Here is a 101734-nt window from a genome sequence, read left to right as displayed (position 1 = left end):
TCACCGAGCCGCCGTCGGTCGTGGTCGGCGTGGCCCCCGCAGCACGCGCGACACCTTCCAGGACGTGCTTGCCGATCACGTTGTCAGCGGGCAGCTCGATCGGATACTGCCCGTCGAAGCAAGCGCTGCACAGGCGCGAGGCCGGCTGCTCGGTGGCCGCGACGAGGCCGCCGAGCGACACGTAACCGAGCGAGTCCGCGCCGATGGACCGGCGGATTCCCTCCAGGTCGAGCCCGTTGGCGAGCAGCTCCGCGCGGGTGGCGAAGTCGATGCCGTAGAAGCAGGGCCACTTGACCGGCGGGGAGGAGATGCGCACGTGTACTTCGATCGCTCCAGCCTCGCGCAGCATGCGCACGATCGCGCGCTGAGTGTTGCCGCGGACGATGGAGTCGTCGACGACGATCAGCCGCTTGCCCCGCACGTTGTCGCGCAGCGGGTTGAGCTTGAGCCGGATCCCCAGCTGGCGGATCGTCTGGGACGGCTGGATGAAGGTGCGTCCGACGTAGGCGTTCTTGATCAGGCCGTGGCCGAACGGGATGCCGGACTCGGTCGCGTAACCGATCGCGGCCGGCGTGCCGGACTCCGGCACCGGGATGACCATGTCCGCCTCGACCGGGTGCTCCTTGGCCAGGGTGCGGCCGATGGCCACCCGGGCGGCGTGCACGTTGCGCCCGACGATGGTCGTGTCGGGGCGGGCGAGGTAGACATACTCGAACAGGCAGCCCTTCGGGTCCGGCGTGCCGAACCGGCTGGACCGCAGGCCGTGCTCGTCGATGGCGATCAGCTCGCCGGGCTCGATCTCGCGCACGACGCTGGCGCCGACGATGTCGAGCGCGGCGGTCTCGCTCGCCACGACCCAGCCGCGCTCGAGGCGGCCCAGGACGAGCGGGCGGACGCCGTTGACGTCGCGGGCCGCATACAGGGTGTCCTCGTCCATGAAGACGAAGCTGAACGCGCCGCGCAGGGTGGGCAGCACCTCCAGGGCCGCGGCCTCGACCGACAGGTCGGGCCGGGCGGCCAGCAGGGCGGTCACCAGCGCGGTGTCGTTGGTCGAGTTGATCGCGTCGCGGTCGCCCAGCTCGGCGACGCGACGGGCCAGCTCGGCGGTGTTGACCAGGTTGCCGTTGTGTGCGAGCGCGATCGTGGTGCCCCCGCGGTCGTCGCCGGGCGCGGTCGAGCGCAGCGTGGGCTGCGCGTTCTCCCAGGTCGAGCCGCCGGTGGTCGAGTAGCGCGCGTGGCCGATCGCGATGTGACCGCGCAGGCTGGCCAGCGTGGGCTCGTCGAAGACCTGCGACACCAGGCCGAGGTCCTTGTAGACCACCACGCCGGAACCGTCGGACACCGCGATGCCGGCCGCCTCCTGACCACGGTGCTGCAGTGCATACAGCCCGTAGTAGGTCATCTTCGCGACCTCTTCGCCCGGCGCCCAGACGCCGAACACACCGCACTTGTCCTGGGGACCTGGACGCTGGGGGTCGAGCTCGTGGCTCAACCGGCCATCGCCTCGGGGCACGTGCCGCTCCTGTCGTCAGTTGGCCTGGGCTGATGTAGACAATCCGGGGCCGTAGCGGTTGGTCGGCCGGCGGCTGATCAACGCCGCAATCTGGTTGCCGTCGCGGGAAACAGTGTACGCGAGGTTTCGGGCATGACGGAGAGCCACATTTTGCATGCGGTTCGTAGGCAGTCTGCCGCAGCTTTTCCGCAGTTACAAGGGTAGATAGGGCGATAAATCGGCCCGAACTCCGCTCGCGCGGATCTTCCCCGCCGTGACGGCTTCGTGCCACGATTTCCGACCCGTGGCGATCTCCAGCCAGGTGATCGGATCGGTCTCCACGACGTTGGGTGGCGTACCTCTCGTGTGGCGCGGGCCCTCGATGCACTGAATCGCGCCGTAAGGAGGAACGCGCACCTCCACCGAACGTCCGGGCGCCCGCGAGCGCAGGTCGGCCAGGAGGTCGCGCACCGCATCGCGCAGTAACAGACGGTCAGGATCCAGTCCGGCATCCAGTACATCCAGGACAGTTTGTACCGTGCCGGAATATCGGGGCGCATTGGACATGCCGGGACGATACGACCGGGTGTGGGACGGTCGCAACAGCGTCCGCCTTTCGCCGACCCCGGCGGACAAGGCATAGTTTGCTGCGGCGCACCATGCAAGGCGAGCCTTGCTCGCATGTTGGACCATCGACAGACGTGCTCGGCAGTGAAGCTCGGGTGAAAGTCAAGATCCGGAGGGGTGTGGACGTGACTGCGCACCGACGAGCCCTGCTGCTTCGAGCAGGGGCGGTGGCCGTTCTGGCGATAGGCGCTCTGTTCGCCGTGGCGACACCGGCCTCGGCAGCGACGGTCGGCGTCAACCCGACCTCCCTGGACATGAGTGCCGGTGACACGAAGAACGTCACGGTCACCCTTGGCGGCGGCGAAGAGAAGAACGTCAAGGTCACCTTCACCGCACCCTCTGCCAACGGCAACATCACGATCAAGCAGATCCCGAGCGATTGCACGGGCGGGGTGGGCGGCACCGTCTCGACGTGCACCGTCGACGTGCCCCTCGTTGGTACGAAGACCCTGACGTTCCAGATCCAGGCCAAGAACCCGAGCGGCCTGCAGCCCGGCCAGAACCTCAATGACCAGCAGGGTTCGGCCGCCGCCGACAACGGCGAGAGCACTAGCTTCCGGGTCAACCTGAAGGGCCCCGCGGCGGCGCCCACCACGCAGGCCGCCAACACGCTCACCGAGGTCACCGGGCAGATCACCGACTCCAAGACCGGCGCGTCGATCAAGGGCGCCCAGGTCGTCATGGAGGACGGCGCCGGCAAGACCCGGTCGACGCAGTCTGACAACAGCGGCAAGTACCGGTTCGTCGGCTCCGAGTCCAACCCGATCGCGCCCGGCACGATCAAGGTGTCCGCCGGTTTCGAGGGCTACGAGAACGGCGAGAAGACGCAGACGGGCGCCGCCGGCCGCTCGCTGGCCATGCCGAAGATCGGTCTGGTCGAGCTGGCGCCGAGCGCCTCGGCCGAGCCGCTGCCCACCGCCGGTGAGGCGACCCCCGAGACGTCCGGAAGCGGCGGCGTCGTGCCGCAGGAGAACACGGCCAACACGTCCGGCGAGAGCGGCGGCGGCTTCTCCTCCTGGATCCTCATCGCGCTCGGCGCCCTGCTGGTGATCTTCGGCATCGTGGCGATCGTCCTGCTGCTGCGGCGGCGCGGCGACGACGACGACGAAGAGGCCGGCGACGAGCCGGGCCCGCGCCGCGGCGGCCCGGGCGTGCAGCGCCCCGGCTACGCGGCCGCGCCGCCGGGGGCCGACCGGACGATGATCGCCGCCCCGACGATGGTCAACCGCGCCGCGGCCAACGACGCGACGGCGATCGTGCGGCCCGGCGGGTTCAACAACTTCGACGACGTGCCCCCGGACCCGTATGGTGCGCCCCCGCCGCGCACCGGCGGCTTCGCGGCCGCGCCGCCCCCGAGCGCGGGCGGCGGCTACGGCCCGGCCGCCCGCCCGCCGGTCGACCCCTACGACCAGAACTACGGTTCCGGCGGCGGCTACGACCAGCGCGGCGGCTACGAGGACGCGACCCAGCGCTACGACGGCCCGGGCGCCGGTGGCGGCTACGGCGGCGGTGCCGCCAACGGCTACGACGGCCCGGCGACCGGCCGGGGCGGCTACGGTCCCCAGGGCGGCGCGAACGGCTACGACGGCCCCGCCGCCGGTGGCGGCTACGGCGCCAACGGCTTCGACGGCCCCTCGGCCGGCCGGGGCGGCTACGGTCCCCAGGGCGGCGCGAACGGCTACGACGGCCCGGCCGCCGGTGGCGGCTACGGCGGCGGCGGTGGCTACGAAGGCGCCCAGGGCGGCCAGGGCGGCTACGACGGCGGGCAGGGCGGGCAGGGCGGCTACGACGGCCCGTCGGCCGGGCGCGGCGGCTACGGCCCGCAGGCCGGCCAGGCCGGACCGGCCGGACCGGGCGGCGGGTACGGACCCCAGGCCGGCGGCTACGACAACGACGGCTACGGCCCCTCCGCCGGCAGCGGCTACGGCGCCGGCGGCCCCTCGGCCGGCAACGGCTACAACGGCGGCGGCGGCGACTACGACGGCCCCTACGCCGGGCGTGGCGGCTACGAGCCGCGGGGCGGCTACGAGCCCGCATCCGGGTACGAGCGGGACGGCTACGAGCGGGTGCCCGAGCCCCCGCGGGCCGGCAACGGCTACAACGGCGGCGGCGGGGAGTACGAGCAGCGGGGCGGCTACGGCCCGGCCGGCGGCAACAACGGCGGCAACAACGGCGGGGGCGACTACGACGACGCCCGCTCGCCGCGCGGCGGCAACCGGCGCTCGCTGGACTGGCTGGACGACTGAGCCTCTCGTTGGTCGCGGGGTCGACGCCCCGCGACCAACGCGGCACGGCACGCCGCGTCCGGCTCCGTGCGCACCGGAGCCGCCCGGCGCGGGTGCATCATCCGGAGCCAGCGCACCTTGCGCAGCATTCGGGCGGCGGGACCGGAGGCCCGGTGCCGGGGAGTATGACCGACGCTGCTTCGTTGAATGCTCACGAAGCAGAGTGTGCGTGGATCACCACTTGATCGTCAGGCCACGAACGGATCAGGCTCCCGCGCTGGTCAGAGGCCGGTTCGCGCCGTCCGGTTTCCCCCGATCGAAGGTAAGTACCTGATCACGCTCCGCTGAGTAAGTGCCCGAACTCGGCGTGGAGGGTGGCACCGGTCTCGACGGCGCGCATCGCGAGCTCCAGCCGGCGGCGCAGCGACGGGCGGACGTCGGCCGACTCGAGGTACTCCCAACGCACCCCGGTCAGCTCGTCGTCCTGCGGTCGCAAGGGCGTGCCGGCCGGGATGACCCCGCCGTCGAAGACGAACTGCACCTGGTCGCTCCACGGCCCCCGGCCCGGCGTCCAGTCGACGACCAGCAGCCGGTGGATCGGCAGGTCGAGCCCGACCTCCTCGCGGACCTCCCGCCGGCAGCCCAGCGACGGCGGTTCGCCGGTCTCCACGATGCCGCCGGGCAGGTCGAGGTACGGCTTGTAGTTCGGCACGACGAAGAGGATGCGGCCGTCCGGATCCCGGATGAGCGCGCCGCTCGCGACGGTCTTGTGGGCCATGCGTCCGGCGATGCCGGGGTGGAACTCGCGCTCGGGCTCACCCTCCAGGGCGAAATCGTCGCTGAACATCTCGGGCTCCACTACTCAGCCTCTCCGTGAGTCAACCCCAGTGCCTGGGTGACGGCATTGCCATCGTGCAATGCCGCGGAGAGGAGGGGCGCTCGGGGTCACTCGGGGGCGGCGTCGGCGCGGGACCCGCCCCGCGCCACTGCGCGGCCCTCGCCCACCGGTCCGCCGCCCCTTGCCTCGCGATCTTGGACTTGTGGTCCTGGTTTTATGGTGAAATTTCCGGCAAATCGGGGACCACAAGTCCAAGATCGCGGGGAGGGGCGGCGTGCGCGGCGAGCGTGCGTGGGCCGGGTGCGTGGGCGACGTGCGCGGCGGCGAGCGGGGGCGGCGGCGTGCGTGGGCCGGGCGCCGGGGCTGGGTGCGGCGTGCGTGGGGGGCGACTGAGGACCGGCGCGTGGGCGGGGCTGGGCGGTCAGTGGCCGCGGATGCAGCAGGTGGTGCAGACCTTCGGGGTCGGCAGCGTGAAGGCCAGGCAGCACGTACGGCGCTGGATGTCCAGGCCGCCGCCCGGCCGCTCGCTCAGGTCGACCAGCTCGTCGGCGTCCAGGGCGGTCAGCAGCCGGTGCGCGATGTCCATCGTCGGCCCCGGCAGCGAGTCGGCGGCGCGGGAGAGGCCGTACGCGACGCCCGACGCGACCGAGCCCCACAGCGTGCGGCGGCCGATGTGGACGTGGCGGCGCAGGTCGTCGACCATCGGGTCCAGGTGGGCGTTCACCAGCGAGCGGCGCAGCACCCCCAGCAGTTCCTCCTCGTCCTCGACGATGAGCAGGCCGGGCGTGTCGGTGGCGACGATCGGGTCGGTGGCCAGCACGGCGGTGACCGGGGCCCGCAGCGCGAGGGTCAGGAACGGCTGGTGGTCGGACACCCGGACCTGGACGTGGTCGGGGGTCATGAGCGGCACCCGCCGGGACCCCGCGAAGCCGAGGACGGCCGGCAGGGCCACCCAGTACGAGTAGCACTTCCATGCGAGCGCGGCCGCGGCGTGCGGCTGGGCCTGCCAGCGGCGCGCGGCGGCGGCCAGGAGGTCGGTCACCTTCAGGTCGCTCGCGTTGCACCAGCCGGTCGGCTCGGCCGTCAGGCCGACCAGGCCGGGCACCAGTCCCTGGAGTGAATTCCCCCCGTGCCGGGCCTCGAGCGCGGTGAGGGTGGCGATCACCGGCGCGAGCGGCTGGGAGCCGCCGCGGCTGATGAGCGCGGTCACGTTGGGTCGCCGAACGCGACGGAGGCACGGCGCACCGCAGTGCGCGCGAGTTCGGTCCTCACCACCGTCGGATACCCCCAGAAGTGCATGACAAGCGCCCACGATACAGCGATTAGGTAAGCCTAACCACCCCTTCATTGTCCGGCTTGTGGCGTAACTGTGGGTGATTTTGGACGCGACACGTCGTGATGAGTGGGGGTTGATCAAGATTGATGAAGCGGTGGTGTCAACCATTTTGTCAGGAATCTGTCCGCCGAGCGTGGTGAACAGCCGGACTCGGGGACACTAACCGGACAGGGGCCGTCTCCCTGTAAGGGCTGGCCGGACATGACCACGAGCGACTCTTCTCCCGTGCAGCGGGCGTCTGAGGCGTTCGTCGCGGAGTTCGCGCGGTGGCGCGTGGACCGCGGCATGTCCAAGAAGCAGCTGGCCGCCGCGATGGGCTTCGACGCGTCCTACGTCAGTCACGTCGAGGCGCGCCGCCACCGCCCCACCGAGGACTTCGCCCGCCGCGCCGAGGCGATCCTGCAGAGCGGCGGGGCCATCTGGCAGCGGTACAAGGAGTACGACGAGCTGCGCGCCACGGCTCGCAGCCGGGTCGGGCTGCCGGGTCGCGACCCGCCCGTCCCGGACCAGTGGCTGCCGCCCGGCACGGGACTGGTCGTGGAGCGGGAGACCGCCCGCCTGTCCTACGTCGACGGCAAGTACCGGTGCACGGTCCGCCGTGCGCTCTACAACGCCGGCACGGAACCGATCACGCGGTACCTGGTCCGGATCTCGGTCGACCGCTACCCGGACGACCCCGCGCGCTCCAACCGCCACCACCGCGACCACCCGCTGTCCTGGGACGAGCTCGCGCTGGTCGCCTCGTGCGCCGGGGAGCCGATGGAGTGGCGGTCCAAGACCGACCGCGACGCGCTCAAGGAGGCGTGGCTGCTCTTCGAGAACGCGCAGGGCCGCTTCCCGCTGTACCCGGGCCAGCGGACCACGATCGCGTACTCGTGGCACATCAGCGTCGAGAAGTGGGGCCACTGGTTCCAGCGCTCGGTGCGCCTGCCCACCCGCCAGCTCACCATCGAGGTCGAGTTCCCGGCGCGGATGCGTCCGGTGGTCTGGGGCGTGCAGACGACGCTGTCGGCCGAGGAGGTGCCGCTGCGCACGCCGATCACCCAGGAGCTGTCCGCGGACGGCCGGGCGGTCTTCTCGTGGCACACCGAGACGACCGCGCTGCACGACCGCTACCGGCTGGAGTGGCGCTTCCGCGGCACCCGGCCCGTCGGCGCCGTCGAGCAGCCCGACGACTGGGAGGAGCCGCCGTACGCGCAGTCGTCGTCGACCGACGCCGTCCGCGACGCCGGCGTGCTGCAGCGCGGCGAGAACGTCCTCGACCGGCCGGTCCGCCCGCTCGACCTGCCCGGCGAGTCGGCGCGCGCTGCCGAGGTCGTCGACAAGATGTCGGCCGCCCTCGACCGGGTCCAGGCGCTGCACCCTTTTGTGCGCGGAGTGGGGCTGGCGGCCCCCCAGGTCGGCGACAGCCTCGCGGTCGCGGTGATCCGGCCGGGCGAGCCCGGCACGGACCAGGTCGTGCTGCTCAACCCGCGCCTGGTCGACCAGTCGGACGAGACCGACGAGGAGTTCGAGGGCTGCCTGTCGTTCTTCGACGTCCGCGGCCTCGTGCGCCGGTCCCGCGAGGTGACGGTCGAGAGTTCGCGCTCCGACGGCACGCGTTTCATCCAGGTGTACCGCGGGCCGCTCGCCCGGCTCGTGGCGCACGAAATCGACCACCTCGACGGTCGGCTGTACCTGCACCGGATGGAGGTGGACGCCCCGCTGGTGCCGGCCACCGAGTGACGATTCCGTTCGAATTGCATTCGAAATGAATGAATGAATAATGGAACGTCGTTCAGCCGCTATCGTGCGGAGATGACGACAGGGCGAGTAGTGGACCCGCGACGCACGGTCGCCGGTGATCTCGCCGATGGCGCCTATCTCGTGCGGCTCATGTCCGGTCTGGGCATCCGTCAGCTGGGCGCCGCGCCCATCCTCACCCGCACCGACCACGCGCCCTTCGACCTGCCGGCCGAGCGGGCCGAGGCCGAGCAGGCCGTGCACGGCCTGCGCCGGATGGCGGCCCGGGTCGAGACGCTCTACCCGTTCGGCGGCGGCATGGGCATCGCGGCGCCGCAGATCGGGATCCCGCGCCGGGTGGCGATCGTGCGGCCGCCCGACGGGGCCGACCTCGTGGTGCTCGTCAACCCCGTCGTGCTGGCGAGCCAGCCGCTACCGGTGCGCGCCCGGAAACACTACGAAGGATGCCTGTCGTTCTTCGGCGTGCGCGGTCAGGTGCGCCGGCCGGAATGGATTCACGTGCGGCACCAGACGCTCGACGGCGAATGCCGGAGAACGCTGTTCCGAGGTGCGCTCGCGCGTCTGGTCGAACACGAGATCGACCATCTTGACGGGGTCCTTTACCACCAGTTGCTCGACGCCGGCGACCGGCTGATCCCCGTCGGCGAGTACCGCAAGTTCACACCAATTCGCCGGCCGCCGACAGGAATGCCTCTTCCACGTACACCGTGATCCACCGCATCGGCCGGCGGTCGGCGACCAGGTCGAGCGACGGGTCCAGGTTGAGCGCCCGGTAGGCCCGGCGCATCGCGTCGTCGTCCAGCACCTTCGCCTTGCCGTCGACGTGCAGGCCGATCGCGCCGCGGGCGAAGTCGACGAACAGCAGGCTGATCCGCGGGTCGCGCCGGATGTCGGCGATCGCGTCGGACAGGCTCACGTCGTCGAACTCCGGCCAGGCCAGCCGGTTGACGCCGAGGATCCGCACGAAGCCGGGCCCGCCGGTCACGAACGTGCAGTCGTGGCCGTCGTGGGGCTCGCCGGTGGCGACGAACATCATCTCCTGGCGGCGGATGAACATCTGCATGCGGTCATCGAGCTCGGTCAGGATCTCGTGATCGGACAGCGTGGGCACGGGTGCACCTCCGGTTGCTGCGGACGCCTGCTCAACAAGTTCGCACCGCGCGCCGGGGCCGGCCGCACAGCCGGTGCGACACCGGCCGTTCGGTGGAACTGTCCAGCGCCCCGGATCGGCGCGTCGTAGGGAAATCCGTCGCTCAGCACGCGTGGTCGCACATCCAGTGCGATGCGTGGTCATCCCAGGTAGTGACCCTCATTCGCAAGACGGCTCCTACGTTGAACGGCGAAGGGCATCGATGAGCAATCTGTCGCGATTACTGAAGGAGAGTTGGACACTCGTCGAGGAGCAGCAGGACAAGCTCGCCAGCTACTTCTACGCGCGCATGTTCCTCGACAACCCACAGCTGCGGGACCTGTTCCCGGTCCAGATGGACGTCCAGCGCTCCCGCCTGCTGGGCGCGATCGTGACCGCGATCCAGTCGGTCGACGACCCGGACCGCTTCGGCGAGTACCTCGAGTCGCTGGGCCGCGACCACCGCAAGTTCCACGTCCAGCCCGAGCACTACGACGTGATCTGCCGCGCGCTCATGGATGCCCTGCGCACGTTCGCGGGCGACCAGTGGACGCTGGAGTTCGACCAGGCCTGGCGCGACGCCTACGCGGCCATCGCCGCCCGGATGATGCGGGGCGCCGAGGCCGACTCGGCCAACCCGCCCTACTGGCACGCCGAGGTCGTCCACCACGAGCGCCGCAGCCGGGACATCGCCGTGATGACGGTCAAGCCGATGCAGCCGCTGGAGTACCGCGCCGGCCAGTACGTCAGCGTCGAGTCCAGGTACCAGCCGCGCCTGTGGCGGATGTACTCGGTCGCCAACGCGCCCCGCACGGACGGCTCGCTGGACTTCCACGTGCGGGCGGTCGGCGCCGGCTGGGTGAGCTCCGCGCTCGTCCGCCGCGTGCAGGTGGGCGACATGGTCCGCCTCGGCGCCCCGATGGGCTCGATGATCCTGGACCGGCGCTCGACCCGCGACGTCGTCTGCGTCGCCGGCGGCACCGGCCTGGCCCCGATCAAGGCACTCATCGAGGAGATGACCCGGGCCAACCGCACCCGCTGGGTCCATGTCTTCTTCGGCGCCCGCGACCGCGACGACCTCTACGACCTCGCCTGCCTCAACCGCCTGGCGGCCCGCTACCCCTGGCTGTCGGTCGTGGCCGCGACGACCGACGATCCCGACTTCCCCGGCGAGCACGGCAACGTCTCGGAGATCGTCGCCCGCTACGGGCCGTGGCACGACCACGACTTCTTCGTCTCGGGCTCCCCGGTCATGGTCCGCACCACCCTGCGCACCCTGGCCGAGCTGCAGGTCCCGGCGATCCGGATCAAGTACGACGTCTTCAGTGACTCCTGAGCCCGGCGTGGGCACTCGTGCGGGAGTGCCCACGCCGGGACGGGGGCTACAGTGGCCCGGTGATCGAGACGCGGGCCGTCAAGCGGGGCATCGGGACCGAGATCATGCTCGTGCTCGGCGTCTCGCTCGGCGCGTCGGCGATCTACGCGATCCTGCGGATCATCGACCGGCTGACCTTCGTGAAGCCGCTGTCGCAGCAGACCGCGACGCTCAACCCGTCGGTGACGCCGGACCGGCCCTGGCTCGACCTCGCCTACCAGCTCGCCGGGATCGGGCTCGGGGTCGTGCCGGCACTGCTCGCGGTACACCTGCTGCGGCGCACCGATCCGGTGCCCTCCATCGGGCTCGACCGGCAGCGCCCGGGGTTCGACCTGGGCACCGGGGCCGGGCTGGCCGCGCTGATCGGGATCCCCGGGCTCGGGCTGGTCTGGGCCGCGCAGCAGCTCGGGATCAGCGCGCAGATCGTGCCCGCGGCGCTGGAGCCGGTCTGGTGGGCGGTGCCGGTGCTGATCCTGGCCGCGATCCAGAACGCGGTGCTCGAAGAGGTGGTCATGATCGGCTACCTGCTGACCCGCCTGCGCGACCTGGGCTGGGGCAGCTGGCCGGCGATCGTGACCAGCGCCGTCATCCGCGGCTCCTACCACCTGTACCAGGGGTTCGGCGGGTTCATCGGCAACCTCGTCATGGGGCTGGTGTTCGGGTACTTCTTCAAGCGGACCCAGCGCGTCATGCCGCTCGTGGTCGCGCACTCGCTGCTCGACATCGTGGCGTTCGTGGGATACGCCCTGCTCAAGGATCATCTCGGATTCCTGACATAGGGCAAATCGCCACAATTAGGCTGGCCGGGTGGGCCGGTTCCTTCTCGTTGTCACCCTCGTGCTCTCGTCGCTCGTCGGGCTGCCGGGCGGTACCGCATCCGCCAAATCGGACGCGGAGCTGTTCATCGTGCAGCTGGCCGGCGACCCGGCCGGGCGGCAGGAGGCGGCGCGCGCCCGGATCCGGGCCGACCGGGCGGCGGTCCAGCAGCGGGCCGGGATCGAGCGGACCGTCGCCGACTACGAATCCGCGTTCAACGGGTTCGCCGCCGCGCTGACCCCGCAGCAGAGGGCCCGCGTCGAGCGGACACCCGGCGTCGCGCGTGTCTGGCCGAACGAGAGGCGCACCGTCAACACCGTCTCCACCCCGAGCTTCCTCGGGCTGAGCGGGTCCGGCGGCGTGTGGGACACGGAGCACACCGGCGGCGAGGGCATGATCATCGGAGTGGTCGACACCGGCTTCTGGCCGGAGAGCCCGAGCCTGGCGCCGCTGCCCGAGCCGCGGCCCGACCAGGCGGCGATCGACGGCAAGTGGTCCGGCAGGTGCGACCCGGGCACCGGCACCGCCCAGCAGAGGGTCACCTGCAACAACAAGGTCATCGGCGCGCGGTACTACGACAGCAGCGGCTTCGGCGGCTGGGAGGGCGAGTTCCGCTCGCCGCGCGACTACGACGGGCACGGCACGCACACCGCCACCACCGCCGCGGGCCTGGCGGACGTGCCGGCGACGATCAACGGCGACGCGGTCGGCCACGTGTCCGGCATGGCCCCGGCGGCGCGGATCGCCGTGTACAAGGCCCTGTGGCGGCAGTCGGACGGCGAGGGCTCGGGCGGCACCGTCGACCTGCTGGAGGCCGTCGACGACGCCGTCGCCGACGGGGTCGACGTCCTCAACTACTCCGTCTCCGGCTCCAGCTCGCTCGTCGTCGACCCGATCGAGCTGGCCTTCTTCAACGCGGCCGCGGCCGGCGTCTTCGTCGCCGCCTCGGCCGGCAACGACGGCCCCGGCACGTCGACGGTCGCGCACAACGCGCCGTGGGCGATGACGGTCGCGGCGAGCACCCACGACCGCGGCTCGGCGAAGTCGGTGACGCTCGGCAACGGCAAGACGTACGCCGGCGTCGGCCAGGGCCCCGCCGTGCCGCCGGCGCCGCTGGTCGACGCCACGAAGGCCGGGCTGGCCGCCGCCGACCCGGCGAAGGTCGAGCTGTGCTACCCGGACACGCTCGACCCGGCCAAGGTCAAGGGCAGGATCGTGCTGTGCAGGCGGGGCGTGAACCCGCGCACCGACAAGAGCCTCGCCGTGCGGGACGCGGGCGGGGTCGGGATGGTGCTGTACAACCCCGACGAGAACTCCCTCAACGCCGACTACCACGTCGTCCCGACCGTGCACGTGGACCAGGTCGCCGGCGCGGCGATCAAGCTGTACCTCGGCGGCAGGTCGCCGACCGCCGCCCTCTCCGCCGTCTCGACCGCCACCCCGCGCGCGCCGTCGGTGGCGGCGTTCTCCTCCGCCGGCCCCGCCGTCGCCGGCGCGGGCGACCTCATCAAGCCCGACATCACCGCCCCCGGCGTCGACATCGTCGCGGGCGTCTCGCCGGCCGGCCACCACGGCAACCTCTACGACGGCGAGTCGGGCACGTCGATGTCGAGCCCGCACATCGCGGGCATCGCCGCGCTGGTCCGGGCCAAGCACCCGGACTGGTCGCCGGCGGCGGTGAAGTCGGCGCTGATGACCACGGCCGGCGAGACCGACAACCGCGACGGCCACATCCAGCGGGCGGGCGCCGACGCCACGCCGTTCGACTACGGCTCGGGCCACGTCCGGCCGTCCCGCGCCTTCGACCCGGGGCTCGTGTACGACGCCGGGGTCGAGGACTGGGTGCGGTACGCCTGCGGCCTCGGCCAGCTCCAGCAGGTCAGCGACTGGTGCCCGATCGTGGGCACGACCGACCCGAGCGACCTCAACTACCCGTCGATCGGGATCGGCTCCCTGCCCGGCCGCCAGACGGTGACCCGCACGGTCACCAACGTCGGCGCGCAGCCGAGCGTCTACGTGGCGTCGGTGTCGGCCCCGCCGGGCACGACGGTGACGGTCGAGCCGTCGACGATCAGCCTCGGGGTGGGCCGGAGCGCGACCTTCAAGGTCACCGTCACCCGCACCACGGCGACCTTCGGCGCGTGGACGTTCGGCGCCCTGACCTGGACGGACCTGCGTGGCCACAGCGTGCGCAGCCCGATCGCCGCCCGCCCGGTGGCGCTGGCCGGCCCGGGCGAGGTGACCGGCTCGGGCGCGTCCGGCCACACGCCGATCGACCTGCGGGCGGGCTACACCGGCCCGGTGACGGCCCGCGCCTTCGGCCTGGCCGCGTCGACGGTCCACGCGCGGAAGCTGGTGGGCAGCACGGCCGCCTTCGTGGCGACGTCCCCGGGCGTCTCCCCGGCCGTCTTCTCCTTCGAGATCACCGTCCCGCCGGGCATGCGGATCGCCCGGCTGGCGACGTTCGCGACCGACCACGCCCCCAGCAGCGACATCGACCTGTACCTGTACGAGGGCGGCACGCTGGTCGACCGCAGCGACGGCACGACGTCCGACGAGGAGATCATGCTGACGTCGACGGGGACGTTCGAGGTGTACGCCGTGCAGTTCGGGCTGCCGGCGAGCGTGACCGAGCAGGAGGTGAAGGCCCACCTGTTCCTGGTCGACAAGGCCGCACCGCGCAGCGTGGTGGTGACCCCGCCGTCGATCCGGGTGAAGCCCGACGAGACGGCGAGCTTCGACGTGGCCTGGTCGGGCCTGGACCCGGCCCGCCGATATCTCGGCCTGGTGGAGTTCGGCGACGGCGAGACGGGGCGGGCCTGGACCACGGTCGCCATCGGCCCGTGATCAGAGCGGGGAGGGGGACTCGGCGCCCGGGACGAGCAGGCGGGACTCGCCCGTGCCATCGGCCGGGGCGGTCCAGATGTCCGGTTGGCCGTCGCCGCGGCGGAGGGTGTAGGCCAGGGTCGCGTTGTCCAGCCAGGCCGCCTGGTCGTCCACGCTCTCGCGTTCGGCCGTCTCCACCACCGTGCCCGTGGACAGGGTCAGCACCGACAGGCGCCAGCCCTTCAGCGGGTCGCCGCCGATCGCCTGCTTGAAGGCGATCCGCGTTCCGTCCGGGGACAGCGACGGGCATTCCACGTTGTCGCGCAGCGTCTCCACCGTGCGGGCGGGCCAGTTGCCGCGGACCAGGTAGCGGTGGCCCGCGGTGGACATCGTCGCGTAGAACGTCGTGTCGTCCGCCGCGAACGTCACGCCCCAGAAGTTCACGTCCACCGCTCGGTACGGGCGGCCCTCGCGAGTGATGGCGAAGTCCTCCAGCGTGCTCACGTACGTTCCCGACGTCGTGTCCAGGATGCCGGTGCGGGTGGAGAAGCCCGCGCTCGTGTACGAGTCGCCGCCCACGAACGTCGTCCAGGACACCATCCGGCCCGACGCCGAGACGCGGGCGCGGTTCGGCAGGCCCGGGATGTCGATCGAGCGGCGGTCGTGCAGATCCGCGTCCAGGACGACCACCCGGTACGCCCAGGGCGTGCTCTGCCGCAGGCAGATCCCGGTGCCGGCGGCGGCGTAGGCGCGCACGCACTCGACCGCCGACACCGTGCGCGCGCCGCCCGGGTTGTCGGCCGGCACGACCGCCAGGTGGCGGTCGGTGATCGTGAGCAGGCGCGGGCCGGGCGTCAGGGACACCGTCTCGAACTGCGCGGGGTCGGCGGCCGGGCGGTCGGCGGCCGAGCGCACGTAGGCGAACGCGCCCGCGCCCAGCACCACGACGGCGCCGGCGAGGACGGCGACCCGGGCCCGCATGGAAAGCATCGGCCCACGATCGACGGCGATCCTTCCCGGCAGACGGACGTCCGGTGAACAACAGGCATCGATGTCCAACGTTCACTTCGGCGACCTATGGCGGCCCATTGGCACACCTAAATTTCCCGCCATGCGTTTGCGCCAGTTCCGGCTGCCGATCGTCGTGGGCACCACCACGACGCTCGCGGTCGCCACCGCCACGGTGCTGCTCACCGCCGCGACCCCCGCGTCGGCGGCCACCACGACGTTCACCCCGGTCGCCGACACGTACGTCCAGAGCGACACGGCGTCCACCAACTACGGCACCGCCACCCAGATCGTGGTGGACAACTCGCCGGTCCGCCGGATGTTCCTGCGGTTCACCGTCTCCGGCGTGAGCGGTACCGTCACCGGCGCCAAGCTGCGGCTGCGCACCATCAGCGGCAACGACGGCAGCCCGGCCGGCGGCACCTTCCGGGCGGTGTCCAACACCACCTGGTCGGAGACCGGCACGACCTGGAACAACCAGCCGGCCCTCGACGGTGCGAGCCTCGGCTCGATCGGCTCGGTGGCCAAGGACAGCTGGTACGAGGTCGACGTCTTCTCGGTCGTCAAGGGCAACGGCACCTTCAGCTTCGGTGCCTCGTCGAGCAACAGCGACGGCGCCTACTACGACACCCGCGAGACGGGCGCCGACGCTCCGCAGCTCGTCATCACCACCGGCACCACGACCCCGACCACCCCGCCGGTCACGACGACCGCTCCGTCGGGCGACCCGGTCCTCGTCGGCGCCGGTGACATCGCCACCTCCGGCTCCGGCGACTCGGCCACGGCGGCGCTGATCAACGGCATCTCCGGCACGGTGTTCACCACCGGCGACAACGTCTACGACAACGGCACGACGTCGGAGTTCAACAGCTACTACGCGCCGACCTGGGGCGCGTTCAAGGCGCGGACCCGGCCCGCGCCGGGCAACCACGACTACAACACGTCCGGGGCGAGCGGCTACTACGCGTACTTCGGGACGCAGGCCGGCCCGTCGGGCCGCGGCTACTACTCGTACGACATCGGCAACTGGCACGTCGTCTCGCTCAACTCGAACGTGAGCATGTCCGCCGGCTCGGCGCAGGAGCAGTGGCTGCGCGCCGACCTGGCCGCCAGCACCAAGCCGTGCACGCTGGCCTACTGGCACCACCCGCTGTTCACGTCGGGCGCCAACCACGCGCCGTCGACCTCGACCCGGCCGCTCTACCAGGCGCTGTACGACTACAACGCCGACGTCGTCGTCTGGGGCCACAACCACCAGTACGAGCGGTTCGCCCCGATGAACCCGACGGGCGGCCTCGACAACAGCCGCGGCCTGCGCAGCTTCGTCGCCGGGATGGGCGGCGCCGACCACTACGGCTTCGGCACCGTCCAGGCCAACAGCCAGGCCCGCAACAGCGACACCTTCGGCGTGCTGAAGTTCACGCTGCACGCCAACAGCTACGACTGGCAGTTCGTCCCGGAGTCGGGCAAGACCTACAACGACAGCGGCACCGGCAGCTGCCACTAAGGCCAGGTGTGCAACAGGCCTAAAGGCGCGACGACAGGAATCGTCGCTCCGCATCGTTCGGAGTCAGGGCCGCGGCGTGTGCGTACGCCGCGGCCGCTTCCTCGGGACGGTCCAGTCGTCGCAGGAAGTCGGCGCGGACCGCGTGGAACACGTGGTACTGCCGCAAGGGAAGATCCTCGATCAGCCTGAGGCCGGCGCCGGGTCCCTCGAGCTCGGCGACGGCGACCGCGCGGTGCAGGGCGACGACGGGCGACGGGTGCAGCGCCATGAGCTGGTCGTACAGCTGGACCACCTGCCGCCAGTCGGTCGCCGGCCCGTCCGTGTGCACGGCGTTGATCGCGGCCTGGATCTGGTACTGGCCGGGGCGGTCGCGCCGCAGGCAGCGCCGCACGAGCGCGTGCCCCTCGGCGATCAGCGCGCCGTCCCACCGCGTCCGGTCCTGGTCGGCGAGCAGCACCAGCGAGCCGTCGGCGGCGAACCGGGCCGGCCGGCGGGCCTCGGTGAGCAGCATCAGGGCCAGCAGCCCGAGCACCTCGGGCTCGTCGGGCATCAGCTCGGCCAGCAGCCGGCCCAGCCGGATCGCCTCGGCGCACAGGTCGGCGCGGTCGGCGCCGTGGCCCTCGGTGAAGACCAGGTAGACGACGGCGAGCACACCGCCGAGCCGGTCGGGCAGGTCGGCCTCGCGGGGCACCCGGTACGGGATGCGGGCCGCCTTGATCTTCTGCTTCGCCCGCACGATCCGCTGGGCCGTGGCCGGCTCGGTCATCAGCAGCACCCGGGCGATCTCGGGGGTGGTCAGCCCGCCGAGCAGCCGCAGGGTGAGCGCGACGCGCGCCGTCATCGACAGCGCTGGATGGCAGCAGGTGAAGATGAGGCGGAGCCGCTCGTCGTGCACGGGGCCCTCCTCGTCCAGCTCGGCGTCCGACAGCAGCGCGGCCTCGGCGTGCTTCGACGAGCGTTTGGCCTCACGTCGCAAGCGGTCGATCGCCGCATTGCGAGCGGTCGTGATGATCCAGCCCGCCGGGCTCGGCGGGACGCCCGCGGCGGGCCAGCGCTGCACCGCGGCCGCGAACGCGTCCTGGACCGCCTCCTCGGCGGCGTCGAGGTCGCCGAGGAGCCGGTTCAGGACGGCCACCGCGCGGCCGTACTCCGCGCGGTAGATCTCCTCGATCACCACCGGAACGGGCGCACCTCGACCGGCAGCGTGGTCGCGACGACGGCCTTGCGCCCCCATTCCAGGGCGGCGTCGAGGTCGGGCACGTCGATGATCGTGAAGCCGCCGAGGTGCTCCCTGCCCTCGATGAACGGCCCGTCGCTCACCAGGATCTCCTCGTCCTTCGGGCGCAGGGTGCTGGCGGTCGCCGGCGGGTGCAGCCCGCCGCTGAACACCCACACGCCGGCGCCGCGCATCTCCTGCTCGAACTCGCCGACCTGCGCCATGATCTTCTCCAGCTCGGCCGGCGACGGGGGCGTACCCTCGCTCGGCTCGATGACGCTCAGCAGGTAGTGGGCCATGTCCGCCTCCTTCGTAGCGCTGTCTACCCCCTACACGAGCGGGCCCGCCCGGATTCGACACGGGCGCCAGTATTCTTTTGGAGAACCGTGTGGAGGGGGTTTTTCGGTGAGCAGGGAAACGCTGGAGTTTCAGGCGGAGACGCGGCAGCTCCTGCAGTTGATGGTCCACTCGATCTACTCGAACAAGGACATCTTCCTGCGCGAGCTGATCTCGAACGCGTCCGACGCGCTGGACAAGCTGCGGATCGAATCGCTGATCAACAAGGAGCTCCAGGTCGACACGGACGACCTGCACATCGAGCTGGAGATCGACAAGGACAGGCGCACGCTGACCGTGCGCGACAACGGCATCGGCATGTCGCACGAGGACGTCGTGTCGCTCATCGGCACGATCGCCAAGTCGGGCACCGCGGAGCTGCTGCGCAAGCTGCGCGAGACCCAGGACGCCGGCGCCTCGCAGGAGCTCATCGGCCAGTTCGGCGTCGGCTTCTACTCGACGTTCATGGTCGCCGACCGGGTCACCCTGGTCACCCGCAAGGCGGGCGAGAGCCAGGGCACCTCCTGGGAGTCGGCCGGCGAGGGCACCTACGAGATCGAGACGCTGGAGGACGCCCCGCAGGGCACCTCGGTCACCCTCCACCTCAAGCCGGAGGACAGCGAGGACCAGCTCTTCGACTACACCGCCGACTGGAAGATCCGCGAGATCGTCAAGCGGTACTCGGACTTCATCGCCTGGCCGATCCGGCTCGGCGGCGCCGAGGCGCCGATCAACTCGATGAAGGCGCTCTGGGCGCGGCCCCGCAGCGAGGTCAGCGACGCCGAGTATCACGAGTTCTACAAGCACGTCAGCCACGACTGGACCGACCCGCTCGAGACGATCCACATGAAGGCCGAGGGCACCTTCGAGTACGAGGCGCTGCTCTTCGTGCCGGCCCGGGCGCCGTTCGACCTGTTCACGCGGGACGGCAAGCGGGGCGTGCAGCTGTACGTCAAGCGGGTCTTCATCATGGACGACTGCGAGGCGTTGATCCCGCAGTACCTCCGCTTCGTGAAGGGCGTCGTGGACGCCCACGACCTGTCGCTCAACATCTCGCGCGAGATCCTGCAGCAGGACCGGCAGATCCAGGCCGTCCGGCGGCGGCTGGTCAAGAAGGTGCTCGGCACGCTCAAGGACATCAAGACCGGCGACGCCGAGAAGTACGGCGCGTTCTGGGCCGAGTTCGGCCGCCCGCTCAAGGAGGGCCTGCTCGAGGACGCCGAGAACCAGGACACGCTGCTGGAGCTGCTCCGGGTCACGTCCACGGCGGCCGAGTCGACCTCGCTCGCGGAGTATGTCGAGCGGATGAAGGACGGCCAGAAGGACATCTACTACATGACCGGCGAGTCGCGGGCCATGGTGGAGAAGTCCCCGCACCTGGAGGCGTTCCTGGCCAAGGGCTACGAGGTGCTCATCCTCACCGATCCGGTCGACGAGGTGTGGGTCGAGCGGGTCACCGAGTTCGAGGGCAAGCCGCTGCAGTCGGTCGCCAAGGGCAAGGTCGACCTGGGCGAGTCGGAGATCCCGCCGGAGCAGGCGGCCGACTTCGCGCCGCTGCTGACCTGGCTCGGCACCCGGCTCGAGGACGACGTCAAGGAGGTCCGGCTCACCGCCCGGCTCACCACCTCGGCGGCGTGCATCGTCGGCGACGAGCACGACATCACGCCGACGCTGGAGAAGATGTACCGGGCGATGGGCCAGGAGCTCCCGCACACCAAGCGGATCCTGGAGCTCAACCCGGCCCACCCGCTGGTGACCGGCCTGCGCGCGGCGCACGCCGCCGCTCCTGAGGCGGCATCGCTGGGTGAGACGGCCGAGCTGCTCTACGGCCTCGCGCTCCTGGCCGAGGGCGGCGACCTGGCCGACCCCGCGCGCTTCACCCGCCTCCTGGCCGACCGTCTGGCGACCACGCTGTGAGCGACGTCGAGAGCCTGCGGGCGGCCGAGCGCCGCCTGCAGGCCGCCCAGCTGGCGAGCGACGTGGCCGCCCTGGACGCGCTGATCGACGAGCGCCTGATCTTCACCGGCCCGGACGGCAAGCTGTACCGCAAGGAGGACGACCTCCACGTCCACCGCACCGGCCATCAGGTGATGACCCGGGTGGACGAGGAGTCGCTCGAGGTGCTGGTCGAGGAGCGGCTCGGGGTGACCTGGTTCCTGGGGACGCTGGAGGGCTCGTTCGGCGGCCAGCCGTTCGCCTGGCGGATGCGGTACACCCGCACCTGGGTCCACACGGAGACCCATGGCTGGCGGCTGGTCGCCGCGCACGCGAGCGTCGCCTAGTTCGCGGGCACCACGTCCGCCGGCCGCTGGACGGTGACCGGGAGGCCGTAGTCGAACAGCTCCAGCGTCGGTACCGCTCGCGGTCCTCGCGCACCCGGCCCCACGAGCGCATCAGGCGCTCCAGGGCCGCCTGCAGCAGGTCTTCGCCCGCCGCCCGGCCCCGGAAGGTTGACGCCCTCGTCAGGAATGCGTGAAGGAGAACCCGGCCGACCGCAGGCGCTCGGACGAGATCGGCATGACCGGCGTCCGGATCTCCGCGCGGTACCGCAGGTCGGGCCAACCTTCGGCGGCGCAGATCCGGCCGAAGACCTCCCGGTTCGTCGGCGGCACGGTGGCGTCCGGCACAGCGTTGTAGACCCCCGTCAGCCCGTTGACGACGACGAAGTCGAGCGCGGCGGCGGCGTCGCGGTAGTCGATGCGGTAGAGCAGGGCGTCGCCGTCGAACGGCACGCTCCCGCCGAGCAGCTCGTGGGCGAGCCGCACGCGGGCCGGGTAGTCGAGGTCGCGCGGGTGCCCGTAGACGTCGGGGATCCGCACCACGGCTCCACCGGCGGCGAGCACGGCCTCCTCGGCGGCGACGAAGTTGCGCGGCGAGGCGTCGTCGTCGCGGGTGAGCGGGCTGCCCTCGTCGACGACCGCGCCCTCCCCGGCACCGTAGACGGACACGGAGCTGGTGAACACCACCCGCGGGTGCACCCCGGCGGCCACGGTGGCCGAGGCGGTGAGCGTGTCGGCATACTCCTGCACCCGGTCGGCGGCGTCGAACGCCTTGCTGATCCGCGGGCTCACGGTGAGCACCACGGCGTCGACGCCGCGGGCGGCCCGGGCCATGGCGCCGGCGTCGCTGCCGCGCAGCACCACCACGTCGGAGCACACGCCCCCGACCTCGGCCACCCGCCCCGGCGAGGTGGTGGTCCCGGTGACCCGGTGCCCGGCCGCCGTCCACCGCCGCCCCAGCTCCATCCCGACGTTGCCGCACCCGACGATGAGGTATCGCACGCGCCACTCCTCTGTTTGGGAAACGCTGTTTCCATCCTGCCGTACCACGACGGCGGGACGCCAGGAGTCCGGCTTTCTGCGGCACGTCAGGGGCGTTTCAGCGCGCCCCGCCATCCTCCGTGGGTGCCGGCGGAACAGCTCCGCCGGACCACCGAAGACGGAGGAGTTCGCACCATGAAGATTCGGACCAGGCTGATCGTGACGCTGGCCGCGGCGGCCGCGATGCTGTTCGGCAGCACCGGGGTCGCGTCCGCGGAGACCATCGGGATCGGGATGGCGGTGCGGTTGCAGCCGCCGCGGGTCGTCACGATCACGCAGGGGAGCGGGCCGCTGTTCCTCGACGCCCACGAGATCGCTGAGCGTGACTTCAACGTGGTCACCCGGCCCGTGCAGAACAACACCACCCAGCAGTGGCTGCTCACCGACGTCGGTGGCGGGCTGTACACGATCCAGCAGGTCAGCTCCTGGCGGTACCTCGACGCGCACGAGATCGCCAGCCTCGACTACCGGGTGGTGACCCGGCCGCAGCAGAACAACAGCACGCAGCTGTGGCGCCTGTACGACTACGGCGGCGCGTTCTACATGATCCAGCAGGTCAGCAGCGGCCGGTACCTCGACGCCTACATCTCCAGCGCGCAGGACTTTCAGGCGGTCACCCGGCCGTACACCGGCGCCAACAGCCAGGTGTGGCGGATTCTCTGAGGGAGTATCTGATTCCCGACGTGAGCCGGGTGCCGCCCTCGCACGCTCGATAGCGTTTCCAGTCACACCGAGTGACTGGGGTACCCATGCAGGTCAGGCTTCTCGGCACCATCGACGTCACGGTTGACGCCGTGCACCGCCCGGTGCACGGCGTACGCCGCAAGGCGGTGCTCGCGGCCCTGGCCGTCCGGCCCGGGGAGGTCGTCAGCACCGACCGGATCGCCGACGTCGTGTGGGGCGAGGACCTGCCGGCGACCGCGGGGAACACGCTGCAGCGGCACGTCTCGCACCTGCGCCAGGTGCTCGGCAGCCGCGACGCCATCCTGGCCCGGGCCCCCGGCTACGTGCTCGACCTCGCCGGCGACGGCACCGACGCGGCCGTCGCCGAGCGGCTCATCCGGCAGTCGTCCGAGGCGACCGACCGCGCCGCGGCCGTGCGGCACCTGCGGGAGGCGCTGGCGCTGTGGCGGGGCCGGCCGTTGGAGGACGTCGTCGGCCGCGCCTGGCTCGACGTCGAGGCCGAGCGGCTGGAGAACCTGTGGCTGCTCGCCCAGCACACCCTGGCCGAGCATCGGCTCCATCTCGGGGAGCACGCCGAGCTCATCCCCGACCTGGAGCGGCTCACCCGCGACCATCCCCACGACGAGCGGTTCCACGCGCAGCTCATGGTCGCGCAGTACCGCGCCGGCCGCCCCGCCGACGCCCTGGCCACGTACCAGCGGGTCAAGCGCGCCTTCGACGACGACCTCGGCCTCGACCCCGGACCGGCGCTGCGCGACCTGGAGGCGGCGGTCCTGCGCCAGGACGCGTCCCTCGACCTGGCCCCGCCGCCGGTCGAGGTGCAGGCGACCGGCCCCGCCCAGCTGCCGTCCGCCGTGCGCGGCTTCACCGGGCACGCCGACCTGCTCGACCGCCTCGACTCGTTGGCCGGCGGATCCAGCGGTACCGCTGTGGTCTGCGCCGTCACCGGCCCGCCCGGCGCCGGCAAGACCAGCCTCGCCGTGCACTGGGCGCACCGGGCCGCCGGCCGGTTCCCCGACGGGCAGCTCTACGTCAACCTGCGCGGCTTCGACCCGCGGGACAGCGCCGTCGATCCGGGCGAGGCGCTGCGCGGCTTCCTCGACGCGTTCCACGTGCCGGTCGACCGTCGTCCGGCCGGGCTGGACGCGCAGGCTTCGCTGTACCGGAGCATCCTCAACGGCCGCAAAGTGCTCATCGTGCTCGACAACGCGCGCGACGCCGCGCAGGTCCGCCCGCTACTGCCCGGCTCGCCCGGCTGCCTGGTGATCGTCACCAGCCGCGACCGCCTCACCCCGCTCGTCGCGGCCGAGGGGGCGCACCCGTTCCCGGTCGGACCGCTGACCGAGGCCGGGTCGCGCGACCTGCTGGCCGCCCGCCTCGGCCCGGCCCGCGTCGCCGCCGAGCCCGAGGCCGTCGCCGAGATCGTCGCGTGCTGCGGTCGGCTGCCCCTGGCCCTGGCGATCGTCGCCGCCCACGCCGCCACCAGCCCGGACGCGCCGCTCGCCGCGCAGGCCGCCCAGCTGCGCGACGCGGCCGGCGGGCTCGACCCGTTCGACGGCGGCGACCCGTCGACGGACGTGCGGGCCGTCTTCTCGTGGTCGTACCGCGCGCTCGACGAGCCGGCCGCCCGCCTGTTCCGCCTGCTCGGCCTGCACCCGGGGGTCGACTTCGCGGCGCCGGCCGCGGCCAGTCTCGCGGGCCTGCCGCGCGTCGACGCCCTGCTGCGCACGCTCGTGCGCGCGAACCTGGTCACCGAGCACCGCCCCGGCCGGTACCGGTTGCACGACCTGCTACGCAGCTACGCCTTCGAGCACGTCCGGCCGGACGACCGCCCGGCCGCGGTGCGGCGCCTCCTCGACCACTACCTGCAGAGCGCGCGGGCCGCGGTACTGCTGCTGGATCCGGGGCGCAGCACGGTGGACGTCCCCGCGCCGGCGGCGGGGGTGACCCCGGTGGCGCTCGCCGACCGCGACCGGGCGCTGGCCTGGTTCGCGGCCGAGCACGCCGCGCTGCTGGCCGCCGTGGACCTCGGCGCGGGCAACGACTTCGACCGGCACGTGTGGCCGCTGGCATGGAGCCTCACGACGTACTTCGACTGGCGCGGCCACTGGGACGAGCTGATCGCCACCCAGACGGCGGCCCTGACGGCGCTGCGGCGGGTCGGCGACCGCTCGGCGGCGGCCCACACCCACCGCGACCTGGGCCGGACGTTCGCCCAGCTGGGCCGGTTCGCCGAGGCGAGCCTGCACCTGCAGGCGGCCCTGGCCCTGTACGGGGAGCTCAGCGACGTCGCCGGCCAGGCCCGCACGCACCACAACATCGGCTGGATGCTGCAGGCCCAGGGCGACCACCGCGCCGCGCTCGGGCACAGCGGCGAGGCCCACCGCCTGTTCAAGCTCGTGGGCGACCGCCTGTGGCAGGCCCGCACCCTCAACGCCACGGGCTGGCTGCACGGCCGGCTCGGCGAGCACGAGCACTCCCTGCGCCTGTGCGAGGCGGCGCTCGCCCTGCTGCAGGAGCTCGACGACGGCCACGGCGAGGCGGGCACCTGGGACAGCATCGCCTACGCCCACGACCAGCTGGGCGACCACGCCGCGGCGCTGCGGTGCTACCGCCGCGCGGTCGACTCGTTCGCCCGCCTGGGCGACCGCGGCGCCGAGGGCGACGTCCTGCTCAACCTGGGCGACAGCCACGCCGCGGCGGGCGAGCACGACGCCGCGGAGGCCGCGTGGCGCACGGCCCTGGCCACGTTCGAGGCGCTGGGTCACCCGTCGGCCGAGGCGGCCCGCGGCCGCCTGCGCCGGCCCTACGCCGCGGCCTCCGGGAGCACCAGCGGCAGCACGGCGTCGCAGACCTCCAGGACCGGGTAGGGGTAGGCCCTGGCGAGGATCGGGAGGGCGCCGAACGGGTCCGCTCCCGCGAGCGCGCACGCGCCGGCGCGCAGCAGCACCTCGGGCTGCGCCTCGGGCTCGCCGGCGGCGTCGACCAGCTGACCGATCAGCGTCTGCCAGGCCAGCGCCTGCTTGTCGGGGTCGGTGACGGCCGCCGCCGCGGTCTCGGCCGGCTCCCACAGTTGCGCCTCGGCGAAGGTCCGGGTCATGTCCGCGAGCGCCGCGGCACGGGCGTCGGGGTCGGCGATGTCGCGGGCGGCGCGCAGCGCGGCGTCGGCGAGCGGGCCGGCCGCCTCCGGCTCGGCGGCGTGGAACGCGGCGGCCAGGGTGGCCAGCGCCGCCGCCCGGTGCTCGGCGCCGGTGACCAGCTCGGCGGCGTCGACGGCCTGCTCCAGCAGTCCGGCCTCGGCCAGGGCGGCGGCCAGCTCGGTGTACATCTGGGCGCGGGCGTCGGGGTCCGGCACGATGCGGACCACCTGCTCGACAAGCGTCGCGACCCGGCCGGCCTCCGCGGTGTCCACCATGGACAGTGCGCGGACCACCGGGATGAGGGCCCGGCCGCGGGCCTGGCCGTCGCCGGCGGCCCGGGCTGCCCGCTCGGCCGCGCCGGCCATCTGCCGGGCCAGGTCGGTGTCGACCGCGGCGAGCGCCTCGGCGAGGTCCACGAGCGCCCAAGCCTGCTGGGCCCGCCCGGCGATCGACTCCGCGATCCCGGCGGCGCGGTCGGCGACCGACCGGGCGCGGCCGGGGTCCACGACGGCCAGCGCCCGGACCAGGTCGGCCAGCGCCTCGACCTGCGCCTCGGCCGGGCCGGCGGACAGCGCGACCCGCTCGGCGCGGTCGGCCACCCGGCCGGCCCGCTCGACGTCCACCATGGACACCGGCCGGATCAGCTCGGTCAGCAGCTTGGCCTGCTGCGCCAGGTCGCTGACGTAGAACGCCGCCTGCTCGACGTTGTCGGTCAGCCGCAGGACCCGCTCCCCGTCCACCAGCGCCATGACCTTGACCAGGCCGATCATGGTCGTGGCGCCGCGGTCGTGGTTGCTCAGCGACCGGGAGATGAGCTCGACCTGGTCGGCGACCCGGCCGGCCCACGCGGGGTCCGCCCCGGACAGCCCGGTGGCCAGCCCGACGAGCGCCTGCGCACGGGCCGGGCGGCTCGGGATCACCTCGGCGACCTCCTCGGCCAGTCCCCACTGCCCGGTGTCCACCAGCGCCTGGAACAGGTCGGCGTGCGCCGCGCCGCGGGCGGGCGACTCGCCGAGCGAGTCCGCCGCGTGCCTGGCCCAGCGGGTCAGCTCCGCGACCCGGGCCGGGGCCACGTCCGCGACCGCGGCGATCATGCGGGTCAGCGCCCGCGCCTGGAAGGACGGGTTCACGGCGGTGCGGGCCGCCGCCTCGGCCGCCTCGGCCACCGGTATGGCCCGCTCCGGGTCGACGTCGGCGAGCACCTCGGCCAGCTTGCTCAGGACCTGGGCCCGGCCGGCCGGGTCGGTGATCGCGTCCGCGGCCTTCTCGGCCCGGCCGCCGACCTCCAGCGCCCGCTCGGCGTCGGCCGGCACCAGCGCGCGGGTCAGCCGGGTCAGCGCGGCGGCCTGTTCGGCCGGGCTGGTGATCGCCCGCGCGCCCGCCTCGGCGGCGTCGGCCACCGGACCGACCGCGCGCGGGTCGCGAGCGGCCAGGGCCGTCGCGAGGATGTTCAGCGCGCGGGCCCGCTCCCGCGGATTCGGTACCGCGTCGGCGAACTCCCGGGCCGCCGCCAACTGCCCGGCGGTCACCATCGCGCCGGACAGGCGGGCCAGCGCCACGCTGCCGAACACGCCCGGGGCCGCCTCTGCGGCCGTACGCGCCGCCGCGGCGACCCGGACCGCGCGCTCCGGGTCCACCGGCGACAGCACCTCGACCAGCGCGGTCAGCGCCTCCGCCTTCTGCGTGCTGTCGGTGATGCCCAGCGCCGCCTGTTCGGCCGCGGCGGCCGGCCGCCGGGCCCGCCGCGGGTCGACCGGGATCAGCGCCGCGGCCAGCCACCCGTTCGCCCGCGCCCGCCAGTACCCGTAGGCGATCGTGCCGGCCACGTGCTCCGCCTTGCGCCAGCGCTGCGCCCAGGCCAGGCCCTTGACCACCGCGGCCGACGCCGGGGCCCGCAGCCTGCGGTTGCGCACCTCGTGCGTGACCGCCTCGGCCCGGTCGTACAAGCCCGCGGCGGTCAGTGTGGCGGCCAGCGCGGTGAAGCAGCGCGTCCGCCGCTCGTGGTCGATGACCTGGCGGGCCGCCCGCACCGCGAGGTTGGCCACCTTGCCGACCCGCGAGGGGTTGACCACCGCCATCGCGGCCGCCACGGCGGTCAGCGTCTCCGCGCGCCGGCCCGCGTTCGTCGTCTCGCCGGCCAGCTGGGCCGCGCGCTCGGCCAGCCGGGTGGCCCATTGCTGGTCGAGCCCGGCCAGGCGCGTCGCCAGCGCCGCGAGCACCCGCGCCTCCGTGGCCCGGCCGATCACCGCGCGGGCCGCCTGCTCGGCCGCCTCGGCCGCGAGCCAGGCGGCCTCGCGGTCCACGGCGAACAGCGTCTCGACGAGGCGGGTCAGCGCGTCGGCGCGGCGCTTCGCGTCCGGGACGGCGTCGGCGGCCCGCACGGCCTCCTCGGCGAGCTCCCGGCACCGGACCCGGTCGTCCGTCCACACCGCGCGGGCCAGCGTGCCGAGCGCCTGCACGCGGGACTGTGGATCGTCGATCGCGCGGACCACCCGGTCCGCCCAGTCCCACTGCCGGGCCTGGGCCAGCGTTTGCACCAGCCTCGTCAGCGCCAGGTTCCGCTGGCTCGGGTCGGCCATGCTCCGGCCGAGCGCCAGGGCCCGCAGCGGGTTGCCCACGCGGGCCCAGATGCCGGGCAGCTCCGGCGGGATCGCCCGGGTCCGGTCGGCCAGCCGGGCCCGGTGCACGCCGAGCAGGGCCAGCGTCGGCAGGTGCGGGCTGGGCCGGCGCAGCTGCAGCTGCCGCGCCGAGGCGATCTCGGTCAGCGTCGCCGCGTCGCCCTGGGTGCTGGCCAGCAGCCGGGCGTGCCGCGCCGGGTCGGTGGCGAGCGCCGCCAGCCGGTCGTGGTCGCCGGTGGCGGTGAGCAGCGCGGCGTAGGGCCGCAGCAGGTACCGCGGGGTGTCGGCCGGCCAGCCCCGCGTCGCGTACGTCTTGGCCCACTCGTGGATGCGGGCGCGGTACGGCTCCAGGTCGTCGCCGAGCCGCGCCTCGGCGATCGTCCGCAGCGTGTCGTGGGCGAACAGGTACACCCGGCGCCCGTCGTGGCTCGCCGGGTCGCGCGTCTCCCGGGTGCGCAGGCTGCGGCCGAACACGCTGCCGAGCAGGTCGTCCAGGACGTACCCGGGCTCGCCCACCAGCTCGGACAGCTCGGGTCGGGACAGGCCGCCGCCGGCGGCGGTGATGAACGAGATGACGTCGATGTGCAGCCGGTCGTGGCTGCCGAGCCGCTGCCGCAGCTCGAAGAGGGTCCGGTTCTGCACGTCGACCGCGTGCGGTGACGGCTCGAGCTGCCGGGCCTGGCACTGCCGCAGCGGGTGGCCGTCCTCCACGTCGGCCGGCAGGCCGGGGTGCGGCCGGCTGGTGACCATCACCTTGACCGCGCCCGGGCGGCGGTTGGGCAGCAGCGACGCGATGCTCGGCACCGAGGACGCGGTCGACTCGTCCTCGTCGAGGCCGTCGACGACGATGAGCAGCTGCCGGCCCTGCGCGGCGAGCCGGTCGGCGGCCGCGTCCAGCAGCCGGCGGCGGTGCCGGTCGCCGCCGGCCTTCGAGGTGACGGCCGGCACCGGCTCACCGGCGAGGGTGGCGAGCTGCTCGATCATCGCCTCGGTGAAGGCGTCGCTGTCGGCCTGCCCGCGCAGCCGGCTGGTGACGAAGAAGGAGGCCACGCTCACGCCGGCCGGCGGGTGCAGCACGACCCAGGCGGCCAGCGCGGACTTGCCGGCCCAGGGCTGGCCCTGCCACCAGAGGTACGGGTCGTCCCCGGCGCAGAAGCGCACCACCTCGGCCAGCTCGTCGGCCCGGCCGAGCAGCCGGTCGGGTGCGATGTCCGCGACCTGGGCGGCGTACCCGGCGACGACCGCCTGTTGCGGGTCCGGCGGGACCACGTCCGGCAGCGCGTCGGCCGCGGGCGCCAGCCCGGTCAGCTCGCGCAGCTGGGCCAGGCTCTGCGGGCCGAGCTTCTCGTACCACCGGTCGGCCCGGACCGCCGCCAGCCGGTTCAGGCCGTCGCCGGGGTGGTGCTCGGAGACCACGCCGACGACGTGCCCGCCGATCAGGACGGCGGACCCGGACATCCCTTCCCAGGGCGAGCGGCGCGGGTCGGGGTCGCGCTCGGGCGGGTCGACGCGCAGCTCCAGCGTGCCTTCGCGCTGGTTGGACAGCACCGCGATGCGGCCGACCTCGTGATAGGAGTCGCGGTACTGCGTATTCGTCTTCGGGGCGCCTACCGGCCGGTCGTCGCGCAGCTTGAACCGCGGGAAGCCCATGGTGCTGTAGAACAGCAGGGCGTCGGCGTCGCGGATCCGGCCGAAGGGCACCGCGTCCAGCTCCGGTTCGTCCTGGCGGGGCGATATCCGCAGTACCGCGGCATCCACCGTCGCGTCGAGCCAGTCGACGGTGGCCTGTGCCGACCACTCCTCGGGCCGGTCGGCGTCGAACCGGACCACGACGGTCGCGCCACCGTTGACGACGTGGGCCGCGGTGAGCACGGCGGTCGACGTCAGCCGGTATCCCGAGCCGCGCCACGCCGCCCCGTCCGCGCCGGTGACCAGGACCTCCGCGGCCCGATGCGGGTCCACGCCGCCGACGTCGGCCCCGGCCCGGGTCGTCCACATGCCGCCGTCAGCGCTCCTGCGCGGCCTGCGCTCCGGAGACGTACGGCGAGCGGCCCGAGTCACCGAGGCGCGGCTGCAGGGTCAGCTTCACCCGCTGCGTCGAGGCATGCTTCACGGACCCCTCGGGCCCGAGGTCGAGCACCCAGAACCGGACCTTGGCCGACGCGCCCCCGCTGCGGTCGAGCCCGACCGAGACCTCCAGCTCGATGGGGCCGAGCTCGAAGCGCAACCCGTCGGCGGGCGCCGCGTCGACCGCGGCCTCCAGCTCGGAGCGCAGGTCCCGGATGACGTCGGACAGCTCGATCACGCAGACTCCTCGATACGGGGGCAGGCTGTGCCTGTAACGTAGCGCAGCCCATCCATGGAGCAAGTCACCCGTATCGCTGAGTGTCGCTCTCCGGACGTGCTCTTGCCCCTGCGCGGCCGTTGTTCCCTCGGTTTCATCGGCCGGACACCGTCACCGTGCCGGCCGCGGCCCCGACCACGGCGGCCACCACGAGCGCCGCCGCCCCGGCGGCCGGACCGGCCACGTCGGACGCGGGGTTCAAGTCCGGCGGGTGTGGCACCTGGACGAAGACGGGTTGAGCGGTCGCCCGCTGGTCGTGCGCGGCGGCGTGCGCGATGGTGGAGGCGTGACCTACATTGCCTCGCCCGACCGTTACGGGTCCATGGACTACCGCCGCACCGGCCGCAGCGGGCTGCGCCTGCCGGCCGTGTCCCTCGGCCTGTGGCACAACTTCGGCCACGACCGCCCGTTCGACAACCACCGCGCCGTCGTCCGCCGCGCGTTCGACCTCGGGATCACCCACTTCGACCTGGCCAACAACTACGGGCCGCCCTACGGCTCGGCCGAGGAGAACTTCGGCCGCATCCTGGCCACCGACTTCCGGCCGCACCGTGACGAGCTGGTGGTGTCGACCAAGGCCGGCTACGACATGTGGCCGGGTCCCTATGGGGAGTGGGGTTCGCGCAAGTACCTCATGAGCTCGCTCGACCAGTCCCTGCGCCGGCTGGGCCTGGAGTATGTCGACATCTTCTACTCGCACCGCTTCGACCCCGGCACGCCGCTGGAAGAGACGATGGGCGCCCTGGACGCCGCGGTCCGCCAGGGCAAGGCGCTCTACGTCGGCATCTCGTCGTACTCACCGGCGAAGACCCGCGAGGCGGCCGCGATCCTGCGCGCGCTCGGCACCCCGCTGCTCATCCACCAGCCGTCGTACTCGATGCTGAACCGCTGGATCGAGGACGGCCTGCTCGACGCGCTGGACGAGGTCGGCGCGGGCACGATCACGTTCTCCCCGCTGGCCCAGGGCATGCTGACCGACCGCTATCTCGACGGCGTCCCGTCGGACTCCCGCGCCGCCGAGCACAGCTCGCTGTCGCCGGACTGGCTGACCACCGACAACCTGGCCAAGATCCGGGCCCTGAACGACATCGCGGCCCGGCGGGGGCAGTCGCTGGCCCAGATGGCGCTGGCCTGGACCCTGCGCGACCCGCGCGTGACCTCCACGCTGATCGGCGTGAGCAGCGTCCGCCAACTGGAGGACAACGTGGCGGCCCTGGCGAACACGACGTTCACGACGGATGAGTTGGCCGAGATCGATAGCTATGCCACCGAGTCCGGTATCAATCTCTGGGCCCGCTCCAGCGAGCACTAATCCTGGGGAGAGCGGCTTCCGTCAATGCGGCAACGTCGGTAGTCTCACTGTGACTACCGACCGGTGGTGCTCGTGGCGCCACCGTGGGTCATCCCCTCCGTTTGTCGACCCTTGAAGGGCGGAAACCGCATCGTGACCGAAACCCCGTTGTGGCTGCAGGGCCGCACCGCCGTCGTGGAGGCCACCGAGCCGGCGCACTGGCGTGACGGTGTTCCCGACTACCACCTGTCGCACACCGTCATGCCCGGTCAGCGCACCCACCAGTTCGCGCCCGACTCGCTCGAGGCCGTCGTCGAGAAGATCGTGCAGGTCTTCGAGATGGAGGTCTCGCACAAGAAGGACCCGCAGACCTGGGTGTCGATGGTGACCGAGCACTTCCGGACCAACGTCAACGGCGGTCCGTGGGCGAGCGCGCAGGACATCGCCGACACCGGCAGCTACAACATCCTGATCGGGAACAGCGCCTTCTACCGCAGCGGCAAGGAGTCGTTCGAGTCCTCGCACCACATCTTCCACAAGGCGTTCCCGGGCGGGTTCTACTGGGAGGTGCTGGAGGTCCTCAGCCCGCCGCCGGTCGTCACGTTCAAGTGGCGGCACTGGGGCGCGTTCGAGGGTGAGTACCACGGGTTCCAGCCCGACGGCAGCACGATCGAGATGTTCGGCGTGAGCATCGCGAAGGTGGACGACGACCTGAAGCTCCTGCAGGTCGAGCACTTCTACGACCCGAACGAGTTCCTCGGCAAGCTCACCGGCGGTTGCCCGGTCGCGCACTGACCCACGTCCGGCTGCGGCCGCACCGTGCGGAGCGGGCTCCGGCACGGTGACGGCCGCGGCGTCGCCATCGTGCGCGGCCGGTCGAGGCTCACGGCGGCGCCGTCACCGCGGCGCGCGAACCCGGCCACGGATCGGCCTTCACCGTCCGCCTGCGCCGCGCGGGGGCCGGCTGATCGGCTGGTGGGTGGTTTCGAGGAGGTCGACGGCGGTGGCGGCGCCGTCGGCGAGGCGGATGTCGGCGCCGAGGCGGGCGGCGGCGCCGCGGTGCGGTCCGTCGGCGAGCAGGTCGGTCACGGCGGCGCGGATGGTCTCGACGCCGGCCGTTCGGGGGAGCATCCGGCCGGCGCCGTGCCGTTCGAGGGCGCGCCCGATGGCGGTCTGGTCCATCAGCGGGTGCATCGGCAGGACCAGCAGGGGGATGCCGTAGGCGAGGGCACGCGCGGTGGTGCTGTGCCCGCCGTGGCCGATGACGAGCGAGGCCGACGGCATGACCTCGGCGTGGTCGAGGTGCCGGTGCACGGTGGCGTTGGCGGGTGCGCGCAGGGTGGCCGGGTCGATGCTCGGGCCGGTGGTGACGACCGCGTCGAGGTCGAGGCCACCGACGGCATCGAGGATGCGCTGCAGCGCGCGGTCCTGCCCGGGAAACCGGGTGGTGCTGAGGCTGACGAGCACGCGGGGGCGACCGGGTGCCGGTTCGGCGGCGCGGGGTGGGTCCTGCCAGACCGGGCCGACGTGCCGCACGGATGCCGGGAACGGAGCGCGGCGGGGTGGCTCGAAGTCGGCGCGGACGGTGACCAGGCTCAGCTCGGGCGCGTGGAGGATCGGTCGCATCCGGATCCCCCGCAGGCGCAGGATCGCGCCGACCGGGCCGCGAGCCTCGCCCTCGAAGAAGCCGAACAGGGTGTGCACCAGCGAGACGGTCGGCAGCCCGGCCCGCCGGACGGTGTCCAGCGCGCCGAGCAGGAGGCAGTCCACGATGACCACGTCGGTGGGCTCCTGCCCGGCCAGCCGGATCGCGTCGGCGCCGATGCCCCGGTCGGCGAAGACCGCGGTCAGGTCGCGCAGCCCGGACAGCGTGCTGCGCGGCGCGGCCGCGTCGTAGGCGAGCCCGTCGCGGACGGCGGTGAACGGGAGCCCGGCGCGTTCAATGGCGGCGCGCTGCGGCTCGTGGCCGAGGAACCGGGCGGTGCCGCCGCGGCGGACGATCTCGCGGGCGATGCCGAGCGCGGGCGGCAGATTGCCGCCGGCGTCGACGGTGACGAACAACGTGTGCATCCGCTGGACTCCTTCCGTCCGGCCGGGGTCAGTCGCCGCCGGCGAGGATCGCGGTGACCATGGCGTGCATCCGCGACTGGGTCGTGGGCCGGTCGAGGCCGCGGTCGCGGCGCAGCAGCTTCCACGTGTAGAGGTCGGTGGCGACCACGAGCAGGTCGGCCAGCGCCTCCCGGTCGCCCTCCGGCCGGGCCTGCAGCTGCGGGCCGAAGGTGTCCTCGACCCAGCGGCGATGGAGCTCCTTGCCCGGGCCGACCACGGCGGCGATGCGTGGGTCGTGCTCCTGGCCGAGCAGCCGCAGGACGAAGTCGCCGCGCCGCTCGTAGTGCGCCACGACCGCCTCGACCGCGCCGGCCACGTCGCCGGCCGGGGCCCGGCGCTCCTGCTCGACCTCGGCGGAGGCGAGCGCGACCGCCGCGTCCAGCAACCCGTCGCGGCTGCCGAAGTGCCGCAGCACCGTCTGCACGCTCGTCGCGGCCCGGGAGGCGACCTCGTCGAGGGTTATCTCGATCGTCATCTTCTCCTCGCTCAGCTCGAGCACGGCCCGCAGCACGCGAAGCCGGGTCGCCGCCTTCGCCTCGGCGCGGGCCCGCATGGTGTACCGCCGGGGAGCGTTCATCACCCAGCACGCTACCGGCGCCCGCCATTTCGCGTCAACGTCGACTAACGCGAAATTCGTCGGCACTTCGGGCTCACCGCCGTACCGCGGCCTCGATTGGCGCTAGCGCAAATTGGTTTGCTGTGGAAACCTATCGGCATGACCACTGATTCGGTACCCGCCGGCGGCGATCCCCGCCGGCTGTTGTCGGAGGTGCGTGGCCTCGCCCGCCGGGTGCGGGCCGACCAGCGGGTGACCTGGTTCGCGCTGCTGGTGCTGGCCGTGGTGACCTTCGTAGGGATCCCGTTCGACTGGTACTTCCTCGTCTCCCACTGCGTGAGCGACGGCACCGCGTGCCAGTTCTCGCGTCAAGGCGTGCTGTACTACTGGCCGCCGGCGCTGCTGCTGGCGTACGTCGCGATCGCCGTCTGCTACGTGCGGGTCGCCCGGGCGCGCGGGCTGGGCACCCGGGTGCTGCCGTACGCGATCACCGGCGTCGCGCTGACCGTCCTGTTCATCGCCGCCTGGGTGGCGGCGCGCCTGTACTTCCCGACCCACCCGCACCGGTTCCCGGACTGGGTGCTCGCGCTGGACCGGCTGATCGCACCGTGGGGCACGATCGGCGTGGCGCTGCTGGTGCTGGCCCGGCTGGAGCGCAACCTCGGGCTGCTGGTGTTCACCCTCGGCTATCTGACGGTGGCGCTGGTGCCGATCGACTTCGGCTGGCACTGGCAGGGCCAGGGAATCGGGACGGCGTTCCTGCCGCAGCAGTTCATCAACGGCACCGTGCTCCTGCTGGGCGCGATCGGCTTCGCGCTGGCCGGCCGGCGGCGCCGGTGACCTCCGAGAACGGGACCCCGGACCCGCACGAGCCGGACGGCCACCCGGTCAACGGGCTGGACGAGGTGGTGCACCAGCGGGTGCGGCTGGGGATCCTCACCGTCGCGCACGAGGCGCGCCGGGCGGAGTTCGGCTACCTGCGCACGCAGCTGGATCTGACCGCCGGGAACCTCTCCAAGCATCTGAGCGTGCTGGAGACGGCCGGGCTGATCGAGATCGAGAAGGGGTACGCCGGCAAGCGCGGCCGGACCTGGATCACCCTCACCACAGCCGGCGACACGGCCCTCGCCGAGGAGATCGCGCGGCTCAAGCAGCTCATCGCCCGCGTCGAGACCACCGGCACCCCTGAGGACCGATAACCCCCCGCGCTGACCCGCCGGCACCTGCTCGCAGCCGCGCTCGCCACCGGGGTCGCCGTGCCGCTCGGCGCCGGCCGCGCGTCGGCGGCCGTCTCCGGCCCGCCCCAAGCGGCGTCCCGGACCGAAGTCGATCCGCGCCCCGCCAACTCGTCGGCCGGGGCGCGATCATCCGTCCGCCGGTAACGGCATTTCGGGCCTATCGTACCGATAGATTCCTATGATCATTTGGCGCAAGTGAATCTTCCTTGCCGCATCCATAGCTTGATATCAATCTCCGGACACCCCCTCCACAACAGGAGCGCGACGTGCGGAGAACCCGACTCGTTACCCTCACCCTGAGCCTGGCGGCCGCCCTCGCCGCCACGTTCGCGGCCGCGGCCCCGGCCAGCGCCGCCGCCACCGATCGCTACGTCGCCCTCGGCGACTCGTACGCCTCCGGTGTCGGTGCCGACAGCTACACCGCCGAGAGCGGCTCGTGCCAGCGCAGCACCAACGCCTACTCGGCCCTCTACAACGCCAGAGTCAAGCCCGCCTCGTACCGCTCGGTCGCCTGCTCCGGCGCCACGACCGCGGACGTGATCAACACCCAGCTCGCCGCCCTGTCGTCGACCACCACCCTGGTCAGCGTCACCGTCGGCGGCAACGACGTCGGGTTCTCCAGCATCATGACCGCCTGCGTGCTGTACGGCGAGACCGACTGCATCGCCGCCGTGCAGGCCGCCGAGGACAAGGTGCGCCGCGAGCTGCCGGCGAAGCTCGCCGCCGTCTACAACGGCATCAAGGGCCGGTCGCCCTCGGCCCGCGTGGTGGTCGTCGGCTACCCGGTCTTCTACCAGCTCGGCACGATCTGCGTCGGGCTGAGCGCGAACTCCCGCGCGAAGATCAACGAGGGCATCAATCTGCTCGACGACGTCACCAAGACGGCCGCCACGGCGGCCGGGTTCAAGTTCGCCGACGTACGGTCGATCTTCGTGGGCCACCAGCTCTGCAGCTACGGCGAGAAGTGGCTGCACGCGCTCAACTACCTCAGCCTCGGCATCTCCTACCACCCGACCGCCGCCGGCCAGTCCGGTGGCTTCTACCCGGTCTTCTCCTCCGCCGCCGGCTGACCGGCGGCCGCGTCCGGGCGGGCCCGCTCCCGCCCGGACGCGCCGGCGTCGCCGCGGGCCGGGCGGGTCGCTCCGTAGCCGGCGAGTGCCAGCAGCAGCCCGAGCGCGAGGCCGGCCAGGGCGATGGACAAGTCGGTGTCGGCGCCGTTGACCGGTGGATTACCGGCGAGCGACGTCATCGCCCCGCCTGCCGCCGTGCCGCCGAAGTACAGGATCAGCAAGGACAACGGCAGGGTCACCGAGCATGCGCCCGCGACCGCGACCAACCGGCCAAGGGGAACGTCGCGCGCGGCCGCCACGGCGAGCGACACGGCGATCGGCGCGACTAGCAGCGAGCCGTAGGAGGCGGCGCCGCTGCCGGGCCAGGCCGCCAGCGCGGCCACGACGACGAATGCAGCGACCAGCCAGGCGCGGGCGGTGGTGAGTCGTCGCGCGACCAGGCTCACCGCGACCACCGCGAACATCACCACCAGGCCCGACTTGATCGCGAGCAGCGCGTCCTCGACCCGGACAAGGTCCGGTCGCGTGACGGGCTCGTCCCACGGAGTGGTGATCAGCGTGGACGTGACCGCCAGGACCGCTGCGGTGCCGGCGGCCAGGTCCTTCGCGGCGGCGGAGGCCACGGGTCCGCGGCCGGCGCCGCGGCCGGTCGAGAGACGTGCGCCGACCAGGGCGGTCGCGAAGAAGCCGAGGCCACCGCCAACGCCGAGCCACGCGGCGGCGGCCTGACCCGAGATGTCGACCCGGTCCAGCCACAGGTCGGCGATCAGCCAGGCGCCCGTGGCGACCGCGCCGGTGACGACGCCGCGGATCCGCCCGTCGACGATCAGGATCACCCCGGCAAGCGCCAACAGGATCGCCAGCTGCCGGACGTCGCGGGGCCAATAGGTGTTGTTGCCGGCAAGTTCCGGAAAGCTCGCACCCGTCTGCGGATCGGCCCAGAATCCGCTCGGCTGCATGAACGGCTGATAGATCGCCAAGCTCAAGGCCCAGACCGCGGCCGCGGTCACACCGGACAGCCCACCCACAACGGCTTGCCAGCTGATTCGCACAGGCCCGATCATCGGACCCGCGCGCCCCCCGATGCAATGAGCGTGGTTTCAGCGCTTGGCCGGAGCCGGGGGAGCGAACGGGTCGGTGTGCCGGGTCGGGATGGCGGCCGACAGCGACGTCCCGCCGTCCGCAGGACTCGTGATCGTCATGTGTCCGCCGAGCGCCACCACGCGGTCGATCAGGCCCGTGAGTCCGGATCCCTTGTCGGGGTTGGCTCCGCCGACTCCGTTGTCGCGGATCGCGAGCTGAAGCGTCTCGCCTTGCAGCTCCGCGACGATGTGCACGAGCGACGCGTGTGCGTGCTTTGTCGCGTTCGTCAGCGATTCCGACACGACGTAATACGCGGCCACCTCGACGCTCGAGGACAATCGCTGATCGAGATGGATGTCAAGCTCCACCGGGACTGCGGAACGGCGGGCGAGCGATCTGAGTGCCGGCTCCAGTCCGCCGGTGGTCAGAATCGGTGGGTGAATGCCTCGCGAGATTTCCCGCAGATGATCATGCATGCTCTTGATTTCTGTAGCGACATCCGACACCTGCGCCTTGACCTGCTCAAGCGTCGTGCAATGCTCGGCCGCGCGCAGCTCGAGCCCGATTGAGATGAGCTGTTGCTGGGCGCCGTCGTGCAGATCGCGTTCAATGCGCCGACGTGCCTCGTCGGCGGCCGCCACGATGCGGGCACGGGACGCGATGAGTTCGGCGCGGTTGTCGGCGTTCGCGATGGCGGTGGCGGCAAGGTCCGTGAAGCCCCTGATGCGCTCCTCCGCGTCGGGCGGCAGGGGCTCGGCCCGCCTGGACGAGACGACGAGAACTCCCCACAAGCGGTCCTCGACGACGACCGGCAGACCGATCGCCGCACAGATGTCCAGTTCATGTTCGCGGGTGCCGGGGCCGGCGGTGTCTTCGTCGTCGTCCATCCGGGTGGCGCGACCGGTTCGGCGCACCAGTCCTGCGATGTTGCCGTTGCTGGCCGACCAGCGGCTGTGGACCAACGACATCAGTGTGGGCTCGTTGGTCGAGACGATGGTGACCGTGTCGTCGGGCTCGTAGCGCAACAGCGTCGTGTGACGTGCGCCGAGGAGTTGGCTGATCTCTGCCGTAACCGCGGCGAAGACCTCGGTCGGACTGGCGCCACGCGCGACGAGCGTCGCCACCCGCCGCAACGCGGCCTGCTGATGGGCGAGCAGCCGCAGCTCGTCGCGCCGTGCTCGGAGGGAGTCGAGTATGGCCGCACGCTCGTGGGCGGCGTGGAGCAGCGACTCGAGCGACGGGACGACCTTCTCCCGCAGCCGCCGTCGCGACACCTCAGGCATGCCGTCCGGGACCTCCAGGGTCCCGAGCGAGGTCGCGCCGTCGCGCAGCGGAAACACCGAGTCCCGGCCGGTGCCGTCGGGGACGGCTTCGAGCTTGATCGCCACACCCGGCAGATCGAGCGCGTGCGCGATCCGTTGGGCGGCCGCGGGCAGCGCGGCGGCAACGTCGTCCGTGTTGAGCAGCAGGCCGGCCATCTCGGCGGTGAGATCGGATTCCTGGGCCTGCGCGGCCCGCAGTCGGGACAGGTCCGCCAAGGCGGCGGTCACCAAGGAGACCCCGGCGAGGACGGCGAGCATGACCCAGTCCCGGGTATCGGCGACCGCGAATCCCAGAATGGGTGGGATGTGGAAGAAGTCGTATGCCAGGACGCTTGCCAACGATGTGGCGAATCCCAGCGTCAGGCCCCACACCATCGACACCGTGACGACGCCGATCAGGTAGATCATGACCAGGGACGGCCCTCTTGCGATGGTCATGAGTGGATAGATCAGGAGGGTCTCCGCGGCGACCAGGAGGGCAGCGACCGCGATCCCCACTCCAATCGGTGGGGGCGTCGGACGCACCATTCGCAACAGGAACTCCGAACGCATAGTTCGAGCTTATCCAGGTTGTCCTGGATCGCCCGTATCATCACCTTTTCGCGGCCGTCACCCGTAGGCCGGCGGCCGCCCCGCCGGTCCACCGACGGCGGCGGCCGCACGCCGCCGGTCCACCGGTCGTCCTGCGGCCGGTCGTGGATGCCGTGGCCGCCGTGGCCGGCGCCGCTGAAGATCCACGCGCCGAGAGGCGGCGCCTCGGTCCGGAAGGGCGGGTGGCGTGGGTCGGCACCGCCGCCCCCGGGTGATGCCTACGTCGCCAGGGCGAGACGTGATCCGCACCCCGCATGTGGGTAGAAGCGTCCGAGATCCAGGTCGGACGGCGCGGAGCCCGAGCCGCTGCACGTCCACGATGGACAGACGAAACAGGCGGCTGATCCGCGTTTCCGCAGCTCAACCGCCTGTTGACCTTGCGCGCCCGAAGGGACTCGAACCCCTAACCTTCTGATCCGTAGTCAGATGCTCTATCCGTTGAGCTACGGGCGCTCGGTGCTCGGCCCAGTGTACACACCGGGCTTTGCGCGGAGGCTCCGGGATTCGAACCCGGGATGGGCTTTAAGACCCAAACCGCATTAGCAGTGCGGCGCCATAGACCGAACTAGGCGAAGCCTCCAGCAGCCACCGTCACCGGTAACCGCCGTCCGAGGATACAGGCCCGCCCAATCTTCCGGCAAAGCGGGTACGCCCCCGGGGAGGCTTGCCTGCCTGACCAGGGGCCCGAGCGGAGTGTGACGACGGCCACCGCCCGAGCGGGGATGGCGTCGGTCACATCCGGCGCGGGCGGCCGTTGGCCATTACGCTCTTGCAGATGGGAGAGGACGCCGGCCCGCCGCCGCGAAAAGCGCACAAACCGCCCAAAGCGGATGCGCCACCCGCTGCTGGGCGGCGGCGTGGCCCAGCGCTCGGCGACACCTCGCTGCGGTTCGAGCCGCCGCCGCAAGAAGCTGCCGCGCCGGAGACCGCCCAGCCGAGCGCGCCGCGCCCGCGAACGCCGGCCGCGACGCCGTTCGCGCCGCCGTCGGTGCAGGCCAGTCCGTTCCGGGCCGGGTCGCCGCCGGTCGAGCCGGAGCCACCGTCCCGGCCGCGGACCGTGCCGGCCGCCTTCGGAGCCGGGCCGGTCGAGGCACCGACCGATCCGGCGGCACCGGCCGATCCGGCGGCACCGACCGATCCGGCGGCACCGGCCGAGCCGCCCACGGCGCCGAAAGCCGCTCCAGCGAAAGCCACCGTCAAGAAGGCCGCACCGAAGAAAGCGGCCGTCAAGAAGGCCGTGGTGAAGAAGGCGGCGCCGCCCGAGGAAGTCGTCACGGCCGAGGCCGACCGGGTGCAGGTCACTCGAGCGGCGCCGCCCGCGGCCGAGGTGCCGGCTCCGCGGGAGGCGACCGCCAGGCAGGCGACGAAGAAAGCGGTCAAGAAAACCATGGCAAAGCCGGCGGTGCAGGCGGAGCAGCTCGATCTGCTCGGTGACGAGCCCGTGCCGGTCGAGAAAGCGGTCAAGAAAGCAGCCAGGAAAGCGGTCAAGACGGCGAGCGCGAAGAAGGCCGTCGCCGAGGAACCCGTCGTCGAGGTTGCTCCGGAGCCCGAGCAGTTCAATACCGGCAGCATCGGGGTGAACCCCGCCTACCTGCCCGAACTCCTCGCCCTCGCGGCCGTGCGGCGGCTGGGTGCCGAGGCGCGACGGCGGGTCGGCTGGTATCGGGCGACCTACCCCACTGCCACCAGCGACGCCGTCGCCCGGGCGGTCACCCGCGAGTTCGTCCGCCGGGCCCGGCTGCAGGGCGCCGCCGCCGGCGCCGCCGGGGCGGTCGGGCTCGTCGCCGAGGGGGCCGCCCTCGGCTGGCTCCAGGCCCGGCTCGTGCTCCACCTCGCCGCCGCGTACGGCCACGACCCGCTCGACCCGGAGCGGGCCGCCGAGCTGCTCGTGATCCAGCGGGTCCACGGAAGCGTCGAGACGGCCGAGGCGGCGATCCGGGCGGCCCAGCACGTCGAGGTCACCCGGCCGGCGAGCCCGGGCGTCGGGCCCGCGCGGCTCGGGGCGCCGATCGTCCGCGCCGTCGGCGGCGGGCTGGTGCGGGCCGTCGCCGCCCGGCTCGCCAGGCGGGTCGTGCCCGGCGCCGGGCTCGTCGTCGGGGCGGTCACCGCCGCCCGGGCCATGGAGCTGCTCGCGGCCCGGGCCGTCCGGCACTACCGGCGCTAAAAGCCAATGCGGCCCGCGGGACTCCAGCAGTACCGTGGCGTATGGCAGACATCGAGCAGCTGTTGCACGCCAGACTGGCGCGTGCGTTCGCGGCCGTGGCCAACGGGCCCGTCGATCCTGCCGTCCAGCGATCCCAGCGCGCCGACTATCAGTCCGGTGCCGCGCTCGGCCTGGCCCGCCACCTGAGGACCGATCCCCGCCGGCTGGCCGCCAAGGTGCTGGAGCACGCCGACCTCGACGACCTGTGCGGGGAGATCGAGGTGTCCGGGCCCGGATTCATCAACCTCACGCTCGCCGACGAAGCCCTCGGCCGGCTGCTGCACGGGCTGAGCGCCGACGAGCGGCTCGGTGTGTCCACAGTAGACGATCCGGAGACCGTCGTCGTCGACTACTCGGGGCCGAACGCGGCCAAGGAGATGCACGTCGGGCATCTGCGGTCAACGATCATCGGCGACGCCGTGGTGCGGCTGCTGGAGTTCCTCGGGCATCGCGTGATCCGGCAGAACCACCTCGGCGACTGGGGCACGCCGTTCGGGATGCTCGTCGAGCAGCTGGCCGGCGACGACCGGGCCGGCATCGCCGAGCTGGGCGAGCTGTACGTCCAGGCCCGGCGGCGGTTCGACGCCGACCCCGGGTTCCGCGAGCGCAGCCGGCAGCGGGTCGTGCTGCTCCAGGCCGGCGACGAGGCCACGCTGCGGCTGTGGCGGGCCGTCATGGCGACGTCCCGGCGGCACTTCCTGAGCATGTACGAGCGGCTCGGCGTGCGCCTGCAGGATGCGGACTTCGCGGGGGAGAGCACGTACAACGCCGAGCTGGACGGCATCGTCCGCGACCTCGCGACCAGCGACAGCGACGGCGCCACCTGCGTGTTCCCGAAGGGATTCACCAACCGCGACGGCGGGCCGTTGCCGTTGATCGTTCGCAAGAGCGACGGCGGCTACGGCTACGCCGCCACCGACCTCGCCGCCCTCCGGCACCGGATCGAGGACCTCAAGGCCACCCGGATCCTGTATCTCATCGGCCAGCCCCAGCACCTGCACCTTGAACTGGTCTTCGCGACCGCCCGGGAGGCCGGCTGGCTCGCGCCTCCGGTGCGGGCGGAGCACATCGCGTTCGGCTCGGTGCTCGCCCCCGACGGCAAGCTCCTGCGCAGCCGCGACGGCGGCACGGCGAAGCTCGCCGACCTGCTGGACGAGGCGGTCGAGCGGGCGGCCGTCCACAACGCCGACCCGGAGATCAGCAGCGCCGTCGGCATCGGCGCGGTGAAGTACGCGGACCTGTCCAACGACCGGGCCAAGGACTACGTGCTCGACTTCGACCGGATGCTGTCGCTGCGCGGCAACACTTCCGTCTATCTGCAGTACGCGCATTCCCGCATCCGGTCGATCCTCCGCAGCAGCGCCGAGGCGCCGCAGCCGCCGGTCATCGAGGATCGGCACGAGCGCGCGCTGGCGATCGAGCTGCTGCGCTTCCCGGCCGCGGTCCGGAAGACGGCCGACACGCTGGAGTTCCACCACCTGGCCGGCCACCTCTTCGGGCTGTCGGCCGCCTTCACCGCGTTCTACGAGAACTGCCGGGTGCTCGGCAACGGAAGCCGGCTCACCCTGTGCGACCTCACCGCCAGAACCCTCCGCACCGGCCTCGGACTGCTCGGGATCGGCGCCCCGGAGCGCATGTAGCCTGAGGCTCATGACCGAGCTGTCCGCCGTCCATCAGCAACTCGTCGAGACGGTGCCGGCCGGGGCCGGCGCCCGGATCGAGGCCTGCGCCGTGGCCTACGAGCACGAGGGGCAGGCCCTCGAAGGGTATGCGGCGCACGACACCGCGATCGTCGAGCCGAAGCCGGCCGTGCTGGTGATCCACGACTGGACCGGGCTGCGGGAGTACCCGAAGGCGCGCGCCCAGATGCTCGCCCGGCTGGGCTACTACGGGTTCGCGGTCGACATCTACGGCGCCGGCCGCCGCTTCGACGGGCACGAGGAGTCGGCGGCCGAGGCCGGGAAGTACTACGGCGACCTCGAGCTCATGCGGGCCCGGGTGCGGGCCGCGTATGACCTGGTCGCCAAGGACCCGGCGGTGGACCCGGCCCGGATCTCGGTCATCGGCTACTGCTTCGGCGGCTCGGCGGCGCTGGAGTTCGCCCGCACCGGCGCGCCGCTGGTCGGCGCGGTGTCGTTCCACGGCCGGCTGCTCACGCACGAGCCCGCCGACGTGGCGGCGATCAGCGGGTCACTGCTGATCGCCACCGGCGCGGCGGACCCGGTCGTCCCGGACGAGGCGGTCGCCGCGTTCCAGGACGAGCTGCGCACCCGCCCGGAGCTGGACTGGCAGGTGACGAGCTACTCCGGCGCCCCGCACGGCTTCACCCTGCCGGGCACCCCCGCCTACCGCGCGGTCGCCGACCGGCGGAGCTGGCGCGAGCTGGTCGGCTTCCTGGAAGAGGTCAACCACGGGTAGAGCGGGCCCGGCGCCCCTGATGCCGGACCCGCTCCCTTACCCCTCCCAGAACCAGGTCTAGACGGCGCTCCAGAGCGCCGGGACGTTCGGCGGCTCCCAGCCGACCTGCGAGGTGTGTCCCTGCAGGCAGCGGTAGGTGGTGCCGCCGTAGGTGACGGTCGCGCCGGTCGCGTAGTTCGTGTTCGGCGCCCAGGTCCCGCCCTGCGGCGGGTTCGACGTCGAGGTCGCCGTGGGCGTCGGGGTGCCGCCGCCGGAGGTGACCAGGGTCAGGCCGTAGGCCTGCAGGATCTCGTTGACCGGCTGGTAGTACATCGTGCCGCCGGTCGAGCAGTTGCCCGAGCCGCCGGACGTGACGCCCTGCGCCTGGCTGCCCGACATCCAGGAGCCGCCGGAGTCACCCGGCTCGGCGCAGGCGTTGGAGCGGACGAGGCCGGTGACCGTGCCCTGCGAGTACGTCACCGACGCGTTCTTCTGCTGGATCGTGCCGCACCGCCAGCCCGTGGTGGAGCCGGAGCGGCACACCGACGCGCCGACCGCGGCCTCGGTCGAGCCGGCCACCGCGACGCTGCCGCCGCTGTAGTTGTTGACCAGGCCGCGCGGGGTGTTGCCGGCGTCGACCTGCACCCAGGCGTAGTCGTTGCCGGGGAAGCTGGAGCCGCGGAACGTGCCGCCCGGCTGGGTCGTGCGGGCGCCGGTCGTGCCGCAGTGGCCGGCGGTCACGAACCCGCCGTTGACCGAGAAGCCCACCGAGCAGCGGGTGCCGCTGCCGATGTAGTACGCGTTGCCGCCGATGACGTCGATGTACGGACGGGGATCCTCGTTCGTCTTCTCGACCCGGACGGCCGCCCGGTCGACCCCGCTGGCCGCGAGGAAGCCGCTCGCGTCGCCGGTCGAGCTCAGGACGACGACGGAGTTGGTGGCCAGGTCCGCGTACCAGCCCTTGACCGTGCCCGGCGCCGCGGCGGAGTGCCGGTCGAGCGTCGTCACGGCGGCGTCGAGCTGCGCCTCGCTGCGGACCACCACGAACGGGACCGCGCCGAGCGCGCGGACGTACCGTTCCTGGGCCTTGTCGGTGATGGCGACGGTGACGGTACCGGCATCCGGCGAGAGCCAGGTGCCGCCGTACGTGCCGCCGAGGGTCTTGCGCAGCACCTGCTGGGTGCGTGCCGCGCGGTCTTCGTTGGCCAGGCGGGTGCGCGCCTGGGCGGGGGTGAGGTGCAGGTCGCGTTGCATGGCGCTGAACACGGCCGGGGCGACGCCCGGTGGGGCTGCCTCGGTGGCCGGTGCGTTGCCGGACGCATTGGCGTAGGCCAGTGCGCCGGCGGTCGTGGCCAGGGCGGTGGCCACGACCGTGCACAGGACCAGGGACGTCTTGCGCATCGCGGATCCTTCCTTCGGTTGGGGGTGTGCCGGCGTGGAGACCGGCACCGGGGCGGGGAGGCTCAACCCGGCACCCCGGCGCCGGAGCGCGCGCAACAAGCGAGATAACTGTAGTTACTATCGCTGTTGCGTGAACGGTAGGACGCGCATCGGGGACTGTCAACATGGCAAGGTGAGTCGATGAACGAAGACGAGACGCTGGGCGCCCGTGTGCGGCGGCTGCGGCTCGACCGCGGCCTGACCCAGAAGGACCTGGCCGAGCCGCGATACACCCGCGCCTACCTGGCCGCCGTCGAGGCCGGGGTCCGCGCGCCGACCGACGAGGCGCTCGCGCACATCGCGGCCGGACTCGGCGTCGACCCCGACGACCTACGGCACGGCCGGCCGCCCGGCGCCGCGTCGGAGCTCGCCCGCATGCTCGCCGAGGCCCGGGTGCGCCTGTCCCGCGGCGAGACCGGCGCGGTCGAGGAGCTCGCCGCACGGGCCGAGCGGGAGGCCGAGCGGTACGCGCTGCCGGAGCTGCGCTGCCGAGCCGTCCATCTGGCCGGCGAGATCGAGCTGCATCGCGGCCGGGTCGCCTCCGCCGCCGCCGCCTATCGACGGGCCTTCGAGATCCTGCCGGCCGGCCAGCCGGCCCTGCGCGCCGCCATCATCGCCCGCCAGGCGTACTGCCTGCAGATCGACGGCGAGACCGGCGCCGCCGTGGCGCTGCTGGAGGCCGAGCTGCGCGGCGTGCGCGCGGCCGCCGAGCCGAACCCCGACGCGCAGGTCCGGCTGACCAGCGCGCTCGTGTACACCTTCCTGGAGCAGGACTGGCGCGAGCGGGCCCGCCGGCTGGAGCGGGAGGCCCTGCCGCTGCTGCCGCGGGTCGCCAACCGCGAGTGGGTGGCGCAGTTCATCGCCACCGTCGCCCAGCTGCGCCGGGAGCACGATCTGGCCGAGACCGAGCGGCTGCTCGGCGAGGCCCTGGCCGTCTACACCGAGCTCGGCCTGACCCGCGAGATCGGCATCTGCGAGTGGGCCCGCGGATACGTGCTGCGCCGCGTCGGCCGGGCCGCCGAGGCCGCCGACCGCTTCGAGCGGGCCCGCACGATCCTCGCCGACGTCGGCGCGGTGCAGGACCACGCGGGCGCGACGCTGGAGCTGGCCGAGGTACGCCGCCTGGAGGGCGCCCTCGACGAGGCCGAGCGGCTGGCCCGGGCCGCCGCCGACATCTGCCGGCAGACGCATCACGTCGAGTGCATGGCCGAGGCCGACCGCCTGCTCGGGCGCATCGCCGCGACGCGGGGCGCCCCCGACGCCGAGCGCCTGCTGCGCAGCGCGGCCGACCGCTACGCCGAGGCCGGCCTGGCCGCCGAGCTGGTCACCACCAGCCGCCTGCTCGGCGAGCAGCAGCGTGCCACCGGCGACCTCGCGGGCGCGGCCGAGAGCTTCCGGCGCGGCCTGCTGGCCGCCACGAGACTCGCATGACGACCGGCATCGGCGCGCGCATCCTCGCCCTGCGCACGAGCCGCGGCCTCACCCAGCGCGACCTGGCCGAGCCGAAATACACGGCCGCGTACGTCTCCTCGGTCGAGAACGGCCACCGCGTCCCGTCGAGCGACGCCCTGGCCCACTTCGCCGCCCGGCTGTCGATCGACGTCGCCGAGCTGTCCACCGGCCGCCACCCCGGCGAGGCCCTGGCGCTCGACATCGAGCTGCTCTCGATGAGCCATTCGCCCCAGTGGTACTCCGGGATCGCCGCCTCGCCCACCGAGCCGGACGCGCGCCGGGCGGAAGCGTCGGTCGTCCTCGGCCGCCTCGCGTCCTCGGTCGACGCCGCCGCCGCCCACTTCGAGCGCGCCCACCGGCTCCTCGCCGACGCGCCGCCACACCACCGGGCCGCCGCCGTGGCCGGGCGCGCGTGGTGCGCCCGCCGGCAGGGCGACCCGGGCTACGCGGCCTACCTGCTGGGCGCGCTGCGCGACGAGCTGCACCGCGCCTCCCTTCCGTCGCCCTCGGCGCTGCTGGCGGTACACACCCTGCTCGCTCTTTGTCAGAACGACCTCGGCGAGGACGCCGCGCCGGCGGTCGCGGCGGCCCTGGAGCTGGCGCCCGCCGGCGACCCGGCCCACGCCGCCGAGCTGCACCTGACCGTGGCCCGGACGCTGGCCTCCGCCGGCCGGACCGCCGAGGCGGCGTCGTCCCTGGCGGCCGCCCGCGCCGCGGCGCTGGCCGCCTGGCTGTCCGCCCCGATCGCCGAGGTCCGCCGCCTGCGCGGCCGGTCGAGACTCGCCGCGGGCGACCCGGGCGGCGCGCTGGCCGACTTCACCGCGGCACTCGCCGGCCTGCCCGCCGACCCCGACCTGATCGCGGACCTGGCCGTGACCTACCGCGCCCTGGGCAGCCCGTCCACGGCCACCGAGCTGCTCGCCGACGTCTCGGCGCCGACCGCGGCGGTCCACCGCGCGTGGACGCTCCTGGCCCCGGAGACGGCCGAGGATCACCTGCGCGCGGCGATCGCCCTGCTCAAGCCGGCGGGCCCGCGCCGCGACCTGGCCGACGCGGTGCTCGCCCTGGCCGACCTCCTGGCGGCGGCCGGCCGTGGGCCGGACGCCCTGGAGGCCCTGTCCGACGGCCTGGCCGCCGTCGACGCGCTGGGCCGGCCGTCATGAGCGGGCGTTGCCCGCCTGCGCCTGGCTTTCGCCTCCTGTAACCGCCGCCGCAGGGCGAGGAAACCGGGGTCTACAGTTGGGACCCGATATGCGATACGTGGCGATCGGTGACAGCTTCACCGAGGGAGTCGGCGACGAGCTGCCCGACGGGACGACCCGCGGCTGGGCCGACCTGGTGGCGGCGGGGCTCGCCGAGGCGACCGGCGAGACCGTGCAATACGCCAACCTCGCGATCCGTGGCCGCCTGCTGGAGCCCATCGTGACCGAGCAGCTCGACGCGGCGCTGGCGATGTCCCCGGCGCCCACGCTGATCTCGCTCAACGGCGGCGGCAACGACATGATGCGGCCCGGCACCGACCTGGCCAGGCTGGTCGCGCTCACCGAGCGGGCGATCGAGCGCTGCGCCGGCGCCGGGGTGCGGCTGATGGTGCTCAGCGGGGCCGACCCATCGGCGCGGCTGCCGTTCGGGCGGGTGATCCACCGGCGGGGTGCCGCGCTCACGCGGGCCGTCGCCGAGCTGACCACCGAGCACGGGCTGCTGTTCGTCAACTGCTTCGGCGACGAGGAGGTCCGCCGCGCGCCGTACTGGTCGGCCGACCGCCTCCACCTCAACGCCGCCGGCCATCAGCGGGTCGCCGGCCTGGTGCTCACCGCCTTGGGGCACCCGCGCACGGCCCACCGCATCGACCCCGGGCCGTTGCCGGCGCGGCGGCTGCTCACCGAGGCGCGTTACTACCGCGAGCACGTGCTGCCCTGGGTCCGCCGCCGGGTCGGCGGGCGGTCGTCGGGCGACGACCGGGCCGCGAAGTACGCGACGTGGCGGCCGGTCCCCGGGAGCGGTTAAATCACCGGGTGACCTCCGACGCACCCGGCTGGGACGCCATCGACGCCGCGCTCGAGCGGCTCTATCCCGGCGTCGAGCCGAAGCACTTCGCCACCCTGATCAAGTGGCGGCTCGGCGGGCCCGACCCGCTCGACGGCATCAGCTACTACCCGCGGCTCGACCCGGTCCCGCACTGGCACATCGTCAGCTACGGCATGTCCGAGCTGTACGGGAAGGAGTCGGCGAACGCCGAGGAGTCCGGGTGGGGCTTCGAGTTCACGTTCCGGCTGCGCCGCGACGCGGCCGACGACGACCCGCCGATCTGGGCCGCCAACTTCCTGCAGAATCTCGCGCGGTACGTCTTCGAGACCGGCAACTGGTTCGAGGTCAACCACCACATGGACCTCAACGGGCCGATCGCGCTCGACCAGGAGACCCTCATCCGGGCGATCGCGTTCACCGAGGACCCGGAGCTCGGCACGATCGAGACCCCGCACGGCATTGTGCAGTTCCTGCAGATCGTCGGCCTCACCCCCGACGAGTATGCGGCGACCCAGGCCTGGAGCGTCCGCGACCTGCTCGACCTGCTCGCCGAGCGGCTGCCGCTGCTGGTCACAGACCTCGACCGGGGCTCGGCCACCGACGATCCGGTCATCGCCGAGGCGGTCGAGGAGGGCCGCCGGCGCGAGGGCTCGGCCACCGCCAGCCTGGCCGTCGCCGAGTTCTCCTGGCGTCGCGACGGAGACCTGATCCGGCTGGTCGTCGGCGCGCACATCGCCGAGCGGGTGGCCCAGACGCTGCTCGGCCGCCTGCCGTTCGGGCGGCAGTTGGTCGTCAACGGCCCCGACGCCACCGCCGTGTTCTCGTCCGGCAGTTTCTCCGTCGGCACCGCGGAGGAATCGGACACCCTGGCGGTCGTCCTCACCGTCGAGGCGCTGGACGGCCTGGTCTCGGTGCTGGTGCCGGAGGCCGGCGTGCGGGCGGTGCCGGCCGCCGAGTCTCTCGTCGTGGAGATCACCCGTTCGGACCTGCGAGACGGGGACGGCAACCTGGTGGAGACGATCGGCTGACGCACTATCGTGGTCGGATGTGCGGACGGTGACGCTGGTCCTGGTCGACGGCTCGGGGACCGTGCTCGGCTCATTGCCGGCCTTCGACGTCGAGGTGCCGTGGTGGGCCGAGGTGGCGGACGTGGTCGACGGCGCCCGCGAGCGGTTCGGCGTCGACGTGGCCGTGCTGCGGCTGCTGCACGCCGATCGGCCGCGGCAGCCCGGCGGCGCGGTCACCTACCTGGCCGAGACGCACGGCCCCGTCCCGGAGCTGGCTCCCGCCGCCGTGCACCCGCATCCTGACCCGCGGCGGGCGCCGTACGCGGAGGTCGGCGGGCCGGCGGCGAGCCTGCGGTGGGCCGTGGCCGAGATGCGCGACCTCGGCCTCGGCGCGCCGGTGCGGACCGTCCAGCGCAAGACCTGGAACCTCTCGGCGTTGTGGCAGCTGGAGGGGGTTTCCCGGCGGTACTGGCTGAAACACCTCCCACCCTTCCTCAAGGCGGAGAGCGAGGTGCTGGCCTGGCTCGGGGCCGTCGCGCCGGGCGCCGCGCCCCGGCTGCTCGCGGCCGACGGCACGGGGCGCCAGCTGCTCGCCGACCTGCCCGGCGAGGACCGGTTCGGGGCACCCGCGGCCGAGCGCCGGCCGATGGTCGACCTGCTGCACGGGGTGCAGCGGCGGGCCCTCGACGAGCTGCCGCTGCTGGTGGGCCGGGGCGTCCTCGATCGGCGGGGGATCCGGCTGTACCGCCAGATCCAGGTCGCGGCGGAGCCGTGGCTCTCGGAGATCTTCGGCCTCGCCGACCTGCTCAGCGGGCTGTCTTCGCGGCTGGCGGAGGTGGCGGCGTGCGGCATGCCGGACACGCTCGTGCACGGCGACTTCCATCCGGGCAACGTGCGGGCGGCTCCGGGTGTACCGCCGGCGGTGCTGGACTGGGGCGACGCGTTCCTCGGCCACCCCGGCTTCGACATCCTGCGGCTGGTCGAGGGGCTGCCCGACGCCGATGCCTCGGCTCTGATCGCGCACTGGGCCGGGTTGTGGCGGCGGGTGGCGCCCGGCAGCGACCCGGAGCGGGCGGTGGAGCTGCTCCGGCCGGTCGCCCCGCTGCTGGGGGCCGTGGTGTACGCCGGCTTCGTCCACAATATCGAGCCAAGTGAATGGCCGTATCACTCGCTCGACGTCCCCGACTGCCTCCGCGAGGCCGTCAACCTGGGCTGATCTAGTTTTGTCGTACCGGTGCTGTAGAACTACCCGCGTGGATCTGGACTTGGATTTCGCGCAGCGGTCGGCGGCGCCGGTGATCGCCCCGGTGCAACCCCGGAAGCTGGCCAAGGTCCCGTTCGTCGAGCTCGCCGACGGCCGCCTGCAGGGCGTCGTGTCGAGCGGCTCGGACATCGAGCGGGTCTATGTCTCCTCGATCGGTGCCGGCTCGCACGGGCTGAGCTGCAGCACCAACAACAACCGTCCCTGCGGCGGGTTACGCGGCTCCCATCCGTGCAAGCACCTGCAGGCGCTGCTCGACGAGGCCGTGCTGCAGTATGGCGCCGACCGGGTCGCCCGCTACCTGCGCATCGACGTCGAGGAGGGCAAGAGCCTCCTGCAGGGCCTGCACTCCCACCACGAGCCGACCCCGGCCGCCACCGTCTTCAGCAGCTTCCTGCGCCACCTGGCCTATCTGGAGCTGCCCGTCACCACCGACCCCATCCCGGAGCTGCACTGGTTTCCGGCGACAGGAGCCCGCTGATGCTCGCCCTGCTCGACAACACCGACGACGAGGGCCTTCCCGAGGCGCTCGACCTGCTCGCCGCGGTGGACGAGGGACTCGTCGCGGGGTTCGCCCGCGTCGACGAGGACCGCGCCGCCGCCCTGACCGCCCTGGCGGGCGCCTTCGGCGGCAGCCCGCTGGCCGAGCGCGTCGCCGAGGCCGTGGAGAAGATCGCGGCCGGCTCGATCGCCGACGAGCACCTGTTCGCCCTGGCCGCCGCCCGCATCGCGATCCTCGGCGCCGTCCACGACGCGCTGCTCGCCCGGGCCGACGCCGCGCTGAGCCGCACCCGCGCCCCCTGGTCGGGCGAGCCCGGGCCGGCCGCCGCCGCGGTCAACCTGCTCGCCGGCAGTCGCTCCTGGCTGCGCGAGCTGGCGATCACCGGCTGGCGCGGCGTCGACCACGACCTCGTCAGCGCCGCTGGCCAGGTGATCGAGGCGACGCTCGCCGACCCGGAGCTGCGCCGCCTGGCCGTCCTGCTCGACGGGCTCGCCGCCGAGCTGCGCGCGTCCAGCCCGATCGCCACGCTGGAGCGGGTGCCCGTGCGCCGCTGGGCCGACCTGTGGAGCCGCGCGCTGCTGCTGGCCCAGGACGGCGGGCGGGCCCAGCGGGCCGCCGGCGCCGAGCCGGTGACCGGCCGGCTGCTGGTGCTCGGCGCCGACGTCCACGAGCACGGCACGGCCGTGCAGGTGCAGGTCCACGGCGTGCTGGAGGCCGGCGGCGCCGAGCCGCGGCTGGTGCGGGCGAGCGTCGCCGCGGCGAAGGTCGACACGATCGTCGGCCCGGCGATCTGGGGCCTGCTGCAGGGTCAGCCGATGCTCATGACCGCGCTCGCGGAGCGCCGCAGTGTCGACCTCACCGACATGCCGCTGCTCGCGAGCGGTGACCTGGTCTGGCACGACGACCGGGCCAAGCCGGGCGCGCCCGCCGAGCCGTTCGCCACCGCGCGGGTGCTGCTCACCGGCGCGCTGGCCCCGGCGACGGCGCCGCTCGACCGGCACCCGGCCCGCATCGCCGAGCCGGTGTTCGTCGAGGGCCAGAGCCCGATCCCGGTCGACACCGCGCGGCTGCCCGCCTGCGGGCCGCTCACCCCCGAGCTGGTCGGCGCCGCGTCCGCGGTCATCGGCCTGCTGCGCTGGGACGCCGGGCGGTGGACGGTCCAGCCCATCGCGGTCGAGACGACGGTGAAGAAGAAGACCGTCGCCGTGCACACGACCGACTGGGCGCTCGGCCCGACCGACAGCAAGGCCGCGAAGGCCGCCGGCGAGGCGGTCCAGGTGCTGCGCGAGCGCGCGGGAAGGCTGCTACGGAAGTGAACACGGCAGACGAGAACCGCCGCCAGGTGCTCTACTGGCGGATGCTGGGCCGCCTGTTCGAGGCCGACGAGCAGCTGTCGCTGGAGTCCGCCAGCGTCGCGATCGTCAACGACATCGGCCTGCCGCCCGCCCTGCTCGACCCGACCGTGTCGGTCGACAACCTGGTGCAGCGCCACCCGGAGCTGGCCGGCGAGTTCGACGGCCTGATGAAGCCCGAGGCCGATGCCGAACCCGGGGCCGGGGCCGGGGCCGGGGACACGGGCGGGGACACGGGCGGGGACACGGGCGGGGACACGGGCGGGGACACGGATGGGGCGAGCGCCGAGGTCCGCCGGGCCGCGCTCGTGTCGAAGCTGCTCGTCAACGTCTTCGCGACCGGCACCGGCAACGTGAGCGCCACCCAGCTGGCGACCTGGCAGTCCGACGCCGGCTGGTTCGAGCGGGCCCTCGGCATGGACCCGGGCGAGCTGCGCGGCCGGCCCAACGCGGGCGGCCTCGGCTCGGTCCTGGCCGGCCTGGAGGGCGACCTGGTCCGCCGCATGCATCTGCGCGAGGTCCTCGCCGACCCGGCGCTGGCCCGGCAGCTCACCCCGAGCATGTCGCTCATCGAGCAGCTCCTGCGGGACAAGGACAACCTCTCCGGCGTCGCGCTCGCCAACGCCAAGGCGCTCATCCGGCGGTTCGTCGACGAGGTGGCCGAGGTGCTCCGCACGCAGGTCCAGCAGACGAGCGTCGGCGAGATCGACCGGTCGGTGCCGCCGAAGCGCGTGTTCCGCAACCTCGACCTCGAGCGCACCATCTGGAAGAACCTCACCAACTGGAGCCCCGAGGACGAGCGGCTCTACGTCGACCGCCTCTTCTACAAGCAGACCGCCAAGCGCACCACGCCGGCCCGGCTGATCGTCGTGGTCGACCAGTCCGGCTCGATGGTCAACGCGATGGTCAACTGCACGATCCTCGCCTCGATCTTCGCCGGCCTGCCCAAGGTCGACGTGCACCTGATCGCCTACGACACGCGGGCGCTCGACCTGACGCCGTGGGTGCACGACCCGTTCGAGGTGCTGCTGCGCACCCGGCTCGGCGGCGGCACCGACGGCACGGTCGCCATGGCGCTGGCCCAGCCGAAGGTCGCCGACCCGCGCAACACCGTCGTGGTCTGGATCTCCGACTTCTACGAGTGGCAGCAGCAGCCGCTGTTCGACTCGATGCAGGCGATGCACCGCTCCGGGGTCAAGTTCATCCCGGTCGGCTCGGTCAGCAGCGGCGGCCAGCAGAGCGTCAACCCCTGGTTCCGCCAGCGGTTCAAGGACATGGGTGCCCCGGTGCTGTCCGGGCACATCAAAAAGCTTGTTTCCGAACTCAAGAGCTTCCTCGCTTAGGAGAAACCCCTCATGACCGACATGCTCCGCGCCCCCGCCGAGGTCAAGTACGCCGAGGAGCTCGACTGGCTGGAGTCGATCGACGACGGGCCCAAGCCGTTCTCGTGGCGGCTGAGCCCGAAGATGGTGCGCCTGTTCGTCCTCGGCTCCGAGCGGGCCGACGGGCTCGACCGCGAGATCTCGCAGAAGTGGTTCGGCGACCGCAGCTTCGTCGAGCGCAGCATCGTCACCCTCGCCTCCGACCGCGGCCTGCTGCTCATCGGCGACCCCGGCACCGGCAAGAGCTGGCTGGCCGAGCTGCTCGCCGCGGCGATCTCGCGCAACTCGACGCTCGTCGTGCAGGGCACCGCGGGCACGACCGAGGACCACATCAAGTATTCGTGGAACGTCTCGATGGTCATCGCCAAGGGCCAGTCCCGGGCCTCGATGATCCCGTCGCCGATCATGACGGCGATGGAGCGGGGCGTCATCGGCCGCTTCGAGGAGCTGACCCGCTCGACCAGCGACGTGCAGGACGCGCTGATCTCGATCCTCTCCGAGAAGTACATCTCGATCCCGGAGCTCGACGAGGACAACATCGTGTTCGCCCAGCCCGGCTTCTCGATCATCGCCACCGCCAACAGCCGTGACCGCGGGGTCAACGACCTCTCCTCGGCGCTCAAGCGGCGGTTCAACTTCGTGCGCATCCCGGTCGTCACCAACAAGAAGAGCGAGGCGGAGATCGTCCGCTTCCGCACCAGCGAGCTGCTGCGCCGCCACCAGATCGAGCTGGACGTGCCGCCCAACCTGCTCGACATCCTGCTGCAGAGCTTCGCCGACCTGCGGGCCGCGGCCGCGTCGGCGACCAGCGACGACGAGAAGCTGGAGTCGGCGCTGTCCACGGCCGAGCAGATCGGCGTGCTGGAGGACGCGATCCTGCACAGCACGTTCTTCGGCGACCGCACGCTGCGGGCCGAGACGCTCGCCGGCTCGCTGGTCGGCTCGCTCGCCCGGCGCAGCCCGGAGGACCTGGCGATCCTGAACAAGTATTGGCACGGCGTCGTCGAGCCGCGCAGCAAGGAGGACGGCGGAGACTGGCCCCAGTTCCTGGAGGGCGGCCGCCAGGCGATCGCCACCCTGTCATGACCGAGCCCTTCAACGCCCTGCGCACCCAGCTGGTGGAGGCGGCCACCGCCTTCGCCGCTGGGCCCAGCGCCGTGCCCGAGATCCTGGCCGGCATCGTCGACGACGTCGACCGGGCGCTGCGCGAGGAGCTGGAGATCTTCCCGGTCTGCCACCACTCGCCGGCGTCCGGCCTGGCCATGGTCCGCCGGCTGCGCGAGAAGCAGCCCAAGGTCATCTACCTGGAGCTGTGCGAGGACCTGCAGCCGCTGCTCACCGAGCTGCGCAACTGCAAGCTGCCGGTGGCCCTGCAGGCGTTCGCGTCGGAGCTCGACGGGTTCCCGAAGGACTGGGGGCCGCTGAGCATCGTCGCGCCGATCACCGAGGCCTCCGCGGAGTATCAGGCGATCGCCTACGCGCTCGACACCCCCGGCGTCGAGCTGGTGCTGGTCGACCGCTCGACCGACCACGTCTTCCAGTGGGAGCCGCAGGAGAAGCCGGCCGCGGCCGGCTCCGAGGACGCCGAGGCCGACCTGCACGGCGACGCCGTGGGCATCGAGATCGGCGACCTGCGGCCGCGCTTCGCCGAGCTGGAGGAGCACCTGCTGCACCACGGCAAGGTCCGCCACTGGTCGGAGTGGTGGGACCAGTATGTCGAGCAGCCGCTCGCCGGCGCCGACCACGCCACCTACCGGCAGGTCATGGTCCTGATCGGCAGCCTGTTCCGCCGGCTGTCGCCGCCCGACGCGCGGCGGGTCCGGGTCGACGAGGACCGCGAGCGGTACATGTGGACCCGCATGCGCCAGCACCTGGCCGCGTCCGGCGTCGACAAGGCCGACTGCCTCTACGTCTGCGGCGCGTTCCACGCGGCCAGCCGGGTCGCGGAGTTCGGCACCGCCGACGGCGTGACCGACTTCGACATCTCGGCGCGCACGGCGACGAAGTGGCTCTACGGGCTGATCCCGTCGAGCCATTCCGCGATCGAGGCGCAGTTCGGCCTCGCGTCCGGCTCGGTGTCCATCGCCGCCGCCACGTGGGCGAAGGCGGTCACCCGGTCGCGGCTCACGCCGTTCCAGCTCACCGGCCAGCAGGGCACCCGCAAGCGGGCGGCCAAGGCGCTGCCGGCCGCGGCGGGCGGCGCGGCCGAGCCGGTCGCCGACCGGCTCTCGGGCTTCCTGGCCAGCCCGCCCGCGCTCGACGGGCTGGACGAGGAGGAGCTGCTCGGCTGGTGCGTCGACATCGTCCGGCTGGCCCGCCGCAACGGGTATCTGGCGAGCACCGCCGACGCCATCGCCGTCTTCGAGACGTCGATCCTGCTGGCGGGCATGCGCAACCGGGCCCGCCCGACGCCGTACGACTTCCAGGACGCGGCCGTCACCTGCATCGAGAAGGAGACCGTCCCGGGCCGCCGCGACGTGCGGCGGCTCTGCGAGATCCTCCTCGGCGGCGACCGCATCGGCCAGGTCGGCTACGACGCGCTGCCGCCGCTGGCCCGCGACGTCTACGACCGGCTCGCCCCGATCGGCCTCGACCTGCAGCGCAACACGGTGCAGCGGGCGCTGCTCGACCTCAACGCCCGGCCCGAGCTGGTGCCGTGCTCCCAACTGCTGTGGATGCTGCGCTACCTGCTGCCCGACGGCGCAGTCCGCCCGATCATGGGCACCCGCCGCCTCGGCGAGCGCTCGATCCAGGAGAGCTGGGACCTGGCGATCGGCAAGCACCAGCGGGTGGTCATCGAGCTCGGCTACGAGGGCGTGACCGTCGAGCAGGTCGTCGAGCAGCGGCTGCGCCGCTCGGTCTGGGCCCAGGACGCGACCGCGGCCGTGGCCCTGCGGGCCGTCGAGGACTCGATCCTGTTCCTCGGCAGCCGCCGCTTCACCGACGAGTTGGGCGCCCGCGCGGTCGAGCTGCTCGCCGCCGAGCGCACGGTCGACGACGCCCCCGAGGTCCTGCGCCGCATCCGCCGGCTCCTGGCCCACTACCGGGCGACCGAGCCCACCCTGCCGGCGTGGTGCGAGTCCTTCGTGACGGCCGGCTACGCCCACTACTGCACGCTCCTGCCGACGGTTTTCGTCGACGACGAGACCGGCGTCCGCCAGGTCGCCGCCATGCTGGGCTTCCTGTTCACGATGGAGGGCCTGGCGCTGTCCCTGGGCTGCGACCGGGCCCAGCTGGAGATCGCCGTCCGCCAGTCCCACCCGGAGTCCCCGGCGAAGGTCGCCCTGCTCTGGTCGGCCCACCACCAGCTGGGCCTGCTCCCGCTGCCGGAGCTGCGCGCCCGCTGCGCCGCCCTGCTGGCCAACCCGCTGGTGGTGCCGTCCTTCCCGCAGTATCTGAGCGGCTTCGTCCAGGCCCTGGAGCCGGCCCCGAAGCTGGCCCCGTTCGTGGTCGAGCTGATCTCGAACGCCTTCGCCAAGCTCCCGGACCCGGTGCTCCTTCCGTGGCTCCCGACCCTGATCACCACGCTCCGCGACCAGGCGGGCGAGCTGGTCCCGGTCCTCATCCGCGAGGCCGGCCGCACGTTCCCGGGCACCCTTGCCGCGGTCGACGCCTTCGTCCCCCCGTGGGCGTCGGCCAAGCGCGCCGCGCCGACGAGTCCGGCCACCCCGGCGTCCGGCCCGGTCCCCGCCTTCCTGTCGTCGCACCCGGCCACGACGGACGCGCTGGCGGCTCTCCTCGGCCTCGCCCCGGCCTGGCAGCCGGTGGGGGAGGCGCAACCTCCCGGCTCGACCGCGACCCGGTCCCTGCTGACCGCCCACCCGGCAACCACGCAGGCGCTGGCGGCACTGCTCACCGCCTGATGCTCGTCGTCCCGCCCGGCCGCGGAGCGCTCGCGCCTCGGCCGAGCGGGACGACGTGGACGGTGTTACGGGGCCCAGGCCGCGTCCACGGACCAGACCGTGTCGGCCAGGAAGGACGACGGGTTGTCGTAGGTGCTCGGGCCGCCCGGGGTCGCCAGCCACAGCTCGGCGTTGTAGTGGCGGAGGTACTGGCCGGGGAAGCCCCAGGCCGTCAAGCGCACGCCGCCCGTGGCCGACTGGGCGCACCACGTGGCGTCCGCGCGGAACAGGGCCGAGTTGTCGTTCGTGTCGATCCGGACGCGGAACGCCTGGTGGCGGAGGTAGCGGCCGGGGTAGTTGCGGGACTCGAACGAGTAGCAGGACGAGTCGGCCAGGCCGGGGACGATGCGCCAGGTCGCGTCCTGCTTCAGCAGCGTGGTGCTGCCCGACGTCACCACCTCGGTGTAGCCCAGGCTGTTCTGGTGCCGAACGTAGCGGGTCGTGCAGCAGGCCGTCGTGGCGCGGAACGAGCGGTACACATTGGACGGTAGGGAGACGAAGGAGCCGGGGTTCGACGAGGCCGCGATCAGGGCCTGGTTGCTCGCGCGCAGGCGGGCGGCGTCCACCTTCACGACCTGCCGGTCGTAGGTCAGCAGGCCGTTCACCTCGTTCTCCACGTCGGTGATCTCGGTGTAGACCGAGGCGGACAGGCCCGACGGGAGGCCGCCGGTGCGCAGCTGCTCGTAGAGGCCGTTCAGGCGGTCGTTCAAGCGGGTGGCGTTGCCCTGGTCCTCGTAGCTGAAGCCGTTGCCGGGGGACCACTCGTGGCCGGCCACGCGCAGGCCCAGGCCGCCGAACTCGCCCAGCACCGCGGCGCGGGTCGAGGATGGGCGGGTGGCGCCCGGGCCGACGTAGACGTGGAAGTCGACCACGTCGCCGTTGCCGCCGTCGACCGAGCCGCAGCAGTTGACGCCGCTCATGTTGTTCACCAGGCGGGACGGGTCGTAGGCCTTGACCTCGTTGGCGATGCGGGCCTGGTCGTACTGCCCCCAGCCCTCGTTCTGGTTGACCCACATGACGAGCGACGGCGAGCTGCGGTGCTGGTCGATGATCCGGTCGTACTCGGCCTCCCACTGCGTGCGGGCCGCCGAGTCCGGGTTCTTGCCCGTCGGCATCGCCGGCATGTCCTGCCACACCAGCAGGCCCAGCTGGTCGGCGGCGTAGAACCAGCGCTGCGGCTCCACCTTGATGTGCTTGCGCACCATGTTGAAGCCCAGGTCCTTGTGCGCCTGCAGGTCGTAGCGCAGCGCCGCGTCAGTCGGCGCCGTGGAGATCCCGTCCGGCCAGTACCCCTGGTCGAGCGTGCCCGACTGGAACACGAACTGGCCGTTGAGCAGGATGCGCCGCTGCCCGTTGACGACCCCGGTCGAGATCGAGCGCATGCCCGCGTAGCTGCCGACCGAATCGACCACCGTGGAGCCGCTGCGAAGCTCGACGCGGACGGTGTACAGGAACGGATCGCTGGGGGACCACAAGTGTGCGTTCGGCACCGAGACGGAGAAGGCGGCGCCGGTGGAGCCGCTCGCGGTGCCGACCACCGTCGTCCCGGAAAGCACGGAAGCGAACGCGGTGTGGCCGCTCAGGCCGGCGCCGAACACGGTGACCGAGAGCGTGTTGTTCGACAGGTTCGGGACCAGGTCGACCCGGGTGATGCGGGCGGACGGCGTCGGCTCCAGCCACACGGTCTGCCAGATGCCCGACGAGCCGGTGTAGAAGATCCCGCCGCCGGGGTGCGGCAGCACGTCGTTGCGGCGCTGCTTGCCGACCGCCTGGCTGCCCGCGTCGGTCGGGTCCCAGACGCCGACCACGATCGTGTTGGTGCCCCCGTTGAGCAGGGCGGTGATGTCGTAGGAGAAGGCGTCGTAGCCTCCACTGTGGACGGCACCGGCCTGCGTGCCGTTGACCCAGACGGTCGTCTGCCAGTCGACGGCGCCGAAGTTCAGCTGCACCTGGCGGCCGCTCCAGCCGGCGGGGATCGTGAACGTCCGGCGGTACCACAGCTTGTCGCCCTCGGTGACCCGGCGCTGGATGCCGGAGAGCGCCGACTCGACCGGGAAGGGCACCCGGATCTGCTCGCCGAACGTCGCCGGCGGGGTGCTCTGCCCGCTGCCGGTGACCGCGAAGTCCCAGATGCCGTTGAGGTTCTGCCAGTCCGGCCGGGTCAACTGCGGCCGCGGGTACTCGGGCAGCGGGTTCGTGGTGGAGACCGAGTTCGTCCAGGGTGTGGTCATCGGCGGGGTCTTGGGGGTCCAGGCGCTCGCCGGTCCGCCCGACACCGCGAGCAGTCCGGCGGTCGCGAGCAGCGGGACCAGCGCGAGGGCGACCCGTCTGCCGAGGAAGAGCTTCATCGAGGGGCTCCTTGAGGTATGCGCGTCAACCCCGGTGGCGGCCGGGGTCGGTCCGTGGGGACGGCGCGGCGACCGTCCCCACGGACCAACACATACACTCACGATCCAACGGAGAGTGTCAAGCGTTACCGATCGATATGCTCACGCTCCGACAAGATCGAACTTCTCCCACGGTCCGATCGCCGTCCGGTTCGCGATCAGCGAGCCGGCGCCGTTGTTCTCCGCGGTCACGTACATCCCGTTGACCTGCGCCTGCAGGCTTTCGCTGCCGTCCGAGTTGCGGATGAGGACGAACGTCTCCCACGCCCCCACCGCGGCCCGGTTGGCCAAAAGCGGGTTCGCGCCCGCGTTCTCGGCGCACACGTACATGTTGTTCGCCTTCGACCGCAGCGCCACCTTGCCCCCGCCGAGGTCGACGAGGTCGAACTGCTGCGCCACGCCGACCGTCGACGAGTTGGCGATGAGCGCCGTCGTCGCGTTCGGTGCCGACACATACAGGTTGTTCGTCAGCGACTTCAAGTTCACCACTGGTGTACTCGAGGTCCCGGTCGTGAACGTGAACGCGTCGACGTCGAACAGGTTGCCGGCGCCGCCCTTGAACACGAGGTACAGCGTGGTGGCGGTCGACGGCGCGCCGGAGATGTTCGCCGACACGTTGGTGAACGTCTCCCAGCTGCCCGTGGTGGGCACGGTCGCGGTGCCGAGCAGCGTGCCCGTCGGCGAGCCGGCGCGCACCTCGATCGTGCCGCCGGCCCCGGCGGACGAGACCCGCGCGGTGAACTGGGTGGCGTTGTTCAGCAGGTACGGCGAGTAGGAGATCCAGTCGCCGTTCTCGATGAACCCGGCGGTGGCTCCGCCTTCGGCGGACGTGTGGCTGGCGATCTGGATGCCCGACTGCGCGGCGAAGTGCTCACCCTGCCGGTGCTTGGGCTGCAGGGTGGTGATGCTGTGCGTGGTCAGGCCGCCGTTGTCGGTGTACGCCGCGTCGAACAGGCCGTAGATGTTGGCGGCGGCGTCGTGTTCGCCGTCGACCGGGATGGTGATCGTGCCGGAGCAGCCGGTCTTGCCGGTGATCTGGTGCGAGTGGCTGTCGTGGCCGAGGAAGTACGTCACGCTCACGCGGGAGCAGTTGATCGTGCCGTCCTCCGGGTCGGTGACCGTCACCTGGAACGGGATCGCGTCACCGAAGTTGAACAGCTGGCCGCTCGCCGGGAGGGTCAGCCGGACCGTCGGCGCCGTGTTCCCCACGGTGATCACCGTGCTGGCCGAGCCGGTGAGCCCCTGCGGGTCCCGCACGGTCAGCGTCGGGGTCTTGGTGCCGTTCGTGGTGTACGTGAACGACGGGTTGGCGGCCGTCGAGTCGGTCGTACCGTTGCCGTCGAAGTCCCAGGCGTAGGTCAGGGCCCCGCCCTCGGGGTCCGCGCTGCCCGCCGACGAGAACGAGACGGTGAGCGGGTTCGGCCCCGACGTCACCGACGGCGTGATCTTGGCCGTCGGCGCCCGGTTGCCGCCACCGATGTACTCGACCCGGTAGAGCGCCTGGTTGTTGCTGCCGGTGCCGTAGTCGAGCACGTAGAGCGCGCCGTCCGGACCGAAGGCCATGTCCATGACCTGCGTGCCGGCCCACGGGAAGGTGGAGATCTCGCCGGGCGAGCCGTCGGCGTTGATCTTCACCGGCTTGATCCAGCGGCGGCCGTACTCGCCGGCGAAGAAGTTGCCGTCCAGGGACTGCGGGAACTTCACCGCCGAGTTGAGGCTCGCGTTGTAGCGGTACACCGGACCACCCATCGGCGACTCGGAGCCCGTGCCGAACTCGGGCGGGCTGCCCGCGTCGCCGGCGTAGCGGATCCACGCCGGTTTGGCGGCGGGCAGGGTGGTCAGGCCCGTGTTGCGGAACGAGCTGTTCGTCGGCCCGCCGGTGCAGTTGTACTTCGCACCGCCCGTGTTGGCGTTGAAGTCCCACTTGTTGTAGGTCTCGTTGGTCGTGTTCGTGCCGGTGCAGTACGGCCAGCCGTAGTTGCCCGGCGCGGTGATCCGGTTGAACTCGACCTGCCCGGACGGGCCCCGGGTGCTGCTGGTGGTGCCGGCGTCGGGTCCGTAGTCGCCGAGGTAGACCACGCCCGTGGGCTTGTCGACGCTCATGCGGAACGGGTTGCGGAAGCCCATCGCGTAGATCTCGGGACGGGTCTTCGCGGTGCCGGGCGGGAAGAGGTTGCCGGACGGGATGGAGTACGTGCCGTCGGTGTTCGGCTTGATCCGCAGCAGCTTGCCCCGCAGGTCGTTGGTGTTCGCCGACGAGCGCTGGGCGTCGTACTGCGGGTTCCGGTTGGTCCGCTCGTCCAGCGGCGAGTAGCCCGCCGACTCGAACGGGTTGGTGTCGTCGCCCGTCGTCAGGTACAGGTTGCCCTGCGCGTCGAAGTCGATGTCGCCGCCGACGTGGCAGCACTGCCCACGGTCGTTGTCGACGGTGAGCACGACCTTCTCGCTGGCCAGGTCGAGCGTGTTGTCGGCCTTGAGCGTGAAGCGGGACAGGTTGAGATGTCCCTTCCAGGTGTTCCAGTTCGCGTCGGTACCGGTGGCCGGTGAGTCGCCCGCGGGCGTGGACAGCGGCGGCGAGTAGTACAGCCAGACCCAGCGGTTGGTGGCGAAGCCCGGGTCGACCGCGACGCCCTGCAGGCCCTCCTCGTCGTGTGTGTAGACGGAGAGCTTGCCGGCCACCTTCGTGTTCCCGGCGGCGTCGGTGACCCGGACTGTGCCGTCGCGGGCGGTGTGCAGCACCGACCGGTCGGGCATGACGGCCAGGGACATCGGCTCGCCGAGCTCGGCGCTGCCGAGGGCCAGCTGCACGTGCTGATAGTCGCTGGCCGGGAGGGGGATCGCCGTGGCGGCCGGCGCGTTCGCGAACGCGGCCACGACGGTGCTGCCGGCGGCGAGCGAGGCTGCCGTGAGCAGCCGTCGCCATCGGCGCGGGGATGGTGCCATTGCGGGTGTCCTTCCTGAGCTGTGGGGGTTCAGCCAGGCAAAGACGCGCGCCGATCGCGCTTTTCCTGAGCGCTGGGGCGGTGGGGCGCCGACCCTGCCGCCGCGCTTGTTCCTAACCGGGCGAGATGGATGGCGGCCATCTCGTTAGTTATTGGAGCTAACTAACCATCGCCGCGCAATGCCGAGTTTTGCGGGAGGTACCGTATGCACCCTTTGTTCGGAAAACGAACATCGTCGATGGCGAAAAAGAACCTCAGGGGTTTGTCGTTACGGAACCGTGACCTTCGCCAAGATCGCTCACGTGTGGTGACCGTCACACGGACGCCTTGTCCGGATTCAGGGGCTTTGATGGACCGGCGGGTCGGACCGTGGGCCCGGTCACTGGTTACGGTCCGTGAAATTTTCGCCGATCTGGGGTTACCGGCCAGTAACGACCGGCCTTGAACCCGCCCGGGGGACGGGGCAACATCGTCCGCACGCCCCGCCCCGACCTCCTGCACGACACCGCCCGGCAGCGAAACAGGAGGTCGCAGCAGGGGCAAGACGCGTGCGCCCGCACCGCAGGAGCGCCGCACACCAGCACCCCGCGACCAAGAGGAGCCCTACGTGTCCGTAGCTCAGGGCAGCGCGGTGAAGGGCCGCACGAGATGGAAGCGCTTCGCGACCGTCGTCGTGCCGGCCACCTTCATCGCCGGCGCCATCGTCTTCGGCCAGGCGACCGGCGCGATCGCCGCGTCGTTCGCCGTCTCCGGCCAGCAGTTCAAGGTCTCCGCCGACCGGCTGGAAGGCACCGGGTTCGTCCAGTACGGCGGCCTCGCCACGGAAAAGGGTGGCAACCAACAGAACCCGGCCGACCCGAAGAACCACTTCGTCGCGGTCTCCGGCATCAAGCAGGCCAAGCTCTACAACCTGTGCCAGTCGGTGAAGGTCCCCGGCCTGCCCGTCAGCATGGTCATCCACGCCGGACAGGGCGGCAACCCCGCCGAGGCGACCGACCTGCTCATCGACCTGTCGTCGCTCAAGGGTGACGCGACCTTCAGCAACATCCAGATCGGCATCGACGCCTCCGACCTGACCAAGGGCGGCCCCAACGCCCGAGGCCTGCAGGGCAGCTTCGCCCAGCAGGCCGACAGCGTCGTGATCACCAACCTCAAGCAGGTCGCGTGGTCGACCACCGCCGGCACGTTCAAGCTCACCGGCCTCGACCTGAGCGTCTCGACGGGTGCCAACCCGGAGGAGTGCTTCTAGTTCCGCCGAAAGGGCCCGCGGGTGCCGCCCGCGGGCCCGCGCTTTGCTCCGTGAGTTCTTCTGGAGGACGTCCGTGACCACCTCTTTCCTTGCGGGCTTCGGCCGATGGCGCGCCCAGCGGCCGTTCTGGGGTGGCCTGTTCCTGCTGCTCTCGGGCCTGGAACTGTTCCTGAGCGCCAACCTCGAGCTCGCCCTGGAGGTCCACTTCGGACCGACCGGGTTCCTGTCGTACGTGCTGCCCGCGATGATGCTGCTGTGCGGGCTGCTGACCTGGCTCTCGCCCGGCCAGCGCCTGTTCTACGGCATCCTGGGCACGCTGACGGCGCTGTACTCGCTGATCGGCCTGAACCTCGGGGGCTTCTTCCTCGGCATGGTGTTCGGCGTGGTGGGCGGCGGCCTGGCCGCCTCCTGGTCGCCGGGCGCCGATCCCGATCCCGATCCCGCTCCCGTTCCCGATCCCGCTTCCGCTTCCGCTTCCGCCGATGCGGACGACGAGCCGGATGACGAGGACGCGCTGCTGGACGACATGTTCGATCGCCCGTCGTCGGGCGTGCTGACCGATGAGCTGCCGACCGCCGAGTACAGCCCGCTGCACGGCGCCGGCAGCGCCGACGACGAGGTGCCCCCGTCCGGCCCCGGCCACCTGCCGCGGCGCCGGGCGATCGGCCCGCTCCTGTTGGCGATCGTGCTGGCGGCCTCGATCGCCGGCGCGACCCACCATCCGGGCGCGGCCTACGCCGCCCCGTGCGGCAACCCCACCGCACAGCCCACCGCTCGCCCGTCGGGCTCGGCCACCGCGCCGAGCCCGGGGGCGAGCCCCTCCGCGGCACCGTCCCCGTCCGCGTCGCCGTCGCCGTCGCCGACGAAGACCGAGGACCCCACGCTGCTGGACTGGTTCAAGGACCTCTTCACCGGCGACGACAAGACCCCCGCACCGACGGCGGCGGCCCCGGCCGCCACGACCACCACCGCCCCGGCCGCGAGCCCGTCGGCCACCAGGACCACGACCCGGACGCCGTCGAGGGCCCCGAGCTGCGCCCCGTCGTCGACCCCGCCGAACGACAAGAAGGCCGAGGTCGCCCCGGGTCAGCCGCACGTGGCCGCGGCCCCGTCGATCCTCAAGGCCGACGTCATGACGATGGACAGCCTGACCTACGACGGCGTGGCCGAGCTGGAGCGCAAGGACGGCAGCAAGGTCAAGGTGCTGGCCTTCAGCATGAAGAAGTCGACGTCGACCCCGTTCTTGCTGCAGACCCCCGGCGCACCGAAGCTGCTGCTCACGAAGAGCTCCTCGCTGACGGTCGAGGGCGACGTGAAGTTCTACACCTCGAAGTTCTCGGCGAACGTGCTGGGCATCCTGCCGTTGACCTTCACCCCGTCGTTCCCGCCCCCGCCGATCCCGCTGCCGGGCTTCTACACCAACTGCACGATCGAGCTGGTGTACGTCCAGTCGAACATCCTGCGGGCCCCGGACATGGACATCGCCTACGCGGCCTGACCGAACCCCGGCCTCGGGCCGGTGGGACGCCGCCGCCCCCGCCGCCCCCGCCGCCCCCGCCTCCCTCGCCGCGCTCGCCTCCCTCGCCTCCCTCGCCTCCCTCGCCTCCCTCGCCTCCCTCGCCCGCCGCGATCTTGGAGTTAAGGTCCCGGATTTGTCGGACAAAGACGGACATAAACGGGACCACAACTCCAAGATCGCGGCGGACGAGGGAGGCGGACGAGGGAGGCGGACGAGGGAGGCGGGCGCGGCGAGGCGGCGGGCGCGGCGAGGGTGGGGGCGGCGAGGGCGGCGAGGGCGGCCCGGTGCGCTAGAAGCCGGTTTCGATGTCGCGGGTCTTCAGCACCTCGGCCAGCGGGTACATGCGGTTCGCGTCCGGCGGGAGGACCGCCTGCGCCACCCGCAGGGTCGAGCCGGACCAGGCCAGGCCCAGGACGCCCGGCGGGTCGCCGGCGCGGCCCGCCAGTTCATACACCGCGGCCCTGCTGTCGGCGAGACGGCACACGGCGACCGACGGCACGGCGGCGGAGAACGGGTCCCAGGTGGCCGTCGCCAGCAGCCGGCCGTCCGGGGAGATCCGCACCTGGTGGAAGGTGCCGCAGGAACTCGTCGGCAGGTGCAGGGTCGTCATCAGGATGTCCGTCGCCAGCGCGTGGACGCCCAGTTGGCAGGTCGTCACGTCGAGCGTCAGGGCCAGGCCGGATTCGATCATGAAGGTGTCGGCGGGGGCTCCGCTCAGCGGCTGCTCGGCGCCCGTCGCCAGGTCGTGGCGCACGATGCCGGCCGGGCGGCTCAGGTACGCCTCGGTCGCCGTGGCGCCGACCAGCCCGACGTCCTGGCCCTGGATCCGCACGTTGCGCGACAGGGTCACGGCGCCGGCCGGGCTCAGGACGACCAGGCGGATCTCCAGGTCGGTGACGTCCACGCCGTCGGTCCTCTTCGTGCCCGGCTTCAGGTCCTTGCTGCCCAGCAGGACCGTGCGGCCGTCGGGGAGCAGGATGTGGTTGCGGGCGTCGTCGACCACGTCCGGCAGGGGTACCGAGAGGATCGTGCGGCCGTCCGGCGCCAGCTCCAGCAGGCCCGGCGGCTGCTGGACGCCGACCGAGCGGGTCTTGTCGCCCGCGATCTGGGCGGATCGGAAGTCGAGGTTCAGCCGCTGGAAGCCGGGTGCCGCCGCTGCCGTCGACGTCACGGGGGACGGGGACGGGTCGAGGGTCGGGTTGGTGGGCGCGGGCTCTCGCAGTACAACTGCCGCACCGGCAAGCAGCACCGCGAGCGCCGCGGCGGCCGCGGAGAGCGCGTGGCGCCGGCGCCGGCGCTTGTGGCGACGCAGGACGCCTTCGAGGTCGGGGGCATTCGGCGGTACCGCACGGGCCGCGCCCCGGACGGCCTCGGTCAGCTCGTCGGTCAGCTCGTCGGTCATCTAGCGCTCCTCACCGAGCACGCGGCGCAGCTCGGCGAGGCCGCGCGCCATCCGGCTCTTGACGGTGCCCTCGGCGATGCCGAGCACCGCCGCGGTTTCCACAGTGGACAGGTCCAGCAGGACGCGGCACACGATGACGGTGCGCTGCGGCAGCGGGAGACGGTGCAATGCGGTGAGCGCGTGACGATCCCCGGATTCCTGGGCGGCCGGGTCGGCGAGGTCCGGCGGCGGCAGGGGGCGTTCCCGGCGGACCTTGCGCCACCAGGAGGTGGCCCAGTTCAGTCCGACCCGGAACGCCCATCCGCCCGGATTCTCGTGGTCCCGCACCTGGCTCCAGCGCGCGTACGTGCGGGCCATCGCCTCGTCGGCCGCCTCGCGGGCCAGGTGCGGATCGCCGAGGGTGACCGCCAGGGCGCGATAGAGCCGGTCGGCCTCGGCGCGGTAGAACGCTTCGAAGTCGGTGATCCCCGTGATGGTCGGCGCTCCCACGGTACGTACACGCATGGGAGCACCCACCGGTTCCCTGGTTCCTACGCCTTGAGGATCGCCTCCTCGATCGTCGTGGTCGGGCGGCCGATGAGGCGGCTCAGCTCGCCGGTGACCACGTCGAGGCCGCCCTCGGCGATGACCGCGTCGGAGGCGGCGAGCGCCCGGGCGAAGCCCTCCGGCACGCCGAAGCCGATCAGGGCCTGGGCGTAGTCGTCCTCGGGCAGGTCGCGGTACACGACCTCGCGGCCGGCGCGGGCGCTGATCGCGGCCGCCACTTCGGCGAGCGTGAAGGCGTGGTCGCCGCCCAGCTCGTAGATCTTGTTGGCGTGGCCCTCGCCGGCGAGGACGGCCGCGGCCGCGGCGGCGAAGTCGGCCCGGGTCGCGGCCGCGATCCGGCCCTCGCGGGCGGCGCCGAGCAGCACGCCGTGCTCGATCGTGGACGCCAGGTTGGCGGTGTAGTTCTCGATGTACCAGTTGTTGCGCAGGAACGTGAACGGCAGGCCGGACGCCCGGATGTACTCCTCGGTGAGCTTGTGGGAGGGCGCGATCGGGATCGCCGTGGTGTCGGCCTCGGTGATGCTCGTGTAGGCGATCAGCCCGACGCCCGCCCGGACGGCCGCGTCGACCACCGCCCGGTGCTGCGGGAACCGCCGCTCGATGTCGGTGGCCGAGATCAACAGCAGCGCGTCGGTGCCCGTGAAGTCGAGGGTTTCCGGGCGGTCGTAGTCGGCCAGCCGGCTCGGGACGCCGAGGTCCTGGCTGGTGTCGCGGACGGCCGCGACGACGTCGTCCCGGCCGGCTCGTCGCAGCTCGGCGAGGACGAGCCGGCCCAGGTGGCCGGTGGCGCCGGTGACGGTGATCGTCATGGGATCGCTCCTTCGGTAAGTGCTAGCCGAACTGTAGGCACTAACTTCTAGAAAGTGCAACCCGTCGGTTATCGTTATGGTCATGGCCCCTCGGGACGAGTTGGTGTTCGACGTGTTCGCGCGAAACTGCACGTCGCGTCCCGTCATGGACACGGTCGCCGGCCGGTGGGGAATCCTGACGCTGGCCGCGCTGCTGGAGGGCACGCACCGCTTCAACGAGCTGCGCCGCCGGGTCGACGGCGTGAGCGAGAAGATGCTGTCCCAGACGCTGCACGCGCTGGAGCGGGACGGCCTGGTGACGCGCTCGGTGCTCAGCGCCATCCCGCCCCGGGTGGAGTACAGCCTGACCGCCGCCGGCAAACGCATCGCCGACAAGCTGACCGAGCTCATCGACCTGGTCGAGGCCGAGATGCCGGGCATCTCGCAGGCCCAGGCGGCCTACGACGCGGAACGCTAGAGCGACACCGCGACCGTCGCTATCCCCGCGCCCACCAGGGCCACCGCCCACACCCGGTCCAGGCTCAGCCACGGCGCCTGGAGGATTGGGCGGCCCATGACCTGGAAGACGGCCAGGGCCACGGCGCCGGCCACAACGACCATCGACAGCGTGTGTACGGCCGTGGCCAGCAGGCCGGTCCACAGCGAGGCCCCGCCGGCGACGTGTGCGTGACCGGTTGCCGGGGGGTTCGCGACCAGGACCGGCACGAGCATGAGGCCGGCGCCGTGGACGCTCGTCATCAGGAACGACCAGCCCGTCAGCTGCAGCGGGGACAGGCGCAGGCCGGCCGGGCCGACATGGCGGTTGGACAATGCGCGCCACAGGCCGAAGCCGACCAGCACCGCGCCGCCCCCGATCGCGACGGCGCGCGTGGCCAGGACCGACTGCAGGGCGCTGACCAGGCCGGCCACCACGAAGATCGACAGGGCGTGGCCGGCCGCGATGGGGGTCAGGGCGCGCAGGACCGCCAGCCTGCTCCGCTCCTGAAACCCGATCGCCACCGCGAACAGCCAGCCCATGCCCGGGTTCAGGCCGTGGAACGCGCCCATGGCGGCGAGTGCGAGGTACGCCCCGATGCTCACCGCCGCCGACCCTAGCCCAGATCATGTCAACCGGTCGGCCCTTGTCCGGGTGAGATGCGGCGGCGGGCACGACGTTCACCTACCGGGCCTGGCGCGTGGCGGGTGGGGCGGCAGGCGCCGCCCCGCCCTTGCCTAGACGCTTGAGCTGAAGGTCGACAGGTACGGCAGATCAACCGGCGCGCCGGCGTTGGTGAAGCAGGCGACAGTGACGACCGCCGTGCCGCCGGCATCGAGCCACAGGTCTTTCAGGCCGCAGTAGCCCGACGTGTCGCCGAACGCGGTGACCTGCGCGTGGGTCTGCTTCTGGTGCAGGTCCGGATACTTCACGACGGGCCCGCCGATGCCGTTGGCGCCGAAGCCGTAGATGCCGTTGAAGTTCGTCTGGCCGGCCGCCCAGCTGGCGACGTAGCCGAAGTACTTCGGCGGGGAGAGCGCCGCGTAGACCGACCGCTCCCGATGGAACGACGCGGTGAACTCGGAGTCCATCAGTGCGCCCGTGGCCGGGTTGAAGCACGCGACGACGGCGATCACGTCGGTACCGCTCCATCCCCACCGGGCGACCTTGCACCGGCGCGGCTGGGCGTTGGGCTGCACGGCGGTGACCTGGAGGTTGCCGGACTGCACCCCGAGCGCGCCGACGCTCTTGAAGCGGACCTGGTAGTACCCCGGCGAACTCGGCGTCACCGAGTTGGCGCTGCCGGTCGAGTTGTACTGCTGGACGATCGCCCCGAGCGAGTTGACCTGCACCGACGCGTACCCGCCGGCCGGGGTCGTCCCGGAGCTCACCGTCCACAGCACCGTGAACTGGCTGTCGATCGGGCCGCCGCCGGGCTTGAAGCACTGCACCTCGACGATCTGGTCGGCGCCGCTGCCGTACCAGCGGACCGCCTCGCAGAACCGGCCGTCGGCGCTGACGGCGGTGACGTGCGGGACGCCCCGGCTCCCGGCGCCGATCTGCGGGAAGCGGACCAGGAACCGGCCGGTCGCGATCTTGATGCCGTCGGCCTGCAGGCCGGGGGCGAACGTCATCCAGCTGCCGTACTGGTACGCCGCCGGCAGCGGCGTCCAGGCGACCGTGGTCGGGTCCTTCACGAATGCGAAGCCCCACCGGTCCGGAGTGGCCGCGCTCGCGGGCGCGGCGGGAACGAGGAGAACGGCTGCCGCCATGGCGGTAACGGCAGCGAGAGTGATTCTCATCAATGCAAGGTATGCCTGCGCTGTCATATTGACTGTCGGCTATCTTCAAAATCATGACAACGTCCGCCCGGGCTCACACCGTCCACTGTGGTGTGGAGGTGTCGATGACCCAGGGTGGTATTTTCGCGATCACCCAATTCCGGGCACCCACGGACCGGTTTTGGTCGATACCCTGGGCGGGCTTCGATCGGCTCGATCTGGGGGTTGCACCGGTGCGAAGACTCTTGCTTCTGTTCACCGCCCTCGGCCTGCTCGCCGGCTGCACGCCGTCGAGTGCCGAGTCGTCGGCCAGTCCCAGCCTCGCCGAGCGCGGCACCGCCATGACGACCGTCAAGGCGACCCGGCAGGACCTCACCAACCGGGTGAGCCTCACCGGCAAGGTGCAGCTCGGGCCGACGTTCGGGCTGGTCGCGCCGGTCGACGGCGAGGTGCGGTATCTCGACGTGAAGGCGCCGACGTCCACGCCGACCAAGCCGACGAAGGTCGCCAACGTGTGGGCCAACGGCAAGGCGACGCCGATCGAGGTCCCCGCCGGCGCGCTGTTCACGGGCCGGCTGGTCGACGACCGGTCGAAGGTGACCGCCGGGATGCCGATCGTGTCCGCCAAACACGTCGGCTACGGGATCGTCGCCGACATCGACGGCACCCAGGCGTACCAGATCAGCGACACCCTGGCGTCGGTCCAGGCGCAGATCAAGAGCGGCCCCGGGCCATTTCCCTGCGCGGTGCTGGGGACGCTGGCCGCGCTGCCCGCCGGTACGATTCCTGAGCCCAAACAACCGGCGGCCAATCCCAGCGCGAGCGCGCCCCCGCCGGTCGTCGAGAAGAACCCGCAGCAGCCGTCGGAGTCGACCGGCATGCGGCTGGTGTGCATCGGTCCCACCGATGCGAAGCTCATCAACGGCGCCGCCGCCACCGTCGAGATCGTCACCGCGAAGGCGAGCAACGTGCTGGTGCTGCCGGTCGAGGCGGTCGCCGGCTCGCAGGGCACGGGCCAGGTCGAGGTGGTCAATCCCGACCAGTCGCGCGAGGTGCGGCAGGTCACGCTGGGCCTCACCGACGGCAAGGTGATCGAGATCAAGTCCGGGCTCACCGGCGACGAGACGATCGCTGTGCCCGGGCCGAGCCTGCCGGCCGCCAAGCAGAACCAGAGCGGCATGCCGTTCCCGGGCAAGTCGTGAGCCCGCTGATCGAGCTGGTGGGCGTCACCAAGACGCTCAAGGGCCAGCAGCAGCCGCGCACCATCCTCGCGGGCGTCGATCTCACTGTCGAGCCCGGCGAGAGCGTGGCCATCCTGGGCCGCTCCGGCTCCGGCAAGAGCACGCTGCTGAGCCTCATCGGCCTGTTCGACCGGCCCGACACCGGCCACTACTTCATGGGCGGCCGCGACCTCGCCCGCATCCCCGAGCGCAAGGCCGCCTCGCTGCGCAGCGCCGAGTTCGGCTTCGTGTTCCAGCGGTTCTTCCTGCTCAAGCACCTCACCGCCGCGCAAAACGTGGCCATGGCGCTGGTCAACGGCCAGGGCTGGCTGCCGCGCCGCAAGCGCAAGGCCCGCACGCTGGAGGCCCTCGACCAGGTCGGCATCGCGCACCTCGCGAAGCACCGCCCGGCCAAGCTGTCCGGCGGCGAGCAGCAGCGGGTCGCGATCGCGCGGGCGCTGGTGCGCAACCCGAGCGTGCTGCTCGCCGACGAGCCCACGGGCGCGCTCGACACCGAGACCGGCAACCTGGTCGTCGAGGTCATGCGCGCCGCCACCGAGCGCGGCTGCGGGCTCGTGCTGGTGACGCACGACCAGGCCCACGCCGCCAAGATGCACCGGGTCCTGCGCCTGCAGGACGGCGTGCTGGAGCCGGCATGATCAGACTGTCGGGCCGGCTGCGGTCGGCCGTCATCATCGGCGGGCAGGGCATCCGAGCCCGCAAGATGCGCACCTTCCTGTCCATGATCTCGCTGTTCCTGGGTGTACTGGCTGTGGTCGCCGTGCAGGCGGCCGCGGAGACCGCCAAGACGCTCCGCCTCGCCGACCTGGAGCTCCACGCGGGCAAGGACGGCACGCGGCAGCTCTACGTGCCGCCGATGGGCGACGCCGTCGCGACCACCTTCGACACCATCGGCGGCAAGCCCGGCGCCTCGGCGATCATGAGCTACCAGGCGATCATCGGCGAGCCCAAGGTCACCCCGATCAACCCGGGCGCGGCCCCGTTCAACAACGAGGCCGGCTACGGCTACGCTCCCATGCCCGGCTCGTTCGAGATGCAGTGCGACCAGTCGGGCCTGTGCCGCCCGGTCCCGGTCAACGCGGGCGACATCCCCCCGAAGGGCCAGGCCATCGAGGTCGTCCTCAACGGCGTGTCGGGCGACGTCCGCCAGTTCCGCCCCTTCCGCCCGGTGAGCGGCAGCTGGCTCGACGAGTCCGGCCCCCCGTCGTTCTCTCCGCGGCTGGTGCTCAACAAGGAGGCCGCCAAGGGCTTCAGCGAGCACGTCGTCCCCGCCGAGATGCGGATGGAGGGCGCGACCGCCAACCCGACCCCGCGCATCATCGGCGTGGTGGACGACGGCAACCCCCAGCCGACGGCCTACGTCCGCATGGACGAGCTGCGAAACTGGCTCCCATCCTCGGCCGGCGGCCAGTATGGCGGCGGCCTGCTGGTGCTGCTCTCCCCGTCGGCATCCGACACCGAACGCCTCCTGCTCCACCGCCTGACCGCCGCCGGTGTCCCCGGCGAGGCCCTCCAGGTCCAGGTGGTGGACGCCCGCAAGACGATCGAGCAGGAGCTCTCGATCATCCGCTGGATCTTCCTGGGCATGGCAGCGCTGGTGCTGCTGATCGGCGTGGCCGGCATCCTGAACGTAGGCCTGGCCACGGTGGGCGAACGGGTCGAGGAGTTCGCCCTGCGAAGAGCCGTGGGCACCCCGAGATCCCTCCTGGCCGGGATCGTCCTGGCCGAGACCCTGCTGACAGGCTTACTGACCGCGGGGGCCGCGATCGGGCTCTCGGTGCTGGCGCTGGACGTGGCATCAGGCATGTTCGCGTCCCGCGTCCCGGAGCTACGCGACATGACCTTCCCCTGGCAGGCCGGCGTAGCGGGCGTCATCGCCGGCCTGGTGGCCGGCCTCCTGGGCGGCGCGATCCCCGCCGCGCGGGCAGCCCGAATCCCGATCGCCACGGTGATGCGCGCCTGACCCGGCGCTCTCCGTACCCGCCCCGGGCCTCGACCCGCCCGGCGTGTTCATGATCGATGGAGGGTTCTGGTCGCCATGGCAGCCAGGACTCTCCATTGATCATGGAGGTGGCCGCGATCTTGGCGTCGAGCTGGCCGGGTCCTGCCCGAGGCGTACGGCGACGGAGGGCAACGCGCGGCGAGCTCGGCCATGGTCATCGGGTGGTAAGACATGATCACCGTGCCCTGGCTCGTGGTTGCTTCGGCGGCTCGCTCATCCGCCCACAAGGCTATCCGTCTTGGCCGTCACGCAACGCATGCGCTGCTGGGGGGGGCGTTGTCGAAAACGAGACTGAAACGCCGAACGCCCGGCTGCGTCCTGGTCGGACGGCCGGGCGTTCGGGCTGGCCAAGGGCGGTGGCGCGGGGATTCGAACCCCGGGAGGGCGTAAACCCTCACACGCTTTCGAGGCGTGCTCCTTAGGCCACTCGGACACGCCACCGCCGAAGACCTTACATGACCCCCCACCGCCGCCACCAACGGGACCGGCATTTGGCAGGATCACGGGTATGAGCACGCACATCGGGGCCCAGCCGGGCGAGATCGCGGAGCGGGTGCTGCTGCCCGGAGACCCCCTCCGGGCCAAGTGGATCGCCGAGACCTACCTCAAAGATGCCCGCTGCTACTCCACCGTGCGGAACATGCTCGGGTTCACCGGGACGTACGACGGGGTCGAGGTGTCCGTCCAGGGGTCGGGCATGGGTATGCCGAGCGCCAGCATCTACGCGCACGAGCTGATCAACGACTACGGGGTCAAGCGGCTGATTCGCGTCGGCAGCTGCGGGGCGCTCGTCGAGTCGCTCAAGTTGCGCGACGTCGTGGCGGCCATCGGGTCCAGCACCGACTCCATGATGAACCGGCAGCGGTTCGACGGGCTGATCGACTACGCGCCCGTGGCGGACTTCGGGCTGCTCCGGACGGCCGTCGACGTGGCGGGGCAGCAGGGTATCGAGATGCGGGTCGGGCCGATCCTGGCCGCCGACGCGTTCTACACCGACCGGCCCGACCTCTACGATCGCCTCGCCGACTACGGGGTGCTCGCCGTGGAGATGGAGTCCGCCGCCATCTACACCATCGCCGCACGTTACAACGCGCAGGCGTTGACGCTGCTCACCGTCAGCGACCACATCAAGACCGGCGAGCGGACCACCGCCCAGGAGCGGGAGCAGACCTTCGGTCAGATGGTCGAGGTCGCGCTCCGGACGATCATCACGTAGCCGACAGCGCCACGGTGGGGGAGAGGCGGGCCGCCCGGACGGCCGGGTACAGGCCCGCCAGACCGCCGATCAGCAGCGTTGCCAGCACCGCACCGAGCAGCGCCCACGGCGGCACCGCGAACAGCCAGTCCCGCCAGGCCGCGTACGCCAGCGTGACCAGTGTGCCGAGCGCGGCGCCGGCCACGCCGCCGAGGGTGGACAGCAGGAGCGACTCGGTCAGGAACTGCAGCCGGATCTGGCCGCGGGTCGCCCCGAGCGATCGTCGCAGGCCGATCTCGGCGCGCCGTTCGAGCACCGAGATGACCATCGTGTTGGCCACGCCGACCCCGCCGACCAGCAGCGCGACCGCGCCGAGGCCGAGGAGCAGGCCGGTGAATGCCGCGTCGGTCGCCTCGCGGGCGGCGAGGGCGTCCGACGGCCGGGAGACCTGCACCTCGTTCGGCGCCGAGGGGTTCGCGGTGGCGGCGAGGACGTCGGCGACCGCGGTGACGGCGTCGTCGCGGGCGCGGGCGTAGATCGTCGTCGCGTACCCGTCGAAGCCGAGGACCTGCTCGGCGGCCGGCCAGCCGATGAGCGCCGCGGTGTCGAGCGCGGGCGCGAGCGGTACCGGATCCAGGATCCCCACCACCGTGAACCAGTGGCCGCCGAGCCAGACCGACAGGCCCAGGCCGTCCTGGAGGCCGAGCAGCGTCGCCGCGCGGGAGCCCAGCACGACGGTCGGGTAGGTGGGCGCGGTCAGCCAGGTGCCGGCCCGGACCGTGGCGCCGACCGTGGCCGGCAGGTCCGGCCGTGCGGCCAGCACCGCGATGCCGCCCGACTCGGCCGCCGGGATGCGGTCGGTGCGGTACACGCGCGCCGGCTTGACCTGGCCGGTCGCGGACACCGACGTCACCGGACCGATGCGGGCGACCATCGCCTCCGCCGAGGAAGGCAGGTGGGCGTCGTCGCCGAAGAAGGACTTGCCGGGTCCGGCGGTCAACAGGTTGGTACCGAGGGCAGCCAGCTCCCGATCGAGCTGCGCCCGGCTGGACGTGGAGATCCCGACCACGGCCACCATCGCCGCGATGCCGATCGCGATGCCGAGGGCCGACAGCACGACCCGCAGCGGCCGCGCCCGCAGGCCGGACCCGCCGACCCGCACGACGTCCCAGAACGAGAGCCGCATCAGAGGATCCTCCCGTCGCGCATCTCGACCCGGCGGGGCAGCGCGGCGGCGATCTCCCGGTCATGGGTGATGATCACGACCGTCGTGCCCTCCAAGCCGAGGAGCAGGTCGAGCACGGCCCGCCCGGACGCGGAATCCAGGTTTCCCGTCGGTTCGTCGGCGAGCAGCAGCGGCGCCGACCCGACCAGCGCCCGCGCCACCGCCACCCGCTGCCGTTCACCGCCGGAGAGCTGATGCGGCTTGTGGTTCAGGCGGTGCCCCAGCCCGACCCGCTCCAGCGCCAGCGCGGCCCGGTGCCGCCGCTCAGCGAGACGCACCCCGGCATACAGCAGCCCGTCGGCCACGTTGTCCAGCGCCGGTACCCCGACCGCCAGGTGAAACTGCTGGAACACGAAGCCGATCGTGGTGGCCCTCAGGCGGCTCAACTCGGCGTCGCCCAGCGTCGCGACGTCCTGCCCGGCGATCGACACCGTGCCGGAGGAGGGCCGGTCGAGCGTGCCGATGAGGTGCAGCATCGTCGACTTGCCGGAGCCGGACGGCCCGACGATGGCGACGTTCTCGCCGGCCGCGATCGAGAGGTCGACGCCGTCCAGCGCGGTGACGCCCCCGGGGTACACCTTGCGCACCCGGCGCAGCGAGATCATGCTGCCACCCCGACGGTCAGGCCCTCCGACAGGTCGGGCCCGGAGACCTCGACCCGGCCGGCGGCGAAGAGACCCGTCTTCACCGCGACCGTGCGCACGCCGCCGGCGTCGTCGACGATCTGCAGGCCGTAGCCGCCCTCGGCGAGCGCGACGAGCGCGGCGACCGGCACCGTCAGGACGTTCGCGCGGGACTCCGACACGAGGGTCACGTCGACCGGCGCCGAGTCGTAGGTGCCGAGCTTGTCCTGCGCGGCGAGGGTGACGGTCACGTCCACCGTCACCGTCGTCGTGTTCCCCTGCACGGACGCGGTGGCCACCGCGCCGATCGCGCTGATGGTGCCGTCCACGACGGTGTCATTGGGCAGTCGTACCTCGGCCGCGTCCCCGACCGACGCCAGCTCCTGCTTGGTGACGTCGAGCTTCACCGTCACCACGCGGGTCGCGCCGGTCCAGTCGAGAACCGCGGTCGTGGCGCTGTCACCGAGGTGGGCCTTGACCTGGCCGATGCGCACGGCCGCGGGCGCGACGACGATCCGGCCGACCTCGACCGTGCCGGTGCGGGGCAGGCCCAGCGACTCCTGCCAGTCGCGCACGGCGTCGGCGGTGGCGGAGGTGTAGGAGTCGTCGGCCGTGAACCCCTTGTACCCCAGCGCCGCCAGCCCGGCCTCGAACGTGGCGACGTCGGCGCCCTCGTCGCCGGGTTTCAGCGTGCGGTACAGCGGGGCCGTCCCGTACCACAGGAGCACCGGGCCGCCGTCCACGCGGTACAACTGCTGCCCCCGCTGCACCGTGCTGCCCTCGCCCGGCAATCCGGTGATCATGCCCGGCAGCCGCCCGACGACGGTCGTGGGCGTGCCGAAGCCGAGCGTCCCGTCCACGTCCTCGGTCGTGGTCAGCGTGCCGCGGGTGATCTTCGTGGTCGCCGGAGCGGCCGGGGGCGGGTCTTCCGAAGCGCGGGGATAGAAGATCACCGCCGCGGCCGCCAGCGCCGGAAGGGCCAACCACCAAAGCCGCTTCACCGGCCCACCGTCCCCTTGCACGCCTCCGCGGCGGACTTGAAGGCCGGGCTGTTGAGGTCGATGTCGCTCTTCAGGAACGAGCTGATCCCGGTGTCCGGATCGGGATCCGGCATGTTGACGCCGTGCTCGCGCATGCACTTGGCGAAGGCGCGGGCCTGCTCCAGCTGCTCGGGCGAGAGGTTCTTGAGCGTCCCGCCGTTGGGCAGGTACTGCTGGCAGGCCTCGCTCGCCTTGAGCACCTTCGACCGGTCGGCGCCCGGCGCGATGTCCAGGTTCCCGTCCGGACCGGGGTCGGGCACGTCGACGCCGTGCTCCCGCATGCACTTGGCGAACTGCCGGTTGGCCTCGGCCTTGTCCGGAGACGCCGATACCGAGGCGCTTCCTCCAGCACTCGCGACGGATGGCCCGGGTGCGGACGAGCAGGCCGCCAGGAGCAGCACCGTCAGCAACACGATGGTCTTCTTCATGCCGGACAGTGCAGGGCAGCGGCCATAAGACGGCCGTCAGCGCGGCGACTTATCCCCCGCTTACGGGCGGTGGCGGCACCATGGACGGCGTGCGGGTTCTCGTGGTGGAAGACGAACAGCTGCTGGCCGACGCCGTCGCGGAGGGGCTCCGGCGGGAGTCGTTCGCGGTCGACGTGGCCTACGACGGTGACGGCGCGCTGCGGCGGCTCGGCGTCAACGAGTACGACGTGGTGGTCCTCGACCGCGACCTGCCTGAGGTGCACGGCGACGAGGTGTGCCGCCGGGTCGCCAACGCCCTGCCGGAGACGCGGATCCTCATGCTCACGGCCGCCTCGGCGGTGGCCGACCGGGTCGACGGGCTGTCCCTGGGCGCCGACGACTACCTGGGCAAGCCGTTCGCGTTCGCCGAGCTCGTCGCCCGGGTGCGGGCGCTTGGCCGGCGGGCGCGGGCCGCCACCCCGCCGGTGCTGGAGCGCGGGGACCTGCGCCTCGACCCGAACCGGCGCGAGGTCTTCCGCGCCGGGCATTATGTTGCCCTGACCCGCAAGGAGTTCGCGGTACTGGAGGAGCTCCTGCGAGCGGCCGGAGCGGTGGTCTCGGCGGAGCAGTTGCTGGAGCGCGCCTGGGACGAGCACATCGACCCGTTCACCAACGTGCTCCGGGTGACGGTGATGACGTTGCGGCGCAAGCTCGGCGATCCGCCGGTCGTCGAGACCGTCCCCGGCGTGGGGTACCAGATCCGATGAGGCACTTCGGCATCCGGACCCGGCTCACGCTGCTCTACGGCGTGCTCTTCCTGCTCGGCGGCACCATCCTGCTCGGGCTGACGTACCTGCTGGTCAAGCAGAACATCCACCAGCGCAACTCCGGCTCGGTGTCGAGCCTGCCGGCCGAGATCAAGGTCGACCTGGGCCAGCAGCAGATCCGGGTCAACGAGTTCATCAAGGAGCTGCAGGCCCGCCAGGAGCGGATCGAGCAGGACACCCTCGACGCGCTCATCACCCAGGGCTCGATCGCGCTCGGCCTGGTGACGGTCATCGGCGTCGGGTTCGGCTGGCTGATGGCGGAGCGGGCGCTGCGGCCGGTCGGCCGGATCACCGAGACCGCCCGGCGGGTGGCCGGCGGCAACCTCCACGAGCGGATCGCGCTGCGGGGCCCGGCCGACGAGATCAAGGAGCTGGCCGACACGTTCGACTCCATGCTGGAGCGGCTCGACCAGGCCTTCGACGGGCAGCGCCGGTTCGCCGCGAACGCCTCGCACGAGCTGCGCACGCCGCTGACGATCAACCGGACGCTGATCGAGGTCGCGCTCGGCCGGCCGTCCCCGCCGCCGGAGCTCGTGCAGCTCGGGGAGACGCTGCTGGCCGTCAACGCGCGGCACGAGCGGCTCATCGACGGGCTGCTCACGCTCGTCGCCTCGGAGCAGGCGCTGACCGTCCACGACCCGGTCGACCTGGCCGAGGTGGCGCGGCATGTGGTGGGGGAACGGCCGATCGAGGTTGCCCTACAGCCGGCGCCGACGGTCGGTGATCCGGTGCTGCTGGAGCGGGTCGTGCAGAACCTGGTCGACAACGCGCTCGCCTACAACGTGCCCGACGGCCAGGTCTGGGTTTCGACCGGCCCGACCTGGGTCACCGTCTCGAACACCGGCCCGGTCGTCCCGCCGTACGAGATCCCGGGACTCTTCGAGCCGTTCCGGCGGCTGCGCTCGCGGACCGGATCGGCGCACGGCACCGGTCTCGGGCTGTCGATCGTCCGGTCGGTGGCGACCGCCCACGGCGGTTCCGTGGACGCCGGGCCGCGCGATGGTGGCGGGCTGACCGTGACGGTGACACTGCCCACAAGAAAATAAACGACCGGTCGGTCGTGTTGTTGGTACCGTGACGGCATGACCGTTGACGGCCGACTGGCCCGCGGCGAGCGCGCCCGCGCCGCCGCGCTCGACGCTGCCGTCGTGCTCGCCACCGAGTCCGGCCTCGACGGGCTGTCGCTGAGCCAGCTCGCCGACCGGCTCGGGGTCAGCAAGTCCGGCCTGTTCGCGCACTGGCGGACCAAGGAGGAGCTCCAGCTCGCCGCGGTCGCCCACGCGCAGCGGCGCTTCACCGGCGTCGTCATCCGGCCCGCGCTGGGCGAGCCGCGCGGCGTCCGGCGGCTGTGGGCGCTGCACGACTACCGACTGCGCGACATCTTCTCGGGCTCCCTGCCCGGCGGGTGTTTCTTCTGCAACGCCCAGTTCGAGTACGTCGCCCGGCCCGGCGCCGTCCGCGACGCGCTGACCGCGGCGCTGACCGACTGGCACGTCCTGCTGGAGCGCCTCATCACCGAGGCGATCGAGCTCGGCGAGCTGCGGGCCGACGTCGACCCGGCGCAGCTGTCGTTCGAGCTCAACGCGCACGGCACCGCGGCCGTCTACGAGTCGCGGCTGCTCGACTCGGACGACATCCTCACCTACGCCCGCGCGGCCGCCCTGGTGCGGCTGCGCGGCCTGAGCCCGACTCCTGACCTACTCCCTGCCGGAGGTTGAGTTGACCACTATCGAAGCCGTCGGACACGTCGAGCCCTTCACCGTCCACTTCGACGACCTGGACGCGATGGGCATCGTCCACAACGCCCGCTACGCCGTCTTCCTCGAACGCGCGCTGTCCAACTGGTGGGGCGAGCGCGGCCACTCCTACGCCGGTGGCCGCCCGACCACCTCGGACGTCATGCACGCCGTCGCCGAGTACTCGATCTCCTACCGGACGCCCGTCCGCGGCACCGGCGACATCGGCGTGCACTTCTGGCTGGAGTCGCTGGGCGACAGCTCGGCGGTGTACCGCTTCCGGATCGTCTCGGCCGACGGGCAGACCGTCCACGCCGAGGGCCGGCGGGTCAACGTCAAGCTCGACCCGCGCACGCTGCGCCCGGCGCCGTGGAGCGACCACGCACGGTCGGTGTGCCAGGTGCTACTCGCTGCGCCGGTGCCCGCGGAAGAACTCGCGCAGCAGGGCTGAGCACTCCTCCTCCAGCACCCCGCCGATCACCTCCGGGCGGTGCGTGAGGCGCCGGTCGCGCAGCACGTCCCACAGCGACCCGGCGGCGCCGGTCTTCGGCTCCCACGCGCCGAAGACGACGGTGCCGACCCGGGCCAGCACGATCGCCCCGGCGCACATCGTGCACGGCTCGACCGTGACGACGAGGGCGCAGTCCTCCAGCCGCCAGCCGTCGAGCGGCACCGCGGCCCGCCGCAGCGCCAGCATCTCGGCGTGCGCGGTCGGGTCGCCGGTGAGCTCCCGCTCGTTGTGGGCGGCGGCCAGCTCGGTGCCGTCGGGGCCGAGGATCACGGCGCCGATCGGCACGTCGGCGCCCGCGCCCGCGGCCACCTCGACGGCCCGCCGCATCGCGGCCTCCCACCGCCTCACCGGTGCCCGCCTTTCTCCGCGTCGATCTTGCAGTTGTGGTGCCACCCAAATCGGGCCATCCACGGAGTGTCCCGGCACCACACCTGCAAGATCGACGCGCGACCGGTCAGAGATCGCGCAGTTCCTCGATCTCGTCGCCGGCGCCGATGGCCTGGCAGATCTCCGCGGTCAGGTCGGCCGGCAGCATGCCCTCCTGGGCGCACAGCTCGATCAGCCGCCCGCCCGGCATGCCGAGGTCGGCCAGCAGCTCCGGGTCGCCGACCGGCTCGATGTCGGGCTCCGCCGACGGGCGGTCCTCCTCCTCGTCGTCGGGCTCCTCCTCGTCGTCGGCGGCGGCGATCTCGGGCAACTGCTCCTCGATGTCGCCGAGGAGGATGGCGCCGAGCCGCGACTCCTCGGCGAAGACCGAGTCGGAGCCGAAGACGCGCAGGTCCTCTCCGTCGTCGAGGCGCAGGATCACCAGATAGGCGTCGTCCGACTCGACGAACAGCAGCGACACCGCCGCCTCCGGATCGGCGTCGCGCAGTCGGTCGGTGATCTCTTCGATGTCGGCGACGCCGCTGAGGTCGAGCTCGGCTGCGGCCCAGCTCCCGGCGCCGCGTGTGACAGCGGCAGCGAAGTGCGACACGGTCCCCCCGGTCGGTGCTCGTCGTTACGCGTGAACACTATTCGAGCGGGTCACTGGTTGGGCTGAAGGGCCCCGGATGTGTTCAGTCGGCGAGTCGTCGCCGGTTTGCGATCAGCTCTCGGAGGCGGTCGGCGCGCAGCCGGCGGGGATCGAGCCGCTCGCGGAGCGCCTTGGCGTCCGCGAGTTCCACCAGCAGCGCGAGCCGCCGGCGACGCCGCTCGGGATCGAGCCGCTGCAGCCTCAAAGCCATGTTGCTGAGAGTGATGCGCGCCGGAATCCACGTCAAGAGCGCACGGCAAACTCCGCGTGTCGGCTACGGAACGTGCCTACCAGAGCACCCAGTCGCCGCCCGCCATGCGGTAGCCGACGACGATGCCGGCGATCGCGACCGCGACCCCGCTGGACACCGCCACGCCGACGGCGACGCCCCGGTCGCCGAAGCGGGCGAGCACCGCGGACGCGCCCCAGGCCAGGACTCCTGCGATGAGGGTGAGCCAGATGTACCCCCGGGCCGAGCCGGCGAGCAGCCCGAACAGCAGCATCCAGGCGGCGCCGACGGCGGCTCCGGCGGTGACCATCGGGCTGCGCACGGGGAGCGGCTCGCGGTAGGTCGGCCGGGGCTGGCTCACCACGAAGACCGGCGGGCGCAGCGCACCCTGCCAGGCCCCATACTGCGCGGCCGGCGTCGGTGGGCGCGCGGGCCCGGCCGGACCCAGCGGCCCCGTCGGCGCGGCCGGCGCGGCCGGCGCGGCCGGACCGATCGGGCCCGTCGGGCCGGCCGCGCGCCACTCGCTCAACCGTGGTGGCGGGCCGACCACCGGCGGGCCCATGGCACCGGGCCACGGCTGCCGGGCGCCCGCGGGTGCGGGCATGCCGGCGGTCGCGTCCGGCTCCGTCCACGGCGACTCGCTCACTGCCACAACATGCAGCTTAGCCCGGCCCGCTAACCGAACACGGCGAGCCGTTTCTGGGTGACGCCACCCATGGTGGTGAACTCGCCCCCGGCGACGATCACCCCGAGCGGCTCGTTCGTCGCCAGGGTGCGCACGCCGGCGATGCCGTTGGCCTGGGGCGCCCAGTCGAGCAGGCGGCCGTCCTGGCCGGCGGCGGCGAGCTTGATCCGGGAGACCGAGCCGTCGGTGCAGGCGCCCCGCGCGCCGTTCTTCGCCGTGGTGCAGGCCCGGTCGAAGTGGCCGCCGATGTACGTCACCCCGCCCAGCGCCGTGATGGCCTGGACATCGCCGTCGAAGACGCGGGTCCAGCGGACCCGGCCCGTGGGCGTGTACGCGACCGCCCGGCCGCCCTGCCCGCCCATGCCGGCGTAGACGTTTCCGGCGGCGTCGACGGCCACCGCCAGTACCACCGCTGAAGGACGCGGCAGGAACCCCTTGTCGAGCGTCCCGGTGACCGGGTCGACGGCGGTGAGGCGCAGCGAGTTGCTGACGTTGTTCGTCTTGTGGAACGACCCCGCCAGGTACACGCGGCCCGCGGTGACGGCCAGCGCCTCGACCCGGTTGTCGGTGGTCGGGGCCCAGCGGGGGTCGAGCGCGCCGGTCGCCAGGTTGAAGGCGGCGAGGTTGGTCCGCTTCGTGCCGTCGACGGTGCTGAAGCGGCCGCCGAGGTACAGCCGCCCGCCCCCGATCCCGATGGTCGTCGCCGAGCCGCCCACCTCGTGGCTGAACGCATTGACCGCGCCCGTGGTGGCGTCGAGTTCGGCGAGCGAGTCGCGCTTCACCCCGGAAACCTTCGAAAAGTCACCAACTGCATACACAGAGTTACCATGGGTGGCTAGTCCGCGGACCGTGTTGTCGGCCGCGGGTGCCCAGTCGAGCAGCGCGCCGGTGCGGGCGTTGAACGCCGCCAGGCGGGTCCGCGGGTAGGTCTTGCCGGCCACGACGGCCTTGCTGAACGAGCCGCCCACGTAGACGTTGTCGCCCCGAAACGCCACGGACCAAACGGTTCCGTCGAAGCTCGGGGACCGGAGCGGGAGTCGCTGGACGGTGGCGGCGCCGGCGGCGGAGGCGCCCACGAGGGCACCGGCCGTGGCGGCGGCCAGGAGCCCGAGCGCGAATTTCCGGATGAGTCGCATGGCGCTCACGGTAACTGCTCGTAACGGTCCAAATCGCCATGAACGGGATGGACCGGGCGTTCGGTGGGGTGTCCCGAGCCGAACGGGTGACCGGCGAGTGTGCGAGAGTTCCGCAGTGCGTGATGCGACGTTGAACGTGGCGGTGATCGGCCTCGGGCTGATCGGCGGGTCGGTGCTGCGGGCGCTGGCGGTGCACGGCCACCGCGTCAACGGGTACGACGCCGATCCGGCGACGCGCGCCACCGCCCGTACCGCCGCCGCACAGGCTCCCGCGAACGCTCGCTGGCACGTGACCGGCACCGTCGCCGACGCCGTCCGCGACGCCTCGCTGGTCGTCGTGGCCGTGCCGCTGCCCGCGGTCGAGGCGGTGTTCGACGAGCTGGCATCGTTGTCGTACGTCGGCGTGGTCACGGACGTGACGTCGGTGAAGGGCCCGGTCCGCGACCTCGCGGCCGACCGCCTGCGCACGGGCGGCCAGGCGCTGGCGACGTTCATCGGCGGCCACCCGATGGCCGGCCGGGAGACGTCGGGCTTCACCGCCGCCGACCCGCGGCTGTTCGAGGGCTGCGCCTGGGTGCTGTGCCTGGCCGAGGACGGCGCGCACGTGCGGGACTGGATGGACCTGGCCGCGCTGGTCACGGCGCTGGGCGCCCGCGTGGTGCCGGCCACGGCCGACGAGCACGACCACGCGGTGGCGTCCATCTCCCACGTCCCCCACCTGGTCGCCGCCGCGGTGGCCGCCCGGGTCGCGAGCGACCCGCTGGCGGCGACGCTGGGCGCGGGCTCGTTCCGCGACGGCACGCGGGTGGCGGCGGCCCGCCCCGAGCTGACCGCCGCGATGTGCGGCGGGAATGCCTCCGCGGTACTGGCGTCGCTCGACGCCGTCATCGCCGACCTCAATGCCGCCCGCGCGATCCTGGACGGGGCCGACCCGATCGGCGCCCTGGCGCCGTGGCTGACCCCGGGCCACACCGCCCGGCTGGCCTGGCCCCCGACGCCCGGCGAGACGGCCGACCTTCCGGCTCGCGCCGATGTGCTGCTGCGGCTGGGGCGCGTGGGCGGCTGGATCGAGTCGGTTTCGGACGACCGCCGGACCGTCCGCGCCGTCCGCCCGGCCTGACCCGCACCGCGCCGCGCGCCGCGCGCCCCGCCCGCACCGCGCCCTGCGCCGCGCCGCACCGCGCCGTGCCGTGCCCCGCCCGCACCGCGCCCCGCCCGCACCGCGCGCCGCGCCGCACCGCGCGCCGCGCCGCACCGCGCCCTGCCCGCACCGCGCCCGCACCGTGTTAACGCTTAGACGTTGGTCGATTAACCCTCATGTCGATCACCAAATCCGAGGGTAGATAGACCAACGTCTGTCAACGGCCAGCCCCACGGCCCACGCCTCGGCGGCCGCCGCGCCGTGCCTCAGCACGGTCGGTCGCAGTGGCGAACCAAGAGTCAGCGCGGTGGTGGAGCGGGGCGCCAGACGCGGCGGTCGGTCACGATGGCCGTCACCAGCGCGGCCGGGGTCACGTCGAAGGCCGGGTTCACCGCCGCCGTGCCCGGGGGAGCCGTCGTTCCGGTCACCTCGGCGGCGCCGCGGTCCTCGATCTCCACCTTGTCGCCGCTCGGCGTGTCCGCGTCCACCGTCGTCTCCGGGGCCACGCAGATGAACGGGATGCCGGCCGCGCGGGCGCCCAGTGCGTGCGCGTAGCTGCCCACCTTGTTCACCACGTCGCCGTTGGCGCAGATGCGGTCGGCGCCCAGGATCACCGCGTCCACCTCGCCGCGGGCCATCAGGAACGGGCCGGCCGAGTCGACCGCCAGGCGGTGCGGGACGCCGGCCCGGGCCAGCTCCCAGGTCGTCAGCCGGGCGCCCTGCAGCAGCGGCCGGGTCTCGCTCGCGATGACGCCGGCCAAAGCGCCGCGGCGGTGCAGCTCGAAGACCACCGCGAGCGCTGTTCCCTCGACGACCGTCGCCAGGCCGCCGGTGTTGCAGTGCGTCAGCAGCCGCGGGGACGGGCCGCACAATTCGAGCACCAGGTCGGCGCCGCGCCGGGCCATCTCGGCCGAGTTGAGGATCTCCTCGTCCCGCAGCTGCAATGCGGCCGCGAGCACGGCGTCGAAGGACGGCAGGTGGGCGGCCGCGCGGTGGACGCCGCGGGCCAGGTTCACCGCCGTCGGCCGGGCCTCGGCCACCAGCCGGACCGCCTTGTGCAACTCCGCCGGGTCGGAATGCTGCCGCACCGCCAGTGCGACGCCCAGCGCGCCGGCCACGCCGAGCGCCGGGGCGCCCCGGACGGCGAGCCGCCGGATGGCGTCGACGAGCGCCTCCACCGTGGTGAGCCGCAGGTGGACCGCTTCGGCGGGCAGCCGGGTCTGGTCGACGATGACGACGGCGTCGTCAATCCAGTCAATGGTGTGCATCAATGGTCCGTTTCGCCGTGGCCGCCCGGTCGGGCGCGGGGATTCGTCCGTTCGGTTTTGTGAAAGCGCCGACGTCCGACGTTGCCGAGCGTACATTCGGGATTCATGAGCACCGTATTGGCGCTCGCGACGGTCCCCTTCCTCATGGCGGCCGGACTGCTCGCGTTGATGAAGGTTCCAACCCATCTCCAACTCACCGTCACGGATACCGCCCTGCTCATCGAGCCGCAGGGCCTCGATCGCTGGTGGACCCGCCGAGGCAGGATCGCGGTGCCGGTGGCCGCGATCAGCTCGGTCCGCATCGTGCCACGCTCCGAGGCGCCGGCTCTCCCGCCGAAGGACACCGCCAAGGGCGCGGCCAGGGCAAAGGCCAAGGACGCGCCGCAGAAAGCCAACGGCATGCACCTCAACGGCATCATCACGGCCGGCGTGCACGGCGACACCTTCTGGGACGTGCGCCGCGGCGACCAGCTGCTGATGATCACCTGCAAGCCGGGCTTCGAGTTCGGTGCGCTGGTGCTGCAGTTCGCCAATCCGTTCGCCACGCTGACCCGCACGCGCACCGTGATTGCGCACAACGGCTCGCGGAGCACTAGCGTCTGACGCATGCCGACCGCTCGTGATCCGCTCGCCGACCTGCGCCGCATCGCGTACCTGCTGGAGCGAGCCCACGAGAAGACCTACCGCGTCCGCGCCTTCCGGGGCGCCGCCACCGTGCTCGGCAAGCTGCCCGACGGCGAGCTCGCGGCCCGCGCCAAGGCCGGCACGCTGACCGAGCTGGCCGGCGTCGGCGACGTCACCGCCCGCTGCGTGGTGGAGTCGCTGGCCGGCGAGGAGCCGGTGTACCTGCGCCGCCTCGAGTCGACCGCCGGCCAGGACCTCGACGAGGCGACCAGGTCGCTGCTCGAGGCGCTCCGCGGCGACTGCCACGCGCACTCGGACTGGTCCGACGGCGGGTCGCCGATCGACGAGATGGCGCTGGCGGCGGTCGACCTCGGCCACGAGTACCTCGTGCTCACCGACCACTCGCCGCGCCTGACCGTGGCCCGCGGGCTGTCCGCGGAGCGGCTGGAGGAGCAGCTCGGCGTCGTCGCCGACCTCAACGCGGGGTTCGCCGGGCTGGGCCTGTCGTTCCGCATCCTGACCGGCATCGAGGTCGACATCCTCGCCGACGGCTCGCTCGACCAGACCGACGAGCTGCTGGCCCGGCTCGACGTCGTCGTCGGCTCGGTGCACAGCAACCTCAAGGACGAGCCCGAGGTGATGACCCGCCGGATGGTCACCGCGCTGGCCAATCCGCACCTCGACATCCTCGGGCACTGCACCGGCCGGCTCATCACCGGCGGGCGGGGCACCCGGCCCGAGAGCCGGTTCGACGCGGCGGCCGTCTTCGCGGCGGCGGTCGAGCACGACAAGGCCATCGAGATCAACTCGCGGCCGGAGCGGCTCGACCCGCCCAAGCGGCTGCTGCGGGTCGCGCTGGAGACCGGCTGCAGGTTCTCGATCGACACCGACGCGCACGCGCCCGGTCAGCTCGACTGGCTACCCAACGGGTGTGCGCGCGCCGTCGCCTGCGGGGTCCCGCCGGAGCGCATCGTCAACACGCTGCCGGCGGCTGACCTCCTCGCGTGGGCGGCGTCGCACGGCTGAGAACAGGCCCTGCGACGCGCCGACGCCGGCGAGGACGATGAGCCCGCCGACGGGCTGGTGCCAGGTGAGCGTCTCGCCGAGGAAGACGGTGCCGGCGACCGCGGCCACGAACGGTGGCAGGTAGGTGACCATCGAGCCGGTCGTGACTCCAGCGGTACGCACCACGTGAAAATTCAGCGCGAAGGCGATGCCCGTGCCGAAGACGCCGAGGGCGACGACCGCCAGGTAGACGCGCGGCGAGTGGCCGAGGAGGGCCGGCGGGGCGCCCGCGATCAGGGGCGCGGCGATCAGCAGGTGCAGGGTCGACATGATGAGCTGCCCGACCGACAGCTGCAGCGGCGTGACGTCGAAGTGCTTCATCAGCCAGCGGGTGTAGTTGAACGCGATGCCGTAGCAGAGCACCGCGCCGAAGAGCATCAGCTGGCCCACCGCCGAGCTGCCCCCGACGCCCTCCCACACGCCGAGCACGACGAGCACGCCGACGAACCCGATGAGGAGGCCGGTCAGCTGCCGGCGGCTCGGCCGCTCGCTGCGCACCGCGACCAGCGTCACCAGCAGCGTGGTCAGCGGGGCGGTGCCGTTCCAGATGCCGGCCAGCACCGAGGGCACCCGCTGCTCCGCGTAGCCGAACAGCGTGAACGGGATCGTGCACGCGAACAGTGCGAACACGAAGAGGTGCGTCCACAGCCGGACGCCGCGGGGCAGCGGCAGGCGGCGCACCGCCAGGTAGGCCAGCAGCGTGAGCGCGCCCAGCGCGATGCGGTACCCCGCGATGTACACCGGCGCCAGCTCCGTCAGCGCGTCCTTGATGAACATGAAGCTGGTGCCCCAGATCAGGGCCACCGCGAGGAACGCGGGCAACCAGCGGCGCATCGGGGCGTCAGGGGCCGGACTCGTCATGGGCCTTACTCTGCTCCTCCGCCGGCCGGCCCGTCGCGCGGATTTCGGACCTCCACGTGCAGGTCAAGCCACAGGTTCGGAATTGGCCTGCGCGGGACCCACGAGGGGGCGGTGGTTCGCGTAGGGTCGGCGCGTGGGATCTATCGATGACATCGCCAACCGGTATGTCGAGCAGTGGGCGCCCCTTGACCCGATCGGGGCGACCTTCGTCGGAGTGGCCGGATACGACGACCAGCTGACCGACCTGTCACCCGACGGCTTCGCCGCCCTCGCCGACCTCGACCGGCGCACCCTCGCCGCGCTCGACGCCGAGACGCCCGCCGACGAGTCCGAGCGCGTGGCCAAGGAGGCCATGCAGGAGCGCCTCGGATTAGCCCTGGAGCGGTATGAGGCGGGCGACATCACGAGCGACGTCAACGTGATCTCCAGCGCCCTGCACGGGGTGCGCAGCTCGTTCGATCTCATGCCCACCGAGGGCGAGCAGGCCGCCGCGAACATCTCGGCCCGGCTCGCCGCCGTGCCGAAGGCGCTCGCCGAGTGGTGCGAGACGCTGCTGACCGAGGCGCGGCAGGGCCGGGTGGCGCCCGCGAAGCAGATCATCGAGGTCGCCAAGCAGTGCGAGGTCTGGGCCGCCACCGACGGCGACAACTTCTACCCCGACCTGGCCGCCCGCGTCGGCGGCGGCACCCCGGGGCTCGCCGCGGAGCTGGCCCGCAACGCCGAGGCCGCCCGCGCGGCGACCGTGGAGACCGGCGAGTTCCTGCGCCGCGAGCTGGCCCCGCTCGGCCGCCCGAAGGAGGCCGCCGGCCGCGAGCGCTACCAGCTGGCGTCCCGCTACTTCCTCGGCGCGACCGTCGACCTCGACGAGGCCTACGCCTGGGGCTTCGAGGAGCTGGCCCGGCTGGAGAGCGAGATGCGCCAGGTCGCCGACAAGATCGTGCCCGGCGGCACGATCGACGAGGCGGTCGCCGCGCTCGACGCCGACCCGGCCCGCACGATCCAGGGCAAGGAGGCGTTCCGCGACTGGATGCAGCAGCTCGCCGACGCCACCGTCCAGGAGCTCAACGGCCGGCACTTCGACATCCCCGCGCAGGTCCAGCCGATCGAGTGCATGCTGGCCCCGACGTCCGACGGCGGCATCTACTACACCGGCCCCAGCGAGGACTTCTCCCGCCCGGGCCGCATGTGGTGGGCGGTGCCCCAGGGCGTGGACAGCTTCTCGACCTGGCGCGAGGTCACGACGGTGTACCACGAGGGCGTCCCCGGCCACCACCTGCAGATCGGCCAGACCTACGTGCGGGCCGAGCTGCTGAACCGCTGGCGGCGCATCCTGGCCTGGTCCTCCGGCCACGGCGAGGGCTGGGCGCTCTACGCCGAGCGGCTGATGGACGAGCTGGGCTACCTCGCCGATCCGGGCGACAAGCTCGGCATGCTCGACGGGCAGGCGTTCCGCGCGACCCGCGTGATCGTCGACATCGGCATGCACCTGGAGCTGGAGATCCCCCGCGACAACCCGTTCGGCTTCGCGCCGGGCGAGCGATGGACCCCCGAGCTGGGCTGGGAGTTCCTGCGCGCCCACTGCCGGGTCGAGGAGAAGAGCCTGCGGTTCGAGCTGAACCGGTATCTCGGCTGGCCGGGCCAGGCGCCGTCCTACAAGCTCGGTGAGCGGGCCTGGCTCGCCGCCCGCGACGAGGCCCGCGCGCGCAAGGGATCGGCGTTCGACCTGAAGGCCTTCCACCGCGACGCGCTCAACCTCGGCTCGCTCGGGCTCGACCCGCTGCGGGCCGCGCTGGCCCGGCTCTGACGAAGTTGGGCGCGCTCGACGGCATCCTCGTCGCGGACTTCTCGCGCGTGCTGGCCGGGCCGCTGGCCACCATGACCCTCGGCGACCTCGGCGCCGACGTGGTCAAGGTGGAGCGGCCCGGGCCGGGCGACGATACGCGCACGTGGGGCCCGCCGTATGCACCCACCGGGGAGTCGACGTACTTCCTGTCGGTCAACCGCAACAAGCGGGGGCTGACGCTCGACCTCGCGTCGCCCGCCGGCCGGGAGGCCGCGCTCGACCTGGCCCGGCGGGCCGACGTGCTGGTGGAGAACTTCGCGCCGGGCACGATGGAGCGCTTCGGGCTCGGCTACGAGCAGATCGGCAACCCGCGGCTCGTCTACGCGAGCGTCACCGGGTTCGGGCGGGGGCAGCCGGCTCCGGGGTACGACTTCCTCATCCAGGCCGTCGGCGGGCTGATGTCGATCACCGGCGATCCCGGCGGCCCGCCGACCAAGGCCGGGGTGGCGCTGGTGGACGTGCTCGCCGGCCAGCAGCTCACGTCCGGCATCCTCGCGGCGCTGTACGTGCGGGAACGCACCGGGCGCGGGCAGCGGGTCGAGGTCAACCTGCTGAGCAGCCTGCTGGCCGGGCTGGTGAACCAGGCCTCGGCCGTGCTCAACGCGGGCGCGGCGCCGGCGCGAATGGGCAACCGGCACCCGAGCATCGCGCCGTACGAGGCGTTCGACGCGTCCGACGGCCCGTTGGCGGTCGCGGTCGGCAACGACGGCCAGTTCGCCCGGCTGTGCGCGGCCCTCGGTCTCGATCTCGCCGGCGACCCGCGGTTCGCGACCAACGCCGCCCGGGTCGCGCACCGGGACGCGCTGGCCGGCGCCCTGGGCGCGGTCTTCGCCGGCGAGCCGGTCGCGCACTGGGTCGGCGCGCTCACCGCCGCCGGGGTGCCCTGCGGGCCGGTGAACTCGATCGCCGAGGCGATCGCGCTGGCCGAGCGGCTGGGCCTGGCCCCCGTCGTCGAGCTCGACGGCCGGCGCTCGGTCGCCTCGCCGATCACGATGTCCGAGACGCCCGTGTCGTACCGCAGGTCGCCGCCTACCCATTAACGCGGTTGCCCGGACGACGGCCGGCATGGTGTCGTTGACCAGGGGATGTCGCTCAGCGTGCAGGGGGTTGCACGGCGGGTTGGCGTACACCAGGTTGCGATATGGCAGCTTGTGGTCTGGCGATCTGTGACGCGGCTAACTCATACTGGTGACGGGGCTGAGGGGGGATCGATGCCAACCGTCTTCTACCAGGGCCACGACGTCGTCATCAGCGACGACGTCTTCGCCGTGTGGAAACCGGCCCCCCAGGTCTACGACCTGGAGGGTCTGGAGGATGTCCACGTCGAGCACAACGAGATCCGTCCGGCCATGCCCGTGTGGCTGGCCGTCGGGGTGCTGGTCGTCGCGGGTGCGACGGCCGGTTGGGCGCTGGTCGGGGGGCCGGGCGCCTACGTCGTGACCGCCGTGGTGATCGCGGTGCCGCCGATGGCGGGCCGCGCGCTACGGGTGTTCACGCCGATCATGTGGTCACTGCGCGCCACGTATGCGGGCGCCGAGGTGACGCTGTTCGAGTCGGCCAACGTCTTCGTGTTCAACCGGGTGCGCAAGGGTCTGTTCCGGGCGCTGCGGGCCAACGCGGCCAGCCTGGACCGGCTGGACCGCGCCGGGTATGGCGAAGCTTTCAGGAGGCTGAACCAGTCGCTCTAGCATCGACAGTGATCGCTCGCCGGGTGGAGATCCACCTGGCGGGCGTTCATTCATCTGTGGGCCGTCCCGTTTGGGGGGATTCGCGGCTTCGTGGCGTGCCATGTCCCGCATATGCGTGTGGCGGAGCGCACGGAACTTCGTATGCTGAGGATTCAAGTCCAGGGCGGAGGGGAGGGCCCGTGACTGAGGTGTTCTGGCGACGAAGTTCGAAGTGCGGCTCGAGTGCCTGCCTCGAGTTCACACAAAGCGCGGATCGCGTCATCGTCCGCGACGCCAAGGAGCCGCACGGTGTCGAGCTGGAATTCGACGCCGCGGCCTGGTCCGCGTTCGTGTCCGAGATCTGCCGGGGTGGCCTGCGTCAGCAGGGTGAGTGAGGGGAGTTGAGCGCGTCGCGAAAGGCCCGCGCTCAACCGGTCGGGTGAGTTACTGGAAGTCGAAGTTTCCAGCTCTTACACCGGCAACGAACGCGTCCCACTCCGCACGGTCGAACGTGAGCACCGACCCGTTCGGGTTTTTGGCATCACGTACAAGGAACGAGTCGGCATGCTTCGCGACCTCAACGCAGGAACTCGACCCACAGAAGTCACTCTTGCGCCACTCGAGACGCGTGTCCGCTTGCTGCACTCTCTATCTCACCCTTTCCGTTGGGCGGCCGATCTGGCCGCCCGTCCCACTCCGAGCGACTCCGCTCAGAGTTCAATTATGGGTCGGAACGCAGGAGCTCCTCCGCGCGGGTCTTGATCATTTGCGTCGACTGCTCTTTGCTGATGGCGGCGTTCCACATGCGGTCCCACAGGGCGCGGTGCTGGACGATGCGATGTGCGTTGTCGACGATCTCATCGAAGACCAGGCTCTCCCGATACAGGACCGCGTGTGCGACGTCATCGGCCTCCAAGTAGAGGAGCTCGAACTCTCCTACGCCGGGATACGCGTTGTCGAACGGGTGGATTCGTGCGGAAAGCCAACCGTCCTGGATCGCCTCGGCGACCTCATTCAATTGTTGGCCCAGGTTTACCCTGCCGATCCCCATCGTTCGCAACAGGACCGATTCATCCAGTAGGGTGAAGACCCGGGGTCGGGGCTCGCGCTGCAGAAGTCCCTGCTTGCGTCTGATGCGCGCCTCGATTCGGGCGTCCCTTTCCTTGGGCGTCAGTTCATGGCTGTACTGATCCATGATGCCTCTCGCGTACTCGCGAGTCTGCAGAACGCCCGGAAAGTACAGTGGATAGAAATGTCGGATGATCGTGGCCTCGGCCTCGAGCCCGATCAGTTGCCGCATCGCCGGGGTGATCATGCCCTGGAATCGCGACTCGTCCCACCAGCGCCGCTGTTTCGACGCCTTTGCGGACTGGACGAGGGACTCGATCAGCACGCGGTCGCGGATGCCGAGGTAATTGAGCAGCGGGCGCAGATCGTTCGGCGAGATCGTGACCTCGCCGCTCTCGATGCGCATGACCTTCGACAGTGACCAGTCCATGGCGTCGGCGACCTGGCCCTGCGTGTAGCCCTTGGCGTTGCGCGCGTCGCGGATGGCCAGCCGGACTCGCCGGCGCGCCACCGCGGGCGTATCACCCAGGCTCATGCGCGTGTGCCCCTCGTCGGACCCGTCCGTTGACCTTGAAATACATCCGCTTGGCGTGTGGCGACTAGCTGTATCGCAAGTTGCGGCTCACCATACTGTTCTGAAGTGTGGCTCGGGTTGCACGTCTGGGCGTGTCGGACGCGCATGCCCCATCGGTGGCGGATCATGCGGTCGCGCGGCGGCCGTTCGTGGGCCGCCTGACATTGTTGCGCTCGGCTTGGCCGTTCGCTACCCGGCCGCCAGCTTTATAGCAGATCGTGACCTACCGCACAGTAGGTCGCCTGCGAGATGAACACCATCCCTCACAGGCGACCTTGACCTGCGGTTTCGCGGTTCCTGCGCAGGCGAGGACGGGTTAGCCGCGCCGCGCGGCGCGATGCTCGAGCGCGCGGATCAGCGCCCGTCGTACGTGACCGAACGTCGTCGCGTTCGTCGTGCTGAAGAGCCGGACGTCGCGGGCGCCGTAGCGGGCGCGGATCTCCTGGGCCGAGCGGAAGCGACTGCCGCGGCCGTGCTGGACGATGTACGGCTCGCGCACGTCGTCGAGGCGGTAGCGCACCGGGTAGGGGCCGAGGATGATGAAGTGCTCGCTGGTCACCACGATGTCCGGACCTTCGTAGAACATGCGCATCTTCCCTCCGCTCTCGGTATTGCGGAGGCGTTGTCGATGCGTAAGGATTACGTCAGGTATCACCGTTATCCCTCCGCGTAAGCGTCGAGGGGAGCGCAAACAGCACCCGGTCGCCGCCGGGTGCTGTTGCGTTTCCGCCTCGCGGGCCCATCTGGCTCGTATGTACATGGTCCCATGCCGCATGACCAGGCGCTAGGTGACAACCTGCGATATCGCAGACTGCGGTGTGACCACCGGCGGTCCGGCACGTAGCGGCACGGTGTGACCAGCGCAAACAGCGGGGTCGGCCGGAACCGGGTCCGCCGTTCGGCCGTCCTACCCGCATGGGACGAGTCGTGTTGGCGGCGCTGGTCGTGCTGGTTCTGGCCGGGTGCGGCCGGCCTTCCGGGTCCGCCGAGCGGGTGGAGTACCGGGCGGATTATCCGATGTACGACAGCATCCAGATGCTGCACGAACGGGCGACACTGGTGGTGGTGGGCTCGGTGCTCTCGGCGAGCGTCCGTTCGCTCGACGGCATGGTGCACACGGTGTACCGCGTGCAGGTCGACCGGCGCTTCAAGGGCACCTCGGCCGCGTCGATCGAGGTGAAGCAGCTCGGCGGCGCGCTCGGGGGCACCGTCTACGCCGAGGCGGGTGGCATCGCGCTGCGGACGGGGACCCGCTACGTGCTCTTCCTGGAGACCTATCCGGACTCGCCGGCGTCGCTGCTGAACCCGGCCCAGGCCCAATACGTCCTCGGGGGCGGTGACCGGCCCGAGCCGGTCGACCCGGCCGGCTTCGACTTCACCCTGGACTCACTCGCGGCCCTCTGAAGCACGCCGCCGGGCGGCCCGGTGAACCGAGCGCCCGGCGTTTTGCCTGGTCAGGCGGTGCGGAGGATACGAGATTCGAACTCGTGAGGGTTTTATCCCAACACGCTTTCCAAGCGTGCGCCCTAGGCCTCTAGGCGAATCCTCCGTGCGCCAGGATACCCATCGCTCGCGCCGCTCGCGCACCGGGTATTGTGGTCCCCAAGCCACTCGTGCGGCGTCATCTTACGAACCTCCCCAGGGCCGGAAGGCAGCAAGGATAAGTGAGCTCTGACGGGTGCACGGGTGGCCTTCGTGCTTCCCCGGTTTTGTCGGTGGGCAGGGGTAGCGTGGTGCCCGCCCCGAGGAGCGAACGGAGGAACGCTGGTGGCCCTCGCGCTGTATCGAAAATACCGGCCGCGCACGTTCGCCGAGGTCATCGGGCAGGAGCACGTCACCGAGCCGCTGTCGCAGGCGCTGCGCTCCGGCCGGCTCAACCACGCATATCTCTTCTCCGGCCCGCGCGGTTGCGGCAAGACGAGCAGCGCCCGGATTCTGGCCCGCTCGCTCAACTGCGAGCAGGGTCCGACGCCCGAGCCGTGCGGCGTCTGCCAGTCGTGCCGCGACCTGGCCCCCGACGGCTCCGGCTCGATCGACGTCATCGAGATCGACGCGGCCAGCCACGGCGGCGTCGACGACGCCCGCGACCTGCGCGAGCGGGCGATCTTCGCCCCGGTGTCGAGCCGGTTCAAGGTCTACGTCATCGACGAGGCCCACATGGTCTCGTCCGCCGGCTTCAACGCGCTGCTCAAGCTGGTCGAGGAGCCGCCGGACTACGTCAAGTTCGTCTTCGCCACCACCGAGCCCGAGAAGGTGCTCGGGACGATCAAGTCCCGCACCCACCACTACCCGTTCCGGCTCATCCCGCCGGGTGTCCTGCGGCCCTATCTCGAGCAGCTCACCTCCGCCGAGGGCGTGAAGGTCGAGCCCGCCGTGTTCCCGCTGGTGGTGCGGGCCGGGGCCGGCAGCGCCCGCGACACGCTCTCGGTGCTCGACCAGCTGATCGCCGGCGCCGGCGACGACGGGGTCACCTATGCGCGGGCCGTCGCCCTCCTCGGTGTGACGGACGTCGCACTCATCGACGAGATGTGCGAGGCCCTCGCCGCCGACGACGGCCGCGGCGCCTATGGCGTGATCGACCGCGTGGTCGAGGCCGGTCACGATCCCCGCCGGTTCGCCTCCGACCTGTTGGAGCGGCTGCGCGACCTGATCGTGCTGCAGCAGGTCCCCGACGCCGTCGACAAGGGCCTCCTCGACGCTCCGCACGACCAGCTGGAGCGGATGGGCATGCAGGCCACCCAGCTGGGCCAGGCGACCCTGTCGCGGCTCGCCGACATCGTCCACAACGGCCTGACCGAGATGCGCGGCACGACGGCCCCGCGGCTGCTGCTGGAGCTGATCACGGCCCGCATGCTCCTGCCGGGGGCGGACGACTCGAGCAGCGCGCTCCTGCAGCGCCTGGAGCGGATGGAGCGCCGCCTGATGGCCGGCGGCGTGCCGGCTCCGGCCGCGCCGTCGCCGGGGGTGCAGGTTGCGGAGCCGTCCTCGGGTGCCGGTGCCTCGGACGGGTCCGCTTCGGGTCGGTCCGGGGCGTCGCCGGCCGGCAGCGAGCCGCCTGCGCCTTCCCCCCGGCCGTCTTCAGCACCCCCTCCCGAGCCTTCCGTGGGGCCGGCTCCCGGGCCCTCGCCTGAGCCCGCTGCCGAGCGTCCTGCCGAGCCGGCGCGGTCGGTCGAGCCGGCTCCCTCGGCGCCGCCACCGGTGGCCCAGGGCGGTGGTGGCGGCCTGGACGCGTCGGCCGTCCGCCGGGTGTGGCCGGACGTGCTCTCCCGGGTCAGCGAGAAGAGCAAGAAGGCCGCCGCGATCGTCCGCGAGGCCACGGTCCACGAGGTCGAGGGCACGACCCTGGTCCTCACGTTCAAATACGTCACCCACGCCAACATGCTCAGCAACTCCCCGGATGTCCTGGTCGGGGCGCTGCAGGAAGTGCTCGGCGGGCGGTGGCAGATACGCTGCGAAGTCGGTGGTCAGCCGGGCGGCGGAGGCGGCGGCCGCCCGGCGAGCCCGAATCCCTCCCCTCAGCCGCCCACCCCCCAGCCCACCTCCCAGCCGAGCGCAGCGCCCCCGCCGCGCCCCGCGCCCCCGGTCCCGAGCCAGCCGGCCCCGCCCGCGGACGCTTCCGGCTGGCCGGCCCCGGCCGGCGGCCGAGCCCCGGCCGAGGCCACGGCGGGACGCCGCGCGACGGCGGAGGCCGGAGACTGGCCGACTCCGGCGTCCCCGGGCGGCCGCGCTCCGGCCGGGGAGGGCTCGTCCGACGACGGCTGGCCGACCCCCGCCATTCCCGGCGGTCGCGCACCGGTCGGCCAGGTGTCCACCGGCGACTCCGGGAGCACGTCCGCGGACCACGCCTCGTCCGACGGCGGCTGGCCCACGCCCGCGACGCCCGGTGGTCCGGCTGCCGGCTCGGCACCCGCCAGCCAGGCACCCACCAGCGACGGTCCCGCCAGGTATGCGCCCACCAGCGCCGCACCCGGCGGCCAGGCGCACACCGGTGCCGGCTCCGCCGGCTCGGGACCCACCGGCGCCGCCGCCGGCCCCGCGCCGGCCATTCCCGCACCTGTCAGTCCCACGCCTGTCAGTCCCACGTCCGGCGGTCCCGCGCCGGAGAGCCCTGCCCGGCCGGCGCCTGCCGGCGCTCCACCCGGGCGACCCGCGCCCGCCGGTGCTCCGTCCGGGCGTCCCGCGTCCGGAGGCTCCCCGTCCCGCGGGGCGGGCGGGCGGGCGCGGCAGGGCGGGAGCAGCGCGATCGAGCTGGCGCGCGAGGCGGCCCGGGCGGCCGCGGCCGGGAGTGGGCAGCGGCGTCCGGGGGCGACGGCACCCGGCGCGCCCGCCGAGTCGGCGTGGGACGGGGCGGGCGCCGACGAGCCGCCGTTCGATCCGGACTACGACGCGCCGGTGTCCGATCCCCGGTTCCCGGGGCTCGACCCGGGCGACGAGCTGCTCGACGACGCCACGGCCGTGCGGGAGACCAGTGAGGAGGCCGCGTTGCGGCTGCTCACCGAGGCGCTCGGCGCGGAGAAGATCGGCGAGACGACCGCCTGACTAAGCTGGTGGCAAACCGACATTGAAGGAGCACACTGTGCGGCCCGGTGGACAGCCCAACCTGCAGCAGATGATGAAGCAGGCGCAGAAGATGCAGCAGCAGATGGTCGCCGCGCAGGCGGAGCTGGCCGAGGCCGAGCTCACCGGCACGGCGGGCGGCGGGCTGGTGAGCGCCGTCGTGCGCGGTTCGGGCGAAGTGGTGAGCATCAAGATCGACCCCAAGGCGGTCGACCCCGACGACGTCGAGACGCTCGAGGACCTCATCGTCGCGGCGCTGCACAACGCGGCGCAGGCGGCGCGCGACCTCACCGAGGAGAAGATGGGCCCGCTCACCGCCGGGCTCGGCGGCCTGGGCGGCGGCCTCGGGCTGCCCGGCTTCTAGCGGGCGCCGGGCGTGTACGAAGGCGCCATCCAGGACCTGATCGACGAGCTCGGTCGTCTGCCCGGGGTCGGGCCGAAGAGTGCGCAGCGCATCGCGTTCCACGTGCTCTCGGCCGACCCCGCCGACGTCAAGCGGCTCGCCCAGGCGCTGCAGCGGGTGAAGGAGCTCGTGCGCTTCTGCACCCGCTGCTACAACGTGGCCGAGGCCGAGCTCTGCCGCATCTGCCGCGACCCGCGCCGCAGCGACGAGGTGTTCTGCGTCGTCGAGGAGCCGAAGGACGTCGTGGCGATCGAGCGCACGGGCGAGTTCCGCGGGCGATACCACGTGCTTGGCGGCGCGATCAACCCGCTGGAGGGCGTCGGCCCCGACAACCTGCGCATCCGCGAGCTGATGACGCGGCTCGCCGACGGCGCCTGCAAGGAGCTCATCCTGGCGACCGACCCCAACACCGAGGGCGAGGCCACCGCGACGTACCTCGCCCTGCTCGTCAAGCCGATGGGCCTCAACGTCACCCGCCTCGCGAGCGGGCTGCCGGTGGGCGGCGACCTGGAGTATGCCGACGAGATCACCCTGGGCCGCGCCTTCGAGGGCCGGAGGGCGATCTAAGGCCAGTTTCGCAACTGGGCCCGCCGCAGCCCGGCCCCAGTTGTGAAGCAGGCCTTAGCCCTCGGGGCGGTTCAGGATCCCGGCGACGACGGCGTGGATCGCGGCCGCGTCGGCCGGCTCGCGCACCTGCGCCCTCCCGCCCGTCACCACGTACCACTCCTCGGCGTCCTTGTACTGCACCCACACCACGACCGCGCCCGCGGCGTCGACCTCGGTGCGCAGGGTGAGCTCCCCGGTGATGACGCCGACCTCGTCGGTCATCACGCCGCCCGGCCCGGCCATGATGTCCGTGACCAGCGGAGCGGGAGGGGTGGGCGCCGCGGGAGCGGGCGGGGCGGCCGGCGTCGA

At 72.4% G+C, this 101734-nt stretch carries 89 protein-coding genes, 4 tRNA genes, 1 other RNA gene and 1 pseudogene; 52 read left to right on the top strand and 43 right to left on the bottom strand.

The annotated features are described in order from the left end of the window. Together purF and IEZ31_RS08395 are read right to left on the bottom strand one after the other, a co-directional pair. Positions 1-1513 (bottom strand): amidophosphoribosyltransferase (purF, locus tag IEZ31_RS08400; protein ID WP_190249175.1); only part of this gene is annotated, 1513 nt, incomplete at its 3' end. Positions 1514-1705: 192 nt separating this feature from the next. Continuing rightward, on the bottom strand, positions 1706-2059 hold the full coding sequence (locus tag IEZ31_RS08395) for a sterol carrier family protein (protein WP_190249174.1): 354 nt from the start codon (positions 2057-2059) through the stop codon (positions 1706-1708). 314 nt (positions 2060-2373) lie between these two features. On the opposite strand from IEZ31_RS08395, the gene IEZ31_RS08390 reads away from it, so the two are divergent. Then, the gene (locus IEZ31_RS08390) at positions 2374-4365 is read left to right on the top strand and encodes a carboxypeptidase-like regulatory domain-containing protein (protein WP_229834465.1); all 1992 of its coding nucleotides are present in this window, start codon (positions 2374-2376) and stop codon (positions 4363-4365) included. Positions 4366-4678: 313 nt separating this feature from the next. Here the strand turns inward: IEZ31_RS08390 and IEZ31_RS08385 are convergent, their stop codons facing one another. Together IEZ31_RS08385 and IEZ31_RS08380 are read right to left on the bottom strand one after the other, a co-directional pair. Beyond that, on the bottom strand, positions 4679-5191 hold the full coding sequence (locus tag IEZ31_RS08385; RefSeq protein ID WP_190249172.1) for an NUDIX domain-containing protein: 513 nt from the start codon (positions 5189-5191) through the stop codon (positions 4679-4681). Between the two features lie 412 nt (positions 5192-5603). Next, a complete protein-coding gene (locus tag IEZ31_RS08380) occupies positions 5604-6392 on the bottom strand; it encodes a hypothetical protein (RefSeq protein WP_190249171.1) in 789 nt (262 codons plus the stop codon). 327 nt (positions 6393-6719) lie between these two features. Between IEZ31_RS08380 and IEZ31_RS08375 the strand changes: the two genes are divergently transcribed. Together IEZ31_RS08375 and IEZ31_RS08370 are read left to right on the top strand one after the other, a co-directional pair. Further along, positions 6720-8243 (top strand): peptide deformylase, encoded by a 1524-nt coding sequence (locus IEZ31_RS08375; RefSeq protein ID WP_190249170.1) that lies wholly within the window; start codon positions 6720-6722, stop codon positions 8241-8243. 90 nt (positions 8244-8333) lie between these two features. Then, complete coding sequence (locus IEZ31_RS08370; RefSeq protein WP_229834461.1) at positions 8334-8972, top strand: peptide deformylase; 639 nt, start codon at positions 8334-8336, stop codon at positions 8970-8972. On the opposite strand, the gene IEZ31_RS08365 is transcribed toward IEZ31_RS08370, so the two are convergent. Further along, positions 8920-9372: a pyridoxamine 5'-phosphate oxidase family protein gene (locus IEZ31_RS08365; protein ID WP_190249168.1), complete on the bottom strand. Its 453-nt coding sequence runs from the start codon at positions 9370-9372 to the stop codon at positions 8920-8922. The two genes, IEZ31_RS08370 and IEZ31_RS08365, sit on opposite strands and share 53 nt — an antisense overlap. A 241-nt stretch (positions 9373-9613) precedes the next feature. Here IEZ31_RS08365 and IEZ31_RS08360 point away from each other — a divergent pair, with 241 nt between their 5' ends. The 3 genes from IEZ31_RS08360 to IEZ31_RS58830 all read left to right on the top strand — a co-directional run bounded on the left by IEZ31_RS08360 (position 9614) and on the right by IEZ31_RS58830 (position 14428). After that, complete coding sequence (locus IEZ31_RS08360) at positions 9614-10726, top strand: globin domain-containing protein (RefSeq protein ID WP_190249167.1); 1113 nt, start codon at positions 9614-9616, stop codon at positions 10724-10726. A gap of 104 nt (positions 10727-10830) precedes the next feature. Next, complete coding sequence (locus tag IEZ31_RS08355; RefSeq protein WP_190249208.1) at positions 10831-11544, top strand: CPBP family intramembrane glutamic endopeptidase; 714 nt, start codon at positions 10831-10833, stop codon at positions 11542-11544. 28 nt (positions 11545-11572) lie between these two features. Beyond that, positions 11573-14428, top strand: coding sequence for a S8 family serine peptidase (locus tag IEZ31_RS58830; RefSeq protein ID WP_190249166.1), 2856 nt, complete (start codon positions 11573-11575; stop codon positions 14426-14428). Here the strand turns inward: IEZ31_RS58830 and IEZ31_RS08345 are convergent, their stop codons facing one another. Next, positions 14429-15397 (bottom strand): TolB family protein, encoded by a 969-nt coding sequence (locus IEZ31_RS08345; RefSeq protein WP_229834459.1) that lies wholly within the window; start codon positions 15395-15397, stop codon positions 14429-14431. A 121-nt stretch (positions 15398-15518) separates the two neighbouring features. On the opposite strand from IEZ31_RS08345, the gene IEZ31_RS08340 reads away from it, so the two are divergent. Then, entirely contained in the window at positions 15519-16922 is a 1404-nt protein-coding gene (locus tag IEZ31_RS08340; protein WP_190249165.1) for a CBM96 family carbohydrate-binding protein, read from the top strand. Positions 16923-16941: 19 nt separating this feature from the next. Here the strand turns inward: IEZ31_RS08340 and IEZ31_RS08335 are convergent, their stop codons facing one another. Both IEZ31_RS08335 and IEZ31_RS08330 read right to left on the bottom strand, forming a co-directional pair. Then, positions 16942-18099, bottom strand: coding sequence for an RNA polymerase sigma factor (locus tag IEZ31_RS08335; RefSeq protein ID WP_229834457.1), 1158 nt, complete (start codon positions 18097-18099; stop codon positions 16942-16944). Then, a complete protein-coding gene (locus IEZ31_RS08330; RefSeq protein WP_190249163.1) occupies positions 18093-18437 on the bottom strand; it encodes a YciI family protein in 345 nt (114 codons plus the stop codon). The genes IEZ31_RS08335 and IEZ31_RS08330 overlap by 7 nt, the downstream gene beginning before the upstream one ends. A 106-nt stretch (positions 18438-18543) precedes the next feature. On the opposite strand from IEZ31_RS08330, the gene htpG reads away from it, so the two are divergent. Then, the gene (htpG, locus tag IEZ31_RS08325) at positions 18544-20391 is read left to right on the top strand and encodes a molecular chaperone HtpG (protein ID WP_190249162.1); all 1848 of its coding nucleotides are present in this window, start codon (positions 18544-18546) and stop codon (positions 20389-20391) included. Beyond that, positions 20388-20756, top strand: a complete 369-nt coding sequence (locus IEZ31_RS08320) for a nuclear transport factor 2 family protein (RefSeq protein WP_229834456.1) — start codon at positions 20388-20390, stop codon at positions 20754-20756. Before htpG ends, IEZ31_RS08320 begins: the two co-directional genes overlap by 4 nt. Positions 20757-20936: 180 nt before the next feature. On the opposite strand, the gene IEZ31_RS08315 is transcribed toward IEZ31_RS08320, so the two are convergent. After that, on the bottom strand, positions 20937-21755 hold the full coding sequence (locus tag IEZ31_RS08315; RefSeq protein ID WP_190249161.1) for an NAD-dependent epimerase/dehydratase family protein: 819 nt from the start codon (positions 21753-21755) through the stop codon (positions 20937-20939). Between the two features lie 174 nt (positions 21756-21929). On the opposite strand from IEZ31_RS08315, the gene IEZ31_RS08310 reads away from it, so the two are divergent. Continuing rightward, on the top strand, positions 21930-22457 hold the full coding sequence (locus IEZ31_RS08310; RefSeq protein ID WP_190249160.1) for an RICIN domain-containing protein: 528 nt from the start codon (positions 21930-21932) through the stop codon (positions 22455-22457). 86 nt (positions 22458-22543) lie between these two features. Next, positions 22544-25348 carry an AfsR/SARP family transcriptional regulator gene (locus tag IEZ31_RS08305; RefSeq protein ID WP_190249159.1) on the top strand — a complete coding sequence of 935 codons (2805 nt, stop codon included), beginning with the start codon at positions 22544-22546 and terminating at the stop codon, positions 25346-25348. On the opposite strand, the gene IEZ31_RS08300 is transcribed toward IEZ31_RS08305, so the two are convergent. Both IEZ31_RS08300 and IEZ31_RS08295 read right to left on the bottom strand, forming a co-directional pair. After that, the gene (locus IEZ31_RS08300; RefSeq protein WP_190249158.1) at positions 25285-30234 is read right to left on the bottom strand and encodes a P-loop domain-containing protein; all 4950 of its coding nucleotides are present in this window, start codon (positions 30232-30234) and stop codon (positions 25285-25287) included. The two genes, IEZ31_RS08305 and IEZ31_RS08300, sit on opposite strands and share 64 nt — an antisense overlap. 7 nt (positions 30235-30241) lie before the next feature. Beyond that, a complete protein-coding gene (locus IEZ31_RS08295) occupies positions 30242-30541 on the bottom strand; it encodes a trypco2 family protein (RefSeq protein WP_190249157.1) in 300 nt (99 codons plus the stop codon). 325 nt (positions 30542-30866) lie between these two features. Here IEZ31_RS08295 and mgrA point away from each other — a divergent pair, with 325 nt between their 5' ends. Together mgrA and IEZ31_RS08285 are read left to right on the top strand one after the other, a co-directional pair. Further along, positions 30867-31892, top strand: a complete 1026-nt coding sequence (gene mgrA / locus IEZ31_RS08290; RefSeq protein ID WP_190249156.1) for an L-glyceraldehyde 3-phosphate reductase — start codon at positions 30867-30869, stop codon at positions 31890-31892. 132 nt (positions 31893-32024) lie between these two features. Then, entirely contained in the window at positions 32025-32666 is a 642-nt protein-coding gene (locus IEZ31_RS08285) for a SnoaL-like polyketide cyclase (protein ID WP_190249155.1), read from the top strand. 138 nt (positions 32667-32804) lie between these two features. On the opposite strand, the gene IEZ31_RS08280 is transcribed toward IEZ31_RS08285, so the two are convergent. Together IEZ31_RS08280 and IEZ31_RS08275 are read right to left on the bottom strand one after the other, a co-directional pair. Then, entirely contained in the window at positions 32805-33941 is a 1137-nt protein-coding gene (locus tag IEZ31_RS08280) for a glycosyltransferase (protein ID WP_190249154.1), read from the bottom strand. Positions 33942-33969: 28 nt separating this feature from the next. Further along, complete coding sequence (locus IEZ31_RS08275) at positions 33970-34557, bottom strand: TetR/AcrR family transcriptional regulator (protein WP_190249153.1); 588 nt, start codon at positions 34555-34557, stop codon at positions 33970-33972. Between the two features lie 138 nt (positions 34558-34695). Between IEZ31_RS08275 and IEZ31_RS08270 the strand changes: the two genes are divergently transcribed. The 3 genes from IEZ31_RS08270 to IEZ31_RS08260 all read left to right on the top strand — a co-directional run bounded on the left by IEZ31_RS08270 (position 34696) and on the right by IEZ31_RS08260 (position 36844). Beyond that, positions 34696-35376 (top strand): hypothetical protein, encoded by a 681-nt coding sequence (locus IEZ31_RS08270; RefSeq protein ID WP_190249152.1) that lies wholly within the window; start codon positions 34696-34698, stop codon positions 35374-35376. After that, on the top strand, positions 35373-35735 hold the full coding sequence (locus IEZ31_RS08265; protein WP_190249151.1) for a transcriptional regulator: 363 nt from the start codon (positions 35373-35375) through the stop codon (positions 35733-35735). Before IEZ31_RS08270 ends, IEZ31_RS08265 begins: the two co-directional genes overlap by 4 nt. Positions 35736-36040: 305 nt before the next feature. Then, the gene (locus IEZ31_RS08260; protein ID WP_190249150.1) at positions 36041-36844 is read left to right on the top strand and encodes an SGNH/GDSL hydrolase family protein; all 804 of its coding nucleotides are present in this window, start codon (positions 36041-36043) and stop codon (positions 36842-36844) included. Here IEZ31_RS08260 and IEZ31_RS08255 read toward each other — a convergent pair. From IEZ31_RS08255 to IEZ31_RS08235, 5 genes are all read right to left on the bottom strand, one after another. Further along, the gene (locus tag IEZ31_RS08255; RefSeq protein WP_190249149.1) at positions 36814-37830 is read right to left on the bottom strand and encodes a hypothetical protein; all 1017 of its coding nucleotides are present in this window, start codon (positions 37828-37830) and stop codon (positions 36814-36816) included. The genes IEZ31_RS08260 and IEZ31_RS08255 overlap by 31 nt on opposite strands. Before the next feature lie 114 nt (positions 37831-37944). Further along, positions 37945-39801: a sensor histidine kinase gene (locus IEZ31_RS08250; RefSeq protein ID WP_190249148.1), complete on the bottom strand. Its 1857-nt coding sequence runs from the start codon at positions 39799-39801 to the stop codon at positions 37945-37947. Positions 39802-40220: 419 nt separating this feature from the next. Beyond that, positions 40221-40293 (bottom strand) — tRNA-Arg (locus IEZ31_RS08245). Between the two features lie 36 nt (positions 40294-40329). After that, a tRNA-Ser gene (locus tag IEZ31_RS08240) sits at positions 40330-40420 on the bottom strand. A 152-nt stretch (positions 40421-40572) separates the two neighbouring features. Continuing rightward, complete coding sequence (locus IEZ31_RS08235; protein ID WP_190249147.1) at positions 40573-41220, bottom strand: hypothetical protein; 648 nt, start codon at positions 41218-41220, stop codon at positions 40573-40575. A gap of 7 nt (positions 41221-41227) precedes the next feature. Between IEZ31_RS08235 and IEZ31_RS08230 the strand changes: the two genes are divergently transcribed. Genes IEZ31_RS08230 through IEZ31_RS08220 form a run of 3 tightly spaced genes read left to right on the top strand, consistent with a single transcriptional unit; the run spans position 41228 to position 44461 of the window. Further along, entirely contained in the window at positions 41228-42004 is a 777-nt protein-coding gene (locus tag IEZ31_RS08230; protein WP_190249146.1) for an EcsC family protein, read from the top strand. Between the two features lie 41 nt (positions 42005-42045). Continuing rightward, a complete protein-coding gene (argS, locus tag IEZ31_RS08225) occupies positions 42046-43683 on the top strand; it encodes an arginine--tRNA ligase (protein WP_190249145.1) in 1638 nt (545 codons plus the stop codon). Between the two features lie 10 nt (positions 43684-43693). Next, positions 43694-44461: a dienelactone hydrolase family protein gene (locus tag IEZ31_RS08220; protein ID WP_190249144.1), complete on the top strand. Its 768-nt coding sequence runs from the start codon at positions 43694-43696 to the stop codon at positions 44459-44461. Positions 44462-44518: 57 nt separating this feature from the next. Here the strand turns inward: IEZ31_RS08220 and IEZ31_RS08215 are convergent, their stop codons facing one another. Further along, on the bottom strand, positions 44519-45841 hold the full coding sequence (locus tag IEZ31_RS08215) for a carbohydrate-binding protein (RefSeq protein ID WP_190249143.1): 1323 nt from the start codon (positions 45839-45841) through the stop codon (positions 44519-44521). A gap of 180 nt (positions 45842-46021) precedes the next feature. Here IEZ31_RS08215 and IEZ31_RS08210 point away from each other — a divergent pair, with 180 nt between their 5' ends. From IEZ31_RS08210 to IEZ31_RS08165, 10 genes are all read left to right on the top strand, one after another. Then, a complete protein-coding gene (locus tag IEZ31_RS08210) occupies positions 46022-47311 on the top strand; it encodes a helix-turn-helix domain-containing protein (RefSeq protein WP_190249142.1) in 1290 nt (429 codons plus the stop codon). Then, complete coding sequence (locus tag IEZ31_RS08205; RefSeq protein WP_190249141.1) at positions 47308-48495, top strand: tetratricopeptide repeat protein; 1188 nt, start codon at positions 47308-47310, stop codon at positions 48493-48495. Before IEZ31_RS08210 ends, IEZ31_RS08205 begins: the two co-directional genes overlap by 4 nt. An 88-nt stretch (positions 48496-48583) precedes the next feature. Beyond that, on the top strand, positions 48584-49339 hold the full coding sequence (locus IEZ31_RS08200) for an SGNH/GDSL hydrolase family protein (protein WP_190249140.1): 756 nt from the start codon (positions 48584-48586) through the stop codon (positions 49337-49339). Positions 49340-49347: 8 nt separating this feature from the next. Then, positions 49348-50388, top strand: a complete 1041-nt coding sequence (locus tag IEZ31_RS08195) for a suppressor of fused domain protein (protein WP_190249139.1) — start codon at positions 49348-49350, stop codon at positions 50386-50388. 19 nt (positions 50389-50407) lie between these two features. Continuing rightward, positions 50408-51583 carry a phosphotransferase family protein gene (locus IEZ31_RS08190; protein WP_190249138.1) on the top strand — a complete coding sequence of 392 codons (1176 nt, stop codon included), beginning with the start codon at positions 50408-50410 and terminating at the stop codon, positions 51581-51583. 37 nt (positions 51584-51620) lie between these two features. Next, positions 51621-52109 (top strand): hypothetical protein, encoded by a 489-nt coding sequence (locus tag IEZ31_RS08185; protein ID WP_373294530.1) that lies wholly within the window; start codon positions 51621-51623, stop codon positions 52107-52109. Continuing rightward, a complete protein-coding gene (locus IEZ31_RS08180) occupies positions 52109-53446 on the top strand; it encodes a hypothetical protein (RefSeq protein WP_190249137.1) in 1338 nt (445 codons plus the stop codon). The genes IEZ31_RS08185 and IEZ31_RS08180 overlap by 1 nt, the downstream gene beginning before the upstream one ends. Before the next feature lie 41 nt (positions 53447-53487). Then, complete coding sequence (locus IEZ31_RS08175) at positions 53488-54825, top strand: vWA domain-containing protein (protein ID WP_190249204.1); 1338 nt, start codon at positions 53488-53490, stop codon at positions 54823-54825. A 12-nt stretch (positions 54826-54837) separates the two neighbouring features. Next, positions 54838-55950: an ATP-binding protein gene (locus tag IEZ31_RS08170; protein ID WP_190249136.1), complete on the top strand. Its 1113-nt coding sequence runs from the start codon at positions 54838-54840 to the stop codon at positions 55948-55950. Continuing rightward, the gene (locus tag IEZ31_RS08165) at positions 55947-58727 is read left to right on the top strand and encodes a DUF5682 family protein (RefSeq protein WP_190249135.1); all 2781 of its coding nucleotides are present in this window, start codon (positions 55947-55949) and stop codon (positions 58725-58727) included. The genes IEZ31_RS08170 and IEZ31_RS08165 overlap by 4 nt, the downstream gene beginning before the upstream one ends. A 65-nt stretch (positions 58728-58792) precedes the next feature. Here IEZ31_RS08165 and IEZ31_RS08160 read toward each other — a convergent pair whose 3' ends face one another. Continuing rightward, entirely contained in the window at positions 58793-61114 is a 2322-nt protein-coding gene (locus tag IEZ31_RS08160; RefSeq protein ID WP_190249134.1) for an AbfB domain-containing protein, read from the bottom strand. A gap of 141 nt (positions 61115-61255) precedes the next feature. Beyond that, a complete protein-coding gene (locus IEZ31_RS08155; protein ID WP_190249133.1) occupies positions 61256-64096 on the bottom strand; it encodes a PQQ-dependent sugar dehydrogenase in 2841 nt (946 codons plus the stop codon). A 606-nt stretch (positions 64097-64702) separates the two neighbouring features. Here IEZ31_RS08155 and IEZ31_RS08150 point away from each other — a divergent pair. Both IEZ31_RS08150 and IEZ31_RS08145 read left to right on the top strand, forming a co-directional pair. Continuing rightward, positions 64703-65344 (top strand): DUF6230 family protein, encoded by a 642-nt coding sequence (locus IEZ31_RS08150; protein WP_229834451.1) that lies wholly within the window; start codon positions 64703-64705, stop codon positions 65342-65344. A gap of 73 nt (positions 65345-65417) precedes the next feature. Beyond that, entirely contained in the window at positions 65418-66842 is a 1425-nt protein-coding gene (locus tag IEZ31_RS08145) for a DUF6114 domain-containing protein (protein ID WP_190249132.1), read from the top strand. 310 nt (positions 66843-67152) lie between these two features. Here IEZ31_RS08145 and IEZ31_RS08140 read toward each other — a convergent pair whose 3' ends face one another. From IEZ31_RS08140 to IEZ31_RS08130, 3 genes are read right to left on the bottom strand one after another with little or no spacing between them, the layout of a single operon-like run. Beyond that, positions 67153-68265, bottom strand: a complete 1113-nt coding sequence (locus IEZ31_RS08140) for a hypothetical protein (protein ID WP_190249131.1) — start codon at positions 68263-68265, stop codon at positions 67153-67155. Further along, a complete protein-coding gene (locus IEZ31_RS08135; RefSeq protein WP_190249130.1) occupies positions 68266-68769 on the bottom strand; it encodes a sigma factor-like helix-turn-helix DNA-binding protein in 504 nt (167 codons plus the stop codon). 26 nt (positions 68770-68795) lie between these two features. Further along, entirely contained in the window at positions 68796-69620 is an 825-nt protein-coding gene (locus tag IEZ31_RS08130) for an SDR family oxidoreductase (protein ID WP_190249129.1), read from the bottom strand. A gap of 82 nt (positions 69621-69702) precedes the next feature. On the opposite strand from IEZ31_RS08130, the gene IEZ31_RS08125 reads away from it, so the two are divergent. Continuing rightward, positions 69703-70077, top strand: coding sequence for a winged helix-turn-helix transcriptional regulator (locus IEZ31_RS08125; protein ID WP_229834445.1), 375 nt, complete (start codon positions 69703-69705; stop codon positions 70075-70077). Here IEZ31_RS08125 and IEZ31_RS08120 read toward each other — a convergent pair. Beyond that, the gene (locus IEZ31_RS08120) at positions 70074-70700 is read right to left on the bottom strand and encodes a hypothetical protein (protein WP_190249127.1); all 627 of its coding nucleotides are present in this window, start codon (positions 70698-70700) and stop codon (positions 70074-70076) included. The two genes, IEZ31_RS08125 and IEZ31_RS08120, sit on opposite strands and share 4 nt — an antisense overlap. A gap of 132 nt (positions 70701-70832) precedes the next feature. Beyond that, positions 70833-71897 (bottom strand): hypothetical protein, encoded by a 1065-nt coding sequence (locus tag IEZ31_RS08115; protein WP_229834444.1) that lies wholly within the window; start codon positions 71895-71897, stop codon positions 70833-70835. 212 nt (positions 71898-72109) lie between these two features. Here IEZ31_RS08115 and IEZ31_RS08110 point away from each other — a divergent pair, with 212 nt between their 5' ends. From IEZ31_RS08110 to IEZ31_RS08100, 3 genes are read left to right on the top strand one after another with little or no spacing between them, the layout of a single operon-like run. Then, on the top strand, positions 72110-73078 hold the full coding sequence (locus IEZ31_RS08110; RefSeq protein WP_190249126.1) for an efflux RND transporter periplasmic adaptor subunit: 969 nt from the start codon (positions 72110-72112) through the stop codon (positions 73076-73078). Beyond that, complete coding sequence (locus tag IEZ31_RS08105; protein ID WP_190249125.1) at positions 73075-73755, top strand: ABC transporter ATP-binding protein; 681 nt, start codon at positions 73075-73077, stop codon at positions 73753-73755. Before IEZ31_RS08110 ends, IEZ31_RS08105 begins: the two co-directional genes overlap by 4 nt. Next, entirely contained in the window at positions 73752-75080 is a 1329-nt protein-coding gene (locus IEZ31_RS08100; protein ID WP_190249124.1) for an ABC transporter permease, read from the top strand. Before IEZ31_RS08105 ends, IEZ31_RS08100 begins: the two co-directional genes overlap by 4 nt. Before the next feature lie 393 nt (positions 75081-75473). On the opposite strand, the gene IEZ31_RS08095 is transcribed toward IEZ31_RS08100, so the two are convergent. Further along, positions 75474-75560 (bottom strand) — tRNA-Ser (locus tag IEZ31_RS08095). Between the two features lie 67 nt (positions 75561-75627). Between IEZ31_RS08095 and deoD the strand changes: the two genes are divergently transcribed. Further along, on the top strand, positions 75628-76335 hold the full coding sequence (gene deoD / locus IEZ31_RS08090; RefSeq protein ID WP_190249123.1) for a purine-nucleoside phosphorylase: 708 nt from the start codon (positions 75628-75630) through the stop codon (positions 76333-76335). Here deoD and IEZ31_RS08085 read toward each other — a convergent pair. Genes IEZ31_RS08085 through IEZ31_RS08070 form a run of 4 tightly spaced genes read right to left on the bottom strand, consistent with a single transcriptional unit; the run spans position 76328 to position 79630 of the window. Continuing rightward, entirely contained in the window at positions 76328-77500 is a 1173-nt protein-coding gene (locus IEZ31_RS08085) for an ABC transporter permease (RefSeq protein WP_190249122.1), read from the bottom strand. The two genes, deoD and IEZ31_RS08085, sit on opposite strands and share 8 nt — an antisense overlap. Beyond that, on the bottom strand, positions 77500-78144 hold the full coding sequence (locus IEZ31_RS08080) for an ABC transporter ATP-binding protein (RefSeq protein ID WP_190249121.1): 645 nt from the start codon (positions 78142-78144) through the stop codon (positions 77500-77502). The genes IEZ31_RS08085 and IEZ31_RS08080 overlap by 1 nt, the downstream gene beginning before the upstream one ends. Beyond that, positions 78141-79163, bottom strand: a complete 1023-nt coding sequence (locus IEZ31_RS08075; protein WP_190249120.1) for a peptidoglycan-binding protein — start codon at positions 79161-79163, stop codon at positions 78141-78143. The genes IEZ31_RS08080 and IEZ31_RS08075 overlap by 4 nt, the downstream gene beginning before the upstream one ends. Then, on the bottom strand, positions 79160-79630 hold the full coding sequence (locus tag IEZ31_RS08070; protein ID WP_190249119.1) for a hypothetical protein: 471 nt from the start codon (positions 79628-79630) through the stop codon (positions 79160-79162). The genes IEZ31_RS08075 and IEZ31_RS08070 overlap by 4 nt, the downstream gene beginning before the upstream one ends. 89 nt (positions 79631-79719) lie before the next feature. Here IEZ31_RS08070 and IEZ31_RS08065 point away from each other — a divergent pair, with 89 nt between their 5' ends. Genes IEZ31_RS08065 through IEZ31_RS08050 form a run of 4 tightly spaced genes read left to right on the top strand, consistent with a single transcriptional unit; the run spans position 79720 to position 82623 of the window. Next, a complete protein-coding gene (locus IEZ31_RS08065) occupies positions 79720-80376 on the top strand; it encodes a response regulator transcription factor (protein ID WP_190249118.1) in 657 nt (218 codons plus the stop codon). Then, positions 80373-81482, top strand: coding sequence for a sensor histidine kinase (locus tag IEZ31_RS08060; protein WP_190249117.1), 1110 nt, complete (start codon positions 80373-80375; stop codon positions 81480-81482). The genes IEZ31_RS08065 and IEZ31_RS08060 overlap by 4 nt, the downstream gene beginning before the upstream one ends. Positions 81483-81518: 36 nt before the next feature. Then, positions 81519-82154: a TetR family transcriptional regulator C-terminal domain-containing protein gene (locus tag IEZ31_RS08055; protein ID WP_190249116.1), complete on the top strand. Its 636-nt coding sequence runs from the start codon at positions 81519-81521 to the stop codon at positions 82152-82154. 1 nt (position 82155) lies between these two features. Further along, complete coding sequence (locus IEZ31_RS08050; RefSeq protein WP_229834442.1) at positions 82156-82623, top strand: acyl-CoA thioesterase; 468 nt, start codon at positions 82156-82158, stop codon at positions 82621-82623. Here IEZ31_RS08050 and IEZ31_RS08045 read toward each other — a convergent pair. From IEZ31_RS08045 to IEZ31_RS08025, 5 genes are all read right to left on the bottom strand, one after another. Continuing rightward, the gene (locus IEZ31_RS08045) at positions 82576-83010 is read right to left on the bottom strand and encodes a nucleoside deaminase (protein WP_190249200.1); all 435 of its coding nucleotides are present in this window, start codon (positions 83008-83010) and stop codon (positions 82576-82578) included. The two genes, IEZ31_RS08050 and IEZ31_RS08045, sit on opposite strands and share 48 nt — an antisense overlap. A gap of 127 nt (positions 83011-83137) precedes the next feature. Beyond that, a complete protein-coding gene (locus IEZ31_RS08040) occupies positions 83138-83659 on the bottom strand; it encodes a tRNA adenosine deaminase-associated protein (protein ID WP_190249115.1) in 522 nt (173 codons plus the stop codon). 82 nt (positions 83660-83741) lie between these two features. After that, positions 83742-83945 carry a hypothetical protein gene (locus tag IEZ31_RS08035; RefSeq protein ID WP_190249211.1) on the bottom strand — a complete coding sequence of 68 codons (204 nt, stop codon included), beginning with the start codon at positions 83943-83945 and terminating at the stop codon, positions 83742-83744. Positions 83946-83985: 40 nt separating this feature from the next. After that, the gene (locus tag IEZ31_RS56160; RefSeq protein ID WP_229834439.1) at positions 83986-84573 is read right to left on the bottom strand and encodes a hypothetical protein; all 588 of its coding nucleotides are present in this window, start codon (positions 84571-84573) and stop codon (positions 83986-83988) included. A gap of 29 nt (positions 84574-84602) precedes the next feature. Continuing rightward, positions 84603-85748, bottom strand: a complete 1146-nt coding sequence (locus IEZ31_RS08025; RefSeq protein WP_190249114.1) for a PQQ-binding-like beta-propeller repeat protein — start codon at positions 85746-85748, stop codon at positions 84603-84605. A 115-nt stretch (positions 85749-85863) separates the two neighbouring features. On the opposite strand from IEZ31_RS08025, the gene IEZ31_RS08020 reads away from it, so the two are divergent. Further along, entirely contained in the window at positions 85864-86868 is a 1005-nt protein-coding gene (locus IEZ31_RS08020) for a prephenate dehydrogenase/arogenate dehydrogenase family protein (RefSeq protein ID WP_229834438.1), read from the top strand. 320 nt (positions 86869-87188) lie between these two features. Here IEZ31_RS08020 and mtnA read toward each other — a convergent pair whose 3' ends face one another. Next, entirely contained in the window at positions 87189-88157 is a 969-nt protein-coding gene (mtnA, locus tag IEZ31_RS08015) for an S-methyl-5-thioribose-1-phosphate isomerase (RefSeq protein WP_190249113.1), read from the bottom strand. Between the two features lie 144 nt (positions 88158-88301). Here mtnA and IEZ31_RS08010 point away from each other — a divergent pair, with 144 nt between their 5' ends. Then, on the top strand, positions 88302-88760 hold the full coding sequence (locus IEZ31_RS08010) for a hypothetical protein (protein ID WP_190249112.1): 459 nt from the start codon (positions 88302-88304) through the stop codon (positions 88758-88760). A 3-nt stretch (positions 88761-88763) separates the two neighbouring features. Next, positions 88764-89807: a PHP domain-containing protein gene (locus IEZ31_RS08005; protein ID WP_190249111.1), complete on the top strand. Its 1044-nt coding sequence runs from the start codon at positions 88764-88766 to the stop codon at positions 89805-89807. On the opposite strand, the gene IEZ31_RS08000 is transcribed toward IEZ31_RS08005, so the two are convergent. Continuing rightward, entirely contained in the window at positions 89700-90707 is a 1008-nt protein-coding gene (locus tag IEZ31_RS08000; protein WP_190249110.1) for a DMT family transporter, read from the bottom strand. The two genes, IEZ31_RS08005 and IEZ31_RS08000, sit on opposite strands and share 108 nt — an antisense overlap. 133 nt (positions 90708-90840) lie before the next feature. Between IEZ31_RS08000 and IEZ31_RS07995 the strand changes: the two genes are divergently transcribed. The 4 genes from IEZ31_RS07995 (at position 90841) to IEZ31_RS07980 (ending at position 94612) form a co-directional block, all read left to right on the top strand. Beyond that, positions 90841-92511: a DUF885 domain-containing protein gene (locus tag IEZ31_RS07995; protein WP_190249109.1), complete on the top strand. Its 1671-nt coding sequence runs from the start codon at positions 90841-90843 to the stop codon at positions 92509-92511. Positions 92512-92516: 5 nt separating this feature from the next. Continuing rightward, positions 92517-93590: a CaiB/BaiF CoA transferase family protein gene (locus IEZ31_RS07990; protein ID WP_190249108.1), complete on the top strand. Its 1074-nt coding sequence runs from the start codon at positions 92517-92519 to the stop codon at positions 93588-93590. A 171-nt stretch (positions 93591-93761) separates the two neighbouring features. After that, positions 93762-94238 carry a DUF6232 family protein gene (locus tag IEZ31_RS07985; protein WP_190249107.1) on the top strand — a complete coding sequence of 159 codons (477 nt, stop codon included), beginning with the start codon at positions 93762-93764 and terminating at the stop codon, positions 94236-94238. Positions 94239-94417: 179 nt separating this feature from the next. After that, entirely contained in the window at positions 94418-94612 is a 195-nt protein-coding gene (locus IEZ31_RS07980; protein WP_190249106.1) for a DUF397 domain-containing protein, read from the top strand. A 49-nt stretch (positions 94613-94661) separates the two neighbouring features. Here IEZ31_RS07980 and IEZ31_RS07975 read toward each other — a convergent pair whose 3' ends face one another. The 3 genes from IEZ31_RS07975 to IEZ31_RS07965 all read right to left on the bottom strand — a co-directional run bounded on the left by IEZ31_RS07975 (position 94662) and on the right by IEZ31_RS07965 (position 96445). After that, entirely contained in the window at positions 94662-94862 is a 201-nt protein-coding gene (locus tag IEZ31_RS07975) for a DUF397 domain-containing protein (RefSeq protein ID WP_190249105.1), read from the bottom strand. 76 nt (positions 94863-94938) lie between these two features. Then, positions 94939-95820 (bottom strand): helix-turn-helix domain-containing protein, encoded by an 882-nt coding sequence (locus IEZ31_RS07970; protein WP_190249104.1) that lies wholly within the window; start codon positions 95818-95820, stop codon positions 94939-94941. 355 nt (positions 95821-96175) lie between these two features. After that, positions 96176-96445: a hypothetical protein gene (locus IEZ31_RS07965; RefSeq protein WP_190249103.1), complete on the bottom strand. Its 270-nt coding sequence runs from the start codon at positions 96443-96445 to the stop codon at positions 96176-96178. Between the two features lie 329 nt (positions 96446-96774). Here IEZ31_RS07965 and IEZ31_RS07960 point away from each other — a divergent pair, with 329 nt between their 5' ends. Next, on the top strand, positions 96775-97263 hold the full coding sequence (locus IEZ31_RS07960) for a hypothetical protein (protein WP_190249102.1): 489 nt from the start codon (positions 96775-96777) through the stop codon (positions 97261-97263). A 60-nt stretch (positions 97264-97323) separates the two neighbouring features. Here IEZ31_RS07960 and IEZ31_RS07955 read toward each other — a convergent pair. Then, positions 97324-97408 (bottom strand) — tRNA-Ser (locus IEZ31_RS07955). Positions 97409-97462: 54 nt separating this feature from the next. Here IEZ31_RS07955 and ffs point away from each other — a divergent pair. From ffs to recR, 4 genes are all read left to right on the top strand, one after another. Further along, positions 97463-97556, top strand: an RNA gene (gene ffs, locus IEZ31_RS07950) — signal recognition particle sRNA small type. Positions 97557-97626: 70 nt separating this feature from the next. Then, entirely contained in the window at positions 97627-100398 is a 2772-nt protein-coding gene (locus IEZ31_RS07945) for a DNA polymerase III subunit gamma and tau (RefSeq protein WP_190249101.1), read from the top strand. A gap of 61 nt (positions 100399-100459) precedes the next feature. After that, a complete protein-coding gene (locus IEZ31_RS07940) occupies positions 100460-100780 on the top strand; it encodes a YbaB/EbfC family nucleoid-associated protein (protein WP_229834474.1) in 321 nt (106 codons plus the stop codon). A 12-nt stretch (positions 100781-100792) separates the two neighbouring features. Further along, positions 100793-101386 (top strand): recombination mediator RecR, encoded by a 594-nt coding sequence (gene recR, locus IEZ31_RS07935; protein ID WP_190249099.1) that lies wholly within the window; start codon positions 100793-100795, stop codon positions 101384-101386. A gap of 54 nt (positions 101387-101440) precedes the next feature. Here the strand turns inward: recR and IEZ31_RS07930 are convergent. Beyond that, a pseudogene (locus IEZ31_RS07930) lies at positions 101441-101734 on the bottom strand (hypothetical protein); the annotation flags it as partial.

The organism is Dactylosporangium sucinum, from assembly GCF_014647515.1.
In the GTDB taxonomy this organism is placed as follows: Bacteria; Actinomycetota; Actinomycetes; order Mycobacteriales; family Micromonosporaceae; genus Dactylosporangium; species Dactylosporangium sucinum.
The sequence above is the reverse complement of the archived record's forward strand: the minus strand, read 5'-3'. Positions and strand labels throughout refer to the sequence as shown.

Bases quoted from the DNA above. Each gene is read 5' to 3' on its own strand.
- IEZ31_RS08395 (WP_190249174.1), bottom strand. From the start codon at position 2,059: ATGTCCAATGCGCCCCGATATTCCGGCACGGTACAAACTGTCCTGGAT.
- IEZ31_RS08390 (WP_229834465.1), top strand. From the start codon at position 2,374: ATGAGTGCCGGTGACACGAAGAACGTCACGGTCACCCTTGGCGGCGGC.
- IEZ31_RS08385 (WP_190249172.1), bottom strand. From the start codon at position 5,191: ATGTTCAGCGACGATTTCGCCCTGGAGGGTGAGCCCGAGCGCGAGTTC.
- IEZ31_RS08375 (WP_190249170.1), top strand. From the start codon at position 6,720: ATGACCACGAGCGACTCTTCTCCCGTGCAGCGGGCGTCTGAGGCGTTC.
- IEZ31_RS08360 (WP_190249167.1), top strand. From the start codon at position 9,614: ATGAGCAATCTGTCGCGATTACTGAAGGAGAGTTGGACACTCGTCGAG.
- IEZ31_RS08355 (WP_190249208.1), top strand. From the start codon at position 10,831: ATGCTCGTGCTCGGCGTCTCGCTCGGCGCGTCGGCGATCTACGCGATC.
- IEZ31_RS08345 (WP_229834459.1), bottom strand. From the start codon at position 15,397: ATGCTTTCCATGCGGGCCCGGGTCGCCGTCCTCGCCGGCGCCGTCGTG.
- IEZ31_RS08340 (WP_190249165.1), top strand. From the start codon at position 15,519: ATGCGTTTGCGCCAGTTCCGGCTGCCGATCGTCGTGGGCACCACCACG.
- IEZ31_RS08330 (WP_190249163.1), bottom strand. From the start codon at position 18,437: ATGGCCCACTACCTGCTGAGCGTCATCGAGCCGAGCGAGGGTACGCCC.
- IEZ31_RS08310 (WP_190249160.1), top strand. From the start codon at position 21,930: ATGAAGATTCGGACCAGGCTGATCGTGACGCTGGCCGCGGCGGCCGCG.
- IEZ31_RS08305 (WP_190249159.1), top strand. From the start codon at position 22,544: ATGCAGGTCAGGCTTCTCGGCACCATCGACGTCACGGTTGACGCCGTG.
- IEZ31_RS08300 (WP_190249158.1), bottom strand. From the start codon at position 30,234: ATGTGGACGACCCGGGCCGGGGCCGACGTCGGCGGCGTGGACCCGCAT.
- IEZ31_RS08280 (WP_190249154.1), bottom strand. From the start codon at position 33,941: ATGCACACGTTGTTCGTCACCGTCGACGCCGGCGGCAATCTGCCGCCC.
- IEZ31_RS08275 (WP_190249153.1), bottom strand. From the start codon at position 34,557: ATGAACGCTCCCCGGCGGTACACCATGCGGGCCCGCGCCGAGGCGAAG.
- IEZ31_RS08270 (WP_190249152.1), top strand. From the start codon at position 34,696: ATGACCACTGATTCGGTACCCGCCGGCGGCGATCCCCGCCGGCTGTTG.
- IEZ31_RS08250 (WP_190249148.1), bottom strand. From the start codon at position 39,801: ATGCGTTCGGAGTTCCTGTTGCGAATGGTGCGTCCGACGCCCCCACCG.
- IEZ31_RS08230 (WP_190249146.1), top strand. From the start codon at position 41,228: ATGGCAAAGCCGGCGGTGCAGGCGGAGCAGCTCGATCTGCTCGGTGAC.
- argS (WP_190249145.1), top strand. From the start codon at position 42,046: ATGGCAGACATCGAGCAGCTGTTGCACGCCAGACTGGCGCGTGCGTTC.
- IEZ31_RS08220 (WP_190249144.1), top strand. From the start codon at position 43,694: ATGACCGAGCTGTCCGCCGTCCATCAGCAACTCGTCGAGACGGTGCCG.
- IEZ31_RS08215 (WP_190249143.1), bottom strand. From the start codon at position 45,841: ATGCGCAAGACGTCCCTGGTCCTGTGCACGGTCGTGGCCACCGCCCTG.
- IEZ31_RS08210 (WP_190249142.1), top strand. From the start codon at position 46,022: ATGAACGAAGACGAGACGCTGGGCGCCCGTGTGCGGCGGCTGCGGCTC.
- IEZ31_RS08205 (WP_190249141.1), top strand. From the start codon at position 47,308: ATGACGACCGGCATCGGCGCGCGCATCCTCGCCCTGCGCACGAGCCGC.
- IEZ31_RS08200 (WP_190249140.1), top strand. From the start codon at position 48,584: ATGCGATACGTGGCGATCGGTGACAGCTTCACCGAGGGAGTCGGCGAC.
- IEZ31_RS08180 (WP_190249137.1), top strand. From the start codon at position 52,109: ATGCTCGCCCTGCTCGACAACACCGACGACGAGGGCCTTCCCGAGGCG.
- IEZ31_RS08175 (WP_190249204.1), top strand. From the start codon at position 53,488: ATGCTGGGCCGCCTGTTCGAGGCCGACGAGCAGCTGTCGCTGGAGTCC.
- IEZ31_RS08170 (WP_190249136.1), top strand. From the start codon at position 54,838: ATGACCGACATGCTCCGCGCCCCCGCCGAGGTCAAGTACGCCGAGGAG.
- IEZ31_RS08165 (WP_190249135.1), top strand. From the start codon at position 55,947: ATGACCGAGCCCTTCAACGCCCTGCGCACCCAGCTGGTGGAGGCGGCC.
- IEZ31_RS08160 (WP_190249134.1), bottom strand. From the start codon at position 61,114: ATGAAGCTCTTCCTCGGCAGACGGGTCGCCCTCGCGCTGGTCCCGCTG.
- IEZ31_RS08155 (WP_190249133.1), bottom strand. From the start codon at position 64,096: ATGGCACCATCCCCGCGCCGATGGCGACGGCTGCTCACGGCAGCCTCG.
- IEZ31_RS08140 (WP_190249131.1), bottom strand. From the start codon at position 68,265: ATGACCGACGAGCTGACCGACGAGCTGACCGAGGCCGTCCGGGGCGCG.
- IEZ31_RS08135 (WP_190249130.1), bottom strand. From the start codon at position 68,769: ATGCGTGTACGTACCGTGGGAGCGCCGACCATCACGGGGATCACCGAC.
- IEZ31_RS08130 (WP_190249129.1), bottom strand. From the start codon at position 69,620: ATGACGATCACCGTCACCGGCGCCACCGGCCACCTGGGCCGGCTCGTC.
- IEZ31_RS08125 (WP_229834445.1), top strand. From the start codon at position 69,703: ATGGCCCCTCGGGACGAGTTGGTGTTCGACGTGTTCGCGCGAAACTGC.
- IEZ31_RS08115 (WP_229834444.1), bottom strand. From the start codon at position 71,897: ATGAGAATCACTCTCGCTGCCGTTACCGCCATGGCGGCAGCCGTTCTC.
- IEZ31_RS08100 (WP_190249124.1), top strand. From the start codon at position 73,752: ATGATCAGACTGTCGGGCCGGCTGCGGTCGGCCGTCATCATCGGCGGG.
- deoD (WP_190249123.1), top strand. From the start codon at position 75,628: ATGAGCACGCACATCGGGGCCCAGCCGGGCGAGATCGCGGAGCGGGTG.
- IEZ31_RS08085 (WP_190249122.1), bottom strand. From the start codon at position 77,500: ATGCGGCTCTCGTTCTGGGACGTCGTGCGGGTCGGCGGGTCCGGCCTG.
- IEZ31_RS08080 (WP_190249121.1), bottom strand. From the start codon at position 78,144: ATGATCTCGCTGCGCCGGGTGCGCAAGGTGTACCCCGGGGGCGTCACC.
- IEZ31_RS08070 (WP_190249119.1), bottom strand. From the start codon at position 79,630: ATGAAGAAGACCATCGTGTTGCTGACGGTGCTGCTCCTGGCGGCCTGC.
- IEZ31_RS08060 (WP_190249117.1), top strand. From the start codon at position 80,373: ATGAGGCACTTCGGCATCCGGACCCGGCTCACGCTGCTCTACGGCGTG.
- IEZ31_RS08055 (WP_190249116.1), top strand. From the start codon at position 81,519: ATGACCGTTGACGGCCGACTGGCCCGCGGCGAGCGCGCCCGCGCCGCC.
- IEZ31_RS08045 (WP_190249200.1), bottom strand. From the start codon at position 83,010: ATGCGGCGGGCCGTCGAGGTGGCCGCGGGCGCGGGCGCCGACGTGCCG.
- IEZ31_RS08025 (WP_190249114.1), bottom strand. From the start codon at position 85,748: ATGCGACTCATCCGGAAATTCGCGCTCGGGCTCCTGGCCGCCGCCACG.
- mtnA (WP_190249113.1), bottom strand. From the start codon at position 88,157: ATGCACACCATTGACTGGATTGACGACGCCGTCGTCATCGTCGACCAG.
- IEZ31_RS08010 (WP_190249112.1), top strand. From the start codon at position 88,302: ATGGCGGCCGGACTGCTCGCGTTGATGAAGGTTCCAACCCATCTCCAA.
- IEZ31_RS08005 (WP_190249111.1), top strand. From the start codon at position 88,764: ATGCCGACCGCTCGTGATCCGCTCGCCGACCTGCGCCGCATCGCGTAC.
- IEZ31_RS08000 (WP_190249110.1), bottom strand. From the start codon at position 90,707: ATGACGAGTCCGGCCCCTGACGCCCCGATGCGCCGCTGGTTGCCCGCG.
- IEZ31_RS07985 (WP_190249107.1), top strand. From the start codon at position 93,762: ATGCCAACCGTCTTCTACCAGGGCCACGACGTCGTCATCAGCGACGAC.
- IEZ31_RS07970 (WP_190249104.1), bottom strand. From the start codon at position 95,820: ATGAGCCTGGGTGATACGCCCGCGGTGGCGCGCCGGCGAGTCCGGCTG.
- IEZ31_RS07965 (WP_190249103.1), bottom strand. From the start codon at position 96,445: ATGTTCTACGAAGGTCCGGACATCGTGGTGACCAGCGAGCACTTCATC.
- IEZ31_RS07960 (WP_190249102.1), top strand. From the start codon at position 96,775: ATGGGACGAGTCGTGTTGGCGGCGCTGGTCGTGCTGGTTCTGGCCGGG.